This is a genomic window from Mangrovimonas aestuarii (assembly GCF_028767185.1).
Lineage (GTDB): Bacteria > Bacteroidota > Bacteroidia > Flavobacteriales > Flavobacteriaceae > Mangrovimonas_B > Mangrovimonas_B aestuarii.
The window spans coordinates 57,672-154,343 of the sequence record NZ_JARACK010000008.1 but is presented as its reverse complement, the minus strand read 5'-3'; the positions used below and the strand labels follow the sequence as shown (position 1 = coordinate 154,343).

At 35.3% G+C, this 96,672-nt stretch carries 80 protein-coding genes and 1 other RNA gene (1 of these 81 cut by a window edge); 41 read left to right on the top strand and 40 right to left on the bottom strand.

From position 1 onward, the window contains the following. Window positions 1-1,412, bottom strand: a 1,412-nt coding sequence (locus PWU04_RS11400; RefSeq protein ID WP_274476235.1) for a hypothetical protein, incomplete at its 3' end; no start/stop codon positions are given. A gap of 579 nt (window positions 1,413-1,991) precedes the next feature. On the opposite strand from PWU04_RS11400, the gene PWU04_RS11395 reads away from it, so the two are divergent. The 13 genes from PWU04_RS11395 to PWU04_RS11335 all read left to right on the top strand — a co-directional run bounded on the left by PWU04_RS11395 (window position 1,992) and on the right by PWU04_RS11335 (window position 17,168). Further along, entirely contained in the window at window positions 1,992-3,080 is a 1,089-nt protein-coding gene (locus PWU04_RS11395) for a glycosyltransferase family 4 protein (protein WP_274476234.1), read from the top strand. A 2-nt stretch (window positions 3,081-3,082) separates the two neighbouring features. Then, window positions 3,083-4,036, top strand: coding sequence for a glycosyltransferase family 2 protein (locus tag PWU04_RS11390; RefSeq protein WP_274476233.1), 954 nt, complete (start codon window positions 3,083-3,085; stop codon window positions 4,034-4,036). 32 nt (window positions 4,037-4,068) lie between these two features. Continuing rightward, on the top strand, window positions 4,069-5,382 hold the full coding sequence (gene murJ / locus PWU04_RS11385) for a murein biosynthesis integral membrane protein MurJ (protein WP_274476232.1): 1,314 nt from the start codon (window positions 4,069-4,071) through the stop codon (window positions 5,380-5,382). Window positions 5,383-5,385: 3 nt separating this feature from the next. Next, window positions 5,386-6,483, top strand: a complete 1,098-nt coding sequence (locus PWU04_RS11380; RefSeq protein WP_274476231.1) for an O-antigen ligase family protein — start codon at window positions 5,386-5,388, stop codon at window positions 6,481-6,483. 12 nt (window positions 6,484-6,495) lie between these two features. Then, window positions 6,496-8,346 carry an asparagine synthase (glutamine-hydrolyzing) gene (asnB, locus tag PWU04_RS11375; RefSeq protein ID WP_274476230.1) on the top strand — a complete coding sequence of 617 codons (1,851 nt, stop codon included), beginning with the start codon at window positions 6,496-6,498 and terminating at the stop codon, window positions 8,344-8,346. Continuing rightward, window positions 8,346-9,434 carry a glycosyltransferase gene (locus PWU04_RS11370; protein WP_274476229.1) on the top strand — a complete coding sequence of 363 codons (1,089 nt, stop codon included), beginning with the start codon at window positions 8,346-8,348 and terminating at the stop codon, window positions 9,432-9,434. The genes asnB (PWU04_RS11375) and PWU04_RS11370 overlap by 1 nt, the downstream gene beginning before the upstream one ends. Continuing rightward, the gene (locus PWU04_RS11365) at window positions 9,431-9,883 is read left to right on the top strand and encodes a glycosyltransferase (RefSeq protein ID WP_274476228.1); all 453 of its coding nucleotides are present in this window, start codon (window positions 9,431-9,433) and stop codon (window positions 9,881-9,883) included. The genes PWU04_RS11370 and PWU04_RS11365 overlap by 4 nt, the downstream gene beginning before the upstream one ends. Next, complete coding sequence (locus tag PWU04_RS11360) at window positions 9,880-11,046, top strand: glycosyltransferase (protein WP_274476227.1); 1,167 nt, start codon at window positions 9,880-9,882, stop codon at window positions 11,044-11,046. The genes PWU04_RS11365 and PWU04_RS11360 overlap by 4 nt, the downstream gene beginning before the upstream one ends. A gap of 7 nt (window positions 11,047-11,053) precedes the next feature. Then, complete coding sequence (asnB, locus tag PWU04_RS11355) at window positions 11,054-12,946, top strand: asparagine synthase (glutamine-hydrolyzing) (protein ID WP_274476226.1); 1,893 nt, start codon at window positions 11,054-11,056, stop codon at window positions 12,944-12,946. Between the two features lie 63 nt (window positions 12,947-13,009). Then, complete coding sequence (locus tag PWU04_RS11350) at window positions 13,010-14,137, top strand: glycosyltransferase family 4 protein (protein ID WP_274476225.1); 1,128 nt, start codon at window positions 13,010-13,012, stop codon at window positions 14,135-14,137. Then, a complete protein-coding gene (locus tag PWU04_RS11345; protein ID WP_274476224.1) occupies window positions 14,137-15,054 on the top strand; it encodes an NAD-dependent epimerase/dehydratase family protein in 918 nt (305 codons plus the stop codon). Before PWU04_RS11350 ends, PWU04_RS11345 begins: the two co-directional genes overlap by 1 nt. Window positions 15,055-15,133: 79 nt before the next feature. Continuing rightward, window positions 15,134-16,024: an MraY family glycosyltransferase gene (locus PWU04_RS11340; protein ID WP_274476223.1), complete on the top strand. Its 891-nt coding sequence runs from the start codon at window positions 15,134-15,136 to the stop codon at window positions 16,022-16,024. Between the two features lie 136 nt (window positions 16,025-16,160). Then, window positions 16,161-17,168, top strand: coding sequence for a polysaccharide deacetylase family protein (locus PWU04_RS11335; RefSeq protein WP_274476222.1), 1,008 nt, complete (start codon window positions 16,161-16,163; stop codon window positions 17,166-17,168). Here PWU04_RS11335 and PWU04_RS11330 read toward each other — a convergent pair. The 5 genes from PWU04_RS11330 to PWU04_RS11310 all read right to left on the bottom strand — a co-directional run bounded on the left by PWU04_RS11330 (window position 17,152) and on the right by PWU04_RS11310 (window position 26,478). Further along, a complete protein-coding gene (locus PWU04_RS11330) occupies window positions 17,152-18,216 on the bottom strand; it encodes a GNAT family N-acetyltransferase (protein ID WP_274476221.1) in 1,065 nt (354 codons plus the stop codon). The genes PWU04_RS11335 and PWU04_RS11330 overlap by 17 nt on opposite strands. A 723-nt stretch (window positions 18,217-18,939) precedes the next feature. After that, window positions 18,940-19,800 carry an N-acetylglucosamine kinase gene (locus PWU04_RS11325; protein ID WP_274476220.1) on the bottom strand — a complete coding sequence of 287 codons (861 nt, stop codon included), beginning with the start codon at window positions 19,798-19,800 and terminating at the stop codon, window positions 18,940-18,942. A 66-nt stretch (window positions 19,801-19,866) separates the two neighbouring features. Beyond that, a complete protein-coding gene (gene gap, locus PWU04_RS11320) occupies window positions 19,867-20,868 on the bottom strand; it encodes a type I glyceraldehyde-3-phosphate dehydrogenase (protein ID WP_274476219.1) in 1,002 nt (333 codons plus the stop codon). A 14-nt stretch (window positions 20,869-20,882) separates the two neighbouring features. Continuing rightward, complete coding sequence (gene pfkA / locus PWU04_RS11315; RefSeq protein ID WP_274476218.1) at window positions 20,883-21,869, bottom strand: 6-phosphofructokinase; 987 nt, start codon at window positions 21,867-21,869, stop codon at window positions 20,883-20,885. Between the two features lie 154 nt (window positions 21,870-22,023). Beyond that, a complete protein-coding gene (locus PWU04_RS11310) occupies window positions 22,024-26,478 on the bottom strand; it encodes a translocation/assembly module TamB domain-containing protein (protein ID WP_274476217.1) in 4,455 nt (1,484 codons plus the stop codon). Window positions 26,479-26,569: 91 nt separating this feature from the next. Between PWU04_RS11310 and tsaD the strand changes: the two genes are divergently transcribed. From tsaD to PWU04_RS11275, 7 genes are all read left to right on the top strand, one after another. Then, complete coding sequence (tsaD, locus tag PWU04_RS11305; protein WP_274476237.1) at window positions 26,570-27,592, top strand: tRNA (adenosine(37)-N6)-threonylcarbamoyltransferase complex transferase subunit TsaD; 1,023 nt, start codon at window positions 26,570-26,572, stop codon at window positions 27,590-27,592. 11 nt (window positions 27,593-27,603) lie between these two features. Further along, a complete protein-coding gene (locus PWU04_RS11300) occupies window positions 27,604-28,308 on the top strand; it encodes a 16S rRNA (uracil(1498)-N(3))-methyltransferase (RefSeq protein WP_274476216.1) in 705 nt (234 codons plus the stop codon). Between the two features lie 5 nt (window positions 28,309-28,313). Beyond that, window positions 28,314-28,958 (top strand): DUF4159 domain-containing protein, encoded by a 645-nt coding sequence (locus tag PWU04_RS11295; protein ID WP_274476215.1) that lies wholly within the window; start codon window positions 28,314-28,316, stop codon window positions 28,956-28,958. 21 nt (window positions 28,959-28,979) lie between these two features. Beyond that, a complete protein-coding gene (locus PWU04_RS11290; RefSeq protein ID WP_274476214.1) occupies window positions 28,980-29,486 on the top strand; it encodes a TrmH family RNA methyltransferase in 507 nt (168 codons plus the stop codon). A 103-nt stretch (window positions 29,487-29,589) separates the two neighbouring features. Then, on the top strand, window positions 29,590-30,678 hold the full coding sequence (locus PWU04_RS11285; RefSeq protein ID WP_274476213.1) for an AI-2E family transporter: 1,089 nt from the start codon (window positions 29,590-29,592) through the stop codon (window positions 30,676-30,678). A 7-nt stretch (window positions 30,679-30,685) separates the two neighbouring features. Further along, window positions 30,686-31,867 (top strand): THUMP-like domain-containing protein, encoded by a 1,182-nt coding sequence (locus PWU04_RS11280; RefSeq protein WP_274476212.1) that lies wholly within the window; start codon window positions 30,686-30,688, stop codon window positions 31,865-31,867. A gap of 47 nt (window positions 31,868-31,914) precedes the next feature. Further along, entirely contained in the window at window positions 31,915-32,586 is a 672-nt protein-coding gene (locus tag PWU04_RS11275) for an HAD family hydrolase (protein WP_274476211.1), read from the top strand. On the opposite strand, the gene PWU04_RS11270 is transcribed toward PWU04_RS11275, so the two are convergent. After that, entirely contained in the window at window positions 32,587-33,582 is a 996-nt protein-coding gene (locus tag PWU04_RS11270; protein WP_274476210.1) for a metal-dependent hydrolase, read from the bottom strand. Window positions 33,583-33,743: 161 nt separating this feature from the next. Here PWU04_RS11270 and PWU04_RS11265 point away from each other — a divergent pair, with 161 nt between their 5' ends. Beyond that, on the top strand, window positions 33,744-34,583 hold the full coding sequence (locus tag PWU04_RS11265) for a cyclase family protein (protein WP_274476209.1): 840 nt from the start codon (window positions 33,744-33,746) through the stop codon (window positions 34,581-34,583). Between the two features lie 50 nt (window positions 34,584-34,633). On the opposite strand, the gene PWU04_RS11260 is transcribed toward PWU04_RS11265, so the two are convergent. The 3 genes from PWU04_RS11260 to PWU04_RS11250 all read right to left on the bottom strand — a co-directional run bounded on the left by PWU04_RS11260 (window position 34,634) and on the right by PWU04_RS11250 (window position 37,278). Next, window positions 34,634-35,311: a metal-dependent hydrolase gene (locus tag PWU04_RS11260; protein ID WP_274476208.1), complete on the bottom strand. Its 678-nt coding sequence runs from the start codon at window positions 35,309-35,311 to the stop codon at window positions 34,634-34,636. 215 nt (window positions 35,312-35,526) lie between these two features. After that, complete coding sequence (menA, locus tag PWU04_RS11255; RefSeq protein WP_274476207.1) at window positions 35,527-36,429, bottom strand: 1,4-dihydroxy-2-naphthoate octaprenyltransferase; 903 nt, start codon at window positions 36,427-36,429, stop codon at window positions 35,527-35,529. A 9-nt stretch (window positions 36,430-36,438) separates the two neighbouring features. After that, a complete protein-coding gene (locus tag PWU04_RS11250) occupies window positions 36,439-37,278 on the bottom strand; it encodes a 1,4-dihydroxy-2-naphthoyl-CoA synthase (RefSeq protein ID WP_274476206.1) in 840 nt (279 codons plus the stop codon). Window positions 37,279-37,395: 117 nt separating this feature from the next. On the opposite strand from PWU04_RS11250, the gene PWU04_RS11245 reads away from it, so the two are divergent. Beyond that, window positions 37,396-37,812 (top strand): hypothetical protein, encoded by a 417-nt coding sequence (locus PWU04_RS11245; protein WP_274476205.1) that lies wholly within the window; start codon window positions 37,396-37,398, stop codon window positions 37,810-37,812. 7 nt (window positions 37,813-37,819) lie between these two features. Here the strand turns inward: PWU04_RS11245 and PWU04_RS11240 are convergent, their stop codons facing one another. The 5 genes from PWU04_RS11240 to PWU04_RS11220 all read right to left on the bottom strand — a co-directional run bounded on the left by PWU04_RS11240 (window position 37,820) and on the right by PWU04_RS11220 (window position 42,507). Beyond that, entirely contained in the window at window positions 37,820-38,650 is an 831-nt protein-coding gene (locus PWU04_RS11240) for a CvfB family protein (RefSeq protein WP_274476204.1), read from the bottom strand. Window positions 38,651-38,733: 83 nt separating this feature from the next. Next, window positions 38,734-39,072, bottom strand: coding sequence for a DUF2853 family protein (locus tag PWU04_RS11235; RefSeq protein WP_274476203.1), 339 nt, complete (start codon window positions 39,070-39,072; stop codon window positions 38,734-38,736). Between the two features lie 83 nt (window positions 39,073-39,155). After that, window positions 39,156-40,910, bottom strand: coding sequence for a 2-succinyl-5-enolpyruvyl-6-hydroxy-3-cyclohexene-1-carboxylate synthase (gene menD, locus PWU04_RS11230; RefSeq protein WP_274476202.1), 1,755 nt, complete (start codon window positions 40,908-40,910; stop codon window positions 39,156-39,158). Between the two features lie 48 nt (window positions 40,911-40,958). Further along, a complete protein-coding gene (locus PWU04_RS11225; protein WP_274476201.1) occupies window positions 40,959-42,080 on the bottom strand; it encodes a chorismate-binding protein in 1,122 nt (373 codons plus the stop codon). Window position 42,081: 1 nt separating this feature from the next. After that, window positions 42,082-42,507, bottom strand: coding sequence for a PaaI family thioesterase (locus tag PWU04_RS11220; protein ID WP_274476199.1), 426 nt, complete (start codon window positions 42,505-42,507; stop codon window positions 42,082-42,084). Window positions 42,508-42,559: 52 nt separating this feature from the next. On the opposite strand from PWU04_RS11220, the gene PWU04_RS11215 reads away from it, so the two are divergent. Further along, on the top strand, window positions 42,560-43,201 hold the full coding sequence (locus PWU04_RS11215; protein ID WP_274476198.1) for an alpha/beta hydrolase: 642 nt from the start codon (window positions 42,560-42,562) through the stop codon (window positions 43,199-43,201). Then, the gene (locus PWU04_RS11210) at window positions 43,198-43,764 is read left to right on the top strand and encodes a GNAT family N-acetyltransferase (protein WP_274476197.1); all 567 of its coding nucleotides are present in this window, start codon (window positions 43,198-43,200) and stop codon (window positions 43,762-43,764) included. Before PWU04_RS11215 ends, PWU04_RS11210 begins: the two co-directional genes overlap by 4 nt. Window positions 43,765-43,826: 62 nt before the next feature. Here PWU04_RS11210 and PWU04_RS11205 read toward each other — a convergent pair whose 3' ends face one another. After that, a complete protein-coding gene (locus PWU04_RS11205; protein WP_274476196.1) occupies window positions 43,827-44,795 on the bottom strand; it encodes a T9SS type A sorting domain-containing protein in 969 nt (322 codons plus the stop codon). A 557-nt stretch (window positions 44,796-45,352) separates the two neighbouring features. Between PWU04_RS11205 and PWU04_RS11200 the strand changes: the two genes are divergently transcribed. The 3 genes from PWU04_RS11200 (at window position 45,353) to PWU04_RS11190 (ending at window position 47,799) form a co-directional block, all read left to right on the top strand. Further along, a complete protein-coding gene (locus PWU04_RS11200; protein ID WP_274476195.1) occupies window positions 45,353-45,901 on the top strand; it encodes a hypothetical protein in 549 nt (182 codons plus the stop codon). A 196-nt stretch (window positions 45,902-46,097) separates the two neighbouring features. Then, on the top strand, window positions 46,098-46,649 hold the full coding sequence (locus PWU04_RS11195; RefSeq protein WP_274476194.1) for a hypothetical protein: 552 nt from the start codon (window positions 46,098-46,100) through the stop codon (window positions 46,647-46,649). A 601-nt stretch (window positions 46,650-47,250) separates the two neighbouring features. After that, window positions 47,251-47,799, top strand: a complete 549-nt coding sequence (locus PWU04_RS11190; RefSeq protein ID WP_274476193.1) for a hypothetical protein — start codon at window positions 47,251-47,253, stop codon at window positions 47,797-47,799. Window positions 47,800-47,875: 76 nt separating this feature from the next. Here PWU04_RS11190 and dnaK read toward each other — a convergent pair whose 3' ends face one another. Continuing rightward, complete coding sequence (dnaK, locus tag PWU04_RS11185) at window positions 47,876-49,783, bottom strand: molecular chaperone DnaK (RefSeq protein ID WP_274476191.1); 1,908 nt, start codon at window positions 49,781-49,783, stop codon at window positions 47,876-47,878. Between the two features lie 262 nt (window positions 49,784-50,045). Here dnaK and PWU04_RS11180 point away from each other — a divergent pair, with 262 nt between their 5' ends. Both PWU04_RS11180 and PWU04_RS11175 read left to right on the top strand, forming a co-directional pair. Beyond that, window positions 50,046-53,609 carry a choice-of-anchor I family protein gene (locus tag PWU04_RS11180; protein WP_274476190.1) on the top strand — a complete coding sequence of 1,188 codons (3,564 nt, stop codon included), beginning with the start codon at window positions 50,046-50,048 and terminating at the stop codon, window positions 53,607-53,609. A 133-nt stretch (window positions 53,610-53,742) separates the two neighbouring features. Continuing rightward, entirely contained in the window at window positions 53,743-55,167 is a 1,425-nt protein-coding gene (locus PWU04_RS11175) for an L-serine ammonia-lyase (protein ID WP_274476189.1), read from the top strand. Between the two features lie 88 nt (window positions 55,168-55,255). Here the strand turns inward: PWU04_RS11175 and PWU04_RS11170 are convergent, their stop codons facing one another. Continuing rightward, the gene (locus tag PWU04_RS11170; protein ID WP_274476188.1) at window positions 55,256-56,017 is read right to left on the bottom strand and encodes an SDR family NAD(P)-dependent oxidoreductase; all 762 of its coding nucleotides are present in this window, start codon (window positions 56,015-56,017) and stop codon (window positions 55,256-55,258) included. A gap of 225 nt (window positions 56,018-56,242) precedes the next feature. On the opposite strand from PWU04_RS11170, the gene PWU04_RS11165 reads away from it, so the two are divergent. Both PWU04_RS11165 and PWU04_RS11160 read left to right on the top strand, forming a co-directional pair. Then, entirely contained in the window at window positions 56,243-57,535 is a 1,293-nt protein-coding gene (locus PWU04_RS11165; RefSeq protein WP_274476187.1) for a glucuronyl esterase domain-containing protein, read from the top strand. 133 nt (window positions 57,536-57,668) lie between these two features. Then, window positions 57,669-57,941, top strand: a complete 273-nt coding sequence (locus PWU04_RS11160; protein WP_274476186.1) for a DUF4242 domain-containing protein — start codon at window positions 57,669-57,671, stop codon at window positions 57,939-57,941. A 19-nt stretch (window positions 57,942-57,960) separates the two neighbouring features. Here PWU04_RS11160 and PWU04_RS11155 read toward each other — a convergent pair whose 3' ends face one another. The 4 genes from PWU04_RS11155 to PWU04_RS11140 all read right to left on the bottom strand — a co-directional run bounded on the left by PWU04_RS11155 (window position 57,961) and on the right by PWU04_RS11140 (window position 61,380). Next, a complete protein-coding gene (locus PWU04_RS11155; protein WP_274476185.1) occupies window positions 57,961-58,224 on the bottom strand; it encodes a heavy-metal-associated domain-containing protein in 264 nt (87 codons plus the stop codon). 87 nt (window positions 58,225-58,311) lie between these two features. After that, window positions 58,312-59,493: an AMP-binding protein gene (locus PWU04_RS11150; protein ID WP_274476184.1), complete on the bottom strand. Its 1,182-nt coding sequence runs from the start codon at window positions 59,491-59,493 to the stop codon at window positions 58,312-58,314. After that, window positions 59,375-60,346, bottom strand: coding sequence for a CPBP family intramembrane glutamic endopeptidase (locus PWU04_RS11145; protein ID WP_274476183.1), 972 nt, complete (start codon window positions 60,344-60,346; stop codon window positions 59,375-59,377). Before PWU04_RS11145 ends, PWU04_RS11150 begins: the two co-directional genes overlap by 119 nt. Further along, on the bottom strand, window positions 60,343-61,380 hold the full coding sequence (locus PWU04_RS11140) for an o-succinylbenzoate synthase (protein ID WP_274476182.1): 1,038 nt from the start codon (window positions 61,378-61,380) through the stop codon (window positions 60,343-60,345). Before PWU04_RS11140 ends, PWU04_RS11145 begins: the two co-directional genes overlap by 4 nt. A 58-nt stretch (window positions 61,381-61,438) precedes the next feature. Here PWU04_RS11140 and PWU04_RS11135 point away from each other — a divergent pair, with 58 nt between their 5' ends. Further along, entirely contained in the window at window positions 61,439-62,368 is a 930-nt protein-coding gene (locus tag PWU04_RS11135; protein WP_274476181.1) for a sterol desaturase family protein, read from the top strand. A gap of 90 nt (window positions 62,369-62,458) precedes the next feature. Next, complete coding sequence (locus PWU04_RS11130; protein ID WP_274476180.1) at window positions 62,459-64,015, top strand: M28 family peptidase; 1,557 nt, start codon at window positions 62,459-62,461, stop codon at window positions 64,013-64,015. A gap of 84 nt (window positions 64,016-64,099) precedes the next feature. On the opposite strand, the gene aroQ is transcribed toward PWU04_RS11130, so the two are convergent. Together aroQ and PWU04_RS11120 are read right to left on the bottom strand one after the other, a co-directional pair. After that, complete coding sequence (gene aroQ, locus PWU04_RS11125) at window positions 64,100-64,516, bottom strand: type II 3-dehydroquinate dehydratase (RefSeq protein WP_274476179.1); 417 nt, start codon at window positions 64,514-64,516, stop codon at window positions 64,100-64,102. A gap of 102 nt (window positions 64,517-64,618) precedes the next feature. Continuing rightward, the gene (locus PWU04_RS11120; protein WP_274476178.1) at window positions 64,619-65,242 is read right to left on the bottom strand and encodes a porin family protein; all 624 of its coding nucleotides are present in this window, start codon (window positions 65,240-65,242) and stop codon (window positions 64,619-64,621) included. Between the two features lie 206 nt (window positions 65,243-65,448). Between PWU04_RS11120 and xerD the strand changes: the two genes are divergently transcribed. After that, window positions 65,449-66,345: a site-specific tyrosine recombinase XerD gene (gene xerD, locus PWU04_RS11115; protein WP_274476177.1), complete on the top strand. Its 897-nt coding sequence runs from the start codon at window positions 65,449-65,451 to the stop codon at window positions 66,343-66,345. A 49-nt stretch (window positions 66,346-66,394) separates the two neighbouring features. Here xerD and rny read toward each other — a convergent pair whose 3' ends face one another. From rny to PWU04_RS11095, 4 genes are all read right to left on the bottom strand, one after another. After that, window positions 66,395-67,969 carry a ribonuclease Y gene (gene rny, locus PWU04_RS11110; RefSeq protein WP_274476176.1) on the bottom strand — a complete coding sequence of 525 codons (1,575 nt, stop codon included), beginning with the start codon at window positions 67,967-67,969 and terminating at the stop codon, window positions 66,395-66,397. A gap of 58 nt (window positions 67,970-68,027) precedes the next feature. Further along, window positions 68,028-68,135, bottom strand: a non-coding RNA gene (gene ssrS / locus PWU04_RS11105) — 6S RNA. A 61-nt stretch (window positions 68,136-68,196) separates the two neighbouring features. After that, a complete protein-coding gene (locus PWU04_RS11100) occupies window positions 68,197-68,490 on the bottom strand; it encodes a cell division protein ZapA (protein WP_274476175.1) in 294 nt (97 codons plus the stop codon). 14 nt (window positions 68,491-68,504) lie between these two features. Continuing rightward, window positions 68,505-68,795: a hypothetical protein gene (locus PWU04_RS11095; RefSeq protein WP_274476174.1), complete on the bottom strand. Its 291-nt coding sequence runs from the start codon at window positions 68,793-68,795 to the stop codon at window positions 68,505-68,507. Window positions 68,796-68,971: 176 nt separating this feature from the next. Here PWU04_RS11095 and PWU04_RS11090 point away from each other — a divergent pair, with 176 nt between their 5' ends. The 5 genes from PWU04_RS11090 (at window position 68,972) to PWU04_RS11070 (ending at window position 76,287) form a co-directional block, all read left to right on the top strand. Further along, a complete protein-coding gene (locus PWU04_RS11090; RefSeq protein WP_274476173.1) occupies window positions 68,972-70,663 on the top strand; it encodes a M23 family metallopeptidase in 1,692 nt (563 codons plus the stop codon). Then, window positions 70,617-73,136 carry a TonB-dependent receptor gene (locus PWU04_RS11085; protein WP_274476172.1) on the top strand — a complete coding sequence of 840 codons (2,520 nt, stop codon included), beginning with the start codon at window positions 70,617-70,619 and terminating at the stop codon, window positions 73,134-73,136. Before PWU04_RS11090 ends, PWU04_RS11085 begins: the two co-directional genes overlap by 47 nt. 200 nt (window positions 73,137-73,336) lie before the next feature. Next, complete coding sequence (locus PWU04_RS11080; protein ID WP_274476171.1) at window positions 73,337-73,996, top strand: hypothetical protein; 660 nt, start codon at window positions 73,337-73,339, stop codon at window positions 73,994-73,996. A 183-nt stretch (window positions 73,997-74,179) separates the two neighbouring features. Continuing rightward, a complete protein-coding gene (locus PWU04_RS11075) occupies window positions 74,180-74,953 on the top strand; it encodes an XRE family transcriptional regulator (protein WP_274476170.1) in 774 nt (257 codons plus the stop codon). Then, entirely contained in the window at window positions 74,950-76,287 is a 1,338-nt protein-coding gene (locus PWU04_RS11070; protein WP_274476169.1) for an exonuclease domain-containing protein, read from the top strand. Before PWU04_RS11075 ends, PWU04_RS11070 begins: the two co-directional genes overlap by 4 nt. A 187-nt stretch (window positions 76,288-76,474) precedes the next feature. Here the strand turns inward: PWU04_RS11070 and PWU04_RS11065 are convergent, their stop codons facing one another. From PWU04_RS11065 to PWU04_RS11035, 7 genes are all read right to left on the bottom strand, one after another. Continuing rightward, complete coding sequence (locus PWU04_RS11065) at window positions 76,475-76,915, bottom strand: heavy-metal-associated domain-containing protein (protein WP_274476168.1); 441 nt, start codon at window positions 76,913-76,915, stop codon at window positions 76,475-76,477. A 34-nt stretch (window positions 76,916-76,949) separates the two neighbouring features. Then, window positions 76,950-78,674, bottom strand: a complete 1,725-nt coding sequence (locus PWU04_RS11060; RefSeq protein WP_274476167.1) for an efflux RND transporter periplasmic adaptor subunit — start codon at window positions 78,672-78,674, stop codon at window positions 76,950-76,952. Window positions 78,675-78,677: 3 nt separating this feature from the next. Then, a complete protein-coding gene (locus PWU04_RS11055) occupies window positions 78,678-81,173 on the bottom strand; it encodes a heavy metal translocating P-type ATPase (protein WP_274476166.1) in 2,496 nt (831 codons plus the stop codon). 1 nt (window position 81,174) lies between these two features. Further along, complete coding sequence (locus PWU04_RS11050; RefSeq protein ID WP_274476165.1) at window positions 81,175-82,407, bottom strand: TolC family protein; 1,233 nt, start codon at window positions 82,405-82,407, stop codon at window positions 81,175-81,177. Continuing rightward, complete coding sequence (locus tag PWU04_RS11045; protein WP_274476164.1) at window positions 82,404-86,135, bottom strand: efflux RND transporter permease subunit; 3,732 nt, start codon at window positions 86,133-86,135, stop codon at window positions 82,404-82,406. Before PWU04_RS11045 ends, PWU04_RS11050 begins: the two co-directional genes overlap by 4 nt. Window positions 86,136-86,227: 92 nt before the next feature. Then, on the bottom strand, window positions 86,228-86,653 hold the full coding sequence (locus PWU04_RS11040) for an HYC_CC_PP family protein (protein ID WP_274476163.1): 426 nt from the start codon (window positions 86,651-86,653) through the stop codon (window positions 86,228-86,230). Window positions 86,654-86,781: 128 nt separating this feature from the next. After that, window positions 86,782-88,581, bottom strand: coding sequence for a DUF885 domain-containing protein (locus PWU04_RS11035; protein WP_274476162.1), 1,800 nt, complete (start codon window positions 88,579-88,581; stop codon window positions 86,782-86,784). Between the two features lie 166 nt (window positions 88,582-88,747). Here PWU04_RS11035 and PWU04_RS11030 point away from each other — a divergent pair, with 166 nt between their 5' ends. Continuing rightward, complete coding sequence (locus PWU04_RS11030) at window positions 88,748-89,248, top strand: VOC family protein (protein WP_274476161.1); 501 nt, start codon at window positions 88,748-88,750, stop codon at window positions 89,246-89,248. Between the two features lie 61 nt (window positions 89,249-89,309). On the opposite strand, the gene PWU04_RS11025 is transcribed toward PWU04_RS11030, so the two are convergent. Genes PWU04_RS11025 through aroC form a run of 3 tightly spaced genes read right to left on the bottom strand, consistent with a single transcriptional unit; the run spans window position 89,310 to window position 92,566 of the window. Next, complete coding sequence (locus PWU04_RS11025) at window positions 89,310-90,137, bottom strand: sulfurtransferase (protein ID WP_274476160.1); 828 nt, start codon at window positions 90,135-90,137, stop codon at window positions 89,310-89,312. Between the two features lie 21 nt (window positions 90,138-90,158). Further along, a complete protein-coding gene (locus PWU04_RS11020) occupies window positions 90,159-91,466 on the bottom strand; it encodes a dicarboxylate/amino acid:cation symporter (protein ID WP_274476159.1) in 1,308 nt (435 codons plus the stop codon). 38 nt (window positions 91,467-91,504) lie between these two features. Continuing rightward, window positions 91,505-92,566, bottom strand: a complete 1,062-nt coding sequence (gene aroC, locus PWU04_RS11015) for a chorismate synthase (RefSeq protein ID WP_274476157.1) — start codon at window positions 92,564-92,566, stop codon at window positions 91,505-91,507. Between the two features lie 200 nt (window positions 92,567-92,766). On the opposite strand from aroC, the gene PWU04_RS11010 reads away from it, so the two are divergent. Continuing rightward, window positions 92,767-93,654, top strand: a complete 888-nt coding sequence (locus PWU04_RS11010) for a UDP-2,3-diacylglucosamine diphosphatase (protein ID WP_274476156.1) — start codon at window positions 92,767-92,769, stop codon at window positions 93,652-93,654. Between the two features lie 53 nt (window positions 93,655-93,707). Here PWU04_RS11010 and PWU04_RS11005 read toward each other — a convergent pair whose 3' ends face one another. Then, window positions 93,708-95,051, bottom strand: coding sequence for a choice-of-anchor L domain-containing protein (locus PWU04_RS11005; RefSeq protein WP_274476155.1), 1,344 nt, complete (start codon window positions 95,049-95,051; stop codon window positions 93,708-93,710). A 121-nt stretch (window positions 95,052-95,172) separates the two neighbouring features. Further along, on the bottom strand, window positions 95,173-96,672 hold the 3' portion of the coding sequence (locus PWU04_RS11000; protein ID WP_274476154.1) for a T9SS type A sorting domain-containing protein. Its footprint extends 1,395 nt past the window's final position; the window shows 1,500 of its 2,895 coding nt (coding positions 1,396-2,895); its start codon lies off the right edge, out of view; its stop codon occupies window positions 95,173-95,175.

Here is a 96,672-nt window from a genome sequence, read left to right as displayed (position 1 = left end):
GTCACAGTGTAAGTTGTAGTTTCACTTGGCGATACTGTGATCGATGCTCCGGTTTCACCGTTGCTCCATTCATAAGAATCTGCTCCTGTAGCCGTTAAGGTTACATTATCACCTTCACAGATTGTTTGATCGTTACCCGCATTTACTTCAACCGTTGGGTTGTTATTACCACTTTGAGGTACTTCTACTACCCATGCAGGGGCATAACTACCTCCAACAGCACTGTTCCAGTTACTAGCAAAAATCACTCTTGTACCATCTCTGTTTGGTACTGCTTGCGCTTGGTGCCCGTATCCTTGTCCATCATTTGAATGATGTTTTGCATAACGCTCAATAGTATTCGATGCATCTAATTTAATCGCAAATATTTCGTTGGGAGCTGCAGAACCGTTTGGACAACATTCAACACTGACATATGCCCATCCTGGTCTGCTAAGGTTTCTTGTACTAACGTGACCACCCCAAATTCCATATGAATAATTGAATAAACCTTGTACATTACCATTATCCAAACGAATCATGGCTAAATAATTGTTACTATTCCACTCAGGCTGGTTACCATACTGTACAATAACTTCATTACCATTAGCATCTATAGCAACATCACTGTGCTCAGTATAATCGTACAAATGTCTGTAGTTACTAAAATCTCTGTTATATATTTTCAGTCCTTGAGTTGAACCAGAACCGTTATCTCTCCATGACACTACAACGTAAGTTCCAAGAGGAGATATTGTTGCCCAGTCAAGATCTCCACTAGTACCAACATTATGAGTAGATACAATAGTGTTATTTTGTATATTATACACAATAAGATCTCTTACTCCTGAAGCTTGACCAATTAATACAACATATTTATCGTCATTACTTTGGTTACCTTCGCCATAACCAAACGATACACTGCTGTAGTTTGAAAAGGTGTGTAATGTAGTATTGTTGTTTGTATTAACATTATAGGCTATGAACTGGTTTCCAGAAACCCCATAAATAAGGTTAGGGTTTGTATTCGCCCATTTACCATTTCCTGGGATTTGAGCCCATTTAATAAATTGATAGGTATCACCATCTAAGATGGCTGCTGGATAACCTGCCAATTTAATTAAAGACCCATCACTGTTCCATGGCTGGTCTGTTGAATAATTATGTTTTAAGTTCTGTCCAGTTGTACCAAAAACACCACTATCACTAATTCTGGTAATTGTATTACCAGATAGACTTTCAGTAAAAGGCTCCAAATATCCTGGAAAAGATCCATTTGGACCTTGATATCCTTGGAAATTTATCGAAGATAAATTTTGGTTTGGTGGATATGTTTGCGCTTCTGATTTCTTTGGGATTAATAACGAACATGCAGCAAAAATGTTCAGGGCTATGTTCTTAACAGTAAGAACCTTACTAATGTCAAACGTCATAAATTCTAAGTTTTGCTATTAACGAGAGCGAAACTATTAAATCACGAAGTATCAAACGATTAAAGGCACTATAATTTCGATAAAATGCATGCTCTTTGTAATAACTTTACGACTTTTTTTGTGTTTTGTAGTAATTTTTACTTCTTAAATCGGTAAAAAATGTAGTTTATCGATGTAGTAATCTGTTGAACTGCAAAGCTCTATATTTTACTTTTAAAATTATCTTGTTTGCTTTGTTCTACAGCTATTAATCACAGAACAACATAAAGTCGATTATTCACAGTTAGAAATAGTATTTGGTTTAGTAATAGTGTTCTCCTTAGAAAACCGCAAATGAAATAGTTGCTCCTCGTAATGGTTAGAAAAATGATTTCAAATGATTGACGCAACTAAATTTATAATTAACACATCTAAATATCAGACATATACACTTTCAAATCATAAACAAATTTGCATTTTGAATCCCAAATTTGTGATTTCATCTAAATGACGTATCAAGAAAAGGTTTAGATTAAAAAAATAGATATTTTTAAGTAGCTGTTAATCAAATGAGAATATCAACAAACAGAGAAAATCCTCGTGAAAAAACGAATTGCATTTATTATTCCCAGCTTGGAGTCTGGTGGTGCCGAACGTGTTGTATCGGTACTATCCAACGAATTGATTTCAAAATTTGAGGTTTACATTTTTGTATTATATAAATGCACCCCTTTTTACCTAATTCACCCAGAGGTACAGATAAAGTTTTGCAAGGATATTTATAACCCCAACTTGAATAAGTTGGAGTCTTTGTCTAATCACTATCAAATGATATCCACATTAATGAGTTTTGTAAAACAACATAATATCTCGATGGTAATAGGTTTTACCTCAACTGCAAACCTTTATGCTGTGGCTGTATCAAAACTACGAGGGATACCAAGTATTATAAGCGAACGGATTCATCCTCAGTTTTTTGGGTTTGGTAAAGTAATGAAGCTTATTAGATATCTAGTGTACTCCAACACTAACGTCCTGGTGGTTCAAACCCAGGCTATTTACAACTACTTCAGAAAATTTATTAAAGCCAACAAATTAATAATAATAAAAAACCCTATTGACCCCAAATTGGCTGAGGCCAGAAACTTAAAAATGCCAAAAAAAAATATTGTCTTGAACGTAGGCAGATTGGTCGAACAAAAAAATCAAATGCTATTGATTAAAGCTTTCTCTAAAATAAAAGCTCCAGGTTGGAAACTTGAAATTGTTGGAGATGGACCATTAAAACCTGAACTGGATAAATGTATTAAGGAATTAAATTGTAATGGTAGTATTGAGCTTTCTGGAAATATTGAAAACATAGCAGACAAATATAACAATGCAAGCATTTTTGCCTTTACGTCTAATTATGAAGGATTTCCAAATGCACTTACTGAAGCAATGTATTTTGGTTTGGCCAGTATTTCTACCGAGTGCATTTCGGGACCATCAGAATTAATTAATCATGGTGAAAATGGCTTTTTGATTCCTGTTGGTAATCAACTACAATTAGAGGAAAAACTCAAGCTTCTTATTGAAAATGAAGATACTCGCTACTCAATCAATAGAGCTGCAGTGGAATCCTCAAAAAAATATGAAATTGGAATAATTACCAAACAGTGGAAAGAACTAATTAATAGGTTGATATAACTATGGACTTAAAAACACTTTTACCTGTATATCGTGAGCATTCAAAAAAAGATCATTATGATTATGCTTTCACCATTTTTACCCCTGTTTTTAATAGAGGGAATACTTTAAAAAGAGTGTTTGATTCACTTAACAAGCAAAGTTTTAAAGATTTTGAATTGTTATTGATCAATGACGGTTCTACTGACAATTCCCATGAAGTAGCTTTAAAACTAATCGAGACAGCTACATTTCCTGTAAATTATGTCAACAATAGTGTGAACAGACATAAAATGGCATGTATTGCTCAAGGCGTTCAATTAGCCAAGGGTAACTTTTTTTTACCCTTTGATTCTGACGATAGTTGTACTGATAACGCTTTGGAAGTTTTTTATAGAGAGTATTACAATATTCCCGATAACAAACGTACATCGGTAAGCGGAGTAACCTGCTTATGTCAAGATCAATTTGGTAACCCTGTTGGAGAACCATTTCCTGAAAGTCCTTATTACAGCAATACTTTCAACAACAATTTAGTAAGTGGTAAGTTCAAAGAAAAATGGGGATTCACAAAAACCGATGTTCTAAAGAATATCGTTATACCAGAACCCTTATTTTCTAATGGCTATATACCCGAAGGTATTTTATGGGAACTAATTGCTAAGCAGGGATATATCACAAAATATGTCAACGAAACCTTAAGAACTTATTATTTGGATACCCCAAATAGAATTTCACAAAGGAATCATCAAAAAGATGCTTTTGGTATGGCGATATATTCATTAGCAGTTTTAAACTGGTTTCATCAAGATTACCTGTTTAAAGCACCAAAACTTTTTACCAAACGAGTTTACACACTGCTTAGAGCGTCTCGTTTTTTGAATTTTAATTTAAAAGATTATACAGAAGCTATAGAAAACCCCTATTTAAAGAAGCTATTCTACAGTGGATGGCCCTTTAAAAGGTTATTGAAGTGAACATGGAGATAATGCTAAAAATAAAGTCCGTTTTGTTTAGACTAATTAAAAGTCCAACCGTGGTAAATATTATTACTGTTGGAGTTATAACATTGGTCGTTAAGTTTTTGGGCTTTTATAAAGAAATGGTTATTGCCGAGCATTTTGGCCTATCTGAAATTTTAGATACTTTTTACATTGCCGCTCTAGTTCCCGGCTTTGTTTACAATGTCTTCTTAAATGCTTTTAGCACAGTATTTATCCCCAATTATATTGCCGAAAAAAAATCCACGAACAAAACAGCTGCTTTCCAGACCACAAGTTTTCTTGTTACAATTATTACAGCTATAGTCTTTATGGGAATAGCTTATTTATTTACTGATGTGTATTTAGAACTTTTCTTTAAGGGACACACTCCCGAGTATTACACATTGGTAAAACTCCAGTTCCATTATCTGCTACCATGTATAGCTTTTTGGGGATTATCATCACTACTTAGTGGCTTGTTGAATATTTATGACGAATTCAGGTTTTCATCAGTTTATTCAGGAATAACTTCAGTAACTATGCTACTGTGCTTGTTGTTGTATTCTGATGCCCTTGGAGCTGCAGTTTTAGCTGTAGGAATGCTTGTGGGTAGTTTTTTTGAGTTTCTCTTTTTGCTTTACATTGCCTTTAAAAATAAGATCTTAAAGTTCGATATTCCAGAATTCTTTAACTCTAATACCGTTGTAATGTTCAAGCAAATTCCAGCAAAAATATCGTCTGGATTACTTATTGGGCTAATTCCATTAACTGACCAGTATTTTGCAGCGCAATTGGCTGTAGGATCCATTGCAGCTTTAAATTACGGTTATAAAATACCTGCTTTTCTGATTGGAATTATGCTTTTAGCATTAGGTAATGTGCTCCTTCCCTATTTTTCAAAATTGATTATCGAAGATGTAGAAGATGCCTATAAAAAACTAAAACAAATATTGTTGTGGACGTTTTTAGGCATAATGGCTATGGTATTGTGTGCCAGTTTACTCTCTACACCTATTGTTCGAATTCTATTTGAAAGAGGAAACTTTACAAGTAGTAATACCAGTTTGGTTTCTAGCATACAAATTGTCTTCCTATTAGGTGTTCCGTTTGCAATTAGTGAAAATTTGATGGTGAAGTTTTTGACCAGTATAAACAAGAATGTTTTTCCTGCCTATGTTTCATTGGGAAGTATGATACTGAATATCATTTTCGACTTCATATTCGTGAAACTCTATGGAGTTATCGGAATTGCACTTTGCACAACCATAATATATATCATAAAAGGTGGTGTATTGTTACACTACACTAACAAACAAAAATTATTAATGATACAATCTTAGTACATGGTGATTTTAAGATACATAATTTTAGCAATAACGCTTTTAAACCTCATAACCTTTAGTCTTATAGCCTTTGGCCCTTCTGCAGGTTCGGCATTGAGTGCTATATTCCTGGCACTTATGGTGGTATACTATTTCTTTAGCTCAAAAAATGGTATCCCTATACCTTTTGTTGTCCTTGGTATGCTTTATTTCATGCTCTCTGGAATTCAATTTTCAGGTATCGTATCAGACTACATTAAAGACGCGATTCGTTTTTTTGTATTCATTATTACCGCTTTTGAAGTAAGCAAAAACACTTCTAGTACTGAAATCTGTGGTTTCTTGCTTATTGGTGCACTTACTGTAGTTTTAAATGCTTTTTTGTTTCCAGACGACTATGGTAGATATGGTGGGTTTTATATTAATCCAAATACAGCTGGTTTGGTTTGCCTTAGCGGGTTGGCAACATCGTTTACGATTTCAAATCGAATTATAAGAATTCTAGTCCAACTCATTTTTGTGGCTAGCGGATTTCTTACACTATCACGATATTATTTTTTATTATTAGGCTTGTTATACATAATATCGATATCTATCGATCGTAGAAACCTCATTGCTCTTGGGTTTGGAGCTATAGCTATTGTTGTTCTTAGCACATTCACCTTGCATCTAAATGCTGATCGATTCAATGCCATAAAAAATCTTTTAGGGCAACAAGAGGGAAATACAAAGGCCCTAACCGAAGAAACCAGAGATGAAACTTGGGTAATGTATACCAACGACATTGTTAACCATATAGCTTTTGGCACGGGTTATAAAGCCATGCAAGGACGAACAGAAAATGCAATAGGTTTTCAAACAGGGGTTCATAACACCTATTTGATGGTTTTGGGTGAAGCTGGAATACTCCCATTCTTGGTTCTCATTTTAACCTATGCTCTAATTTTTGTTAGATCATTGAAATACTTAAAGGTAAATTCTGAGGTAACATTTATGGCTATTATCTTGGTTACTTATTTTATGGTATCCCATAATTATTTTGATAGTCACATCATTTTGTTCTGTTCGATATGGCTTTATATACAAACAAGAAAAGAAATTGAACCTGCTTTAACTTAAAACAACAAACTTATGTGTGGTATTTATGGAACAACACTTAAATATAGCCCCGGTCAAGTTAAGGAAAAACTTGAGCGAACAGCTTTCAGAGGTCCAGATATGTTGGATTTTAAATTTTATAACAATGGCAACCATACTGTTACATTTGGTCATAACAGACTTTCTATTGTCGATTTGGACTCCAGGTCTAATCAACCGTTTACTTATCAAAACGGTATACATATAGTGTTTAATGGTGAAGTTTACAATTTTAAAGACCTCAAGGAAGAACTTTCAAAAAAAGGCTATTCATTCAGAACAACAAGTGATACAGAAGTGCTATGCGCCATGTATATGGAGTATGGAGAAGAATGCGTAAAACATTTAAATGGAATGTTCTGTTTTGTGATATTTGATGAAAAACAAAACAAGCTTTTTGGAGCTCGTGATAGAATGGGGCAAAAACCGATGTACTATCTCTGGAACAAAAACGGTTTTGAATTTTCCAGCCAACTTTCACAAATACAAAAATTCAATAGCGATCTAACAATATCTAGGGAAGCTATTTCTTATTATTTTGCTTGGGGAGCTATTCCCGACCCCATTTCTATTTTCAATGAAGTTAAAAAGCTAAAAGCGGGTTATAGTTTCACTTATGATATAAGCTCTAATTCATTTAAAACCAAACAATATTGGGATATAGATATCAGCGGGAATCATTTGTATAAAGGTAGGTATTCCGAAGCCGTAAACGATCTTGAAAAGCTGTTATTGGATTCAGTACAAATTAGATTGTTCGCAGACGTACCTGTAGGCGTATTCCTTTCAGGAGGTATTGACTCATCACTAGTTGCTACTCTTGCTACTAAAACCACAGCGAAAAAAGTAAAGACCTTTTCAGTGAAATTTAATGAAGAGGGATTTGATGAAAGTATCTATGCACAACAGGTAGCAAATCACTTAAATACTGACCATGTTGTTATAGAGTGTAATTACAAAGAAGGGATTGATCTCATTGAGAACTTTAGTTATTATTATGACGAGCCTTTTGCAGATCCTTCAGCAATTCCTACTATGCTCCTTTCTAAATATACAAGAAAGCATGTTACTGTTGCTTTGTCTGGCGATGGAGGAGATGAAAGCTTTATAGGCTATCAAAGATACGATTGGATTAAGCGTGGCCAAAGGGCTTACAGAATTCCTTATCCGCTCCGATCAGCATTAGGAAGCATTGTTGGACTTGCTCCTAATTATCGTCTTAAAATTTTGGCTAATGCCTTAAAATTTCGTGATATTAACAGAGTATATTTAGCAGGAATGACCGGTGTAGATCTAAGTTGGATCGATAGCGAATATGACTATCTAAAAGCTGATGAACTTCGTTACCTATACCATAAAAGAAAAAACTTATTTGAAAGGGTTTCAGATCTAGATTTAAAAACCTATTTAAATTGGGATATAAACACTAAAGTTGATCGTGCTAGTATGGCATATTCACTGGAAGCTAGGTCCCCTTTAATGGATTACAGGGTGGTAGAGTTTGCGCGTTCCCTTCCAACAGAATTCAAATACAAAGGAAAAAACAAGAAACGTATCCTAAAGGATATTTTATACAAATATGTTCCTGAACATATTTTTGATAGACCCAAAGCTGGTTTTACTATGCCCTTTGAAGTATGGTTTAAAAGTGATCTAAAGGAATTTGTTCTTGACGAACTCAGTTTAGATAGCCTAAAAAGTATACCCTGTATTCAATCGGAAAAAGTAGCTTTTATGATAGATCAGCATATGAAAAGCAAATGGAATAGATACCTTCTCATATGGAAAGCTCTTGTACTGAAGCAGTGGTTAAAAACTAATGGAGTTGGATATAATATAGAATAATGGAAAGCAAGAATATATATATAGTATTCATAATGCCTTCTTTAACAGCAGGGGGAGCTGAGCGAGTTATGTCATTCATTGCTCAAAATTTAGATCCAAATAAATTTAGAGTAACTCTTCTTATTACTGGATATCAAAAAGACACATCTTATAATACTGGGGGAATTCGCACTGTATATCTTAATGAACCACGAGTTTCAAAATCTATTTTTAAAATCTATAGATTCCTAAAGTTAGAAAACCCTAAACTCGTGTTTAGCTCAATATTCCATCTTAATACTCTCTTGGCTTTTATTTCATTATTGTTTCCTAAAATGCGATTTATAGGAAGGGAGTCATCAGTCTTAAGTGTTTTAAAGCAATATAATAGCCATAAGAAATTTTATTTTCCTAAAAAACTAACAGTTATAGCATATAAGCTAGTAGACTGTATCGTATGTCAATCAAAAGACATGAAGGAAGATATGATAAATAATTATGGTGTTTCGCGGTCAAAAACAGCACTCATTAATAATCCTCTTACTAGTATTATTAAATTAAAAGAAGAAGAAGAAATAAACAATAAAAAGCATATCCGATTCATTACAATTGGAAGACTTAGCAAAGAAAAGGGCTATGATCGAATAATTAAGGCTTTAGGGACGTTAAGTTTTGATTTTGAATATACAATTATAGGAGATGGAGAAGAAAGAGAGACTATTTTAAAGCTAATAGAAGATCAAAAAATATCAGAAAAAACAAACCACATTCCATACACTAATAATGTAGGGGCTTACCTTAGAAAAAGTGATCTTTTTTTACAAGGGTCGTATGTTGATGGTTTTCCAAATGCACTACTAGAAAGCTGTATGGCTGGAACCCCTATTCTAGCTTACAATGCTCCTGGTGGTTTGAATGAAATTGTTGAAAATGGAGTAAACGGCTATATTGTTCAAAATGATGAAGAATTTATAGAGCAACTTAACCGTGCACATAAAGAGTTACCCTTTAGTCCCGAAAAAGTGCAATCTGTTGTAAACAAAAGATTTAACGCTAGTAATATTATCAAAGATTATGAAAACTTATTTCTAAAAATAAGTATGACATGAAAAGAGAAAACCCCAGGAAAAATATAGCCTTATTTACTATTGCAATGTTTTTTGCAGGTGCGTACCGTGTATTGTCTTTTATTGTCTCATACTTAAATATTGAGACATTTAGAACAACTTTAATTGTTGCTGGTTATTTCCGAAATAACGATCTGCTCATACTAGGATCGTATGTTGAAAGTTTCCCTGATGTGCTTTTAGAAAGCTGTATGGCCGGAACTCCCATTCTAGCCTTACATGCACCAGGAGGTATAGATGGAATTATTGTACAAAGACAGAATGGTGTCTTTGTAGAAAATACAATGGACTTTGTGAAAGAACTTAATGTACTTCTCAAGAACTTTTATTTTGTTCCATCGTTGGTTCACTTAGTAGTTGAAGAAAAACTCGATGCAAATAAAATAATCAGTCAATATGAAGCTCTCATTTTAAAACATTGTAACAAATGAAGGCAGATAAGAAAAAAAAGAAACTAATACTGTTTACCAATGGTTTAAAATTTGGAGGAACAGAAAGGGTTGTTAGCCTTTTTATCAATGAATTAGCAGAACACTATCAGTTGGAGTTAGTTCTGATATATGATGAAATTGACTTTGAATTAAACTCTAAAATAACCAAACATATATTGTCCATTAATGGAGAAACACGAAAATCATCTGTATTATCTAAATTAAGAGACTACTTAATTTTTTTTAGACGCTATAAAAAGCTTATTAATAATGAGACGCCAGATGTAAGTATTTCATTTTTAATGATTCCCAACGTTATTAATGCTGCCTCAAAATTATTTAATCCCAAACTCAAAGCAATACTAAGCGAAAGATGTTTTCCTTCAATAATGTATCGTTATAATGGATTTCCTTTTATTATATCTAAACTACTAATATCATTTTTTTACAATAAAGGTGATCTTGTATTTTCAAACTCAGAGAGTATTAACAGGGACTTAAAAGACAACTTTAATATAAAAACGATTACTGCTGTTATATATAACCCTGTAGTTACGAATAAAACACAACCCAAAGCATTGGAATATAAAGAGGGAAACAATTTTAAAGTTATTACAGTGGGCAGACTTACCGAAGTAAAGAATCATGGGCACTTAATAGAAGTATTTAATAAACTGCCAAATAATTTTAATTTAAATATTTATGGTAACGGCGAGCTTTATGAAGTTTTAACAGCCAAGATAAAGTCACTAGACTGTCAAACTCAGATATTTCTTCATGGTTCGGTAAGTCAGGTTAATGAAAAGCTGAAAGAAAATCACTGTTTTGTGTTAACTTCCATAACAGAAGGATTCCCCAACGCACTATTGGAAGCTATGGCAATGGGATTACCTGTAATATCCACAAACTGTAAATCTGGACCATTAGAGTTACTCAATCAAAACATTCCGTTTAATGTGATGAAGGGGGAGTTTTATAAAGGAATGTATGGGATTTTGGTAAGTGTTAATGATGGAGTTGCTCTGGAAAAAGCTATTCGTTTTTTGGAGGAAAATCCATCTGAAAGAAGGAAATATGGTAGGTTAAGTTTCGAACGAGCAAAAGATTATGATACAAAGACAATAACAATACAACTAAAAAATATAATAGAAAACTTGAACTAATAACCCTATGTGTGGAATTAACGGCATATTATACAATAAACCTGGTAAAACAGATATTGAAAGCCACTTGACCCGAATGAACAACCTAATAGTTCATCGTGGTCCTGATGACGATGGAACCCATTTTGAATACGGGAGAAACTATTCATTGGCATTGGGCATGCGCAGACTTTCAATTATCGATCTTCATACTGGTAAACAACCAATTTATAATAAAGACGAGTCTTTAATTATTGTATTTAACGGGGAAATTTACAACTATCAGAAACTCAAAAAATCCTTGGAACAGCGAGGGGTAATCTTTAAGACCAAAAGCGATACAGAGGTAATTCTTAAACTCTACGAAACCTATGGTAGTGAAAGTTTTGAATATCTAGACGGTATGTACGCGTTCAGCATCTTGGACAAAACAAAAGGTAAATTGATAATTGCTAGGGATTTTTTTGGAGAAAAACCACTCTACTATACCAAGACTAATGATGGATTAATCTGGGCTTCAGAACTTAAGTCTATTACGCCTATCCTATCCAATCGTCCAGAAATATCGAAACATGGATTAAATCTATATTTTAAACTGACCTATATACCTGCACCATTCACCATATATGAAGGTGTTTACAAGCTTGAGGCAAATAGCCTACTGGAATACGATTTAAATACACATGAGTATAACATATCTACTATAAATCACATAAATCACCCCGAAACAACCAACTATTCATTAGAAGAAGCCTCGAAAAAATTGCATGATTTGGTTATGGACAGTGTTTCGAGTCGTTCGGTGGCAGATGTTCCCCTGGGAACATTTTTATCTGGCGGTGTTGATTCTTCCATTGTGAGCTTGGGGTTATCTAAAATAAATGATAAGAAAATAGAAACCTTTTCAATTGGCTTTAAGAAATCTTCTTTTGATGAATCTGACAAATCCCGATTGGTTGCCAAGTTAATTAATAGCAACCATCACGAGTTTATAATTGATGAAAATGATATAAGCCAATATATAGATCAGATTATCTTAAATTTTGATGAGCCTTTTGCCGATTCGTCTGCACTTCCAACCTATTTAGTAGCAAACAAAACCAGAGAGTTTGTAAAGGTAGCTTTAACTGGAGATGGCGGGGACGAAGTTTTTGGAGGTTACAACAAATACTATATGGGAAGACTGAATGCTAATTACACCAAATTCGTTCCAAGTAAACTGCACAAAACATTAGCTTATGCCAGTAAAGGACTATTGTCGAGCAAGCAAGATGAGCGTGGATTAAAGCTTAAAGTTCGAAAGTTTATTAGCTCCGTAAATTATCAGGGAGAATATTACTGGGATATAATATCCCTAGGTTTCGGAAAGGATACCCAATTATTATTGAACAGTACTTATTTGTTCAACGCTCCTTTTTTAAGCTATAAAAGAACAATAAACCACAGTTTGAATGATGACATTCACATGTATCGGGAAATAGACAGACATGTTAGCCTAGAGGGCGATATGCTTGTAAAAGTGGACCGGACAAGTATGTTAAATTCCCTTGAGTGTCGAGCACCTTTCCTGAATAAATCACTTTGGGAGTTTTCCAACAACCTTCCTAGTAAGTATTTAATAAATGGTTGGGATAAAAAATACATTTTAAAAGAAGCATTTAAAAATGAGTTTCCTAAAGGTTTTTTAGATCATCCCAAGAAGGGTTTTGTAGTACCTGTTGGAGACTGGCTTAGATCGCATTTAAGACCTGAATTGGAGAAGTATGCCAATACAGGATATATCGATAAACAAGGAATATTCAATAAAGAATTCCTTTCCCCAATTTTAAACAATCATTTATCGGGTAAAGAAGATAACACCTATAAAGTATGGACCTACTTTGTTTTTCAAAAATGGTACAATCACATTTATGACGCCTAGTACATGCAAAAAAATGGTACACATAGAATAAAGCTATTAAGGATAACAACTGTCCCTCATTCTTTGAATTTCCTCCTAAAAGGACAATTAAAGTTCTTTAGGGAAAATGGTTTTGACGTGTACGCAGCTTCCAGTAAATCTACAAGTAAAAATTACAAGGATGAAGTCAAGGATTTAACGGAAAGAGAAGGTATACCTCATTATGTAATTCCTTTTACACGAAAGCTAAACCCTTTATTCGATCTTTACTCGTTATTCTGTACCATTAAATTAATATTAAAACTAAAACCAGATGTGGTGCACACCCACTCCCCAAAGGCGGGCGTTGTGGGTATGTTAGCCGCTAGATTATGCGGTGTACCATTAAAAATCCATACCGTTGCAGGTTTACCCTTAATGGAAGAAAAGGGCTTTACTAAAAAGCTTTTAATAACCGTGGAAAAGCTTACCTATACCCTAGCCGATTATGTCCTTCCTAATTCTAAAAACCTGCAATCTTATATTATAAACAATATTTACAATGACAAGAAGAAAATATTTCTAATCGGTAACGGAAGTAGTAATGGTATTGATCTAGAATACTATAATAAAAAAAGTGTGCCTCTTGAAATTCTCAAGCAGTGTAAAGAAAAATATGATATAAGAGATACCGACATCGTACTGTCTTATGTTGGACGTTTGGCCCATTACAAAGGAGTAAATGAGCTCATTGAGGCCTTTGTTGAGTTACAAAATAAAATTGGCAATTTAAAATTGCTGCTTATAGGTGCTATTGAAGAAATTAATCCGTTAAAAGAAGACAACCTCAAGCAGATTAACGAAAACTATTCAATCATTTCAACAGGGCAACAAAAAGATATTAGACCTTTTTTGGCAGTATCGGATATTTTTGTTTTCCCCAGTTATCGAGAAGGTTTTCCTCAATCCTTAATGCAAGCGGCAGCCTTTAATATTCCTTGCATAGCTACAAATATTAATGGGTGTAATGAAATAATTGAAGATGGCAAATCAGGGTTTTTAATACCTGTTAAAAATGTTCAAGGAATTACCGATACATGTGAATTGCTAATAAACAACAAAAACCTTCGCGATGAGGTAGCAAAAAATTCTAGGAAGAAATTGGAAATGGATTTTGAACAAACCAGACTTTGGAAGCACTTATTGAAATTTTACAACCAAGCTTTAACATAATGAATGTATTAGTTGCAGGACATAGCGGTTTTTTAGGTACGCATTTAACACGGGCGCTAGGAAGTGTATTTACCATACAGAAGGTTTCTTTAAGGGACAATGCTTGGGAAAAAACAACAGAGAACACAGATGTTTACATCAACTTAATAGGGAAAGCACATGATCATAATAAAACTGGTAACCTGAAAGATTATCATAATTCAAATGTGGCCAGCACCAAAGCCTTGTACAGATCCTTTTTAAAGTCGAAAGCAACTTTATTCATACAAGTAAGCTCTATTGCTGCTGTAGAAGAGATTGAATCTGAAGAGCCAATCACCGAGCTTTCCACTTGCCATCCAATATCTTTTTACGGGAAAACAAAAAAACAAGCAGAAAATTGGCTACTGAACCATACACCAAACAATCAAAAAAAACTAATCATTTTAAGACCTGTTATGGTTCATGGAGAAAACGACAAGGGTAATTTAAAACTACTTTACAAACTAATATCCAAAGGAGTGCCATACCCTTTTATGAAATTTAATAATAAGCGCTCTCTACTAGCTGTTGAAAACTTCAATTTTATAGTCAAACAGATTATCCTTAACCAAGAGAAAATTCCATCAGGGATTTACAATCTTTGTGATGATGAAGCAATTGCTACTAAAGAAATTATCTTGGCCATTGAACGAGTTACCCATAAAAAAGTACTAAAACTTGGGCTTCCCAGGTTGTTGGTTATAAAAGGTTCAAAACTTTTGGATGTTGTTCATTTACAAGTCAATTCAACACAGATTAAAAAGCTCACAAGTAACTTAGTGGTTTCCAATGAAAAGTTAAAGCAAGCTTTGGGAGTTGCCAATTTACCAATAAATGCTCTAGAAGGAATAATAAAAACCGTAAGACACTTACACAATCATCATACAATGCATTAAAATGGAATTGTTTATTGTTTTCATATCATTACTAATTTCAATCCTACTTTATTTTTGGGTAGCTCAAAAATTTGGAATCATGGACATTCCAAATCAGCGTGCGTCACATAATGAAGTTACCATTAGGGGTGGTGGAATTATTTTTCCGTTGGCTGCTTTAATTTGGTTTATTACATATGATTTTCAATTTCCCTATTTTTTCACAGGCCTATTATTGGTGTCGAGTATTAGCTTTTTAGATGATATTTTCAACTTGTCATTTAAATTGAGACTAGCGGTTCAATTTGTTGGTGTTTTTTTCTTGTTGATTGAATGCGGATTATTAATAAATTATCCTATTATCATTTCTATAGCTTTACTTATTATTATAGTGGGCTTTTGTAATATGTTCAACTTTATGGATGGCATAAATGGAATCACTGGGCTCTATGCATTTATAACATTATGTTCCTTGTGCTATATAAATTCTAAAATCCATTTTATAGACCAATACTTCCAAGGATACCTTGTACTTTCCACTATTGTGTTTCTATTGTTCAATTTCAGAAAAAGGGCTAAAACTTTTGCCGGAGATGTAGGCAGTATTAGCATGGCTTTTATATTATCTTTTATTTTACTTTTCTTAATCTTATTCAGCGATAATTACAATTATTTGGGACTAATTTCAGTATATGCAGTAGATTCTACTATTACAATTTTTCAACGTCTCCTAAAGAAAGAAAATATATTTAGTCCGCATCGTTCTCATTTGTATCAATATCTGGCGAACGAAATGAAATGGGGGCATTTAAAAGTATCTCTGGTTTACTCCTTTATTCAGTTAGTAATTAATATAATGCTTCTATTCTGTATATCCAATTCACAGGATTTTGGGTTATTGCCATTATTAACTATTGTTTTAGGTCTGACTTTGTTTTACATCATTTACAAACAACATATATTACAACAAATCGAGAATATTGATAACTGACAGATTTTTATCACAATATGGTCATAAAAACAACTTAAAACTATTATAAAATTTGTACTTTAACTCTATAATCCCCAATGCAATACTATGTTAAAATACAACTTATTTAACGCATCAATTAAACCCCAGTAATAATATGCTTCATAGCAACGCAAACGGTTTTTTGGTTATCTCATTAGATTTCGAACTCCATTGGGGAGTCTTCGATGCGATGTCTTTTGAGTCATACAAAGAAAATCTTTTGAAGGTTTGGGATATTATTCCTGAACTTATTGAGATGAGCGATCGTTATAATGTGAAGTTAAGTTTTGCCCCTGTTGGTTTTTTATTGGCTAAGAACAAATCAGAACTTTTGGGAGTTTGTCCTACGGAAAAACCAACTTATATAAATGGAAAATTTAATCCATACCGTTTATTTGACAGCTTAGGAGAATCTGAAAAAGATGATCCATTCCATTACGCCCTTCCATTAATAAATACTATTAAAAAACATCCCAATCATGAAATACTTACTCATACTTTCTCACACTATTACTGTAACGAAGTTGGACAAAACCCCAAGCAATTTGAAGCTGATTTAATAGCTGGAATAGAAATTTCGAAACAAAATGGAATAGCCATAAAAAGTATCATTTTTCCTAGAAATCAAATAAATAAAAAGTATTTGGAGATATGTAAAAAACATGGTATTATTTGCTATCGAGGGCCTGAAAAGCATTGGATGCACCAAACCCAATCAACCGAAGATCTCGAGAAAAGTTCAAAAAAACTTTTACGACTGATAGATTCATATTTTAATCTTAGTGGTAATAACACTTACCCTCTTGATTCTCTTCAAAACGGTAGTTGCATTATGAATATCCCTTCCAGTAGATTTTTAAGACCTTTTAGTTCACAATTAAAGTTGTTTAATAGCCTTAAATTAAATCGAATTACAAAAGCAATGACCTACGCTGCTAAAAAAAACGAATTATATCATTTATGGTTTCATCCACACAACTTTGGCTGTCATACAAAAGAGAATTTTGATAGCTTAAAAACCATTTTTGAGCACTACAAGATGTTGAACGAAAAATATGGTTTTCAAAGTGAAACCATGGGAGGGTTATCGAAAAAGATGTTAAATACTAATCACTTTCTATAACAAAGCTGTTATTGCTACCACAAATCACAAATCCTTTGTTGGTTTTAAAGGCTTTCACCCCTTCTATTGGTTCTGGTTTCAAGTATAGTTCATGAAAAACAATAGGCTTTAAATAACTATATTTTTCATCATTTAAGTTGATTTCATGAATTTTATCAATGTTACTATTGATTTTAGCCTGTCTTACTTTATATTTTTTTTTATTTGACGTTAAGTTAGAAATATCCTTCAAATAATATTTTAGCTTTACATAAACATGATTTACATTTCTATCTCTTAAAAATTGTTTGAAAGTAAACAGTTTAGCTATAAACCATGCTAGAACTTTAGACTTTACTTTTTCATTATTATATAGGATATGAACTTCAAAATTATATTCTTGGTTAGACCAGCGTTTCTTATAATCATAAGTTCCCTTGGAAAAATCCATTATATCGACATTGTTATCAAAACACCATTGAATGAGATTCATGATCATAAAATTCCCTATGTTGAAACTTGAATAATCCGAATTGAATGTCGTAATAGAATAAAAAGCTATATCTTGAGATAAGAAATTTAACACAAACCCCATAGCATCATTTTCGTTATAAACAGCCATTAAAACAGCGCGTTTATCCAAAATCATTTTATAAGCCAAATCCTCGTAATACTCCCACGACGAAAGCACATCATTGTCAAGACCTAATTCGCCAAACCGCTTAGATATCAAAGTTTTAAAATCATACATGAGTTTTTCATACTCTGTCTTATCGATTTCACCGTAATAAAACTTGAAGTCTACCTTAAAGCAATTGTCAAGTCGTTTTTGATGCTTTCTTAAATTATAACGGCTTTTTGATTTGAATTGATTTTTGAAAAATTCCTCAAATGATTCGTATTCTTTCAAAGATGCTAAATAGCCCTTATACTGTCTAACCCTATAGCAACCTAAATTTCTTTGTTCACTTTCACAATTATTAATACCGTAGTAGCTAGGTACGTCATAAATTAAAAATGCTCTACTATTATTCTTAATATCCTCTAATGCGTCTATGGAATACGACATGCCATTGGTTATGTTTTTTCCTATGTTAGTGTAAAGGGGAAAAATACTGCTTTTGTAAAACCATATACTCGGGAAAAAAGGAAATGAAAATACAGGCTTATTTTTAATATGGTGTTTTTTCCATGTTTCTGTGAAAGTTTCTGATAGAAAAGGGTTGTTGATCATGAATTGCGGTAAATTAAAAGTTAATTAAAACAGCAATTATCTTTTACTTAAATTTATGACATTTGCACAGCAAATAACTAAGAATAAATTTATGGATTTATTTGTAGTAAACATGCACTATTCGATTAATGCGATTAAATTTAGGTGAAATCAACTAAGGTGGCTCAATTTTATAACCTGTTAAAAATTTCGCAGTTAAATTAACTCGAGTTATTTTGAAAGAAAAGTAACAGAACTATTCCTTTTTCATTTATAAAAAGCAAAACATTTCTTAAGTAACCAAAAACTAAACAGCTTGAATCAATAGCTCTGCATTAGCTGGATTAGTATTCACCTTCTGCCACACGAGCTGCAATTTGTTCATCACTCTCCTCCCAAAGGCCTAGAAAGCAATTTTGTTACCTAAAAGCCAGCTAATTCAGCTTTTACACCAATAATGCCAGTACTCACCAATGAGATTTTCTTTTGTCGCAAAACATCCCTTTTGTTCATTTAGAAATTGAACCATCTCTCCTTTGCCTTCTTTCCTTCATGAGCTACAATTGCAATCTCTTTAGTTTATACCAATTTACTTGTGTGGTATTTTACAAGCCCTTCAATAGGTCGTCTTACAATATTCCCAACATAAAACCCATACTCCTTTGAAACCTCAAGAATTTCATCTTTGGAAAAATAAGCTATCGACCCTGCAAAATGAACGGGAACGGTTTTAATTTCCTCTTTAAACTGCATAATCATATTTTTTGCAAACAGGCTCACACCATCTCTAATTAAGTTTTTAATGTAAACGGAGTCTTTGTTTAAGAACATAAACTCAGCAAAAGATGCCAAATATGCGTTAGGATTAGGTTGCTTATATAAATTGTACTTAATGTAATCACTTTCTAAATTATAGCGGTCATCAAAGGCAACACGAATATCTTCGGGCATATGACCAAAGTAAAAATCCCTAATCAACTGTTTGCCAAAATAATTCCCACTGGCATCATCCATTAGTGTATACCCAAGAGACTTAACTCGCTGATGGAGTTTTTCGCCATCATAGTAACTGCAGTTAGATCCTGTTCCCATGATACAAACCACAGCAGCTTCGTTATTGTTTATGGTTGAGTAAACAGCAGCTAGGGTATCTTCGTTGACCTCTACTTCAGCGTTATCAAAAAAAGTTTCAAGTACATGTTTTAAAAGGAGCCTTGGTTGCTCTGTACCACAGCCAGCTCCATAGAAAAATACATGGGTAACCTGATTTTTATTTTCTGAAAGAATTTTATTCTTTTTAATGGTTTTACGCAATTTCTTTTCAGAAAGAATTGCTGGATTCATTCCTTTTGTTCTAACCTTTTCGAATAATTGTTTACCATTACTATCTACCGCTATCCAGTCGCATTTTGTAGAACCACTATCAACTATTAAAATCATATAATCTATATAAAAGGATGCTGCAAAACAGCTGTGCAAATTACATTTAACTGTATAATATACAAACTACAGGTTATGAATATAGCATGCCAAATCTACAAGTTTATTGGAATATCCAAACTCATTGTCATACCATGCTACCAGCTTAAAGAATTTTGGGTTCAATTCAATACCTGCTTCAGCATCAAAAATACAAGTACGGGCATCTCCCAAAAAATCGGTTGATACAACTAAATCCTCTGTATACCCTAAAATTCCTTTAAGAGCACCTTCCGATTCCATCTTAAAAGCATCTTTTATTTCTTGCATAGAGGTTGCTGTATCGAGCCCAACAGTTAAGTCTACAACAGAAACATTGGCTGTAGGCACCCTAAAAGCCATTCCAGTAAGTTTTCCCTCCAACTTTGGAATTACCTTTCCAACTGCCTTTGCTGCCCCTGTAGAGGCTGGAATAATATTGATTAGTGCACTACGTCCTCCCCTGTAATCCTTTCTGGAAGGTCCATCTACTGTAAGCTGTGTAGCTGTAGTTGCATGGACAGTAGTCATCAAAGCTTCTTCTATTCCAAAATGATCGTCCAGTACTTTAGCCAATGGAGCCAAGCAATTTGTTGTACACGATGCATTTGAAACAATTACATCACTTGATTTTATCTCTTTATGATTTACACCCATTACGAACATGGGAGCATCTTTACTTGGAGCAGAAATCACCACTTTTTTAGCACCTGCTTCTATATGGTAATTAGCTGTTTCCGTAGTAGTAAATATTCCAGTACATTCGGCTACAACTTCTACATCTGCTTCATCCCATTTTAACTGTTTCGGATCACGCTCTGCACTTACTCTTATTATTTTTCCATTTACTATTAGTTGCCCATCTTTTACCTCTACGGTTCCATTAAAATGACCGTGGACAGAATCGTATTTGAGTAAGTAAGCTAAGTGATCTACATCTAAAAGATCATTAATAGCAACTACTTCAACATCGGGTCTTTCTACAGTAGCCCGAAACACAATTCTTCCTATACGGCCAAAGCCGTTAATTCCTAATTTTAAAACTGACATATTATTTGGTTAAGTTATGTGGTCATTATATCGGACACACGTAATAATTCCATATTTATTTCTGATTTGCCTTTAACGGCCTGATCAAGAGGAGTAAGATTCATTTTGTTGTTTACAATGCCAACCATACAATTGGATTTGCCCTCCAAGAGTGACTCCACAGCCTTTACCCCCATTCTACAGGCTAAAACCCGATCAAAACAGGTTGGCGATCCACCACGCTGCATATGGCCGAGAACAGATACACGTACTTCATACTCTTCCAAATTCTCCTCAACATAATCTTTTAGCTCGAAGACATTCTTACCTATTTTATCACCTTCGGCAACAACAACAATACTTGAAGATTTACCTGATTGCTTACTTCGTCGTAAAGAATCCAAGAGCCTATCAAGACCTAAGTTCTCCTCAGGAATCAAAATTTCCTCTGCTCCTGCACCCAAGCCTCCATTTAGAGCAATATGCCCAGCATCGCGCCCCATTACTTCCACAAAAAACAGTCGCTTATGGGAACTGGCGGTATCTCTTATTTTATCTATTGCCCAGATTACGGTATTGATTGCAGTGTCGTAACCTAAAGTGAAGTTCGTACCATAAATATCGTTGTCTATTGTACCAGGAATACCTATAACGGGAAAATTAAACTCTTGGCTGAAAATAAGCCCTCCTGTAAAACTACCATCTCCTCCAATGATTACCAAAGCGTCAATACCTACACTCTTAAGTTGGAGATATGCTTTTTGCCTCCCTTCCTTCTCTCTAAATTCCTTTGACCGAGCCGACTTTAACATTGTCCCTCCTGTATTGACTATATTATTAACACTTCGTGCATCAAGTATTCTAAAGTCACCTTCTATCATACCTTCGTACCCTCGATATATTCCAATACATTCTATATTATGGTACGCACAAGTACGGACTACAGAACGTATAGCCGCATTCATACCAGGGGAGTCTCCTCCAGAAGTAAGGACTCCTATTTTTTTAATTTCTTTTGCCATTATTTATGGTTTGTTTAGTAAAGCTAAGAAACTAAACCCATAAACAAAATGGCATTTATCATATTTTAACAGAAGAATTCGTACTAAAACGTTTTCGTTAATAAAAATGTTAATTTTTTGTAATTAACAACAATAAATAAAGGTGTATATCATTTTAATCTGAAGATGATTTTACTGGTGAGTCTGATTCCAAATCAATAAAATCTGGTAAAGGATTTGATATACTATCTTGAATCTTTTCGTTTTGGTCTATCTCATTACTTTTAGACATTTTTACCTTTCCCTTAAACAACTTATTCACTAACTCGTTAAATGTATCAAAATCCACACTGTAGCTAATCCCTAATCCTTGTGTATAACCAATTTCCTCTCCGAAGTTTTGAATGCTATTTTCTCGGTTAAACATCTTTAATCTAAGCGTACCATCCTCATTGACCAAAAACTGGATTTCAATATCTCCAGCAATAACAGTTTCGCTTACACCGCCTATTGGTACACCTACATTTCCATTAATCAATATTCTATCATTAATTTGGGTTTGAAGAGTTAATCCCAATTCATCTCCTGTTTGATATTCAGGTGTATTTTGACCAACCTTATAATTTAACCCAATATTCACCTTGTTGTCTCCATCTGTTAGTAAACTATTCGCTCCTCCAGACAGCAAGTTGTTTACAATACCACTAAGTCTCTCGGTCATATTACCATACGGAGTTATATTATTTATTCCACTCGAAAAACCTCCGGTAGATAATAAGAATAGAGCTTGGTTACTTCTTTCCTCAGCAGACTCCAATCTATATTGAAGTTCAGAGTTAACAGTTGAGTTTACTGTTGGGAAAGAGAATTGGAAGTCAAGCTCTGGTTTTTCCAAACGATCTGTAAGGTGTATTTCTACATTTACAGGAATACTTTTATTAATTGGGTTATCCAATAAAGGTGACGGATTGGCCTGTGTTTTGTATATGGCATTGATATTTATCTGAGCACTGAAAGGGTTACCATCCCAAGCCAAAGTCCCTCCCGGCTCAACGATAAATTGTTTTTGAATAATCCCTCCAAAAAGAAAGTTGTACACTCCTTCAAATACCGAAAAGTCACCATAAATATTGAACTTACCGTTGGTATTTATTTCAATAAGCAGTCCTCCAACACCACGCCCTCTAATGGTACTTCCAGAATTTTTATCCATTATGAGCTCAATCTCTGCATTTTGATTAACATCTAATTCAAAATCCAACTCCAATCCTCCAATATCTGTATAGCCAACTTCTTTACCCTCTGCTTTTGCTTTTTTCTCTTCTGGACTTAAAAAGTGTACAAAGGTATTATCTCCAATCGATTCGGTATCATTTAAAGGAATTTTAAAAACTGTACCTTCTTTGGTTTCTGCTTCAACACTTATAACCAACTGATCTGTTGGCCCTACAATAGTAGCTTCTCCCCCCATAAAACCAGTGCCATAATAAAGTGAATCTTCTGTTTCTTCTGTATTAAGCACCAATAGTCTAGGTGTTGTAATACCTAAATTCAATTCCCATTCAGAAAAATTATTATGGGTTATACTACCTTCTAGCAAACCTTTTGTATTGTGAACCGTATCTGTTATGCCTATTTGTTTAAATTGGAAGCTTTGCCCAACAAGCCTAACCATGGCTCCTTTACTCAAACCATAATCCACATTAAGATAGTTAATAGTTAATCCAGCATTTTCAAGTTGTAAAGCACCATCATATGATGGATGATCTAGCGCCCCAGTGACTTTTACATTACCGGTTGCCAAGCCTCTGATGTTAGTCATTACATCCTTCCCTAAAGGACTTAATGGCGACAAGTTAAATTTGCTAAGTGCTAAATTAAGATCTATTACTGGTTTTGTTTGTCCTATATTAATTCCTCCAACAGCCTTAAAGGACTGAGAAAAATCATCTTTTATTGAGGCTTCAATAGTGTATTCGGTAAGATTTTCGTTTCCTTCAATATTTGCATTAAAGTCCCCTAAAATAAAATCATTAACTTCAAAACTATCTATTGTAATGGTGGAACTGGGTAAATAGATGCCCTTTTTTTGAAGCACATTTAACTTACCATTAATTCTCCCCCCTAGTTTTATGCTATCTAATTCTGGAGTTACATGATCAAGATTAACATTTTTAAAATTTAATGTCAAGTCTTTAGATGTTGAGTCAAGCAAAACTCCTGAGAGTCTCATTTCTTCATTGTCATGGGTCATTACAATATCCTCAATCTCAAACTCACTAAGAGACTTACTAAAAGTCAACCTATTAAACATATCGTCATCCCTGTTGATATACCAGGTGTTTTCCTTGAAGGTGATATCGGAAGGTTTTATTCCTACAACCGATTGATTTTCTTGGTTTATTGTGTGATAGAAGTTTAAGTTAAAGGCATCTCTATTCCCTTTACCTCCACGAAACTCAGTCCTCATATAAAGGGTATCCTTGAGTGTTACATTAACTAAGTTGAATTTGGAAGCCTTATAGTATTTAGTGTTAATACTATCTATTTCTACCATTGAGTTGAACAATGGATTCTTGTTATCCATCTGTACATTAATCTTACTTACAAAATATTCAAAAAAACGAATTTCTGGAGAATTAAAGGTTAGCTGAAATCCCTTTTCATCACTTTCAACCCTACCTTTTATATATGTGTTTTTTCCTAATTCTATGTTTGGATAAAATACTTCAATAATTTTATTGTAAATTTTAAAGTTGAAATCCGCAAACTGATTACGTTCAACCTCTATAGGTGTATAGTTTCTATAATAACTTCCTAAGGCATTCTGAAACAACTTACCCAAATCCTTAAACTTGAATTTTCCTGTCATATCTCCTTCTATTATATCTGGAGAGTTTACTGAAACATATCGTAACGAATCCTGAAAAGTTGAAGTTATTGCAAAATCTTGAAAGTAGTAATCGTCGTGCTCGTTTTGGTAATGAGTATCCTTGAAAGCCAAACTACCCTCTGCGTCTTCGGGTGAACTTCCAGACATTTTCATATCCACACGCCCTTTAAATAGAGCTAAGCTGTCATTCTTAACAAAATTTAAAGCTTTTAAATCAGAATGGGTAACATTAGCAACAAAATCAAAAGCGTAAAGGCCATCTGAAAAATCAGCAAGGCCATCAAAATCCAATTTAAGATTTTCATCATTACAGAAAAGCTTACCCTCATAAACATTATTCCTTAAAATACCTGCAACATCAATATCTCTGTAAGTGTAATTATTGAATTGCAATAAAAACACATCACCATGAATTTTAGTATTTATATTTTCAGCCTTAAACCCCTTTCCCTTTACATCAAGATCGAAAGAAGTGTCTCCAAACTTAGGGTTATCAAGCAACACACCTAAACCAAAGCTATCAAAAACCAAATTTCCTTGATAACTAGCGTTATCAATGTCATTTATTTTAGTCATCACTAAATCAGACTTAACAAAGCCTATTTCTGTTTCAATTTCTATGTCTGCATCAATTGAAGTAGGTGTAATATTGGTTACACCATTAATTGTGAAATCTCCAAATTTCTCAAAAGTAGAGGGAATGGATTTTCCCAATAAATTGGGCATAATTTCCCTTAAATCATTGTAGTTTGATGTTAAGTTATCGAACCTCCCTTGCATGGAAAAATTTTCCTTTGCATTATCGAATAAATTTTTAAATTCTACATCGCCATAAATCTTGGAGCGCCTGCTTGTATCTAATCGTAGATTTTTTACCTCTAAATTATTGAGTGTTCCGTAAAATTCGCCAGTAAACTTTGCTCTTTGTTTTTCTCCAAACTCACTGTAAAACCTATTTACTTCGTCAAGTGCAACATCAGCTTCTGTAAACTTAGCCTTCAATTGTACCTTGTCTGTAAAATATCTTAGGTTTTCCCTATCATAGATGAATTGTAAGCTTCCCTTCAATCTAGAATTACCTGTTTTAATATTTAGATTATCAAAGGTCATCCCAGATATGGTATAAGAAAAATTAGTAGTCAGATTCTCCATCTGTAATCCTTGTCTTCCCTCAAAACTAAGAGTATTAACTCTCATATCTACATTACTACCATTTATTAAGAAGTTAGTAGCATTAATATTTAACTTTTTAAAGTTTAGGATATTGGGCTTTTCCTTATTTTCATCGGTCATCAAAAACCTACCATTGTAGATACTTACATCACTGGAAGACATTAAAAAGTTATTAGTTTCACTCCGACGCTTATCGTCATCAAAACTCGCAACAAATTTGTCTAAATTAGTTTCTGTCTCTCCTTTATAAGTTTTAATATGAAAGTATACTCCATAGAGGTCTATATCACCAAATGCCAGCTTACTATTTGCTAAATTTCTAAAATTAAGGATGGATGTGTTAAGCTCCTTTACAGAAATCAAAGTATCTTTTTTGTAATCTTCAATATATACATCCTTCAATTCCACATCACCGTTGTACTGCAATCCAACCCGTCCTACATTAATGTTGGTTTGATACTTTTTGTTGAGCTTATTTGTAAAGTAATGTCCAAGCCTTGTTTGTATGGCAGGAATGGAGAACACCAATACCAAAATGATGAAAAGCAGCAGCAGAATAGCCACTATTTTATATAGTATTTTGAAAAGTTTTTTGATACGTTTTAAAGTTATAACTTTGACATCAAAATTAACAATTATTGTGCCTAAAATCCCTATGGCTATGGAAAATATTTACATATTGGGCATTGAATCGTCATGCGACGATACAGCTGCAGCAGTGCTTCATAACGGTAAGATTTTGAGCAATGTTGTAGCTAGTCAAAAAATACACGAAGAATATGGTGGTGTCGTTCCGGAACTGGCTTCTAGAGCTCATCAGCAAAATATTGTTCCTGTTGTAAATCAAGCACTAGCACAAGCTAATATTGACAAGTCTCAACTCAATGCAGTAGCCTTTACCCGAGGCCCTGGATTAATGGGGTCTTTATTGGTTGGAGCATCTTTTGCTAAGTCTTTAGCTTATGGGCTTAACATACCCTTAATAGACGTGAACCACATGCAGGCTCATATTTTAGCTCATTATATAGACGAAGAAGGCTTTAAAAAGCCTCCTTTTCCGTTCTTAGCTATGACAATTTCCGGTGGCCACACACAAATTGTTAGAGTAAACAATTATTTCGATATGGAAGTGATAGGTGAAACCATTGACGATGCTGTTGGTGAAGCTTATGATAAAAGTGGAAAGATACTAGGATTAGGCTATCCTGCTGGACCGGAAATTGATAAAAGAGCACAATTAGGTAACCCTAAGGCCTATAAATTCACTAAACCTAAGGTGGATGGACTTAACTTTAGTTTTTCAGGGCTAAAAACTGCCATTTTATATTTCGTACAAAAGGAAAGCAAAGCTAACCCGAACTTTATTCAAGAAAACCTGAATGATATTTGCGCATCCATTCAATTCACAATTATTGGAATTTTAATGGATAAACTTAAAAGAGCGTCTAAGGAAACAGGCATTTCCCATATCGCAATTGGAGGTGGTGTGTCTGCAAACAGTGGAATAAGAGCCGCACTAAAATCTGGTGAGCAAAAATTTGAATGGACAACCTATGTTCCAAAATTTGAATTTACTACAGATAATGCGGCAATGATAGGTATTGTTGGTTATCTTAAATTTCTTGAAAAAGAGTTTAGTAGTTTCGACGTAACAGCTTCTGCTAGATTAAAAATGTAACACACTGTTCTATGCAACTTTTTTACAATCCTGATATTACTCAAAACGATTCACAAATAGCGTTTGATAAGGAAGAAAGCAAGCACATTATAAAGGTCCTGCGTAAAAATAGCGGTGATCTACTTCACATTTCTAATGGTAAAGGCTGGTTGTTCCTTGCAGAAATAACTATAGCCGATATTAAAAATTGTATTGCAACTATAATAGACAGTAAAATGTACCCTAAGAAGAACTATTCTTTACATCTTGCGGTTGCACCTACTAAAATGAACGACCGTTATGAATGGTTTCTGGAAAAGGCAACAGAAATAGGCATAGATTCTATTACACCCATAATTTGTGAGCATAGTGAACGTAAGGTGATAAAAGCAGAGCGCTTTCACAAAGTATTACTATCGGCTATGAAACAATCGCTACAATATTATTTGCCACAATTAAATGAGGCTATGACTTTTAATGAGTTTTTAAATCAAGAACATTTTGGAGGTAAATTCATTGCTCATTGTGAAGAAACCGACAAACGCTCATTAAAAGAAATGCTCTCACCCAAACAGAATATCACCATCCTCATAGGGCCTGAAGGAGATTTTAGTACTAAGGAAATAAAAAGTGCTTTGGATAACAATTGGATTCCTGTAACTTTAGGCTCAACTAGGTTACGAACTGAAACTGCTGCTATAGTAGCCTGTCATTCAGTAGCTTTTATCAACGAATAAATATTATGTTGAAAAAACTCTTTACAATAGGCTTCGCTTTGTTTTCTATTAGCTTATCTGCACAAGACATAGCTTTATTAAAATATAAAGGTGGCGGAGACTGGTATAGCAACCCCACTTCCCTGCCCAATCTTATTTCATATTGCAATTCAAATATCCAAACAAGAATAAATCCAAAACCGCAAACAGTAGAAGTAGGAAGTGCAGATTTGTTCATGTACCCAATGGCTCATATGACTGGGCATGGAAATGTTTTTTTTAGTGACGCTGAGGCAGAAAACCTTAGAAACTATCTTATTTCTGGAGGTTTCCTTCATATAGACGATAATTACGGAATGCAGCCGTACTTAACCAAAGAGTTGAAGAAAGTATTTCCCGAGCAAGAACTTGTTGAGCTACCTGCAACACACCCAATATTCAATATTGCATATCCTTTTCCTCAAGGATTGCCTAAAATCCATGAACATGACGGAAAACGCCCTCAGGCATTAGGTGTTTTTTATGAAAACAGATTAGTGCTTTTATTCACCGTTGAAAGTGACTTAGGTGATGGATGGGAAGACCCAGAAGTACATAACGACCCAAATGATATCAGGGAAAAAGCCCTTAAGATGGGAGCCAACATTGTTAAATACGCCTTCGAGAACTAAAGGTTTTAATTCAAGATTATATTGGAGCAACTGACTCATTACAACACCCAGTTTACTAAAATAACTTTTCCTATTACAGTGGTTTGCGACAATGTTACAAACGCTCCGAACGTAGGTAGTTTGTTCAGAATTTGTGATGCTTTTGGAGTAGAAAAAATAATCTTCTGTGGCGCTACTGCCCCTATGGGACGTAAAATGACCAAAACCTCCCGTTCAACAGAAAAATCAGTATTGTTTGAAAACGGCAAGGATCTAACAGAGGTTATTGCTCAGCACAAAAAACTAGACTATTATATTGCTGCTCTTGAAATTACATCTACCAGCTCCCCTATTCACACTTTCAAAATCCCAAGAAACACTCCAATACTTCTAATAATTGGTGATGAAAACTTTGGTGTTTCGGAATCTACACTTAAACAAACCAACATTTGTTTACATATTGAAATGTTTGGTCAAAATAGCAGTATGAATGTTGTTCAAGCCACTAATATCGCATTGTACGAATTCACAAAACAACTTATACTGTAGGTGTCTAATAATTCTTTTTAGATGTAGTTATTTACAGTTTTGAAAGACATCTATGTCAATTAAATTTATTTTATTTGATATACATCTCTATTAAATTACACAAATGAACTCTAAAATTATAGCAAATGGTATTCTAAGAGCAATTGCTATTTTGCTTGGTATCTCCTTGTTACTTTGGTTTATATTTAAAATTCAATCGGTAATTGTTTACTTAGTAATTGCTGCAGTAGTCTCGCTTATTGGGAGACCTGTCGTTATATTTTTAACTAGAAAGCTAAAGCTCAACCAAACGTTATCTATTATTATTACAATGATACTATTTGTGGGATTCATTGTAGGATTAATAGGCTTGTTTATCCCTTTAGTTGTTCAGCAAGGCCAAAACCTTGCTCTACTTGACATTGATAAGCTTCAATATAACATGCAGGACCTCTATGGGCAATTTGTTGAGTATTTCGGCTTGAAAAGATTTGAAATTAAAGATTCACTCAAAGAATATCATCTTCTTTCTAAATTAGATTATTCTGTTATTCCAGAGTTTTTAAACTCTTTTATTAGTGGTTTTGGTACTTTTAGTATTGGTTTGTTTTCTGTAATTTTTATTTCCTTCTTTTTCTTCAAGGATAATAAAATGTTCGAAGAAGGATTGTTGACCTTAGTGCCGGATGATAAGGAAAAACGATTTATAAAATCTTTTGCAACCATCAAAGATTTGTTGTCTCGATACTTTTTGGGGCTATTGTTTCAAATATTAATTCTCTTTATTTTATATACAGCTACTTTGTTAATTGTTGGTGTGGACAATGCCATAGTAATTGCGTTTTTATGCGCTTTACTGAACCTTATTCCATATATAGGCCCGCTTATAAGCGCTGTTTTAATAATAACATTAACGATGACAAGCCATTTAGGAGAAAGCTTTAGCGGTGTGATACTTCCAAAAACCATAGGAGTTATTATTGGTTTCTTAATAGCCCAGCTAATCGATAACTTCTTTAGTCAACCCATTATTTTCTCAAAAAGTGTGAAATCACACCCCTTGGAAATATTTTTAGTGATTATTATTGCTGGAATTTTATTCGGTATTATAGGCATGGTCGTTGCAATCCCAACTTATACAGCCTTAAAAGTAATTTTAAAGGAATTTTTTACTGAAAACAAAATTGTCAAGAAACTCACCAAAAACATCTAAACGCATCTTGGATTCTAAAATACTAAAACCTGAAGTTCAGGTATTTATTAATCAGCATTTAATAACCGATCTCAATAAACTTCTTTTAAAAGGAAGTCCATATGAAAATGTTGATATAAGGGCTATTGTTGAACAAATTGATGCCAAGAAAAGGTGCGAAAAGAAACTACCTACTTGGTTTAAAACACCAAATATTTATTACCCAAATAAACTCAATGTTGAACAGACTTCCTCCGAAGAAACTGCTAAATACAAAGTAAATCTAATTGTTGGCAAGTCTTTAATTGATCTAACTGGTGGTTTTGGTATTGACGATTACTACTTTTCCAAAAGGTTTGATAGCGTCACACATTGTGAGCTGAATGATTCCTTATCCAAAATTGTTTCACACAACTACCAACAACTACATGTAGATAACATAAAAACGGTTTCTGGTGATGGATTGTACTACTTAAAAAATACGAGGGGGAAATTTGATTGGATCTACATCGACCCTTCCCGTCGCCACGATAGCAAGGGAAAAGTGTTTTTTCTAGCAGATTGCTTGCCAAATGTTCCTGAGCATCTTGATTTTCTTTTCAAGAAGAGTGATAATATTTTACTTAAGACTTCTCCTCTTTTAGATATATCAATTGGATTAAACGAATTACAACATGTAAAAGCCATTCACGTTGTATCCCTTAACAATGAAGTTAAGGAGTTGCTTTGGATTCTCTGTAAAGACTATGACCATACAAAAATTGAAATAACCGCTGTTAACCTTAAACGAGGATTAGGGGAAACTTTTAAGTTTTATATGGAAGACGAATCTCAGGCAAAGGTTCGTTATAGTAACCCAAAAACCTATATTTATGAGCCTAATTCTTCTATTCTAAAAGCAGGGGCATTCAAATCTGTAGCAGAGCATTACAACGTTGATAAATTACATCAGCATACCCATTTATATACTTCAGATACTTTGATTGATTTCCCTGGAAGACATTTCATTGTAGAAGAAATAATTCCCTACAACAAAAAAACATTTAAAAAAAAAGGGATAAAAAAAGCCAATATTACTACACGCAACTTTCCCGATAGTGTACCACAGATCAGAAAAAAACTTGGTGTTGATGATGGTGGTGAGATTTACATTTTCTGTACTACCGATATAGATGATAATAGAATCGTGCTCATCACCAAAAAAGCTTAACTTTCACATTACAAACAATTAGCCTATCTTCGCGAAAAATTTTTGCTGTGTTAAAAGCTGTTTTATTTGATATGGATGGGGTAATTGTAGATACAGAACCCCTACACCACAAAGCTTATTATGGAATGTTCAACGAACTTAACATTGAAGTTTCTCAAGAACATTACCAATCGTTTACGGGACAATCTACCATTAACGTGTGTAAAAGCCTTTGCAACCATTTTGAATTAACAAACGAACCTCAAGAGCTTGTAAATATCAAGCGAAGCATCTTCAAGCGATTGTTTAAGAATGACCCAGAACTCCAATTAATACAAGGTGTTCACGATCTTATTAAAGATTATCACAGCAACGGACTTACGTTAGTTTTAGCCTCTTCTGCTTCTATGGGAACCATAGATAGTGTGTTCGATAGATTCGGCTTAAATAAATACTTTAAGTCTAAGATTAGCGGAGCTGATTTAAAAGCATCTAAACCACATCCAGAGATTTTTGAAAAAGCTGCAGACCTTGCAGGTTTCAATAGAAAAAACTGTTTGGTAATTGAAGATTCTACAAATGGAATTCAAGCTGCAAATGCTGCTGGAATTTTCTGTGTGGGTTTTAAAAGCCCTAACTCTAAGAATCAAAATTACAGTACTGCAGACAAAGTAATCACTAGCTTTGAAGAAATTGTGTTCAATAAAGCTAAAGACTTTTTTCAATTAAACAGTGTGTAATTAGTTCCCTTTAATCCGTTGCCATAAGTTAGCCATAAGCATTTTGGCGTTATCCTTGTTTTTAGGAATTTCGGTTACCGTTAACCCGTTTGGTGTTTTTTCCAGAAGAAAGCTAAAGGCAAAGGTTTCATGACCCGGGCGGTTATCGATTAATCCGAATCTCAAGTCATTGAGGTAAAGCTTATCATTAGTTGAGCTCACAGAATACCATCCTTGAGTTATTGCCTTTAAACGATTAACCTTGTCTTCATCAACTAAACCCTTTAAAAGAAACTCTTGTTTGGGAATAAACTCAAACGCAATAGGCTTGCTATCAAACAGGGAATAATCAGCTAACATAAAACCATCTTTAACATTTACATTAGCTGACCACATAATTGTATTAAAAGGACTAGGACGTGTTTCTATTTCTTGATACACAATTCCTTGAGAATCTAAAGCTCTTTTAAATTCTAGGTAGGTTATACCTTTTAATGCTATTGTTATGAGCATATAAACACTACTCAAACCAATACCTAACCAATTCCAACTAATCCTCTTCCTACTTCCTCTTTTTTGGAACATGGCAATAACCAAACAAACCAAAAAAGGGAGAGTATACAGCGGATCGATTACAAAGATATTTTTGAAAGCCAAACGTAAATCTAATGGCCAAAATAGTTGGGTGCCCCATGTGGTATGAGCATCCAATATTGGATGGGTTACCAAAGCAGCAAAGAACAGCCAGCTCCACGCTTTCCAATTTACAGAACGCTCCCAACGAGACACCAACCAACCCAAAAGCGGACTCATTAAAACACAGAATAAAATAGAATGAGTCACCCCTCGATGGAATTCCAAAGCACTTACCGTATCAACAAAATGAGACGATAGGACATCTAAATCTGGTATAGTACCTCCTATTGCTCCATAAAGCATTGCCTTATTTCCTACTTTTTTACCAAGAACAGCTTCTCCAACGGCTGCTCCCAATACAATTTGAGTTAATGAATCCAATCTGCTAAAAGTTCTTTGTAATAACTCTGCAAATGTAAACGATAGCTTTTTGGAGTGCTAAGATTTATCCTTGCAATATCTCCTGTTTTACATTATATGATTTTACAGCCGTTTGTAAAAAAGTTAATACCTTTAAAAATCAACCACTTAACTCACACGAAATGAAACCTATAATCTTCATTTGGACTCTATCCATAATTATACTGAATATTGGCTGTAAGGACACAAATAAAAATGAACCAACACTAGCGGCCAATCCTGCTGAGACCAACCCTTTTACAAACACTAAGATAATTGACCTTTCCCATTCGTACTCCAACGAAACGATCTATTGGGTGACTGCAAAAGAGTTCGAAACGGAAAAGGTTGCTTACGGCGTAACAGACAAAGGTTTTTTCTATGCGGCAAACAATTTTACAACAGCCGAACATGGGGGAACTCATATTGATGCTCCAATACATTTTGCTGAACACGGACAAACAGTAGACGAAATTCCTCTGGAACACCTCATTGGTTCAGCGGTAAAAGTAGATGTTTCGAAAAAAGCCTCTGATAATACTGATTATTTAATTTCGGTTGAAGATTTATTGGATTGGGAAAAACAAGAAGGACAAACCATACCTGATGGTTCTATTGTCCTTTTATACACCGGTTTTGAAAAATACTATCCCAATAAATTAAAATATATGGGAACCGATAAACGAGGCTCAGAAGCTGTTGCTGAACTGCACTTTCCCGGCCTTGCTCCAGAGGCTGCTAAATGGCTTGTTTCCGAGAGAAATATCCATGCGGTGGGGTTAGATACACCAAGCATCGATTACGGTCAATCAACCGAGTTTAAAAGCCATGTCAACCTAATGACCAAAAATGTACCTGCTTTTGAAAATTTAACAAATTTAGACCAACTGCCTTCAAAAGGTTTTCAAGTAGTAGCCCTACCCATGAAAATAAAAGGCGGTAGTGGTAGCCCTTTGCGAATTATAGCAATTGTCAACCAATGAACTTTAACTAAAGACAAAAAGAGAGCTTAACTTGCTCTCTTTTTGTATTATTACAATTCAATACTTTCTCCTATTTCGAGAAGCATTAAATCTTTGTCCTTTTCAAAGAACTTTCGTTTAGCATCATCGTGCTCTATTTCAATGTATCCAAACGTATCAAAATGATACCCTAATACTTTGTCGCATCCTACAAAATCACTAGCTAACACCGCATCATCAACTCCCATTGTAAAATTATCTCCAATAGGTAAAATAGCTAAATCCAATTTAGTTTGCATTGGGATTAGTTTCATATCCATAGTCAAGGCAGTATCTCCTGCTATGTAAATATTTTTATGCTCACCTTCTAAAACAAACCCACCAGGTTGTCCGCCATAACTCCCATCAGGAAATGAAGAAGTGTGAATTGCATTTATGTATTTAAGCTTCCCAAATTCGAAATCCCAACTTCCTCCATGATTCATTGGATGACCCTCAATTCCCTTATTTTGATAGTGGCTCACAATCTCAAAATTAGACACTATAACCGCATTGGTTCTTTTGGCTATGGCCTCAGCATCCAGAATATGATCTTGATGAGCATGGGTTAAAAGGATATAATCTGCTTTTAAATCTTCAATATTAATGTGTGAAGCCTTAGGGTTTCCTGATATAAATGGATCTACAAGAATATTAACATCGTTAATCAATATTCCTAGACATGCATGGCCGTAAAAGGTAATTTTCATGAATACTATTTTTTTAGGAAATGAAAATTACAAAAAAACTCAGACAACTTAGAAGAGTATGTCTGAGTTTTTCAATCCCCAAAAAATTGAAGCTAAAACCTTAGCATTCTGAGTTGATAAGAACAATCAACACAGCAAATATATATATAAACCTTTGATATTCAGTGTCTACTAATAAAAAATCACATTAATTTAACACTTTTGAAAGTCCTCTATTACAACAAAAGTCCAACTCCTAAAAAAACGGCCAAAACCACTGTAGACAAAGCAAGTTTCTTAAGCTCTGGATCGTATAGTTTTGGATCGTTTGTTCTGTAAACTTTAAGCAAATGGGTCACTAGAGGAATAAAAGCCAGAACAAAAAGTAAATTGACTGGTTTATTATAGTGATAAACACCAAATATGATGGAAAATAAAATAGCGAAACCTACCAAGACAAAATGATACACCTTAGCTTTTTTTCCTCCCATTTTAACAACCAGAGTATTTTTATTCGACTTTCTATCGGAATCAATATCCCTCATGTTATTCAAGTTAAGCACAGCAGTACTCAATAAACCAATAACACAAGCTGGTAAGAGGGTTACACAATCCAATTGTTTTGAAAATAGAAAGTAACCACCAATTACACTCACCAATCCGAAGAACACAAAAACAAACAAATCCCCCAAACCTCTGTATCCATAAGCACTATCACCCACCGTATACTTGATAGCAGCAATTATAGCAGCACCTCCAAGAATGATAAATGCTATGATATACAACAAGTATTTGGATGAAAAAGCATAGAAAATCATTCCCAAAACCAAAATAGCAGTAATTACAATATTTAATGTAATTGCCCTTTTCATTTGTTTAGGGCTAATTTCACCGCTTTGAATAGCTCTCTCAGGGCCAATACGATCATCGTTATCCGTTCCTTTAACCCCATCACCATAATCGTTGGCAAGATTAGATAGGATTTGAAGGCTCAATGTGGTCAAAATAGCTAAAGTAAATAACAAACCATCAAATACATTTTTATAGGCCGCTAGACATCCCGCTAAAATAATTCCGGAAATAGAAAGTGGTAAAGTACGTAATCGCATGGCAGAAATCCATACAGAAGCTCTACTCATATTTTATGTTTAAGGGATCCACTTCTTATCAAAATTCGGCTTACGCTTTTCAAGGAAAGCGTTTCTTCCCTCTATAGCTTCATCCGTCATATAAGCCAAACGTGTAGCCTCACCTGCAAATACTTGCTGCCCTACCATGCCATCGTCGGTTAGGTTCATGGCAAACTTTAGCATTTTTATAGATGTTGGTGATTTGGCCAATATTTCCTGAGCCCATTCGTAAGCTGTAGCTTCCAACTCATCATGAGGAATAACGGCATTAACCATTCCCATTTCAAAAGCTTCCTGAGCTGAATAATTTCTTCCTAAAAAGAAAATTTCACGCGCTTTCTTTTGCCCTACCATCTTCGCTAAGTATGCCGATCCGTAACCACCATCAAAACTGGTCACATCGGCATCAGTTTGTTTAAAAATTGCATGCTCTTTACTAGCCAAGGTTAAATCACAAACCACATGTAAACTGTGGCCACCACCAACAGCCCAACCCGGAACTACTGCAATAACTGCTTTTGGCATAAAACGAATTAAACGCTGTACTTCAAGAATATTCAAACGATGGTACCCATCTTCTCCAACATATCCTTGGTGTCCTCTAGCCTTTTGATCGCCTCCGGAACAAAAACTCCAAACCCCATCTTTGGTTGAAGGTCCTTCGGCCGACAACAACACCACTCCAATACTTGTATCTTCGTTGGCATCGTAAAAGGCATCATAAAGTTCACTTGTTGTTTTTGGTCTAAAGGCATTGCGCACATTAGGTCTATTAAAGGCAATACGAGCAACACCATTACATTTTTTATAAGTGATGTCCTCATATTGCTTGGCTTCTACCCAATTAATCTGACTCATGTTTTAATTTTTTATCGAGCGTAAAAATACATTTTTTTAAAGGAACGTCATTTCCAAAAAAAAGCTATTTTTGAATTCCTCTGATTAAAAATATAATGATTAAGTCAGACCAAAACTATGCACGTTAAAAACAGTCCCTTGATTCGTGAAAAACATCATGTTTGTCGTCATGACATAGGTGACATCTACTTTTTTAAAGACTTTGCTATTGTAGAGTATAACGAGGGAATAATAATTTCTTTTGAAAATATTAAACCGTTATTAGAACTTTCCTACGACCATTTTGGCACACAAAAACCTTTTGCTACCATAGTGAATAAGGTTAATCCAATTTCTATTGTACCTACTGATGTCCCTTTAATTGAATATGAACAAAAGAATTTGATTGCCATAGCGGTAGTTAATTACAATAAGGCAGCAAATAACAGCTTTGCTTTGGAAAACCACTTTTTTTCAAGGAGAAGAAAAGAGTTTTACAATCTATTGGATGCTCGAAAATGGGTTAAAAACCAACTAAATTTGGTCAAAAACTAAACAAAAGTTAATTGAGGTAAATCCCGTCCTCTTTTATAGAGATGAGATGCTGTTTATAAAGATTCCCAATAGCTTTTTTAAAGCTCTTTTTGCTCATCTCTAGCAATTCTTTTATTTCTTCAGGATCAGATTTATCGTTTAGGTTAAGATAACCACTATTATCTTCCAGATGTTTTAGAATAAGTTCGGCGTTAGGCTCAATACTTTTATATCCTATTTGATTTAAAGTAATATCAAGCTTGTTGTCATCACGTACTTTCTTAACAACTCCCTTTAATCTATCTCCAACACTAATTTCTTTGAAGATTTCATCCTTATAAACCAAACCTTGATGTTTATTATTTACTATAACGTTCATCCCTTTTTCTGAAGGGTGTGAAATAATAACATCTACCTCATCAAACTTATTAACCGTAAGCTCCTGGTTGCTTAAAAAGCGATTAGTTTTACTAGAAGCCGCCAAACGATTGGTCTTTTCATCAAGGTAACAGTATACCAAATACCATCCACCCGTTTTCATTTTAAAGGCCTGCTCCTTAAATGGACAGAAAAGTTGCTTAACCAACCCCCAATCTAAAAAGGCACCATATTTTGTAACCTCATTACATCGTAACAAGGCAAAATTCCCCTTGGTAATATAAGGTCTATCGGTAGTAGATACAATACGTTCTTCATTATCTAAATAGACAAATACCTCAATCGAGTCGCCTATTTCAAATTCTTCAGGAACATAGCGGTTTGGCAAAAGTACTTCATTACCTTCATCATCGCCTAAAAACAATCCGGGATCAGTATCCCGTAATATTTCCAATGTATTGTATTCTCCTATATTAATCATGCGGTAAAGGTAGTCATATTCCACATATAATAAATAAAAAAGCACCGCTTTAAACAGTGCTTTAATGATATCGTCAATTAGGGTTAATAAACAGATTCTTTATTAAGATGTTTAGTGAGCAAATAATAAACTACTGCTCGATATTTATTTCTATTTGAGCGTCCGTACAACTCCATAACCGAATCGATTGCCTTGTCCAACTCAGGTCCATCTGCCAAGCCTAGTTTTTTAATTAAAAAGTTGTTTTTGACCGTTTGCAATTCTGATTCATCTGAACTCGAAACTATAGCAGAATCATCATTGTATATTGAAGGGCCACATCCGATAGTTACCTTTGTCAATAAATCCATGTCTGGGTTTACCCCACATTTTTCTTTTAGGTCTGTAGCATATCTTTCGATAAGCTCATCACGTTTGCTCATAATATTTTAGGTTAACGATTAAGCATCCAAGATAATGGATTTATACCTAAAAGAAAATCACTCAATTTATTTTAACACTAAACCTACTTGATAAACTTAAAATAATCCAGAAGAACCTCATCATTAATCTTTCTTGGGGTAAATACCTCCAATAACCGTGGTGAAGTACTTTCTGAATAAAAATTAATTAATTCATTCTTGAGTTCATCTTCATTTTTGGCAGTTGAATAATCAAACCCATACATACTACACAAATACTCAGCAGTTAAATTGTGGATAGTTTCGAAATAGCCATCGAAATTATCGGTGTTTTTATGACCAGGAAGAATTCGAAAAATCCCACCGCCTTGATTATTTATCACAATAATCCTGAAGTCCTTTGGTATATAATTATTCCAAAGCGCATTACTATCGTATAAAAAGCTTAAATCTCCACTAATAAAAACGGTTTGCTCATTACCTACTACAGCACAACCAACGGCAGTTGAAGTAGATCCATCAATACCACTGGTTCCACGATTACAAAACACTTTTAGCGTAGGATTCAAATCGAACAACTGAGCATAACGAATTGTAGAGCTATTACCTAATTGAAGTAGACTATTGCCCGGAATTGATTCCAACAAAACATTAAAAGCCTTAAAGTCGCTAAATGGAATTTGCTCCATATACAATTTATGCTTCTCGGCACGGCTTTCCTTTACACTTTGCCAATTAGCTCTATAGTCAGAATCTTTAACTTCTATTTGAGGCAAAACATTTGAAAAGAAAACATTTGGGCTCACTTCTAAATGTCTATTCAAACAAAAGAAGGTATCGTTTGCACGTTGCTCCCCAATATGCCAATGTTGCTGGGGCTTATATTTTCTCAAAAAGGCTTTTATCTTTTTAGAAACAATGAGCCCCCCCATGGTAATCAATAAATCAGGTTGCAAATTTTCAAAACCAGATTCATCCAAAGGAGTTATAATCTTATCAATACTTGAAAAGGACTTAGGATGATTAATGTTAGATGTCTTTTCAGTAAAAACGACGACACTATCATCTTGCGCTATCATTTCCAGCCATTTTCCATCTATACTATTAGGGCTATTTACTCCTACCAGTATCATTTTCCTTTTAGCCTTATTCCAGTCTAAAACACAACTTTCAACTGTGATTTCGTCAATATCCAAAGGTGAGCTTTTGGCTGGTATCACCTCAGGCTCTACTATCAAATCCTCAACGCGTTCATACAACGGCTCATCAAAAGGAATATTGATATGAACAGGACCTAAATTTTCTACAGCTGTGTTAATAGCCTTGTTTATTTCCTGCTCGTTATATTTCTGAATACTTGTTTGCAATTCCAATACCTTTTGTTGTGTGTTGTCAATACTCGCCATTATTGGAACATTGGTTTGCATTAAAGCATCCTTCTTTCTTATATCCTGTTTAAGATTTGCAGAATATAGAATATGATTAGCATATACATCTTTTTGATTAATGGTTTGCCCATCACCTATCCCAACCAAATACTCAGGTCTGTCTGCTGATAAAACTACTAATGGAATATTACTATAATACGCTTCTGAAATTGCTGGATAATAATTTAACAAAGCACTGCCTGAAGTACACACAACCGCAACCGGTTCTTGCAACTGCTGAGCAATACCCAACGCAAAAAAGGCAGCACAACGTTCATCAACGATGCTGTAGCACTTAAATGCCTCGTTAGTAGTAAATCCTATTGTAAGAGGTGCATTTCTGCTTCCTGGGGAAATAACGATATGACGGATTCCTTTTAACTTACATAATTGCACAACCGTTTGTGCCAGGGGAATATTTGGGTATTTCATGAATTTTAATCTCGTATAAAAATATAAAAAGCCATTGGAAGTTATTCACTAAAGCACTTTTTTCATAATCTTAGCTTTATGTTGTGTTTCTTCCCATTCTTTTTCGGGATCGGAATCTACAGTAATACCACCTCCAATATACAAATAAGCTTTATCGTCAATCAACTGCATACAGCGAAGGTTTACGTACAAATCACTAGTAAGTTGAACTCTTCCATATGCGTTGTTTTCAACGTTGCGCCTATTGGTGTTTCTTGTAATTTTCTGTTTTAAGTTTAGCTCCCCCAAAAATCCGGTATAGAACTCCCTATTATAATTCTCTGTTTCTAATATGAATTCTTTTGCCACTTTTTTAGGCAATCCACAAACAGCGGGTGTTGGGTGTAACTGCTTCAAAATATCTTTTAAACCTCCACTACCATTTTTTAATGTTGCTGAAATCTGCGTTCTCAAATGTAATAGATTGCCGGCTTGAACAGTTTGTACAGGACTTATGGCTACTTTATCTGAAACTGAAGTCAACGATTCAGCAATAAAATCGGTAACGAATTGCTGTTCCTGCTTCTCTTTCTCTCCCCATTCAACCTCCGTTGTTTCCTTATATGCTTGCGTACCCGCCAAAGCCATTGTTATTAATCTGCTTCCCTTAACTTCTACTAGAGTTTCTGGTGTAGCCCCTAGCCAAAGTCCTACGTTAGGATGAAACCACAAATAAACAAATGCATTGGGGTATGTAAACAACAACCTTTTAAATAACTCCAAGGGTGCTTCGTCACAACTCACGTCTTCCTTTCTAGAAAGCACAACTTTTTCAAAGCTTCCTGATGAAATTGCTTTTATCGCTTTTTCAACGAGTCTTATATGCTGATTTCTAGCTTCATCTGATTCCGAAATTGAAGCCTCGTGTTCAAGAAACTCAGGATTCTCAATGTTAACCAAATCTGATGTAAATTCTTCAGAATCATCCATTGGAATAAGTACGGCCTTATCCTTATCATCGAACGGAGCAAACACAAATCCGCTTTCGGTATAGTCCTTTACTATAACTAATTTTGATGTCTTTTGTAAAAAAGAATTCAGCTTATTTGCCTTTGGTTTTTTATACGCTACAAAAGGTAAACTCAAATTAAATTGATTCTGAAGCTTGTCAAATAATGTTTCAGAAGCCATTCTATTGTTTTTTGGGCAATGCTATAGTTGTTAGTTTACAAACTGAAACCAATACATCGTTGTCGTCAGTAATTTTAATATCCCAAAGTTGAGTTGTGCGTCCATTATGTAACGCTTTAGCTTTAGCATAGACAAACCCTTCTCTCACTCCTTTTAAATGATTTCCTGTAATCTCTATCCCTCTAACAAATACATCTTTTTGCTTGTTAAAAATAAGCGATGCAAAACTACCTACTGTTTCGGCCAAAGCGACAGTAGCTCCTCCATGTAATACTCCATCGGGTTGATGCACTCTCGAATTTACAGGCATTCTAGCCACAATAAAATCCTCTCCACAATCAATAACCTCAATATTTAAGGTTTCCATTAACGTATTTTTACAAGCCTCGTTAGCCATTGCAAGAATTTTTTCTTTATAATTTTGCATAGAATTACTGTATTTTTAACAATTGGGTAAAATTACAAAACCACAACCAAAAATGAATTCAACTGAAAAAGAAATATCATATACTACAACCAATACCTATGCAACTTTAAACAATCTTACCCCAGAAACAAAAACAGCCTGGTTTGTTTGTCATGGCATGGGCTACTTAAGTCGCTATTTTATAAAATACTTTGAAGAGCTCAATCCTAAAGAACATTATGTCATTGCCCCTCAAGCTCAAAGCAAGTATTACATACAACCAAAAATGAAACATGTAGGAGCTAGTTGGCTTACCAAGGAGAATACAGCAAAAGAAACCGAAAATGTAATGCGTTATTTCGATGCTGTTTTAGAAGCTGAGAATATTCCTAATAACGTAAATCTAATTGTATTGGGGTATTCACAAGGTGTATCGGTTGCTATGAGGTATATAACCAAACGAAAACTGAATTGTAACCATTTAGTCCTCTTATCTGGTGGTATTCCTAAAGAACTTACTCCAACCGATTTTGCATACATGAAAGACACCAAAATCACTATGATGTATGGTAACAATGACGAATACCTAAATAGTGAGCGCATTTCTTATGAAACTAACAGATTGCACGAACTGTTTGGAGATGATGTAACTATTATCCCTTTTGAAGGTAAACACGAAGTACGACCAGATCTTTTAAAACAAATAATATTATGAAGGCACCAACATTAGAAAACGATTTTGTAAAGCTCAGTCTACTGGATTTGAGCAATTACAAGCATTTAGTTCCCATTTCACAAGAACTCGATTTAATTCAATATTCGCCTTCTACTATCCATACCGAAAAAGCATTACATGACTATGTAGAAAAGGCCGTTAACGGTTATTACCAAAAAATGACCATTCCTTTTATTGTCTTGGATAAAAAGAAGAATACCTATGCAGGAAGTACTCGTTTTGGATTAATAGACTGGAAAAACAAAGTATTGCATATTGGCTGGACTTGGATTGGTCGAGAATTTCAGGGCACCGGATTAAATAAACACATGAAATATTTAATGTTGGAATACGCTTTTGAAACATTGGATTTTGAAAAGGTTGAATTTCGTATTGATGAACGCAATTCCAGATCCAGAGCCGCTACCGAAAATATTGGAGCAACATTGGAAGGTATACTGAGAAAAGATGTTGTTCTTAATGAAGGTTATAGGCGAAACACTTGTTGCTATGGTATATTAAAAGAAGAATGGTCAGGTATAAAATCTACTTTTTTCAATTAAACAGAAAAGAAAAAGCAGCCAGATATACTGACTGCTCTTATATTAGAACAAAAAATCTTACATTAATGAAATATTTGTTTTATTTCTGTACCGTATTTTGTAGTGTACTTAACAAAAAGGATTTGATTTTGATACTTGGAAGTATTAAACTGTAGTTCATTAATATCACCTTTTTGATAGCCTTTTATTGTCTTCGCGAATAATTGAATACCTTTAACATTGTACACCTGAATATCAATATCGGTATTATATTGGTGTTTAGAACGAATAGTGACATTATCATCAAAAGGGTAAGAGAATATTTTGATATCGCCATCTAAAAGATTTTTTAACTTGTCTTGGCCTGAGTTATAAATCCCTGTAACCTCACACGATACTTCTTCACAAACTTCCACTTCTGAATGGGCGATAAAATAAAAACTATCACAGCCATCTAAAATTTCGCTCAATTCAGCTGCGGGTATCGTTAAAGTAGTAAAAGTTGGAGAATCGGGAGATTCGCTATAAGGATATTGACCAGGAGCAACTGTATACATAATCTTATTACCTGCTACTTTACTAGGAAGAGGGTCACAGCCAACATAAACATGAACAGTACCGAGTTCACTTGCACTAGAATTCAGGCTAAACTCAACATCCATATTTCCATCTCCGTCAATTTTTATCCAGACAGTTCCAGCATTAAAACCATTATTTTCTATATCGCAATGAGCAACACCCGCCAATAAGTCTAGATAATTTTCAAAATTAACAGTATATGGATAAGGGCCATTGGTCCATCCCCAACGATTGCTGTTAAGTAAATCATCATAAGGACTATCTAAAAAACATGCAGAAAGGCTACAGCGCGCAAAGGCTGTTTCGTTTGAACAATCCATTTCATAATCTTGACTAAACACATTTGAACTGAATAAGAAAAAAAGTATAACCATAGATAATGTGGATACACCTTTAAATGAATACTTCTTGAATTGTAAATTACAACAGGTATTTTCCAAATATCCCATTGTTTTAGTAAAGTTTTGTAACATAACAGTTAGATTTAATTAAAACACTCAGTGTCCATAAACAAGTCTGTATGTATTACAATAGAAATTGGCGCAAGACAATAATTGAGCTATTAATCAATGTCTTGAGGCCTAAACCTCGTATATCAAATTTGCTATTAATTGGGGTGTATAGGATATCTTTAAAGATACAAAAAAAACCTAACCAACTATTATTCAGCCGTATAAAAAAACAGTAACTCATATCGATAATTAATTGCGCTTTTTGAAATTATAAATACTTCAAATCAATAATAAGTTCTAATATCTTCTTAAAAGAAACGATTCAATTCATAATTTACTGACAATCTTATCATAAAACATTCTTAAACAGCTGTGATACAGCCCTCTAAATGAGTACCTTTAGGTGTGATTGTAAATGAAGTTTTAAGCAATTAACTAACTTATAACTACCCTATCATAACCTACTGTAACATACTATAACTTTCCCAAAGAGTTACAAGTAGTAAAATTGCCATCACTTTCATAGCCATTTTATAATCGCATTAACCTTTTTGTTTAATCCTAAATTAAGAAACACTATGAAAACGCTATTAATTGGTATTTTTTTAATAGGCTCTTATAGCCTAGTTCATGCACAAGACGATCCCGTAGGGACAGTTGCTTTAGAGGATGTTGTTATCTCCTCCGATAACATTGCTGTTAATTCAGTAAACCTGGATTATATCCATAAGGCTGTAGATGATGATACTCCTACTCGAGTAAGAGACCTTGAAGGTCATGCTGCAAGATTTGACATTACTGAAGCAGACGAATACGATTCAAAATTTGACGCTTATGAGGTTATTTTTAAAGAAGATAACGGAGGTGAAGGAAGAGTTGTTGCAACCTACGACAGTGAAGGAAAAATTCTTAAATCCTATGAAAGGTTCACAAATTTAATGTTACCTAGAGCGATACTAAGTAAAGTGACAAGAGAATACCCTGGTTGGGTAATCTATAAAGACACTTATCTTGTATCTTACTATCACGGGGAAGACATTGACAAAGTGTATAAAATACAAATTAAAAAAGGAGATGAACGTAAAAACCTAAAAATAGGTATTGACGATAACGGGAAGTTAAAATAAAATTTCCTTAAACAACCTTATGTTTATCTTTTAGTAACTGGTTTATTCCTATATCATATAATTACAGCGGCTTAATCAACCGCTTAAATAAACAGTTTAATCACATCCGAAGTTTTATGTTATTTCCTTCGTCGTAAATTTTATATGCAAAAATCATCAATAAAAACAATAATTCATCATTCAAAAAACAACAGTTATGAAAACGCTATTAATTGGTTTAGTACTACTAGGTCTTACCAGCCTAACAAAAACACAGGCTCAGTCTAATGAACAAATTGGAGCCGTTGCTCTAGAGGATGTTGTAATCTCAGCTGACAACATTGAAGTTTTACCAGTAAACCTCAGCTACATTCATTCAGTAGTTGATGAAGACACTCCAACAAGAGTGAGAGATTTAGAAGGTCATGCTGCACGTTTCGATATCAAAGAAACTGAAGAGTTTGATTCTAGGTATGAAGCTTATGAAGTAATATTCAAGGAACGTAATGGTGGTACAGGAAGAATTGTAGCCACTTACGATAGTGATGGTAAAATTCTAAGGTCCTATGAAAAATTCACAGATTTATTACTTCCTCCTACGGTTAGAAATGCTGTCTTTAAAGCTCACCCTGGATGGACATTACAAAAAGACGCTTACTTAGTATCTTACTTCCACAATAGAGATGTGAAAAAAGTTTACAAAGTACAAATTACTAAGGGTGACGAAAAGAAAAATCTAAAATTGGATATTGACGGGAACATGATGTAACCAACCACTCACCCATTTCATTCTAACCACAAACAAAAAAGCGCAGTCCAATCAACTGCGCTTTTATTATTTTAGGAAATGAATTGCTTCACCTTTTCTAAATCGCTAACATCAGTAGCCTAACTACTTTAATCGGTATCTGTACCTATTGCCTCGGCCTGTTGTTGCTTTCTGTTTGTTTTGCTTTAGCTTCCCTTCTCCATCATTTGTACTTCCTCATATGTCATTCCTGATGACAATTGAACATGAATGTTTTAAGATTTTCCATTAACTTTATAAGCAGTAGTTAGATTGATATCGAAAATTATTTCAAATGAATGAACTCCTATTGGTTCTTAAGGAATTTCACTCAAGTAAAAACGACCAATAGAGTTTTGCGTTTTAATAAACTCCTAACATAAATATATTAAACGAAACTCAGCTGACTTTTAATTTAATGATTTTTTGATCTGCTTACTATCTAAAATATCCCTTCCTCATCGTAAAATACCCTACGTAGAAACACCTGATTTTAAAACCCGAACTTACACTCTTACAAAATCAACCTATGTCAAGTACCTTTGAAATGTACTTTCTGTTAAACCTTAAAAATCTATTAGTTATGAAAGCACTTTTAATTGGTTTAATATTTTTAGGTCTTGCCAGCCTAACTCACGCACAAACAAACGGTAAAATTGGAGCCGTTGCATTAGAGGATGTTGTGATTTCCACCAACAATATTGAAGTGAACCCACTTAATCTTAGCTACATTAACAAGGTTGTTGATGCAAACACTCCTACTAGAGTAAGAGATCTTGAAGGTCATGCCGCTAGATTTGACATTACTGAAGCTCCAGAATTTGATTCTGGGTTAGAGGCCTATGAAGTTGTTTTCAAGGAAAAAAACGGTGGAAAAGGAAGAATCGTTGCTACTTTTGATAGTGATGGAAAAATCTTAAGATCGTATGAAAATTTCACAGATCTTGCTTTGCCTGCTGAAGTAAGAAACGCAGTGTTCGAGAAATTTCCAGGATGGAAATTGCATAAAGACTCCTATTTAGTATCCTACTACCACGATAAGGATGTAAAAAAAGTTTACAAGGTTCAGGTTAGAAAAGATAGTGAACGTAAAAACCTTAAAATCGACATTAACGGTAATATGATAAGGTAACCAATTTAAACACTACCTTCAAACAAAAAAAAAGCGCGGCCTCATCAGCCGCGCTTTTATTATTTTAGGAAATGAATTACTTCACCTCTTCAAAATCTACATCTTCTACGTCGCTACCTTCATTAGCCTGACCACTTTGTCCGGCATCTGCATCTGGTGCTCCGTCTTGTTGTTGTCCTTCTGCTTGTGCCTTGTACATTTCTTCACTAGCAGCTTTCCAAGCTTCGTTGATTTTCTCTAAAGCCGGATCGATAACAGCGATATCCTTAGTTTCGTATGCCTTCTTAAGCTCTTCCAATGCATCTTCGATTGGTTTTTTCTTATCATCAGATAATTTATCGCCAAACTCCTTAAGTTGTTTTTCTGTTTGGAAGATCATTCCATCCGCTTCGTTAAGCTTATCAGCTTTTTCCTTAGCTTGCTTATCGGCTTCAGCATTTGCTTCAGCTTCCTGCTTCATCTTTTGGATTTCCTCTTCTGTCAATCCTGAAGAAGCCTCAATACGGATGTTTTGAGATTTACCAGTAGCTTTATCAGCAGCAGTTACATGAATAATACCGTTAGCATCAATATCGAAAGTTACTTCAATTTGAGGAACACCTCTTGGTGCTGGTGGAATATCACTTAAGTGGAAACGACCAATAGTTTTGTTATCGGCAGCCATAGGACGTTCTCCCTGTAACACATGAATCTCAACTGAAGGCTGATTGTCTGCAGCTGTTGAGAATACTTGTGATTTTTTAGTAGGGATTGTCGTGTTAGCTTCAATAAGCTTAGTCATTACGTTACCCATAGTTTCGATACCTAGAGAAAGAGGCGTTACATCTAATAGTAATACATCCTTAACATCTCCAGTTAATACACCACCTTGAATACCTGCTCCAATTGCTACAACCTCATCTGGGTTTACACCTTTGCTAGGTGCCTTACCGAAGAAGCTTTCTACTGCAGATTGTACTGCAGGGATACGTGTAGAACCTCCAACAAGGATCACTTCGTCGATGTCTGAAGTTGACAATCCAGCAGCTTTAAGCGCTGTACGACATGGCTCGATAGTTCGTTTTACCAAATCGTCGATTAATTGTTCAAACTTAGAACGTGTTAACGTACGTACCAAGTGTTTTGGTCCACTGGCAGTAGCTGTGATATATGGTAAGTTGATTTCAGTTTGTGCTGAAGATGACAACTCAATTTTAGCTTTCTCTGCAGCTTCCTTTAAACGTTGAAGAGCCATAGCATCTTTACGAAGATCCATGTCTTCTTCAGTTTTAAACTCTTCTGCTAACCAATTGATGATTTTCTCATCTACATCGTCACCTCCTAAGTGAGTATCTCCATCTGTAGACAATACTTCAAATACACCATCACCTAATTCAAGGATAGAAACGTCGTGAGTACCTCCACCAAAATCAAATACTACGATTTTTTGATCTGTTCCTTTTTTATCCAATCCGTAAGCCAAAGCAGCAGCTGTAGGCTCGTTGATAATACGACGTACTTTTAATCCAGCAATCTCACCAGCTTCTTTCGTAGCTTGACGTTGAGAGTCGTTAAAGTAAGCAGGTACAGTAATTACTGCTTCGCTTACATCCTGACCTAAATAATCTTCAGCTGTTTTCTTCATTTTTTGAAGAATCATAGCCGATAGTTCTTGAGGAGTATACAAACGACCATCAATATCTACTCTAGGCGTATCGTTATCTCCTTTTACTACTTGATAAGGTACACGGTCTGCTTCTCTTTGAGATTCAGAATATTTGTTACCCATAAAACGCTTAATAGAATAAACCGTTTTCATTGGGTTAGTTACAGCTTGACGCTTAGCAGGATCACCTACTTTAATTTCACCACCTTCAACAAAAGCGATAACAGATGGCGTGGTACGCTTACCTTCTGCGTTAGGGATTACAACAGGTTCGTTACCTTCCATTACAGAAACGCAAGAGTTAGTTGTACCTAAATCGATTCCAATAATTTTACTCATAATCTTATAGACTTTATTTTTTATTTACAGTGTCGAATAATTCGTTTTAAATTCGGTAGGTATTAGTCAATGACTATGCCATGACAAAAAAACTGACAAGCTGACAGAAACTTATTTTTACTTCCAGGTTAATTCATTGTTACGTCCATAACATTACGACAACCTTTTAATAAAGAACAAACTAAATTCCTTAATGGTTGATTGATTTCAAAATAGTTATCTAAATCTATTTTCGCTTCAATTAAACATCAACCAAATTATTATGAAAAAATTATTACTACTGCCTGTATTGTTAATCGTGCAGTTTATTCATGCTCAACTTAATATTGGCGACATGGCTTTTATAGCTATGAACGCCGATGCTGACGATGATTTCGCAATGGTGACATTTGTCGATATTCCAGCAAACACAACCGTTTACTTTACAGATTCTGAATGGGATGGCTCCCAATTTGGAACAGACGAAAATAATTTCTCTTGGCAGTCGGGAGCAGCACTCATTCCTGCCGGTACAGTAATTACATTTAGCACTATCAGTGCCACGGCATCAGTATCCCATGGAAACATTGTAGGGGTTCCAGGAGGAATTTCAGGGAGTTCTGAAGCTATTTTTGCATTTTCAGGAACTGCTCCCCTAACTCCTACTACCTTTATTGCCGCCATTGCCAATGCATCCTCAGCTTATGGCACATTGGAGAATACTGGATTAATAGATGGTACAACTGCCATTACTTACCCTGACGGAACTGATATCGGAGCTTATAACGGACCAAGGACAGGATTGGACGCTAATGGTTATTTACTTGCTCTTAACAATTTATCAAACTATGATTTTCAAGATGGTAGTGGTGACCAAAACGATGACAGTATTGCTCCAGACGTACCGTTTAATGCAACATCTTTTACCATCTCTAATGAAGACACTACTGCGCCTACCGTTGCAACTACCAATGTAACATCGTCTACAACTATTGAAGTCGTATTCAGTGAAGAAGTGACACAAACTTCCGCAGAAAATATTTCTAATTACAGTTTTTCACCTGTAATGACCATTTCATCCATTACCTATGATAATTCCAGCAATACGACGACTATAACCCACAGTGGATTGACAACAGGAACTGCCTACACTCTTTCAGTAAGCAATATCGAAGACTTAGAAAACAACCTTCAAGAAAACTCTTTTACTAGTAATGATTTGTTTTATAACAATACATCTATTGGATTAATAATCACTGAAATCATGTATAACGCACCTTCGGATGACTCAGATGCTTTAGAATTTTTGGAAATCTACAACAATAGTAGCAATACGCTTTCCTTAGGAGGTATTCAAATTATGGATGAAGGGAACTTTGTATTTACTTTTCCCGAAATGACAATAGCTTCTGAAGGAATTGTTCTTTTGGCTACAGATAAAACCACAGCAGATATTTTCTACGGTGAAACGTTTTTAGATATGCCTCAAGGAATTTCCAATGCTTTAGGTAATGGAGGTGAAACTCTTCAAATAATAAACACAGAGAATACTGTGATCTTTACTATGGAATATAGTGATGATGCCCCATGGCCAACAGATGCCGATGGAGATGGTCCTTCACTCGAACTGTTAAACCCTTCAAATAACTTTAATGAAGGTACCAATTGGACATCTGCAACAAACCTTGCAGGGCAGTCCTTGGGTGAAAATGTTTTTGCTTCTCCTGGTGTATACAGCCCTGTAACCAACGTTTTGCCACAAATCACATTTGGTAGCTCAACTTACAACGTTAACGAAGGAAGTAATACTGTAAGCATTCCTGTAGAAATATCATCGGCTTATAGTAGTGATATTACAGTAGATGTAGTTTTGGTAAACGACCTTATAACTGCCGACCAAACAACCGATTTTACATTTATACCTCAAACACTTACTATTTCTGCTAATACAACGAGTATAAACCTGAACATTCTCATTTCTGATGATACAGATGTCGAATCTGATGAAATGTTCCTTCTTGAGCTTGCAAATCCAGTAAATGCTTCTTTAGGAGCATATGAAAAAACTGGTGTATATATTACAGATAACGATTTTATATTAAGCTACCCTACTTCAGGTTTAGAAATCAATTACCTTACAAATTATCAAGTTACACCAACTGGATCTGCTGAAATTTCAGCTTTCGACCCTATATCTAAACGATTGTTTGTGTTAAACTCTGTTGGAAAAACCGTTGAAATCCTAAACCTAACAGACCTAAACAATATTTCAACGATTACATCCATAGATTTATCGTCTTATGGAACCGAGGGTCCTACAAATATTGCTTATAATAATGGTTTGGTAGCCGCAACTGTTTCAAATGGTCCAACTGCAGATGGTCATGTTGTTTTTATGGATATTAACGGAACTAACATTTCGTCAGTAACCGTTGGAAACCTTCCTGACATGTTGACTTTCTCACCAGATGGAACTAAACTTATGGTGGCCAACGAAGGGCAACCAAATACCGATTACAGTATAGATCCTGAAGGAAGCTTATCGTTAATTGATGTTACTTCCGGATTAGGGAATATTATTCAAACCGATGTTACTTCCATAAACTTTAACGCTTTCAACAGCCAATTAGCGAGTTTGCAAAGTGTCAATGTACGTATATTTGGACCTGGATCAACAGTTTCTCAAGACTTAGAGCCAGAGTACATTACTTTTTCCAGTGACTCCCAAACAGCTTGGGTGACACTTCAGGAAAATAACGCTATAGCTAAAGTTGATTTAACAAATAATACTGTTACAGATATTCTTCCTCTTGGATTAAAAGACCACAGTTTAGAGAATAATACTCTGGATACGTGTGACGATACCGATTTTATTTTTATGGCAAACTGGCCAGTTAAGGGAATGTATATGCCAGATGCTATTGCCTACTACAGCGTAAACGGTGTAGATTATGTTGTTACAGCAAATGAAGGTGATGCTCGTGAATATGATGCTTTAGAAGAAGAAATTAGAGTAAGCGATAGCGATTATGTCCTCGACCCAACAGTCTTTCCTAACGCTGAAGCATTAAAAATGGAAACCAACCTTGGTCGGTTAACCGTTACCAATGCTACTGGAGACATTGACAATGATGGCGATTTCGATGAAATCCATGTTTTAGGATCACGTTCATTCAGTATTTGGAATGCTACTACTGGGGCCCTTGTCTATGATAGTGGTGATGACTTTGAGCGCTACACCGCTGCAGACCCAACATTCGGTAATCTTTTTAATGCTAGTAACTCCAATAACAACTATAAGAATCGTAGCGACAATAAAGGGCCAGAACCAGAGGGAATTATAGTAGCTGAAATTAATGGAGAACATTATGCTTTTATTACTTTAGAACGCGTTGGCGGATTTATGACTTACAATGTCTCAAACCCAACAAATGCTTTATTCCAAAACTATGCTAATCATAGAGATTTAGGAGAAGACGAAGGAGGCGACTTAGGCCCGGAAGGCATTATTTACATTACTCCAGAAAACAGCCCTAACGGAGAAGGTTTGATTATACTTTCTAATGAAGTTAGTGCTACTGTAAGCATTTATACTGTTACCACTGAAAATTTGGGAACACCTAATGCTATAATGGACAATACTTCTTTTAAGGTTTATCCTAACCCAGTACAATCGAATGAAGTACTTTACCTAAGCGAAAAAGCCAATGTATCACTTTATGATTTGCAAGGTAGATTAGTATTGAAACAAGAAGAAGTTCATGCGTTACATCTACCGCAAATCAATGCCGGAACTTATATATTAAAAACAGATAAAGGAGCCTCTTTTAAAGTTGTGATAAAATAACTTTAGGCATCAAAAACCTTATAAAAAGCACCAATTGTATTGGTGCTTTTTTTGATTAAATAATCGTTATTTTATTGGTTTCTTTCATCGAAAGTTCGTTTATATTTGCAACACCCTAAAACGTTTTCGTAATATGGAATGTATTTCTGTTTTTGACATGCTTAGTATTGGTGTCGGACCATCAAGTTCGCACACTTTAGGACCTTGGCGCGCTGCTGAAAGATGGATTGAAGAGCTTAAGGACTCTGGTAAGTTTGACAAGATTGACAAAGTACATGTTGACCTTTACGGTTCTTTATCACTTACTGGAAAAGGTCATGCTACAGACTTAGCAGTTATGCTTGGATTAACGGGAGCTGATCCTGAAAGAGTACCTGTTGAGAACATCGACCAAATTATTGAAGACATTAAAACCAATGAACAATTACCTTTTAATGGTGAAAAAAACCTTCCTTTTGATTACAAGGAAAATATTGTTTTTAACAGGGAGTTTTTACCATTCCATGCCAATGCTCTAACTTTTACAGGATTTATTGGCCACAAAAAGACTAAAAGCACTTTTTACTCCATAGGTGGCGGATTTGTTGTAAAAGAGGAACGTAAAAACTCTAAAAAGAATAAAGAGATTCTTCAAAAGACCTTTCCCTATCCTATACAAAAAGGAACTGAGTTACTGGAGTTTTGTAATCAACTTAATCTTCCAATATCTCATGTTGTTCTCGAAAATGAAAAGTCGTTACGTGACATGACTACCATTGATCATGAACTAAAACGTATTTGGGACACCATGTTAGAATGTATGTATACAGGTTGTCATACAGAAGGCACTTTACCAGGGGGATTAAATGTAAGACGCCGTGCTTATGATATGCACCAAAAGCTCAAAGGTGACTTACAGTACAACAATCCTCATGAATGGTTGGAAGTTATTAGAAAGACAGAAGTAAAGTTTCGTCAGATTTTAAAATGGGTTAGCTGTTTCGCACTAGCAGTAAACGAAGTTAATGCCTCATTGGGGCGCGTTGTTACAGCGCCTACAAATGGAAGTGCTGGAGTTATTCCAGCAGTGTTAATGTACTATATGGTTATTGAAAACCACGAAGCTGATTTTGAGCATATTAAGAAGTTTTTGCTAGTTGCTGGTGAAATTGGAAGTATTTTCAAAAAAGGTGCTACTATTTCAGCTGCAATGGGTGGATGCCAGGCGGAAATAGGCGTTTCGTCAGCTATGGCTGCTGGAGCTTTAACCGAATTGATGGGAGGAACACCAGAGCAAGTACTTATGGCTGCTGAAATCGCAATGGAGCATCACTTAGGACTAACCTGTGACCCTATTGGCGGATTAGTTCAAGTACCATGTATTGAGCGTAACTCCATGGGGGCCATAAAAGCTATAAATGCTGCCGAACTGGCTTTGGATACCGACCCTAAAAACGTAAAAGTTCCATTGGACAAAGTAGTAAACACCATGTGGGAAACCGCCAAGGATATGAACTCGAAATACAAAGAAACCTCTGAAGGTGGTTTAGCTGTTGGGGTTCATTTATCTGATTGTTAGAATTATAATAAAGGAGATGTAGCTTAATACAAAAAAAAAAAGAAGCTACCTAAGCAGCTTTTTTATCTATATTAATTTACCTTTCATTTTATATCATTTGCCCGCCTGATACTTCTATTCGCTGAGCATTTATCCATTTGGCATCGTCCGTACACAAAAATGCAACAACACTACCAATATCACCTGGTAATCCTACACGCCCAAGAGCCGTATTGGAAGCAATAAAAGTATTCAACTGTTCATTATCACGAACGGCACCTCCTCCAAAATCTGTTTCAATGGCTCCCGGAGCAATCACATTGGCTCGTATTTTTCTATTTCCCAACTCTTTTGCTTGATATTTAGTTAAGGTTTCAATTGCACCCTTCATAACAGCATATGCCGAATATCCTTCAATAGCAAAGCGCGTTAAACCACTAGAAACATTAACAATTCCTCCACCGTCATTCATGATTTTTAAGGCTGCTTGCGTAAATAAATACACACCTCTTAAATGAATGTTATACATAATGTCTAATTGGTTTTCTGTTGTTTCTAAGAAATTACAATGTACTCCCGTTCCAGCATTATTTATTAAGTAATCTATATTATCTGTACCAAATTTATCCTTTATTTCTTTCTGAAGTTTTTCAAAAAACATTGGAAAGTTACCGGAATCACTTACATCCAATTGTAACGCTATTGCTTTTTGCCCTAAATCCTCAATTTGCTTTACCACTCTATTAGCCATATCATCATTACTATTATAGGTTATAACAATATCTAAACCCTTTTTTGCAATTGAAAGCGCCATGTCCTTTCCTAATCCACGGCTCCCTCCTGTTATCATTACTATTTTACTGTTACTCATAACTCTATGATTTTATCTGTTTATTCAACAATTGATTATATAATCCAAATAGTATTCTCGAATAATATTTCTAAATGGGCTGTACAAAACATTCATATCCCATTACACTATATAATAAATCAAATTTTACTAATCGAATATATCCCACCATTTAACCAAAATACTTCATACTCAAGGTTCAATTAGTTAATTTAATGATAAGATATTACAAATTATTTATCCATTATGGTTATTAAGTCAAAGAAACATATTACGATTATAGTCTTAATAGCATTGATAACCGGAATAGCATTAAGTCAAAGCTCTAAACACCATAAAACTTATAGAGCCTTGGGGAAAGAATTACCAAAAACCTTAGAATATTTTGATGGTACACCTATTAAAACTAAAGAGCAGTGGATTACTAAAAGACGTCCAGAAATCCTCTCCATGTTCGAAGAGACTATTTATGGTGCTGTCCCATATGACATAGGCATTTCTTCACAAGTAACCATAGAAGAATCAAACTCAGCTCTAAATGATTTAGCCACGAGAAAACAAATAGCATTACATTTTAAAAACAATGGTAAGACCCTTACAGCCTATCTATTGATTTATTTACCTAAAAACAATCCAAAAGCACCCATTTTTCTTGGGTATAATTATTATGGAAATCATACCATTCTTAATGACCCAGAAATCATACTTACTACAACATGGGTAAAGAACAAATCCAGTTTGAATATAAAAAACAATACCTCCAACGAAGTTGCCCGTGGTGCTCGTAATTATCGTTGGCCTGTTAAGCGACTTCTTGAGGCAGGCTATGGATTGGCTACATTATGCTATAACGATATTGATCCAGATTTTGATGATTTTAGTAATGGAATCCATTCATTACTATATGCTAATGGTCAAAGTAAACCAGATGCATCTCAATGGGGTGCAATTTCAGCATGGTCCTGGGGTTTAAGCAAAGTGATGGATTACTTTGAAACTGATTCTGATATAGACAGCAAAAAAGTCATACTTGTAGGCCATTCGCGTCTCGGAAAAACCGCCCTTTGGACGGCTGCACAAGACCAACGTTTTGCAATGTGTATTGCCAATGGTTCTGGTTGTGGTGGTGCAGCATTATTTCGACGCCAGCATGGAGAAACTATTAAAGATATTAATCGACGTTTCCCACATTGGTTCTGCGACAACTTTAAACAGTACAAAAACAATGAATTCGAACTACCCATTGATCAGCACATGTTGATAAGCTTAATAGCTCCACGTCCATTATATCTTTCTGGCGCCAGTGAAGATGAATGGGCAGATCCTGAAGGAGAATATTTATCTGCATATTACGCAACACCAGTATATAGACTTTTTGGTAAAAAGGGACTGGACTCACCGATTGCTCCTTCATTACACAGCCCAATTCGCAATACTATAGGCTTCCATATCCGTAAAGGAGAACATGATGTAACATATTACGATTGGGAACAATTTATAGCATTTTCAAACTTGCATTTCAAAACCAAAAACCACTAAATAACAGCATTTTATTTGTAAATTAGTTACTCTTAAAAAAGCCTTATTTAAGTACAAATGGAGTCCAGAACCCATTCAAAAAACGGGGCGTAACCGAAAAGCCATATGAGTAGGACTATATACATTTTACATCATGCCTAAATATGTTATTGAGCGAGATATACCAGATGTTGGTAAATCTACTGCTGCACAACTAAAAGCTATTTCTCAAACCTCCTGTAATGTTCTTCGTGAAATGGGCCCAGAAATTCAGTGGATACAAAGTTATGTTGCTGATAATAAAATATATTGTGTATACATTTCACCAAACAAGGATATGATTATAGAACATGCAAAACAAGGTGGATTCCCTGTTAACTCAATTAGTAAAATAGCTACTATTATCGATCCGACAACTTCAGAATAGGATTAAACTCAAGAACAGATTATTGCCAAATAAACCAGCCTTTAGGAATAGCATGCATCCCAACATGCTTTACAGCATTTTCAACATCTATAACGCTAACCAATTTATTGGTTCTAATTACTATTTCGTAGGGGTCAGTACCTTGTACAATTTGTACATCGATAACTCCATCTACACGCATTACAGCTTTCTTTAAAACTTCAAATTGTTCTGCTGTTTTAGCGTCTGTACCAAATATTTTCCCGTGATCACCAGGAATTACATTTTCTGAAATTAAGCCCATAGTATAGTTTTTTGGTGAATGAAGTGATTCACTAATTTACAAAAGTTTTTCACAAAACGATCGCTTAGAACAGCCTAAGATTGAAAATTAATCTTCTAATAGAGCTATTGTTTTATGTCGCTGAACTTTGCCACTAACTGTCTCGATAAAATGAGGGACAAAAAAAACTTTTTTAGGAATAGCGTATTTAACCAAATCCTCAAAGATGTTATCTGGTAAATTATAAGACTCTCCCTCTACAATCAAGATTAAACACTCCCCTAATTTAGAATCAAATTGTGAAGCAATAAAAAAACGTTGTTGTATTTTTCCCTCGAGATGTGCTTCGATTTGTTCAGGAAACAACTTTACCCCACCAGAATTAATAACATTATCAAATCGTCCAAGCCATTCAAATTTTACCTTATCTTGAATCTTTACAATATCGTTGGTAACAATTGGTTCTTTTGAAATTTTGGGTGCTATTATAACAAGGCATCCTCTCTCATCTGTTTCTATAGTAATATCAGGTAAAATATCAAAATGAGATAATGATTGATGGTTTATGGGTTTCACTGCAATATGACTTACTGTTTCGGTCATGCCATAGGTTTCAAAAACTTTTGTATCAACGTTCTGTAATTGCTCTTTTAATGATTTATCTACAGCTATACCACCAACAATCAATGTTTTGATATAACTTAAAGCAGGCAAGGAATTTTGAACCTGGAGCGGTACCATAGCTACAAAATCATACTGTCTAAATAGTTCAATGTTAGAACTAGGCTCTATTATGTCTATCTCTAAACCCAAAACCATAGCTCTCACCAACATCATTTTTCCAGCTATATATTGAGCAGGCAAACACAAAAGTGCTGTATCACTTGAATTAAGTTTAAAATAAGCTCCAGTAGCCAATGCAGAATTTACCATGGCCTGTTTGCTAATTTTAACAGACTTTGATATTCCTGTGGATCCTGAAGTTTGAAGTTTAATCATTTCATTATCATCCAACCAGTTTAAAAGAAAGTCTCCTATAGATTTTTCATAGTCCAATCCTTCTTTAACTAAGTAATAAGCCAAAGACTTTAAGCTTTCTAAAGAATATGCTAATCCATTTAATTTAAATAAAGGATGTACAAGATTGAAGTTAGGCTTTTCATCCACAGCATTATAAATTATTGATAACTTTATTTTCTTCCCCGACCGTCGAAACATCTTCTGTTTCTGGTAGAGTGATACGTCCTGTAAGTTTCTCTTTCCAATTGCTCCAATTGTATTTTTTTGCAAGGATTAATAAAATTATAGGATACAACACCAAGACAGGTAATACAATCTCAAACATAGAGTTATCTGCTTTCTCAGCAGTATATCTGAAAACAGCATCGGTTTGTAATGCAGACCAATTAGCAGTAACTAAAATCGCGGCCATTAAGTTATTTCCAAAATGGAATCCCAAAGCCAATTCCAATCCTTCATCCATTAAGGTCATAATACCAAGAAGAAGACCCGTACCTATATAAAATACCATGGTTATTGCTCCCATTTCGGCTACTTCTGGATTAGCTCCATGAAACACACCAAACATAACCGATGTTACTATTAAAGGAAACCATCTATTTTTTACAATTATCCCTATTTGTTGCATTAAATACCCTCTGAATAGATACTCTTCTAAACCAATTTGTAAAGGAAATAGCAGGAGGCTAACAACCATTAAAACAATAAATTTAGGAGCATCAAACTGCAATTCTACCGATGCTGGGTCTGCAAAATAACCTATTGCAAAAGTTATCAATGTTATTAGAACTATCAAACTAAAAGAAAAAGCTACTCTTCCCCAATCAACCTTTGAACGTGAAGTTGTAAGCGACCTAATACTGCGCATATGAAGATATTTAACCAAAAGAAAAAGTAAGGCCAGCAAAAAAGCGAAAGGAAGCAGATTAGCTGCCAACCAAAAGTTTTTACTAGGAATCATTTCCAAAAGTTTGCGCTGCTCTTCGGCGACATCAATATCTCCTCCCCAAAAAATAAAGAATATTAAATTTCCTATAAACAATCCTGCTACCAAAAAAATGGTGAGCCCAACCATCCATGCTTTATTTTCTCCCTTATAAGCTTGCTGTATATAATTTATCATAATTCTAATGTCCAGTTTCGGGTTTTATCATATTTTAAACCTCCATTTTCAACGGTTAAAGGGCTATCAAAATTATTTGTAAATAAACTACCTGTACCCAAACCCTGTGGCATTTTATTGTTTAAAGTATATGTCCATTGTGCAATAGCATTAAGCCCAACATTACTTTCCAAGGCGCTAGTTATCCACCACCCACAATTATTCTGTTCAGCGATATCAATCCATTCTTTGCTACTCTTAAAACCACCAACTAAGCTTGGTTTTAAAATGATGTATTGCGGATTAATGGTTTGTATGAGTTCTTGTTTTTTTGTTACAGCACTTATCCCTATTAGCTCTTCATCTAAAGCAATAGGTAACGGTGTCTGCTCACAAAGTTTAGCCATAGCATCATGTTGCCCAGCTTTAATTGGTTGTTCGATAGAATGAAGGTCAAATTTTGCTAATGCCTCCAGCTTTTTCATTGCTTCATCAGTATCAAAAGCCCCATTGGCGTCAACACGTAATTCAATATCGTTCTTAGTGAAAGATTCCCTAATTGACTTTAATAGGTTTAATTCTGTTATAAAGTCAATAGCTCCAATCTTCATTTTTATGCAATTAAACCCTGCCGCTATTCTTGATTCTATTTGCTTTTGCATAAAGGTTTCATCGCCCATCCAAATCAAACCATTAATAGGAATTTGTTCAGCTCCTTTAGTAAAATTTGACGGATATAACTCGAAAACATCATCACTGTAATAGGATTTAAAGGCCATTTCCAAACCAAATCGAATACTTGGAAAGTCCCCCAGTTCCTCTAAGAGATTATCCAATCCCCAATTTATATTGTTACATACCCAATTAAGGGTTTGTTCAAAATCCGGTCTATCATCTGCCGATAACCCCCTGAAAAGACCTATTTCTCCTATTCCGAATCGGTCTTCTCCTTCTAAACATAAAAACCAAGTTTCTTTCGTGTTGAGCACTCCTCGTGACGTCCCTCCAGGTTGTTTAAAGTTGAGGATATATTGATGGTTGGTTGCGTATATCATATAACTTCAAAAGTACTTAAAAATGTCGTAATTTAGTTGATGTAAAATTTATATCAACATGCCTAATTTTCCAAATCTTATCCACTATGCAATCCCTTTTTTTATTTTGGGAATGGCACTTGAACTATATGTAACTCATAAACAAAACATTAAAACTTACGAAACTAAAGATGCCCTGTCATCTATAGCTATGGGATTGGGAAATGTTTTTTTAGGATTTCTTAGTAAAGGTATTGTTATAATAGCCTTGACATTGGTTTACGAGAACTTCAGGCTTTTTACCCTTCCAATAGCTTGGTGGAGTTTTATATTACTATTTTTTGCTGATGATTTGTCGTATTACTGGTTTCATAGAATTTCCCATGAATGTCGCTTTTTTTGGGCGTCGCATGTGGTTCATCATTCCTCTCAAAAATACAATTTGAGTACTGCCTTACGCCAAACTTGGTCTGGTGGTTTCTTTTCGTTCGTGTTCTGGTTATGGTTACCTTTAATTGGATTTCATCCTGCTATGATAATCTTTCAAATGGGAGTTAGCTTACTTTATCAGTTTTGGATCCATACTGAAGCTATCGACAAAATGCCTAAATGGTTTGAAGCTGTAATGAACACTCCCTCCCATCATAGGGTACATCATGGAAGCAATCCATTGTACTTAGACAGAAATCATGCCGGCATTTTAATTATTTGGGATAAGCTATTTGGCACTTTTCAGCCTGAGTTAGAAGAGGAAAAAGTAGTTTATGGTCTTACACAAAACATTAATACATACAATCCTATTAAAATTGCTTTTCACGAATGGATTGCAATGTTTAAAGATGTATTTGTTACAAGAGCGTCAACACTCAATAGATTAAAATACTTTGTGAAACCACCAGGCTGGAAACATGACGGAACAGGAAAAATTTCTAATGAATTAAGGAAAGAATGGCGCTTAGAGCAGAAATCCCAATTCAAAAAATCACCTAAAAAAAATATATCTGCATAATGTTATACGAAAACCTGTAGGTTAATTTTTAACACCTTTGTATTTTCGACACAAAATATATATACCGAAGTAAATCTTAGTAAAAATCAAATGAAAAAAGCACCAATCCTATTAGGGGCAATGGTTATAATGTTTAGCTGTGGTAGTTCACAAAAAAAACAAACAACTGCAACTAATGAACAACAAGGAATATCTCCTGTTTCTTATGCTAATTCAATAACATCACAAGAACTTAAGGAAGCTTTATACACCTATGCTTCAGATGAATTTGAAGGAAGAGAGACAGGGCAACCAGGTCAGAAAAAAGCTGTTGAATATCTTAGGAACCAATATGTTTCTATGGGAATCCCCTCTCCTATTGCTCCAAACGATTATTTTCAAGAAGTGCCCTTAGAAATTGTCGAAGTCCCAGAGGTCGAACTATCTATAAACGGAAAATCGTTTAACATGTTAGAGGATTTTGTATCACTGCTTTCCAGTGAAACTGGACATCTTTCTAGTGATGAAATAATATACGCCGGATATGGTATAGAGGACGATGCTTATTCAAGTTATGATGGGTTAGATGTAACCGGTAAGGTCGTTTTAATAAAATCTGGAGAGCCTAAAAATGTAGACGGTTCTTATGTCATATCAAATAGCAAAAAGCCTTCAAAGTGGTCAAAATACAATCAGGAAATTGCTTTTAAACGTGAAGCAGCCATCACCAAGGGAGCAAAGGCTGTTTTATTCTATTATCCAGAATCCTTTAAAAGGAGTGTTTCCATTTACGGAAAATCAAGAAGTAATATGACAATTAAAGGTAAAGCATCTGAAATGTATTATCTTATGATTGATGACAAACTTGCCAATGCAATGCTGCCAAATATTGAAACAGAAAGTAAAAGTAAAACCTTAAAAATACATTTTGAGCTAAATTACCAAAACAATTCTAAATCATTTACTTCAGAAAATGTTTTGGCTTTCATAAGGGGTTCTGAAAAACCCAACGAAGTATTGGTTATTTCTGCCCATTTAGACCATGAAGGTGTTAAGAACGGTAAAGTTTATAATGGAGCCGATGATGATGGATCTGGTACTGTTTCTATATTGGAAATTGCAGAAGCTTTTAAAGCTGCGGTAGATTCTGGTCATACGCCTAAACGTTCCATTTTATTTTTACATGTTACCGGTGAGGAAAAAGGTCTTTTAGGATCGCAATATTATACCGATTTCGATCCAATTATCCCTTTAAAAGACATCGTTGCCGATTTAAATATAGATATGATTGGACGCGTAGATTCAAAGCACGAAAATAGTGGCAGAAATTACCTTTACCTGATTGGTTCCAACAAATTAAGTACGGAATTACATGAACTTTCAGAAGAAATAAACGACCAATACACTAATATTGATTTCGATTACACCTATAATGACGATAACGACCCTAATCGTTTCTATTATCGATCTGATCATTACAATTTCGCAAAGAATAATATTCCTGTTATATTTTATTTCAATGGGACCCATGCTGATTATCATCAACCTACAGATACGCCTGATAAGATTAGATATGACCTGATGGAAGAACGTGCAAGACTTATATTCTACACTGCTTGGGAAATAGCCAATAGAGATGGCAGACTTGAAGTTGACAAAGCTGAATAAATAATAACATCAGAAAAACAAACAGCCTTTCAATAAAAATTGAAAGGCTGTTTGTTTTATACTATGTTCTAAATTGGATAAAAGCTATAGAAAACTTTTCAAAGCCAATTCATAACCTAACAATCCGAACCCTATTATCACCCCTTTAGCATTAGGTGAAATAAAAGATTTATGGCGAAAGTCTTCCCTAGAGAATGTATTAGATATATGAACTTCCACAACAGGTGATTCTATTGCCTTTATGGCATCACCAATACCCACTGAAGTATGAGTATAAGCAGCTGCATTTAGGATTATTCCATCATAATTAAATCCAAACTCATGGAGTTTATTAATAAGCTCTCCTTCTATATTACTTTGGAAATATTCGATAGTGATATCAGGGTATTTAGCTCGAAGGGACTCTAAATAGCCTTCAAACGTTAGATCCCCATAAACATCGGGCTCACGTGTGCCCAATAAATTTAAATTTGGACCATTAATTATGATAATTTTTTTCATAAAGTAAATGTATAAAAAGTGTTTGAGACCATTCACTGTGAAATTTAAAAACAAAAAAAGGGAAACCAATGGCCTCCCTTTTTTATTTTATAAGAATAACTCTTAGAACATATATCCAACAGAAGCCTGGATTACACCATTGTTATTTTTGAAATCATCAGACCCTTCAAAATCATTAATATTTGAAAGCCCTAAATTGTAACGTGCTCCAAAGGCCAATCCATTATCTAACTTATATCCTAAACCAAAATTCACACCAAAATCAATAGTGCTCATTTCATCTTTAAGATCATATTCTTCAGAAACTGATTCACCTCCCGCACTAGCTTCAATATCAGCCTTTGCCGAAAGTAGCATACCTATTTGTGGTCCAGCTTCTACGCTAAAACCTTCCATAAGGTAATATTTACCCATTATAGGCACGTTAAGATAATCTAAGTTCAACTTTGTTTCCTCTTTTACAGTCATTCCAAAATCTTCATATGAAGATTCAGATTTTGCACCTTGAGCAGAATAAAGCAACTCAGGTTGCAATGAAAACTTGTCATTGAACTTAATTTCAGCAACTCCTCCTACGTGGAAAGCTGTTCTCATGCTTAAGTCTTCTGCTCCTTCTCCTCCTACATTAGCAAAGTTCCCCCCTGCTTTAGCCCCAAATTGAAACTCTTGCGCGTTAACGGATAAACCAAATGCAACCATAGCTGCACTAAGTAGTAATTTTTTCATAATAGATTAAGTTTTATTTGTTAATAACAGTCCAAATATTAAATAAACAATCAAAAATTAAAAATTTGTTATACTGAAATATATTCTTACCTTGTTTAGCTTTTTATCTCACTCAGTTAGTTAACCTTTCCGACACATTGCAGAAATGTTTACTTTAAATTACACTGTACCCACAGCAATTTCTTTTCCTTTGCTATATTTAAACTATGAATTGGGAGCATGCCTTAAAAGACTATAAACTATACTTAAAGCTAGAGCGCGGTTTATCACAAAACACAGTTGAAAACTATGCTCTTGATATTGAAAAGTTAATAAAACACCTCAAAACTAATGATATAACGGTTTCACCTATAGAGATAAAAACCAACCATATTCAAGAATTTAATTACCAATTAGCTAAAACGTTAAATCCAAGATCACAATCCAGGATTATTTCCGGCTTAAGGAGTTTTTTCAACTATTTAGTATTTGAAGATTACAGAGAATCAAATCCTTTAGATCTCATTGAAACACCTAAAATTGGAAGAAAACTTCCAGATACATTAAGTTTAGACGATATAAACGGGCTGATAGCGGCAATAGACCTGGGTAAACCAGAAGGCGAACGCAATCGCGCCATTTTGGAAACCCTTTATAGCTGCGGACTTCGAGTGAGCGAGCTAATTAACCTAAAACTATCAGATCTTTTTTTTGAAGAAGGATTCATTAAGGTAACAGGTAAAGGTGACAAACAACGATTTGTTCCAATTGTGCCGTCAACACAAAAATTTATTAACATTTACAGAAAGCAGATTCGTCCATTACTACCAATTCAAACTGGTCATGAAGATTTCCTTTTTCTCAATCGTAGAGGTCGCCAGCTTACTCGAGCTATGATATTTACAATTATTAAGCAATTAGCAGAGAAAATAAGTTTAAATAAAAGTATATCTCCCCATACGTTTCGTCACTCATTTGCTACCCATTTACTACAAAATAACGCTGATTTAAGATCCATACAGCTTCTTTTGGGCCATGAAAGCATTACAACAACAGAGATCTACGTTCATGTAGATAGAGAGCATTTAAAAGAAACCCTAATCAATTTTCATCCAAGACAATAAAAAAGCCAGCTCGTAAGCTGGCTTTTTTATTTTATAATTAAAGCTTTTCTTATTTAGCAATGTTAACCGCTCTAGTTTCACGAATAACAGTAACCTTTACTTGTCCAGGATACGTCATATCGGTTTGGATTTTCTGTGAAATATTAAAAGATAAGTCAGCAGCTTTTTCATCATTTACCTTTTCACTCTCTACAATAACACGAAGCTCTCGTCCAGCTTGTATTGCATAAGCCTTCTTAACTCCATTAAATCCGAATGCTATATCTTCTAAATCCTTTAAACGTTGGATATAGCTATCCAATACTTGTCGTCTAGCACCAGGACGTGCTCCGCTAATAGCATCACAAACCTGGATAATTGGAGCTAGAAGCGATTTCATCTCGATTTCGTCGTGGTGAGCTCCGATAGCATTGCATACTTCTCCTTTTTCACCATATTTTTCAGCCCATTGCATACCCAAAATCGCGTGTGGAGTTTCCATATCTGCCTCTGTATCTGGTACCTTACCTATATCATGCAACAGACCTGCGCGTTTAGCCAGTTTAGGATTTAAACCTAATTCTGCAGCCATAACACCACAAAGCTTGGCAACTTCACGGGAGTGTTGTAATAAGTTTTGTCCATAAGAAGAACGATATTTCATTCTTCCTACAACTTTAATCAACTCTGGATGAAGGTTGTGAATACCTAAATCGATTACGGTGCGTTTACCTACCTCAATGATCTCCTGATCTATTTGCTTTTTGGTTTTCTTTACTACCTCCTCAATACGCGCTGGGTGAATACGTCCATCGGTTACAAGCTTATGTAAAGACAAGCGAGCTATCTCACGTCTTACTGAATCAAAACAGGACAAAATAATCGCTTCTGGAGTATCATCAACAATAATTTCAACACCTGTTGCAGCCTCTAAGGCACGGATATTACGTCCTTCTCTACCAATAATACGGCCTTTAACATCATCAGACTCAATATTAAACACAGACACACAGTTATCTATAGCTTCCTCTGTCCCAATACGCTGAATAGTGTTTATGATAACTTTTTTAGCTTCCTGTTGCGCAGTAAGCTTAGCTTCTTCAATCGTATTTTGAATAAATGCCATAGCATCATTCTTAGCCTCTCCTCTTAATGATTCTATAAGTTGAGTTTTTGCTTCTTCTGCAGAAAGACTGGAAATTACCTCTAATTGCTTTACTTGGTTAGTATGCAATTTATCTACCTCCGCCTGTTTTTTCTCAATGTATTCCAAACGATGGTTATAATCGTTCATTTTACCTTCAAGTTCTACATTGAGCTTTTTATTCTTTGAAAGTTCATTAGATACTTGAGATTCTTTATCGCGAGTACGCTTTTCAGCTTCTGCTATTTTTTTATCTCTACCTAAAATTACCTTCTCATGCTCTGCTTTAAGCTCAATAAATTTCTCCTTAGCCTGAAGAATCTTGTCCTTTTTAATAGACTCTCCTTCGTTTTTGGCCTCTTTCACAATATTTGCAGCTTTTTGTTCTGCATTCTTTATGACCTTCGATGCATTGTTTTTTTCCATGGTCTTGGCAATGACAAATCCTATCACCACTCCCAGAACCGACCCTCCAACAATCATCATAATTGCGTTATCCATATACTCTGTTCAGTTAGATTATTTATAAAAAAAGCCTACATCGGCTGATGATTTGTATAAACTCCTTAAAAACAAGTTTAGGGCTAACAAGCTGATCAAAAATCTGCTCTAAGGCAGCACGCTTTTACAACTTAAACTCACCCTTTTTAAAGAATTCGCGTTGAGTTTATCAAATAAATAAAAACCAATGTAGGCAGTAACTTAATTTTATTTAATAAGAACGTTTTTTATGAGTTTAGATGAGATTCCAACAAATTGTTTAGTGCTGTTAATTTATCTTCCACATATTCGTTGGTATACACTTTATCTATACTTTTTTGCTCCACTTGGGCTGCAAACTGTAAAGCACACATAGCTAACACATCCTGCTTATCCCTAACGGAATAACTCTGCTCAAATTGTTTTATCATGGCATCTATAGTTTTAGCAGCCTTACGTAACCCCTCCTCTTGATCCGGTGTAATGGTAAGAGGATAGACACGATCTGCTACAGAGAGCTTTATTTTAAGCTTTTCAGACATACCATAAAGTTACATTATTCAGAAAGTTGAGCTATACACTGGTCTATTTCCCTGATTAATGTATTTATTTTAAGCTTTGTTTCTCTTTTATTGTCGTCACTACCAAGTATTGTATTTGCAATCTGTAACGCTTCGTTTTTATCTTGCCACTCCAATATAGTCTTGTCGCGGTCTTGAAGCTGATCTTTACATTGTTTAAGCTCTTGTTCCAACATAGAGTTAAGTTGCTTTAAACGCTCATATTCATGAAGCAGCATGCCAATTTTGTTCTCAAGAGAATTAACAATATCTTCAATATGACCCATTTACAAAAATCAATACTTATCTCACAAAGTTAACATACCAATCCAAAAATCACAATTGTTTTTAAATAAAATTTAAAACCTTTTTCCACGTTCTAGTATTCAAGCAATTAGCCCAAAAACACAATAAACTTGGCGATTTAAAGCCAAATTAATACTTTAGCGACAATTACAATTTTATGCGTATACTTTTCATTTTAACCTTTGCTTTAAGCCAATTTATAAATGCCCAAACACAATATCCTCAGGATTACTTTATATCGCCTTTGGATATCCCTATAGTACTATCTGGAACCTTTGCTGAGCTGCGATCCAATCATTTTCATTCTGGAATGGATATAAAAACTCAACATCGTGAAGGGTTAAGTGTATATGCTTCTGCAGACGGATATGTGAGTAGAATTAAAATTTCAAGGTACGGTTACGGAAAAGCATTATATGTAACTCATCCAAATGGCTACACTACGGTTTATGCTCACCTTCAAAAATTTAACCCAAAGATTGAAAAATATATTAAAGAAAAGCAATACGAAAAAGAATCGTTTGAAATAGAAGTTTTTCCAACTGCTTCTGAATTATTGGTTTCTCAAAAGGAGTTAATTGCATATAGCGGAAATACTGGAGGTTCAGGAGGACCTCATTTACATTTCGAAATACGTGACAAATCAGAACGTCCAATGAACCCTATGTTGTTTGGTATAGATACTCAAGACACAACACACCCTATTGTTTCCTCTTTATATCTATACAACCTAAAGGATGACGGAACGATTAATAACAACGTGGAAAAACAAAGACTCCGGTTGATACCTCAAACTACAGGAGACTATTTAGTTGAGCCTATAATTGCTTACGGAAAAATAGGTCTTGGTATTTCCACTACCGATAGACAAGATTTAGCAGCTAATAAGAATGGTGTTTATAACATTCAAACATTTAATAATGGAAGCAAAAATTTTGAATTAGATTTTAGACGTTTTTCTTTTGATGAAACACGACATATTAATCGCTTAATCGATTACAGTCATTATAAGTCAAAAAAAGAGCGTATTCAAAAGCTATTTATAGAACCAAACACCACGTTAAGTTTATATAACAATGTTTTGGATAATGGCATTTTAAACATTCAAGACAGCACATCTTCAGTATTTAAAATTAAAGTAAATGACTTCAAGGGAAATGACACCTGGGTTACAATAAACATAGATGGCAAAAAGCCGGAAACCCCACTTACTAAAAAAGAATTGTCTACACCTCATTTTGTTCAGTGGAACCAATCATGCAAAATAGATTTTAAAGGTATTTCCATTAATATTCCTTCGAACACGTTTTATGACAGCTTCTATTTAGAAGCCACTACATCTAATGACACTCTTTACTTAGGAGAAGATATCATTCCAGCTAAAAAATATTTCACAATAGATTTCGATATTAGCAAATACAACGAAATTGATAAAAACTACCTTTACATTGCCGAACTTATAGGCTACAACAACAACTACCCATCTTATATTACCACAAATCGCAAAGGAAATACACTTAGTGGCAGAACACGTAATTTAGGAACTTATACTTTAGCTTTAGACAACACTCCTCCCTCCATAACTCCCAACAATTTTGAAGATGGTAAATGGATGAGCAACTATAGATTTTTAAAAGTGAAAATTCACGATAGCGAATCTGGAATATCAAATTACCGTGCAACCATTAACGGAAAGTGGATTCTTATGGAGTATGATTATAAAACAAAAATGCTAGTATATGATTTTAATGACGGTGTTATTACTGACACCAAGAACAATTTAAAAATCATTGTAACCGATAATGTTGGAAATAGTTCTACTTTTGAGGCTACCATTTACAGAAAATAAAATTACATTGAATAATAATCTTCGCTTGTTCTTATTGGCTTTTTGTTTAGGGTTTTCATTTTTTGGAATATCCCAAACCGCAACCATTAAAGGTGTTATACTTGATGAGACTAATTTCCCTATAGAGGGCGTAAACATCTCCACAGGTACAGAAGGAACTCAAACTAACGAGAACGGGTTTTACACTTTGGAAATACCGGCGAATAAAAAGGTTATAATAGAATTCACCCATATTACCTTTCAACTTGTAAAAGCAACATTCAAACTCAAAAATGGGGAGTCTTTGGAATTTAACCCTGTGATGAAAATGGCTGTAGAACAAATTTCTGCCGTAGTTATTTCAGGAAGTAAGAGAAAAGATGTTGAGGGCATCATAACGCTTGAACCCGAAACCATAAGACAAATACCTGGAGCAAACCCAGGAGTAGAAAATCTCCTTCAGTCATTACCTGGAGTTAGCAACAATAATGAATTGAGTACCCAATATTCAGTTCGTGGTGGAAATTACGACGAGAACTTGGTTTACGTTAATGGTATTCAGGTTTACCGCCCGTTTTTAATACGTTCTGGACAACAGGAAGGATTGAGTTTTGTAAATACAGACCTTGTACAGAATGTTAATTTTTCTGCTGGTGGATTTCAATCAAAATATGGTGACAAGCTATCGTCAGTCTTAGATATTACTTACAAAACTCCATACGCTTTCAATATTAATGCCGATTTAAGTTTATTGGGAGCCAGTTTATCGGTTGAAGGTGTAAGCAAAGATTCTAAGTTATCTGGAATTGTAGGTGCCCGCTATAGAGACAATAGTCTTCTTGTAAACGCCAAGGAAACCCAAACAAATTACCATCCAATATTCGTTGATGTTCAAACATTTTTAACCTATAAGTTTTCTAATAAATTTCAGTTAAGTTTTTTGGGGAATGCTAGTTTGAATAAATACAACTACGAACCAGAAACTCGTCAAACTAACTTTGGAACCATTAGTAACCCTATTGCTCTTTTGGTGTTTTATGAAGGTCAGGAAAAAGACCAGTATTTAACTTTATTTGGAGCATTTAAAGGGTCGTACTTTGTTAATGAAAATCTTACTTTAGAATTACTCTCTTCTACTTATCATACAACTGAAGAAGAGTACTTTGACATTCTAGCACAATATCGTCTAGGAGAAGTAAACAGTAACATTGGTGATGAAAACCTTGGCGAAGTTGAGTTTAGCGAAGGTGTTGGCAGCCAGTTAAATCACGGTAGAAATGATTTGGATGCTTTAATTACAAGTATAGAGCATAAAGGTCAATTCAAAACTGGTGGTAGCAATATTGAATGGTCTGTAAAATACAACCATGAAGACATTCGTGATCGATTGGTAGAATGGGAAGTAATTGATTCGGCTGGTTTTTCCATCAGCCCTCCGTATTTAGATGTTTCAAACGAACAACCTTATGAACCATACACCGGGCCTTTAGCACCATACCAAAATGTTAGAGCCACAAACTACACTACAATTAACAGAATCCAGGCTTATGCCCAATGGAGTAAAAAAACAACCATAGGAAATAGCGATGTTTGGTTAAACGCAGGCACTAGAGTTCATAATTGGACCGTAAACGGTCATGATATTAATAAAAACAATCAAACTGTTTTTAGTCCAAGAGCTCAATTTGCTATAAAACCAGAGTGGAAAAACGATATGCTATTTAGAGTTGGAGGAGGTTATTACTACCAACCTCCATTTTATAGAGAATTAAGGGATTCTTCTGGTGCTGTTAATTCAAATGTTAAAGCACAAAAGTCAATACACATTGTTGCAGGTAATGAATATAGTTTTAAGATGTGGGATCGACCTTTTAAGCTTACTACAGAAGTATATTATAAGCACCTTGCCGACGTTAATCCGTATACAATAGATAATGTAAGGATAAGATATCGTGCCGACAATAATGCCAAAGCTTTTGCCTATGGATTGGATATGCGATTAAATGGTGAATTTGTTCCTGGTACAGAATCATGGTTTAGTTTTGGATACTTAAAAACAGAAGAAAACATTGACAGTAGAGGCTATATTGCCCGCCCTACAGATCAACGTTTAAAGTTTGCAGCTCTATTTCAAGATTATGTTCCAAAAATGCCAGACATGAAAATGTATCTGAATATGGTATTCAACACAGGCTTGCCTGGTGGATCTCCTAGTTATGCTGATCCTTATGAATACCAAAACCGATTACCTTCTTACAAACGAGCTGATTTAGGGCTACAATATGTAATTGTTGATAGAAACAAGCAATTCGAAATGGGATGGCGCAAACCTTTCAAGGAACTATCCGTTGGTTTTGAAATTTTCAACATTTTTGATGTTCAAAACTCAATAACCAATACCTGGGTTCGTGATGTTTATAGTAAACGTCAATATGCCATACCAAACTACCTAACCCCACGGGTATTTAATATTAGAACGAGAATGACATTTTAATATTTTTTTATCAGATAAATGACCTTATAATTAAGGAGGATTAACATTTCATAGAATAAAATATTATACATCACAACTTTATCTTAAAAAAACACACTCTCATAAACCTGTATTCTACACGTTTTTCCTATGAAAGGTATTGCTTGACCTTACAATTTTAGCTATATTTATATATACCTGAAATTCAAACCTCTAACATCATGAAAAGCAATCTCACTACCCTTTTTTGTATTATTTTCTCTCTATTATTACTACAATGTTCTAGCGTAAAAGTTATGGATACATGGACATCTGAGAATCTTGATGACTTTAAAAACAATAATGTTCTTGTTATAGCCAGAACCTCTAATCAACAGGCTAGAATCGCTTTTGAGCAATCTATCGCAAAACAGTTAAACTCTAAAGGCATTAAAGCAACCGAAAGTTTTAAGGATCTTCCTAATTTGAACCCTGATAAACAACTAACCGACGAACAAAAAGAAAATCTAAAAGCCATGTTAGTAAATGAAGGTTACAACGGTGTAGTATTAAGTGTAATTAAGCATCAAGAACAATCTACGCGAACTTATCAATCTGGAGGATATTATGCAGGTGCAACCTATCCTACTTACTATGGTGGTTTTTACGGCTATTACTATAACCCATACTCCTACTCAACTTTTGGCACCTACGTTCCTTCAACAACTACAACAGAAACCGTTCGCACATTCATTTTAGAAACTGTAGCTTACGATTTAAATCAATCAGAAGGCAAACAGTTAGCCGCAGTAGTAACCACCAAAATAGAGGACCCACAAAATGTCACTAAAAATGCTGAAGAGTACGCTGAAAAAATTATTAAATCCTTAGAAAAAAAATAATAAATGAATTAAAGTAAAATGCTGTGGTTTGCTAAACAAGAGATGGGTTTCATTTCTTTTAATATAAAATTATAAGTGTCTTAGTTTAGTTTTCTATGATTTGAAAATGAATCAAACATAAACAAAACTAAACTAACACATGTGCTACATATTTAAGCTATTAATGTTTACATTTGTAGCATTATGAAAATAATATCCAAAAACATCCGTCATTTAAGAAACCTTAAAGGACTTACACAAGAGAGTTTAGCCGAAGAGCTTAAAGTACCACGATCGCGCATAAGCTCCTATGAGGAAGGACGATCGGCACCAACTATAGAGATGCTCATAGCCCTTTCGAATTATTTTAAGCTGCCTGTAGATATCTTGGTGCGTAACGACTTGAGCAAAGCATCAAATTCTTCCTTTATCGAAATAGGCAACCAGCGCGTACTGTTCCCAATTATGGTTGATATAGAAAACGACAACCTTATAGAAGTGGTTCCTGTAAAGGCATCGGCCGGGTATTTGGCCGGATATGACGATCCGGAATACATCGAGCAATTGGATAAAATTAAGCTTCCTTTTTTACCCACTGGAAAACACCGCGCATTTCCTATTAAAGGAGATTCAATGCTACCTATAAAAAGTGGATCGTATGTAGTGGGTCGTTTTATAGAAGATCGTTGCGACATTGTAAGTGGAAAAACCTATGTGCTACTAACCCTTGACAATGGTATGGTTTATAAGCGCGTATACAATCATATTGAAGAAAAGAATTCATTGCTATTAGTTTCTGATAATACTGCTTATGAACCGTACGAAGTGCCCATAGACGAGGTTCTTGAGATTTGGGCGTTTACCTGTAGTATAAACACTCAGGAATATGACGAACAGGAACTTAAAATAAGTAGTATTATCAACATGTTTAACAGTTTGGGAGTAGAACTTAAAGCCCTTGAAAAATCTTTTCGATGATATACAGCATTGTAGACATAGAAACTACTGGCAGCAGTAATAAGATTACAGAAATTGCCATTTTTAAATATGATGGAGATACCGTAATTGATGAGTTTACCAGCTTAGTAAACCCGCAGACCTATATTCCTCCTTACATTACTGCTTTAACAGGCATTGACAATACTATGGTGGACAACGCCCCAACCTTTGCAGAGGTAGCCGAACAAATAGCTGAAATTACTAAGGATACTGTATTCGTTGCCCATAATGTGAATTTCGACTATAACATTATCCGTAGTGAGTTTAAGGAAATTGAAATGGATTTCCGAAGACCTAAACTCTGCACCGTTCGTTTATCGCGCAAACTGTTACCTGGCTTTCATTCTTATAGCTTAGGAAAACTATGCTCTGCCTTAAATATTGATATATCTGGACGACACCGTGCACGTGGGGATGCCGAAGCTACTGTTACTTTACTTAAGCAGTTGTTGAATCAGGATCAGGCCCAGACAGTAGTAAGTTCTTTTTTAAAACGCAATTCAAAAGAAGCTACTCTTCCACCTCATTTGGACAGAAAGGTTTTTGAGGAACTACCAGAAACAACAGGAATATATTTTTTCAAAGACAAAAAGGGAAAAATAATATATGTAGGGAAAGCTAAATCTATAAAAAAGCGTGTATTGAGTCATTTTTATGATAAAAGCGAGAAAGAACGATTACTCTGCAGTGAAACCGTAAATATTGACCATGAATGCTCAGGTAGCGAACTTGTCGCTTTACTCATGGAAGATGCTGCAATAAAACAACATTTCCCCAAATACAACCAAGCAGCAAAACGACCAACACGATCGTATGCCCTGTTTAGTTACAAGGACAGGAGAGGTATTAACCATTTAGCATATAACCCACTTAAAAATGCGCCATCTCCATTACTTGTGGTTCATAGTATAAGGGAGTGCCGTGATTTTCTGGAAAAACTTTGCAAACAATTCAATTTATGTCCAAAATATTGCCATCTTCAGGAAAGTGTAACCGAATGTTCGCACTATAACATTACCAATTGCAAAGGCGTATGTCGGGACAAGGAAAGTGTTGCCCTATACAACGTTCGTGTCCAACAAGCTATTAATCATATAAAAGAGCTTGGTCAAGATAATATTATTAAGGAAATAGGAAGAACTATCGACGAAGAAGCTTATATATGGATTAAAAATGGCGTCTATCAAGGCTACGGATTTATAGACAAAGAAGAGCAAATTAACACCCATGACGATTTAGAGCCGTATTTAGTAGCGCAAAAAGACAATACTGATATCCAACGTATCTTGAGATCGGCACTATTGAATCAATAAAGATTGAAGTATCATTGTGAGAAACAATAACGATAATACTATTTTACCCTAAATAATGTGCAAGCATTACTTTATATGTCTGACTTAATTTTTAGATTGAGCGCAGTCAAAATCGCAAATTACACCAATAAAATATCGACTACGCTCAAATTACCAATGATATTATACTCTAAAAGTACTTATGTCCTTAGTGCCCATGTTCAGAATGGTCTTGCACATGACCTTCACCAGATTGGTTCATAGCCATTGTTCTGTCGTATTGGCAACAAGATGGAAGATTATCATAAGCCACGGTAGCACCGGCAACTTCTTCGGTATCATAACCAGATGCTGCAATCGCCTCTTGAATTTCCATTTCATTGGTAACAGCACCATCAAAAGCTACATCGATTTTCTTTTTAGCCACATCCCAGTTTGCTTGGGTTACCCCTTCTACGCCATTAGCAGCTTCTTCAATGGTCTGTTTGCACATCCCACAATTTCCTCTAACACCAAAGCTTGCTTCTGTCATAGCAACTTCAGCAACCGCTTCAGTTGTATTGGTTTCCTTTTCCTGTTTTGGTTCATTTTTACAGCTACTTACTGACAATGCAGCAATTACAGCCATACTTAAAATTACTCGTTTCATAGATTTAATATTAATTGATATAATTTTATAATAACTAATTTATTGTATCCTTTACCTCTCCACATCTCAACATACTACTCCCAAAATATGGATTTCTAATGGAGGTTTCTCCACTCAACCAATAGGCTCCCTTGTTAGAGTTGGCCATCGGGCAATGTTGTAAATACACCTTTTCCTGTATACCAAAAAGTTGTAGGGCTTTTAATAGACTCTCGGAAAGCACTATAAATTGATTTCGTTGTTTTTCAATGACATTAGTCACTGCAATTCCTTCAGCTCTAGCCTCCAGATCCTTGTAAAGTTTCATCCATTCGTTATGGGCATTGTCTTCTGTGAGTAAACCCATATCTATATTCTTCAAGGCTTCAACCAAAAGTTTAGCCATTTTTTGCGCATCATCAGGATTATCTTCTACAAGAGCATTCTTAACATTCTTATACCCATTATAAACAACTTGGAGCTCCTTCTGAAACTGATTTGACACACTAATCCTTGAGACCATAAGAGGTTGCTCATTTTCTTCAGCTTTCCTAGTAGCATTCATCATGGATGCTTTCCCCTGTAACTGCGCTGCAGCATCGACGGTAAACGTTCCGTTGGTTACAATTTCGTCCCCATTACTCAAGCCACCAATCACCTCATAACTATCACCTATTTTATTGCCGATAGTCACCTGTCTCATTTCAAAAACAGCTTGATTTGAAATAGTTTTAATGTAGACTACGGAGCGCTCTCCTGTCCAAAGCACAGCCGATGATGGAATTACAATTCGGTCTTTACCTTTTTTAGACTGAACAACAACACTCCCTTTAACAAACATACCCGGTTTAAAAATATCATCGGTATTTTGTAACACAGTACGCAATTTCAAAACTCTTGTATTATTGTTTAATACGGGATCGATAAAATCTACTACAGCAGTAAATGATCTGTCAGGATACGCATTTAAAGTAATTTCTATACTTTGCCCTTTTTTAAAGTGTTCAACTTGATTTTCATAAACATCAAAATTTGCCCAGACTGTATTTAAATTTGCAATTTTAAAAAGCGGTTGTCCTTGCTTTATGTAATCACCGGTTTCTACCATTTTCTCAATCACTGTACCTGATACAGTTGCATAAACTGGAAAGCGTTCCCTTACCGTTCCCGAAGACTCAATAGCATCTATTTGCTTATCCGTCAATTTCAATAATTTTAATTTACTTCTTACTGCCTTATACAGTTCTGGTTGATTAGATTTTATTTCTGAAGCAGTAAGTAGTTCTTGTTGTGCTGCATATAATTCGGGAGAGTAAATGTTGGCCAACAATTGCCCTTTATTAACCTGTTCACCTGTATAGTTAACATGCAACTGTTCAATTCTTCCAGAAAAATAACTAGCTTGAACTGTGTTTGCAGTCTCATTTTCAACAATTTTACCAGTCAAAATTATACTGTTATCTAATGTAGAGGCATTTCCTACAACAGTAGTTTGAACACCAGCCAAGGCCATGGCGCGATCTGTTAATTTAAATTGATTAGCGCTAAGTCCTTCAGAACCTTCTTCAACAGGTATTAAGTCCATACCACAAATAGGACAATCTCCTGGTTCTGGTTGTAAAATCTGAGGATGCATAGAACAGGTCCACATTTGAGTGGTTTTAGTGTCTTTACTAACTTCTGCTGACTCAAGAGTTGCGTTTGAAGGGCCTTTAAACAAAAACCACCCTAAAACAAAACCAGCTAACACCAATCCTAAATATATAAAGTACTTTTTCATCTGTTATAATTTAAGTTGTCTTAATCGTAAAGCATTTGTAATTACTGATACCGAACTGAAACTCATCGCCAAAGCAGCAATCATAGGAGAAAGTAAAATTCCAAAAACAGGATATAAAACACCAGCAGCAATAGGAACACCTAGTGTATTGTAGATTAGTGCAAAGAACAGGTTTTGTTTAATGTTTTTCATCACCCCATCACTCAATGCCCTAGCTTTTACTATACCCTGTAAATCACCTTTAACAAGAGTGATAGCGGCACTTTCTATCGCTACATCAGTTCCTGTTCCCATGGCAATACCAACATTGCTTTTTGCCAAAGCCGGCGCATCGTTTATGCCATCGCCTGCCATTGCCACCAGTTTACCTTGTTTTTGTAAATCTTTAACAGTGTTTAATTTATCTTCGGGGAGCATACCCGCCTTATACCCCGAAAGATGCAGTTGATCAGCAACAGCTTTGGCCGTTTTTTCATTATCCCCAGTAAGCATTATTACATCAACTCCTTTGCCTTGTAGGTCTGTTATTGCCCGAGCACTGGTTTCTTTAATTTTATCTCCTATAACCACGTAGCCCAACACCTTTTTATCAACTGCTAAAAAGGAAACTGTTTTACCTTGATTTTGATAAGTAGATGCTTTTTGTCCAATATCGTCACTAAGAGATGCTCCAATGTGCTCAATCATTTTATTGTTCCCAAGGGCAAGGGTTTTACTTTCAATTCTGGCAGATACCCCTTTACCGGAAACCGAATGGAAATTATCGGTCTTCAAAATTCTTGCTCCCTTTACCTTTCCATAGGCAACGGTTGCTTTAGCCAAAGGATGCTCACTATTGTTGTTTAAGGCTACTATATATTCCAGCAGTTCTGATTCCTTTATGTTTTCATCAAATACACCAATGGTTTCTACCTGAGGTTTTCCCTCTGTAATTGTCCCCGTCTTATCAATAATGAGTGTATCTATATCACTCATACTTTGTAGCGCTTCGGCATTTTTAATTAAGACACCGTGTTGAGCCCCTTTACCTACACCCACCATTACAGACATAGGCGTTGCCAGCCCCAAAGCACAAGGACATGCAATAATGAGTACCGCAATAGCATTGACAAAGGCGTAAACATAAGCTGGATTGGGACCAAAAATTGACCAAATCAGAAATGTAATTACCGAAACAAGAACCACTATAGGCACAAAATATGCAGATATTTTATCTGCCAGATTTTGGATAGGCGCTCTACTCCTACTAGCTTGGTTCACCATTTCAATAATTTGCGACAACAACGTATCACTCCCCACCTTTTCGGCTTTCATAAAAAACACTCTATTTCCGTTAATGGTACCACTACTAACTTTAGCTTTAACCGTTTTATCAACTGGAATAGGTTCACCCGTAATCATAGATTCATCAACTGAAGTATCACCTTCGGTAATCACTCCATCTACCGGAATCTTTTCTCCTGGTTTAACTTTTAAAATATCACCGATTTCGATGCTATCTATATTAACTTCAATTTCCTCACCATCTACTATTTTTAAGGCCTTGTTAGGCGCTAGTTTAAGTAACTCCTTTACGGCACTATTGGTTTTGCTATGTGCTCTGGCTTCCAACAATTGTCCTAAAAGCACAAGTGTAAGAATAACCGTAGTTGCCTCAAAATAAACATGAACAGCGCCTGCATGTGTTTTAAACTGATCAGGAAAAAAAGATGGAAATAACAATCCAAAGACACTAAACAACCACGCGACACCAGCTCCAATCCCTATTAGGGTAAACATATTAAGGTTCCACGTTTTTATGCTTTTATAAGCACGCTCAAAAAACATCCAAGCAGCATAAAATACTACTGGCAAAGACAATCCTAATTGAACCCAATTCCAATAGGTTTGTCCCATAACATCATATAATGGATTTTTTGGCAACATTTCACTCATGGCAATTAAGAAAATAGGAAGCGTAAATGCTACTGCCCATTTAAATTTCTTGAGCAAGTTGTTATAGGTTTTCTCTTCAGCAGAAAGTTCAGGTTGTAGTGGAACTAAATCCATACCGCAAATTGGACAAGACCCTGGCTCATCTTTAACAATTTCGGGATGCATCGGACACGTATATTGTTGACTTGCATTAATATTTTGCTCCTCCAGCAGGTCCATTCCACAAACCGGACAGTCTCCAGGTTTATCATAAGTTTTATCATCTTCACAGTGCATAGGACAATAAAACGTTCCCGTACCTTTGCTCTTTTTATTTGGTTTAATATCCATAGTCTGATCCTCTTGACGGTCTCCTTGATTATGAATACTATATCGACCTCCATCAGCTTCTAAAGCCTCCTGAAAAGTCTCCAATGGGATATGTTTTGCCATGTCGATTATAGCTTCTTCCTTTTTAAGATCAACTGTCACTTCAGTAACATCTTTTACCTTAGAAAGTGTTTGTTGTACATGGTTCCGGCAGCCATTGCAACTCATGCCGTGTATGTGATAAGTATGTTGCATATTACTGACTTAAATAGTTGATTATTGTATTTTGAATATAATAGCGTTTAAGAGCTTCCACCTGTTCCATTTGAAATTTCAATTGTAATTCCTGTATGTCTAGAATGTCATTAAAATCAACCGTACCGGTCTCATAGGATTTAGTCAATAAGATTTCTGCATGTTTGGCCTCTTCTAAGTTTATTACTTGCGTATTGTAACTTATTCTTGATGCTTCTCTTGATTTCAAAGCCTTTTCTAAAGCAATTTCCAACTTATTGAATCGATCTAGCTTTTGATAAGTTATTTCCTCTTGAAGAAGCTTATTCTGCTTACTTGTAGATTTATATTTTGAATTGAAGATAGGTATGGATATCGATACCATAGGCATTACAATATCCTTTCCGTTATCTACCACATCCATATCTGTCCGCTTTTGAACATTAATATAATCTAATCCAAAACCCATCATGGGGCTACTTTCTTTTTGGTTTAACAATTCCGATTGTATCACCGACTCATATAATTTGTCGTATTTTATAAGCTCAGGATGCAATTCCAAGTCATATTTTTTATTTAAATCGTCCGTTTCCGGAATAAATAGACTGTCAACTAATTGAACAACTATATCCTTATCTCGATTGAGAAATTTATTCAATGCTGTTTGTTCTGCTAAAAAATCCTGATCAAGAATCTTTTTAAGCTGCTCTAAATCGTTTTGTCTCATTTGCAATTGTAAAATATCTACTGCCGAAGCCTCTCCCACCTCCAAAGAGGTTAATGCTAATTGCTCATAGCTCTGAAGCAACGCTATATTTTCAGTTAAAATCCCTTGCTTTGCCTTAATGGTATAGAGGTTATAATACGACTGTGATACTGACGCCATCAACTTTCGTTTTACTATAGCAATGTCTTGATATTTACTATCGATTAAAGAACTGACGTAATTTTCCCTTGCAGTAATAGTTCCAAACCAAGGCACCATTTGCTTTACCGATACTTTAAATCGTTGCGGACCTGTTCTTGTTTCCGGTTCACTAATAAAATAGCCTACACCTAAATCAGTATTACCAATTGCATTAACCTCATTTACCTTTTCAGAAGCACGTTGGTATTGCATTTCAAACATCTGCACCTCAGGGTTATTTATCAATGCTTCCTCTATTAAGCCATCCAATTCCTGAGCACAGATACTATTGGATAATATGAATACTCCAAGGACTATATTTTGTAATGTTAAATAGCTTCTTTTCATTTTCTTCTGGTTTTTAATTGAAACTCCTGTTTCCAACAGTACAATACAGGAACAACAAAAAGTGTAATCAATGCAATAAGCATTCCTCCAAAGCTTGGAATGGCCATTGGAATCATGATATCACTTCCTCGACCTGTAGAAGTCAGTACTGGCAACAATGCGAGTAAGGTTGTAGCGGTAGTCATTAAACAAGGTCTGATGCGTTTTTCACCGGCCTGAATTACAGATGCCCTAATTTCATTAACTGATTCCGGCCTATTTAACTTAAAGTTTTGCGTTAAGTAAGTTGCCATAACTACACCATCATCAGTAGCAATTCCAAACAACGCAATAAAGCCCACCCAAACAGCAACACTGAGGTTAATGGTGTGCATTTGAAATAAATCACGCAGATTCTCACCCAAAAAACTGAAATTTAAAAACCACTCTTGACCGTATAACCAAATCATAATAAAACCACCAGCAAAGGCAACGGCAATTCCGGTAAATACCATAAGTGAAGTCGCCACCGATCTGAACTGAAAATACAGAATCAAGAAAATAATCAAAAGCGCCAAAGGAACGACCACGCTTAGCGTTTTTTCTGCCCTGAGTTGGTTTTCATAGGTTCCAGTAAACTGGTAACTAATTCCATTAGGAACAATCAATTCCCCAGATTCAATTTTTTCCTGAATTAGGTTTTGGGCTTGTTCAACGACATCTACTTCTGCATAGCCATCCTGTTTATCAAAAAGTACATATCCTACTAAAAAAGTATCCTCACTTTTTATCACTTGAGGCCCTTGTTCATAGCGAATTTCGGCTAATTCACTTAAAGGAACAGGTTTACCATTAGAAACAGGAACATATATTTGCTCTAATGCAGTTGGATCGTCACGTAATTCCCTCGGGTATCTTACTCGCACACCATAACGTTCACGGCCTTCAACTGTTTGGGTTATTATCATTCCCCCAACAGCTACCTGCAAAACATTTTGTACCGCATCGACGGTTATTCCATATAAGGCTAATTTTTGACGGTCTATATCAATCAGTAAATATGGTTTACCAACAATCCTGTCGGCAAAAACAGCTTCATGCTTAACACCTTTAACATGTTTTAAAACAGTTTCCAATTCAACCCCAAAAGCTTCAATCTCCTTCAAATCCTGACCTTTGACTTTAATCCCCATAGGAGCACGCATTCCCGTCTGCAACATCACTAAACGTGTTTCTATTGGCTGTAACTTAGGAGCTGAAGTTACACCTGGCAAGCGGGTAACCTTTACAATTTCGTTCCAGATATCGTTGGGAGACTTAATCTCAGGGCGCCAGTTTCTATAGAATTGACCATCATTGTCTTCTGTAAGCATACTGGATGTCAAATTAAGATTAGTTGAAATAATAACAGCATTGTCTTTCTTTGTGTTTGCTGAGTTAGGATTTAAAACTAACCTTCCGTCTTTTAATTCAAATAAACCATCCTCATTTACTTTATATCGTTGGCGCTGCCCCATGGCATTGAGCATATATTCCGGCTTGTACTGAATGATATTCTCATACATAGATAATGGTGCAGGATCTAAAGCAGATTCTGTACGGCCTGCCTTTCCAACAACTGTTTCCACTTCAGGTATATTGGCAACTGCCATATCCAATTGCTGTAATACCCTTTTGTTCTCCTCTATTCCTGAATGTGGCATTGACGTTGGCATCAACAAAAACGTTCCCTCATTCAAAGCCGGCATAAATTCTTTTCCAGTATGTTTCATGATAGAAAAACCAGCTACAACAATTACCACTGGAATAGACAAAAACAACAGCTTGTTAGCTAATGCCCAGCTTAAAATACGCGTATAGAATCGTTTAAAAACCGTAAACACCCCCAAAAGCCCAAAGCATATTATCCCAACGAAAAACAAATTCCAAAGCATACTTTTTTGTACACCTAACGGACGCCAATATTCCGCAAGAAGAAACACAATAACCGTTGTACAAATAATAATATTTAGGGTATTAGTTAAAGCTTTTGAAAGTCTGCCATTTACTTGCAAAACACTAACTGTAGAAAAAAGAACTAAAAACAAACCTAACCATGTTCCTTCAACAATTCCCAAAACTCCAAGTACAGCTAGAAATCCGTAAACAGCGTACCACAATATCTTGGAGATATTCTTTTTTCTGAAGAAAAAAGCTGCAAAAGGAGGAATTAAGAAAAGGGAAACTATTATTGATGCGATTAAAGCAAAGGTTTTTGTAAAAGCTAACGGACGAAATAACTTCCCTTCTGCTCCAATCATAGTAAAAACTGGAATAAAGCTTATCACAGTTGTTGTTACCGCTGCTATGATGGCTCCCGATACTTCAACAGTAGCATTATAAACCACAGTGTTTATAGGCAGTTCTTCATGGTTTTCATCTAAATGCCTGATGATGTTTTCAGAAAGAATGACACCGACATCTACCATAGTGCCAATAGCAATCGCAATACCTGACAAGGCAACAATATTGGCATCGACACCAAACTGTTTCATAGCAATAAATACCATTAATACAGCTACAGGTAATAATCCAGAAATAAGCAGTGATGCCCTAAGGTTAAATACCATAATCACAATCACCAAAATTGTAATTAAGATTTCTAGAGTAAGTGCTTCGTTAAGCGTACCTAAGGTTTCATTAATAAGTTCGGTTCGATCATAAAACGGAACAATAGTAACCTTTGAAGCCCGTCCGTCAGAAAGCGTTTTACTTGGCAAACCAGAAGCTATTTCATTGATTTTTCCTTTGACATTGTTTATTACTTCCAACGGATTGGCTCCATAACGAGCCACAACTACACCGCCCACAACTTCAGCACCTTCCTTATCTAAAATCCCCCTTCTACTACTTGGACCTAAAGCTACTTTGGCTATATCCTTTATCTTAATAGGAGTATAATCACTAGAAGTCACTACAGTCTCTTCAATATCGCTATATGATTTAATATACCCCAACCCTCGCACCAAGTATTCGGCTCGATTTATCTCCAGGGTTTGTGCACCAATATCTTTGTTGCTCTCTTTTACAGCTTTTACAATCTGCCCCAAACCAATACCATATTGGCGCATTAATTCAGGATTGACATCTATTTGGTATTCCTGCACAAAACCACCAATAGACGCAACTTCTGAAACTCCGCTGGCTGCAGACAAAGCATATTTTACCTGGTAATCTTGAATACTCCTCAATTCCTGTAAATCCCAGCCACCGGTAACATTACCATTTTCATCCCTTCCTTCAAGTGTGTACCAGAATATTTGCCCCAATCCGGTAGCATCTGGACCTAATGAAGGACTAACTCCGTCTGGTAAGAGACCTGTTGGTAGGGAATTCAACTTTTCAAGAATTCGACTGCGACTCCAATAAAAATCTACATCTTCTTCAAAAATGATATATATGCTTGAAAATCCAAACATTGATGAACTCCTTATGGTTTTCACCCCAGGAATACCCAATAATGAAGTTGTTAAGGGGTAGCTTACCTGGTCTTCAATATCTTGAGGTGAGCGCCCCTCCCATTTGGTAAATACTATTTGTTGGTTTTCACCAATATCGGGAATCGCATCAACAGCAACAGGTTTACGAGGGAAATTACCAGTATCCCAATTAAAGGGAGCATTAACAACGCCCCAACCCACAAAAAGTGCTAGTAGCAATACAGCCACCAGTTTATTTTCTATTAAATATTTTATGCTCCTATTAAGCATTATAGTTTAATTTATTAACCGTTAAACAATTTACAGTGCAATGTGTCCTTATCGCCATAGCAAAAGGACCGCGAGTTAAAACGGGGAATAAATCAAATAAGGTAAGTCTCGTCAAACTTATAAATTGGCCTGACAAATAAAGGGGGGGAATATTCTCGGTATTCGTCATTTTTATCCTGTACGGATTCAAATAACTCTAAATAGGTATGAACAAAAGTTGCGACAAACAGCTGTTGTTTAAAGGACAGTTTGTCTATATGAAACTGCTGTAATTCATCTTGACCAGTAACGGTTTGTTGTTTGTCCGAACAACAATTTTTCTTGGAAACGCTACACTCCTTTTTTGCAGATGTGCTTTTTATTGCCTTTTCCATTCCACAGGACTTGGCTTTTTTAAATAAGGAAACGTCAACTAAATCATCCCCACAATAGTGCATATCGAAAGTGAAGGACATTGTAGAAAAAAGTACTACAATGGCCATAAACATGGCACATATTTTAAACACTATTGTTTTCATTGAGAGGACTAAATTACAAATTTTTCTCAACTCGGATAAAGATTAACGCATATTTGGCTTTTATTAAGCTAAAAAAGGAGATTACACAAAAAATGCAATCTCCCTTAATAAAACACAATAAACAGACACTAACTGTTACTGGCTTTTAACTGATTTGTTACCCAAGTATCAATTTTATCCTCCAATAACTGCAACGGTATACATCCCGTCTCAAGAATTTGATCATGGAATTCACGGATATTAAATGCTTTGCCTAGTTTGTCTTGGGCACGATTTCTTAATTCGATTATTTTTAGCTGCCCAATTTTATATGACAGTGCCTGACCAGGATTGGCCATATAGCGTTCAATTTCACTCTCAATTGTATCGGCAGATTCTGCTTCGTTTTCCAAAGAATACTGAATGGCCTCTTCTCTAGTCCATCCCTTGGCATGGATACCTGTATCTACCACTAAACGAATAGCTCTGTGGATTTCATTACTTAACATTCCGAAATACTGATACGGGTCTTTATACAAACCTAATTCTGCTCCCATCGACTCTGCGTACAGCGCCCAACCTTCTCCATAAGCGCTATACCATAATGTTTTTCTAAACTCAGGAAGTTCGTTATTTTCCTGTGCCAGGGATATTTGAAAATGGTGTCCTGGAATGGCCTCATGCAAAAACAGATCCTCTTTATCGAAGACATTATACTTTTTAACATCCGGAATTGGCGTATAAAAAATACCAGGACGTGTTCCATCAAGAGAACCTGGACTATAATTAGCCGCAGCCGATTTCTCCCTAAAGGGCTCGGTGCGTCTAACTTCAAATGGTGTTTTAGGTTGCTTTCCAAAAAGTTTATCCAATTGGGGTTGCATCACTCTGTGAATGCTGTCATAAAACGCTATAACTTGTTTACGTTCTGTAAAAGGCATTAAGTTTTTACCTGTACGCACATGATCGAAAAAAGCATTCAAATCACCTTTAAACCCTACCTTTTCCTTAACCTTTTCCATCTCCCCACGTATTCTCGCTACCTCACTTAATCCTAATTGATGAATTTCATCGGCAGTTAAATTTGTCGTGGTATATTTCTTAATCTGATGATTGTAGTAGGCTTTCCCTAGCGGTGTTTCTGCAATCCCACTAGTCTCTCGTCCAGCAGGCAAATATTCTTCTTTTAAAAAAGTAACCATCGCTTTATAAGTAGGGATAACTTTTTCCGAAATCATGGATATATATTCACTCTTTATCCGCGCTTTATCTTCCTCACTAAAATCTTCGGGAATATTGTTAATAGGTCCATAAAACAAATGCTCTTCTGCCGGTCCAGATGCCAAAATTTCAAACTGGGGTATCACTTTCAACACAAGTGATTTTGGCAACACATACCCTTGAGATATGCCTGTTTTCATATTTTCCATGGCTGTTCCTAACCAAGTTAAATAACCATCTACACGTTTTAACCAATTTTGATAATCTTTAACAGTTGTAAATGGTTGAGCTGTAGTTCCACTGGCTAATTGATTAAAGTCAAGGTTTTTTGACCACATTTGGTCTATGGGCATTAAATTCTTTTTAAAGGATAGTGTTTCCAAGTTAATGTCGCAATCCCATAATAATACAGCCTTACTCATTTGTTGGGTTGGAGTAAGCAAGGAATCTGGAATATCGGCTAAGGCATTTTTATAATCAGTATAATATGCCTTCTTTTTAGCTTCATATTCTGATGATAAATAGTCAGGAAATTGATCATTAAAACGACTATCTCCTGCTTGGGTTGCCTTTAAAGGATCCAGTACCAATCCGTCTTCGTTGTAATTGGTCAACAATTCAGCAAAGACTTTATTAGTATTAACCTCCTCTGAAGGGGTCTTTGTTTCTTCTTTTTTACATGCATACAACACCATAAATGCTGTACAACATAAAACAAGTTTCTTCATTAGTTTGATTTTGATGCCAATAAATATAATAAGAAGTAATATAACACTCTCAAAAAAATAATTCTAGTTTCAATAAATTAGTATTTGGTGAGTAATACTAGAAGGGTTTAAATAGGTATTTAATTGTAAATTGAAAGACTAAGCTTAATTTGAAAAACAGACGGCAATGGATTCAAAAACAAACTATATCGTTCCAAAAGAAACACGTATAGGACATGTACACCTAAAAGTAGCAAACCTGCAACGTGCTTTGGATTTTTACTGTGGTCTACTCGGTTTTGAGCTAACTACAACTTATGGTGACGATGCAGCATTTATATCGGCTGGAGGTTATCATCATCATATTGGATTGAATACCTGGTTAAGTAAAAACGGACAGCCATCATCAAGACATAGTACAGGTCTATTTCACACGGCTATTGTATACCCAACACGAAAAGACCTTGCCATTATTTTAAAACGCCTCTTAGAGGCCAGATACCCATTAACTGGAGCCTCAGACCATGGAGTTTCCGAAGCTTTATACCTTAATGACCCCGATGAGAACGGTGTAGAACTTTATTGGGATAGACCAAAAGAACTATGGCCTAAAAAAACAAATGGATCATTGGATATGTTTACTAAACCTCTGGATCTTGAAGGGTTACTTAATGAAATTGAAGACTGAGGATTTACTTATCTCTCAACTCCCTACCATCAAGAGTTTTAGGAATACATTTATCAATTAATTAAGTTAAACTACCATACTCAGTCCAAGAACCATCATAAACAGATAAATTCTCATAACCTTGTAATTTTGCACCTAAAGCCAACACACATGCGGTAATCCCGGAGCCACATGAAAACACATAGTTTTTGTTAGGTTGAAATACAGATGTTAAAATCATATTTACATCCTCTGGAGACTTAAAGACTCCTTCATTCAATAAATCTCCGAAGGGAAGGTTGGATGACCCTGGGATGTGTCCACTTCGAAGTCCTTTTCTAGGCTCTTCAATCACCCCTTCAAAACGATCTTTAGAACGAGCATCTATAATTTGAACACTGGAATCGTTTATACTTTTTTGTATATCGTCAAAGAACTTAAAAAAATCAGGATTATAATTCCCCTTAAAATTTCCTGGAGAATCTGGTTTATCCAAAACGTTTTGAATGGGATACCCCTTCTTTTTCCAAGCAGGCAATCCGCCATCCAGTACAGCAACATTGTCGTACCCCATGGCTTTAAACATCCACCATGGTCGAGCACTGGAATAAATCCCCTTGTCATCGTATACTACAATAGCGCTATCATTATTTATCCCTAACTTTCTTGCTTCATTTTCAAACTGTCCAACAGAAGGCAAGGTATTGGGAAAGGTAGACGATGAATCACTAAAGGCTTCCTTTATATCAAAAAATCGACTATTGGGAATATATTCTTTACTATTGGTTTCTTGAGCAGACGCAGTTACTTTAGGAATACTGGCATCTAAAATGATCAAGTTATCGGCATCTAAATTAGCTTTAAGCCAATCGACAGACACTAAATCCGAAGGTAGTTTAATTGATTTCATCAACTAAAGTTACAAAACAAATCAATGTGTTTGCTTATAGGTATCATCCCAGTTTTTCACCTTAGGGTCTCCCAATTTATCAACAGATTTTGCGACTACCATAGATACCGCAGCATCTCCTGTTACATTAACTGTTGTTCTACACATATCCAATGGACGATCAACAGCAAAGATTAATGCCAGACCCGCTTCCGGGATTCCAGCTTGAGCCAATACTATAACTAACATTACCATACCTGCGCCAGGAACAGCTGCACTTCCTATAGAAGCTAAAGTAGCTGTTGCAATAATCCCTAGTTGCGTTGAAAAGCTCAAATCCATACCAAAGGCTTGAGCAATAAAAACAGCAGCCACTGCTTGGTATAAACTTGTACCGTCCATATTAATAGTTGCCCCTATTGGTAAAACAAAACTTGTTACCTCTTCTTCTACCCCCAGATGCTCTTCAACACGCTCCATGGTAACCGGCAAAGTTGCCGCACTACTACTTGTTGAAAACGCTAACAATTGAGCTGGAGAAATTCCATTAATAAAGAAACTTGGTGTTTTTTTAGTAATCAGCCATACAATAAGGATATATACACAAATCATTAAAGCCAATCCAATAACCACACAAAGCGCATACCATCCCAATGCTTTAAATAAATCGGTACTTGGCGCTTCAACTACCAAAGCAGCCAATAAGGCAAAAACCCCATATGGAGCCCCGAGCATAATTAAATCGATAAGCTTTAAAATAACCTCGTTAAATCCATCAAAAAATGCTTTCACAGGTTTTGACTGTTCTTCAGGAATTAATATCAGTCCTATACCGAAAAAGATAGCGAAAAATATAACCTGTAGCATATTACCATTATCGCTTGCCGCTTTAAAAATATTCCCAGGGACCAAATCCTCTAATGCCTTTAATGGACCAGCCTTTTTTTGTTCTTCTGCAGCAGCTATCTTTGAGTCGGCGTCACCTTTATAACTTTCAACAAGTTCTGTACGTGTTTGCTCTGTAATTGAAGCTCCTGGTTTAATAATATTCACTATTGCCAGACCTATTGAAACTGCAATAACCGTTGTAATAATATAGGTACCAATAGTTCTCCCTCCCATTTTAGAAAGCTTGGAAATATCCTTAAGATCTGAGACCCCTTTAATTAAAGATGCCAAAATAAGAGGTACAGCAATAAGTTTTAAGGCATTTATAAAAATGTTTCCAAATGGCTTAACCCAATCGGTAACAATTTGTTTCCCACCTTCGAATTGAAGCATTCCAAGAGCGAAAACCACCCCAAGTACCATTCCCAATACAATCTGCCAGTGCAGAGCAAGTTTTTTCATAAATATCAATTAAGCATCAAACTCTAAGTTTTTAGAGTTTATTTATACATTTTATTCATTAAATAATAATCTGCTAAAACCATAGCAGCCATAGATTCCACTATAGGTACAGCACGAGGAACAACACAAGGGTCATGTCTACCCTTACCTTGCATTTCAACAATATTACCATCTTTATCTATTGTTTCCTGATGCAGCATTATAGTTGCCACTGGCTTAAAGGCTACTCGGAAATAAATATCCATTCCATTACTTATTCCACCTTGTATTCCTCCTGAAAGATTGCTTTTAGTGGTTCCATCAGGATTAAATAAATCGTTGTGCTCACTTCCCTTCATTTTAGCGCCACAAAATCCACTACCATATTCAAAACCTTTTACAGCATTTATGGATAACATAGCCTTACCTAATTCGGCATGAAGTTTATCAAAAACAGGTTCACCTAGGCCAACTGGCACATTTTTAACCACACAGGTAACGGTTCCTCCTATGGTATCGCCTTCCTTCCTAACCCTTTTGATTTCAGAAATCATCTCTTTGGCAGTTACTTCATCTGGGCAACGTACTGGATTATCATCAACAGTAAACAAATCTAAATCCTGATACGGCTTATTAATAAATATATCTCCTACAGATGATGTAAAAGCTTGAATACTAACATTACCTAAAACCTGTTTAGCAATAGCGCCTGCTATAACCCTACAAGCTGTTTCACGCGCAGAACTTCGCCCTCCTCCCCTATAATCGCGAATCCCAAACTTTTTTTGGTATACATAATCGGCATGAGAAGGTCGGTAAACATCTTTAATGTGATTGTAATCGGCAGATTTTTGATTACTGTTTTCAATAACAAATCCTATTGGCGTTCCTGTTGTTTTTCCTTCAAATATTCCAGAGAGAAATTTAACTGTATCAGATTCTTTACGTTGTGTAACAATATCTGATTGTCCTGGTTTACGCCTATCCAATTCATTTTGAATGGCTTGAATATTTAAATCTATATTTGGCGGGCAACCATCAATAATACCACCTATGGCTAGTCCGTGTGATTCACCAAAAGTGGTCAATTTAAAAACATTACCAAAAGTGTTACCTGCCATATAAAGGATTATTTTTTGCTAAAGTAATTGTAATCTATCAGAAAGAAAAATTGTCATCAAAAATGGCATAAGGTCCACAACAGAAAGTGATAACAAAAACTTTACAACCTCTTAGTCTTAAATTAATTAGGCGTTAATGTTCAAGTAACATTAAACCAAGTTATTTGTTTGTAAATGAGAATAAGAGAAAGGTTTTAGATTTGAAAATTAAAAGAAAAGTTGAAATCGCTGTTATATCGGACGTTCACCTCGGTACTTACGGATGCCATGCCAAAGAACTTTTAACCTATTTACATAGCATTCAGCCAAAAAAATTAATCCTAAACGGAGATATCGTTGACATTTGGCAATTTAGTAAACGTTACTTCCCTTCGGACCATTTACGAGTAATCAAGAAAATAATTGATATGGCCGCTGATGGTGTTGAAGTAACCTACATTACTGGAAATCACGATGAAATGCTCCGAAAATTTAGTAAAACTAATCTCGGGAACATTTCCATAGTAGACAAACTTACCATGGATTTAGATGGGAAAAAAGCATGGTTTTTCCACGGTGATATTTTTGACGTTTCCATTCAAAATGCCAAATGGCTGGCTAAATTGGGAGGTTATGGTTACGACTGGCTTATTTTAATAAATCGAATGGTAAACTGGTGTTTAACCAACATAGGGAAAGAGAAATATTCCCTATCCAAAAAGATAAAAAACAGCGTTAAACGTGCTGTAAAGTATATTAATGATTTTGAGCAGGTTGCTACCGAACTGGCTATCGAACAAGGCTATGATTATGTTATTTGTGGCCATATCCATCAGCCAAAAATGTTTATTCGAGAAAACAATTTAGGCAAAACCATGTATTTAAATTCCGGCGATTGGGTTGAAAACTTCACAGCTTTGGAATACCAGTTTAAACGTTGGAAAATCTACAACTATAACTTTGACAAACTCTCCCCTTTTTTTGCCGATGACGACCTGAAGAATATGGAGCTTCAGGATTTGATTGCAGCCATCACTATTGTGGACAGCAAGAAAAAGAAAAAAAAGAAGAAGAAAAATAAAGACGGCTCAAATGAAAATGGAGAATAATAATCCTACTTTCTTTTGAACCGCCTAGTAACTTATGATTGTTCCTTATCCTCTTAGCTCTTCACTATTTTTTCGGTGAATTTAGCTCCACTTGACTTATCTGATATCTCTATAAAATAAAGCCCATTACTCAAGCTGTTCAATTCCAAGGAAACAACATTATCTTGATTAAAAGTCTCTTGTTTTACAACCAATCGCCCGTTTACATCGAACACTGAAACGTGAATATCATTTGATGAATAACCCGATGGAAGTTGAATGTTTATTGCAGCCTTAAAAGGATTGGGATACACTTTTAGATTACTCAATTCACTGTCTGAAATACTCAAAACCCCTTGCACGGTAATAGTTAAATCGTATGTTGATACGTTACCGTAATTATCCGTAACGGTTACGGTCACGGTATTAGTGCCAATATCATCAGCTGAAAATGTTGAAGGAGATAATTCTACGGAAGCAACAGTACTTTCTGCCAACAACCCCATATCAATGTCTTCTGGTGCAATGCTTGCAGTACCATTTTCATCCAAACTAACTGTAATTTCCTGAACTAAATCTGAAATAGCATTGCCCGCCAGGTTTAAACTCCCTCCTTCAATAAACAGTGCTGAATCGTATGCAGTATCATTAACATCTGCTATTGCTATTTTAAGTTTATACACGTGTCCAGGTGTAACAGTTCCTAAAGCTGTCATTGGCACGGTATGCCCTCTTAAATTAATGGGAGCACTGCTAACAGGTAAACCCGAAGCCCCATAATAATTACCAAAATATTCTGGATTATTTAACGAAGGGCAACTACCATTATTAACGGTAATCATTGAAACCGGATCGGTAGTTCCCGGAATTAATGCCAAATTACTAACATAACCATTTGTTTGATCGGATAACAAAAAAACAATGCCATCACTAAAATCACAACCAAAAGCACCACCATATTCCTCAGATGCAAAAATATAGCTAAAACTAATCTCAGTGAAAAGTGGAATAAACTCGAATTCCAAATAACTAACATTATTAGTTGTTCCCGGATCAATCCAGGGCAAAAAACCTTCTATATAAGGATCTCCAGGCCATTGATACCCACCAGAACTAAGCGTTCCCGATTTAGGTCCCTCGGCCAAGGTACAATTACCAGTTGTTAAAATGATACCATCTTCAAATGGAAAATCATCACCAGAATATGTAAAATAACCAATACCGTCTGTGGAATTATAATTTGTACCTGTAACGCCTAGAACATTGGATATATCGGCACAACAGCTGTTCTCTAGTACAGTGGAAAGCAATTGAGAATAACTCACCTCGTTTGCATCTACTTCTACAAATGGGGGTGGGTCTTGAGACTGTGCATTTAGATAAAAAATAGAAGTAAAAAGGAGTAACGTTTTTTTCATATTGTCGGTTTATAGAATTTTACTGAATATTCAATTCATAAACACCAAAATATAAAAAAGTAAGTTATTTCCTAAATTAAAGTAAGACTTTTATTTAGCATTTAAAACGCTTTGTCATAATCTATTGCTTTACTAATGTCTTAACCATATTAATTCCATTGGAAGCATCACTAACCTTAATGAAATAAAAACCATTCTTCAAATTATCCAACTTTAATGAAACTAACGCCTGATTACCTGAAAAGTCTTGGTCCACAATCATTCTCCCATTAACATCCAGAACCGAAATGCTAACATCTCTTAGCTGAGGTTGAGAACTAAACTGTATATATATTTCATCACTAAACGGATTTGGGAACACCTTAATGTCTTGCAAATCTCCTTTTGCCGATTCAGCCATTCTAGCATTACTATCATTACAGGTCCCTATATAATCCCCGTGATTTAAATGACCTTGCAATGCTTTACTGCTAACACACAAACTAATTGAGTTACCATTGCCTGTAACATGACAAATTAAAACTTTACCGTCTGGGCAGCCACTATAATCTGGGGTATCAGGGTTACAGTCGTCATCAACACCGTTATCTGGAATTTCTTCCATATTGGCATTTACATCTGGATCACCATCATTACAATCGGATGCGTCCTGAACAAATAATCTAGGTTGCACACAAGACTGAATCATCGTTTCTGGATCTCCAAAACCGTCTCCATCTACATCGGCATAATAAGTGTTTGCAGAATTTGGAGTTATGTTAGAAAATAAAATGGCCTTTCGAGTTTGATTCCATGCCGATTCTTGACCAGCACAAAAAACATCCATATCACAATCACCATCAAGATCATTTACATAGACATTACCACTAAAAGGAAATTTGAAATTTGCAAACAATGTAAAAACTCCTGTGCCATCATTTAGGTAAATATCACCTAAACTGTACGGAAGTGTTTCGGATAAAATCAAATCATTATCACCGTCATTGTCCAGGTCTGCAATATTCATATCAATAAATCCATTATATAAATCATCAAGCATTATAGATGATTCTTGGGCAAATCCAATGGTCAAATCAAATCTGTAAATCATTAAATTGTTTGGAACACCTCCTATTAAAAATACAATATCCAGATCAGTGTCCCCATCTATATCTTCAATACCGTAAGCTCCATAGGAACCAAATTCAGTTTCGAATAGCTCAGTGAAATTACCATTACCATCATTTGCGAAAAATTTTGCCGCAGGCTGGTTAATCCCAATTAAAAGATCCTGATCGTCATCATCATCAAAATCAGCCACCTCAAAAGTACCTAATAATCCTTCAAAAGGCTGAGCTGTGGCTTGTGTAAAACTACCCGAACCCTGGTTAATAAAAAGAATTCCTCCTTCAAAAAACACGTCCTCATCCCCATCTCCATCGATATCTGCAAAAAGTGGCAGCAGATCTGAGTAAGACCCAAAAGGTATTATACTGGACAGAGTAAACCCTCCAAGTCCATCATTAAGATACCAATTTGAAATCGGTTGGTTAGCATCGTCTGTTCCCAGTAAAAACAAATCATTATCACCATCACCATCGATATCACTAAACACAGCATTTACATTCCAGTTGTCACCAAA

Bases quoted from the DNA above. Each gene is read 5' to 3' on its own strand.
- PWU04_RS11390 (WP_274476233.1), top strand. From the start codon at position 3,083: ATGGACTTAAAAACACTTTTACCTGTATATCGTGAGCATTCAAAAAAA.
- PWU04_RS11380 (WP_274476231.1), top strand. From the start codon at position 5,386: ATGGTGATTTTAAGATACATAATTTTAGCAATAACGCTTTTAAACCTC.
- asnB (WP_274476230.1), top strand. From the start codon at position 6,496: ATGTGTGGTATTTATGGAACAACACTTAAATATAGCCCCGGTCAAGTT.
- PWU04_RS11370 (WP_274476229.1), top strand. From the start codon at position 8,346: ATGGAAAGCAAGAATATATATATAGTATTCATAATGCCTTCTTTAACA.
- PWU04_RS11365 (WP_274476228.1), top strand. From the start codon at position 9,431: ATGAAAAGAGAAAACCCCAGGAAAAATATAGCCTTATTTACTATTGCA.
- PWU04_RS11360 (WP_274476227.1), top strand. From the start codon at position 9,880: ATGAAGGCAGATAAGAAAAAAAAGAAACTAATACTGTTTACCAATGGT.
- asnB (WP_274476226.1), top strand. From the start codon at position 11,054: ATGTGTGGAATTAACGGCATATTATACAATAAACCTGGTAAAACAGAT.
- PWU04_RS11345 (WP_274476224.1), top strand. From the start codon at position 14,137: ATGAATGTATTAGTTGCAGGACATAGCGGTTTTTTAGGTACGCATTTA.
- PWU04_RS11340 (WP_274476223.1), top strand. From the start codon at position 15,134: ATGGACATTCCAAATCAGCGTGCGTCACATAATGAAGTTACCATTAGG.
- PWU04_RS11335 (WP_274476222.1), top strand. From the start codon at position 16,161: ATGCTTCATAGCAACGCAAACGGTTTTTTGGTTATCTCATTAGATTTC.
- PWU04_RS11330 (WP_274476221.1), bottom strand. From the start codon at position 18,216: ATGTCGTATTCCATAGACGCATTAGAGGATATTAAGAATAATAGTAGA.
- PWU04_RS11325 (WP_274476220.1), bottom strand. From the start codon at position 19,800: ATGATTTTAATAGTTGATAGTGGTTCTACAAAATGCGACTGGATAGCG.
- gap (WP_274476219.1), bottom strand. From the start codon at position 20,868: ATGTCAGTTTTAAAATTAGGAATTAACGGCTTTGGCCGTATAGGAAGA.
- pfkA (WP_274476218.1), bottom strand. From the start codon at position 21,869: ATGGCAAAAGAAATTAAAAAAATAGGAGTCCTTACTTCTGGAGGAGAC.
- tsaD (WP_274476237.1), top strand. From the start codon at position 26,570: ATGGCTATGGAAAATATTTACATATTGGGCATTGAATCGTCATGCGAC.
- PWU04_RS11300 (WP_274476216.1), top strand. From the start codon at position 27,604: ATGCAACTTTTTTACAATCCTGATATTACTCAAAACGATTCACAAATA.
- PWU04_RS11295 (WP_274476215.1), top strand. From the start codon at position 28,314: ATGTTGAAAAAACTCTTTACAATAGGCTTCGCTTTGTTTTCTATTAGC.
- PWU04_RS11285 (WP_274476213.1), top strand. From the start codon at position 29,590: ATGAACTCTAAAATTATAGCAAATGGTATTCTAAGAGCAATTGCTATT.
- PWU04_RS11265 (WP_274476209.1), top strand. From the start codon at position 33,744: ATGAAACCTATAATCTTCATTTGGACTCTATCCATAATTATACTGAAT.
- PWU04_RS11260 (WP_274476208.1), bottom strand. From the start codon at position 35,311: ATGAAAATTACCTTTTACGGCCATGCATGTCTAGGAATATTGATTAAC.
- menA (WP_274476207.1), bottom strand. From the start codon at position 36,429: ATGAGTAGAGCTTCTGTATGGATTTCTGCCATGCGATTACGTACTTTA.
- PWU04_RS11250 (WP_274476206.1), bottom strand. From the start codon at position 37,278: ATGAGTCAGATTAATTGGGTAGAAGCCAAGCAATATGAGGACATCACT.
- PWU04_RS11245 (WP_274476205.1), top strand. From the start codon at position 37,396: ATGCACGTTAAAAACAGTCCCTTGATTCGTGAAAAACATCATGTTTGT.
- PWU04_RS11240 (WP_274476204.1), bottom strand. From the start codon at position 38,650: ATGATTAATATAGGAGAATACAATACATTGGAAATATTACGGGATACT.
- PWU04_RS11235 (WP_274476203.1), bottom strand. From the start codon at position 39,072: ATGAGCAAACGTGATGAGCTTATCGAAAGATATGCTACAGACCTAAAA.
- menD (WP_274476202.1), bottom strand. From the start codon at position 40,910: ATGAAATACCCAAATATTCCCCTGGCACAAACGGTTGTGCAATTATGT.
- PWU04_RS11225 (WP_274476201.1), bottom strand. From the start codon at position 42,080: ATGGCTTCTGAAACATTATTTGACAAGCTTCAGAATCAATTTAATTTG.
- PWU04_RS11220 (WP_274476199.1), bottom strand. From the start codon at position 42,507: ATGCAAAATTATAAAGAAAAAATTCTTGCAATGGCTAACGAGGCTTGT.
- PWU04_RS11215 (WP_274476198.1), top strand. From the start codon at position 42,560: ATGAATTCAACTGAAAAAGAAATATCATATACTACAACCAATACCTAT.
- PWU04_RS11210 (WP_274476197.1), top strand. From the start codon at position 43,198: ATGAAGGCACCAACATTAGAAAACGATTTTGTAAAGCTCAGTCTACTG.
- PWU04_RS11205 (WP_274476196.1), bottom strand. From the start codon at position 44,795: ATGTTACAAAACTTTACTAAAACAATGGGATATTTGGAAAATACCTGT.
- PWU04_RS11200 (WP_274476195.1), top strand. From the start codon at position 45,353: ATGAAAACGCTATTAATTGGTATTTTTTTAATAGGCTCTTATAGCCTA.
- PWU04_RS11195 (WP_274476194.1), top strand. From the start codon at position 46,098: ATGAAAACGCTATTAATTGGTTTAGTACTACTAGGTCTTACCAGCCTA.
- PWU04_RS11190 (WP_274476193.1), top strand. From the start codon at position 47,251: ATGAAAGCACTTTTAATTGGTTTAATATTTTTAGGTCTTGCCAGCCTA.
- dnaK (WP_274476191.1), bottom strand. From the start codon at position 49,783: ATGAGTAAAATTATTGGAATCGATTTAGGTACAACTAACTCTTGCGTT.
- PWU04_RS11180 (WP_274476190.1), top strand. From the start codon at position 50,046: ATGAAAAAATTATTACTACTGCCTGTATTGTTAATCGTGCAGTTTATT.
- PWU04_RS11175 (WP_274476189.1), top strand. From the start codon at position 53,743: ATGGAATGTATTTCTGTTTTTGACATGCTTAGTATTGGTGTCGGACCA.
- PWU04_RS11170 (WP_274476188.1), bottom strand. From the start codon at position 56,017: ATGAGTAACAGTAAAATAGTAATGATAACAGGAGGGAGCCGTGGATTA.
- PWU04_RS11165 (WP_274476187.1), top strand. From the start codon at position 56,243: ATGGTTATTAAGTCAAAGAAACATATTACGATTATAGTCTTAATAGCA.
- PWU04_RS11160 (WP_274476186.1), top strand. From the start codon at position 57,669: ATGCCTAAATATGTTATTGAGCGAGATATACCAGATGTTGGTAAATCT.
- PWU04_RS11155 (WP_274476185.1), bottom strand. From the start codon at position 58,224: ATGGGCTTAATTTCAGAAAATGTAATTCCTGGTGATCACGGGAAAATA.
- PWU04_RS11145 (WP_274476183.1), bottom strand. From the start codon at position 60,346: ATGATAAATTATATACAGCAAGCTTATAAGGGAGAAAATAAAGCATGG.
- PWU04_RS11140 (WP_274476182.1), bottom strand. From the start codon at position 61,380: ATGATATACGCAACCAACCATCAATATATCCTCAACTTTAAACAACCT.
- PWU04_RS11135 (WP_274476181.1), top strand. From the start codon at position 61,439: ATGCCTAATTTTCCAAATCTTATCCACTATGCAATCCCTTTTTTTATT.
- PWU04_RS11130 (WP_274476180.1), top strand. From the start codon at position 62,459: ATGAAAAAAGCACCAATCCTATTAGGGGCAATGGTTATAATGTTTAGC.
- aroQ (WP_274476179.1), bottom strand. From the start codon at position 64,516: ATGAAAAAAATTATCATAATTAATGGTCCAAATTTAAATTTATTGGGC.
- PWU04_RS11120 (WP_274476178.1), bottom strand. From the start codon at position 65,242: ATGAAAAAATTACTACTTAGTGCAGCTATGGTTGCATTTGGTTTATCC.
- xerD (WP_274476177.1), top strand. From the start codon at position 65,449: ATGAATTGGGAGCATGCCTTAAAAGACTATAAACTATACTTAAAGCTA.
- rny (WP_274476176.1), bottom strand. From the start codon at position 67,969: ATGGATAACGCAATTATGATGATTGTTGGAGGGTCGGTTCTGGGAGTG.
- PWU04_RS11100 (WP_274476175.1), bottom strand. From the start codon at position 68,490: ATGTCTGAAAAGCTTAAAATAAAGCTCTCTGTAGCAGATCGTGTCTAT.
- PWU04_RS11095 (WP_274476174.1), bottom strand. From the start codon at position 68,795: ATGGGTCATATTGAAGATATTGTTAATTCTCTTGAGAACAAAATTGGC.
- PWU04_RS11090 (WP_274476173.1), top strand. From the start codon at position 68,972: ATGCGTATACTTTTCATTTTAACCTTTGCTTTAAGCCAATTTATAAAT.
- PWU04_RS11085 (WP_274476172.1), top strand. From the start codon at position 70,617: ATGTTGGAAATAGTTCTACTTTTGAGGCTACCATTTACAGAAAATAAA.
- PWU04_RS11080 (WP_274476171.1), top strand. From the start codon at position 73,337: ATGAAAAGCAATCTCACTACCCTTTTTTGTATTATTTTCTCTCTATTA.
- PWU04_RS11075 (WP_274476170.1), top strand. From the start codon at position 74,180: ATGAAAATAATATCCAAAAACATCCGTCATTTAAGAAACCTTAAAGGA.
- PWU04_RS11070 (WP_274476169.1), top strand. From the start codon at position 74,950: ATGATATACAGCATTGTAGACATAGAAACTACTGGCAGCAGTAATAAG.
- PWU04_RS11065 (WP_274476168.1), bottom strand. From the start codon at position 76,915: ATGAAACGAGTAATTTTAAGTATGGCTGTAATTGCTGCATTGTCAGTA.
- PWU04_RS11060 (WP_274476167.1), bottom strand. From the start codon at position 78,674: ATGAAAAAGTACTTTATATATTTAGGATTGGTGTTAGCTGGTTTTGTT.
- PWU04_RS11055 (WP_274476166.1), bottom strand. From the start codon at position 81,173: ATGCAACATACTTATCACATACACGGCATGAGTTGCAATGGCTGCCGG.
- PWU04_RS11050 (WP_274476165.1), bottom strand. From the start codon at position 82,407: ATGAAAAGAAGCTATTTAACATTACAAAATATAGTCCTTGGAGTATTC.
- PWU04_RS11045 (WP_274476164.1), bottom strand. From the start codon at position 86,135: ATGCTTAATAGGAGCATAAAATATTTAATAGAAAATAAACTGGTGGCT.
- PWU04_RS11040 (WP_274476163.1), bottom strand. From the start codon at position 86,653: ATGAAAACAATAGTGTTTAAAATATGTGCCATGTTTATGGCCATTGTA.
- PWU04_RS11035 (WP_274476162.1), bottom strand. From the start codon at position 88,581: ATGAAGAAACTTGTTTTATGTTGTACAGCATTTATGGTGTTGTATGCA.
- PWU04_RS11030 (WP_274476161.1), top strand. From the start codon at position 88,748: ATGGATTCAAAAACAAACTATATCGTTCCAAAAGAAACACGTATAGGA.
- PWU04_RS11025 (WP_274476160.1), bottom strand. From the start codon at position 90,137: ATGAAATCAATTAAACTACCTTCGGATTTAGTGTCTGTCGATTGGCTT.
- PWU04_RS11020 (WP_274476159.1), bottom strand. From the start codon at position 91,466: ATGAAAAAACTTGCTCTGCACTGGCAGATTGTATTGGGAATGGTACTT.
- aroC (WP_274476157.1), bottom strand. From the start codon at position 92,566: ATGGCAGGTAACACTTTTGGTAATGTTTTTAAATTGACCACTTTTGGT.
- PWU04_RS11005 (WP_274476155.1), bottom strand. From the start codon at position 95,051: ATGAAAAAAACGTTACTCCTTTTTACTTCTATTTTTTATCTAAATGCA.